Origin of the sequence: Citrobacter portucalensis, from assembly GCF_023374935.1 — a bacterium.
GTDB classification, from domain to species: Bacteria; Pseudomonadota; Gammaproteobacteria; order Enterobacterales; family Enterobacteriaceae; genus Citrobacter; species Citrobacter portucalensis.
In genome coordinates this window covers 4,830,172-4,945,514 of record NZ_CP092466.1, presented here as the reverse complement: position 1 = coordinate 4,945,514, position 115,343 = coordinate 4,830,172, and the positions used below count along the sequence as shown (strand labels likewise).

Annotated in this window: 103 protein-coding genes, 6 tRNA genes, 3 rRNA genes, 3 pseudogenes and 1 riboswitch (2 of these 116 only partly in view); of the genes and pseudogenes, 65 read left to right on the top strand and 50 right to left on the bottom strand. The window is 52.4% G+C overall.

Going from position 1 to position 115,343, the window contains the following annotated elements; translation table 11 throughout:
• The 3 genes in view from yihS to yihU are tightly spaced (at most 12 nt apart) and all read right to left on the bottom strand, a layout consistent with a single transcriptional unit that may run on beyond the window.
• Positions 1-651, bottom strand: partial view of a sulfoquinovose isomerase gene (gene yihS, locus LY264_RS23850; protein WP_048227545.1) — the 5' portion only. 591 nt of this gene lie to the left of the window's left edge; 651 of the gene's 1,242 nt are visible here — the first part of the coding sequence; it begins with the start codon at positions 649-651; its stop codon lies beyond the left edge, outside the window.
• Between the two features lie 12 nt (positions 652-663).
• On the bottom strand, positions 664-1,539 hold the full coding sequence (gene yihT, locus LY264_RS23845; RefSeq protein ID WP_043018880.1) for a sulfofructosephosphate aldolase: 876 nt from the start codon (positions 1,537-1,539) through the stop codon (positions 664-666).
• Between the two features lie 10 nt (positions 1,540-1,549).
• Positions 1,550-2,446 carry a sulfolactaldehyde 3-reductase gene (yihU, locus tag LY264_RS23840; RefSeq protein WP_048227546.1) on the bottom strand — a complete coding sequence of 299 codons (897 nt, stop codon included), beginning with the start codon at positions 2,444-2,446 and terminating at the stop codon, positions 1,550-1,552.
• A 166-nt stretch (positions 2,447-2,612) separates the two neighbouring features.
• Here yihU and LY264_RS23835 point away from each other — a divergent pair, with 166 nt between their 5' ends.
• The 6 genes from LY264_RS23835 to fabY all read left to right on the top strand — a co-directional run bounded on the left by LY264_RS23835 (position 2,613) and on the right by fabY (position 7,337).
• Positions 2,613-3,509 carry a sugar kinase gene (locus LY264_RS23835; RefSeq protein ID WP_048227547.1) on the top strand — a complete coding sequence of 299 codons (897 nt, stop codon included), beginning with the start codon at positions 2,613-2,615 and terminating at the stop codon, positions 3,507-3,509.
• 33 nt (positions 3,510-3,542) lie between these two features.
• Positions 3,543-4,346, top strand: coding sequence for a DeoR/GlpR family DNA-binding transcription regulator (locus tag LY264_RS23830; RefSeq protein WP_003847907.1), 804 nt, complete (start codon positions 3,543-3,545; stop codon positions 4,344-4,346).
• A gap of 105 nt (positions 4,347-4,451) precedes the next feature.
• Positions 4,452-5,051: a glucose-1-phosphatase gene (yihX, locus tag LY264_RS23825; protein ID WP_008786997.1), complete on the top strand. Its 600-nt coding sequence runs from the start codon at positions 4,452-4,454 to the stop codon at positions 5,049-5,051.
• A complete protein-coding gene (locus LY264_RS23820; RefSeq protein ID WP_008786998.1) occupies positions 5,045-5,917 on the top strand; it encodes a virulence factor BrkB family protein in 873 nt (290 codons plus the stop codon). Before yihX ends, LY264_RS23820 begins: the two co-directional genes overlap by 7 nt.
• Complete coding sequence (gene dtd, locus LY264_RS23815) at positions 5,914-6,351, top strand: D-aminoacyl-tRNA deacylase (protein WP_048227548.1); 438 nt, start codon at positions 5,914-5,916, stop codon at positions 6,349-6,351. The genes LY264_RS23820 and dtd overlap by 4 nt, the downstream gene beginning before the upstream one ends.
• A gap of 44 nt (positions 6,352-6,395) precedes the next feature.
• Positions 6,396-7,337: a fatty acid biosynthesis protein FabY gene (gene fabY / locus LY264_RS23810; RefSeq protein ID WP_003825286.1), complete on the top strand. Its 942-nt coding sequence runs from the start codon at positions 6,396-6,398 to the stop codon at positions 7,335-7,337.
• Positions 7,338-7,342: 5 nt separating this feature from the next.
• On the opposite strand, the pseudogene LY264_RS23805 reads toward fabY, so the two are convergent.
• From LY264_RS23805 to LY264_RS23795, 3 genes and pseudogenes are all read right to left on the bottom strand, one after another.
• A pseudogene (locus LY264_RS23805) lies at positions 7,343-7,631 on the bottom strand (type II toxin-antitoxin system RelE/ParE family toxin).
• Positions 7,624-7,866 (bottom strand): type II toxin-antitoxin system ParD family antitoxin, encoded by a 243-nt coding sequence (locus LY264_RS23800; protein WP_048227549.1) that lies wholly within the window; start codon positions 7,864-7,866, stop codon positions 7,624-7,626. Before LY264_RS23800 ends, LY264_RS23805 begins: the two are co-directional and overlap by 8 nt.
• Positions 7,867-7,930: 64 nt before the next feature.
• The gene (locus LY264_RS23795) at positions 7,931-8,839 is read right to left on the bottom strand and encodes an alpha/beta hydrolase (protein ID WP_048227550.1); all 909 of its coding nucleotides are present in this window, start codon (positions 8,837-8,839) and stop codon (positions 7,931-7,933) included.
• A 220-nt stretch (positions 8,840-9,059) separates the two neighbouring features.
• Between LY264_RS23795 and LY264_RS23790 the strand changes: the two genes are divergently transcribed.
• Positions 9,060-9,371: a hypothetical protein gene (locus tag LY264_RS23790; protein ID WP_048227551.1), complete on the top strand. Its 312-nt coding sequence runs from the start codon at positions 9,060-9,062 to the stop codon at positions 9,369-9,371.
• The gene (gene nadS, locus LY264_RS23785) at positions 9,372-9,659 is read left to right on the top strand and encodes a NadS family protein (protein ID WP_038635893.1); all 288 of its coding nucleotides are present in this window, start codon (positions 9,372-9,374) and stop codon (positions 9,657-9,659) included.
• A gap of 43 nt (positions 9,660-9,702) precedes the next feature.
• Here nadS and fdhE read toward each other — a convergent pair whose 3' ends face one another.
• Genes fdhE through fdnG form a run of 4 tightly spaced genes read right to left on the bottom strand, consistent with a single transcriptional unit; the run spans position 9,703 to position 15,226 of the window.
• Positions 9,703-10,632, bottom strand: coding sequence for a formate dehydrogenase accessory protein FdhE (fdhE, locus tag LY264_RS23780; RefSeq protein WP_003028685.1), 930 nt, complete (start codon positions 10,630-10,632; stop codon positions 9,703-9,705).
• The gene (fdoI, locus tag LY264_RS23775; protein WP_003028686.1) at positions 10,629-11,264 is read right to left on the bottom strand and encodes a formate dehydrogenase cytochrome b556 subunit; all 636 of its coding nucleotides are present in this window, start codon (positions 11,262-11,264) and stop codon (positions 10,629-10,631) included. The genes fdhE and fdoI overlap by 4 nt, the downstream gene beginning before the upstream one ends.
• Complete coding sequence (fdoH, locus tag LY264_RS23770) at positions 11,261-12,163, bottom strand: formate dehydrogenase O subunit beta (protein WP_003825273.1); 903 nt, start codon at positions 12,161-12,163, stop codon at positions 11,261-11,263. Before fdoH ends, fdoI begins: the two co-directional genes overlap by 4 nt.
• A 12-nt stretch (positions 12,164-12,175) precedes the next feature.
• A complete protein-coding gene (gene fdnG, locus LY264_RS23765; RefSeq protein WP_100247862.1) occupies positions 12,176-15,226 on the bottom strand; it encodes a formate dehydrogenase-N subunit alpha in 3,051 nt (1,016 codons plus the stop codon).
• Positions 15,227-15,420: 194 nt separating this feature from the next.
• On the opposite strand from fdnG, the gene fdhD reads away from it, so the two are divergent.
• On the top strand, positions 15,421-16,257 hold the full coding sequence (fdhD, locus tag LY264_RS23760) for a formate dehydrogenase accessory sulfurtransferase FdhD (protein ID WP_071692610.1): 837 nt from the start codon (positions 15,421-15,423) through the stop codon (positions 16,255-16,257).
• Here the strand turns inward: fdhD and LY264_RS23755 are convergent.
• A complete protein-coding gene (locus LY264_RS23755; RefSeq protein WP_032945569.1) occupies positions 16,224-16,730 on the bottom strand; it encodes a YgjV family protein in 507 nt (168 codons plus the stop codon). The two genes, fdhD and LY264_RS23755, sit on opposite strands and share 34 nt — an antisense overlap.
• A gap of 58 nt (positions 16,731-16,788) precedes the next feature.
• Entirely contained in the window at positions 16,789-17,310 is a 522-nt protein-coding gene (locus LY264_RS23750) for a Crp/Fnr family transcriptional regulator (protein WP_048227552.1), read from the bottom strand.
• Between the two features lie 129 nt (positions 17,311-17,439).
• Between LY264_RS23750 and LY264_RS23745 the strand changes: the two genes are divergently transcribed.
• A complete protein-coding gene (locus LY264_RS23745) occupies positions 17,440-17,652 on the top strand; it encodes a YdgH/BhsA/McbA family protein (RefSeq protein ID WP_003825262.1) in 213 nt (70 codons plus the stop codon).
• 42 nt (positions 17,653-17,694) lie between these two features.
• Here LY264_RS23745 and LY264_RS23740 read toward each other — a convergent pair whose 3' ends face one another.
• Both LY264_RS23740 and LY264_RS23735 read right to left on the bottom strand, forming a co-directional pair.
• The gene (locus tag LY264_RS23740; protein ID WP_048227553.1) at positions 17,695-18,018 is read right to left on the bottom strand and encodes an AzlD domain-containing protein; all 324 of its coding nucleotides are present in this window, start codon (positions 18,016-18,018) and stop codon (positions 17,695-17,697) included.
• A complete protein-coding gene (locus LY264_RS23735) occupies positions 18,018-18,677 on the bottom strand; it encodes an AzlC family ABC transporter permease (RefSeq protein ID WP_071692611.1) in 660 nt (219 codons plus the stop codon). The genes LY264_RS23740 and LY264_RS23735 overlap by 1 nt, the downstream gene beginning before the upstream one ends.
• A gap of 101 nt (positions 18,678-18,778) precedes the next feature.
• On the opposite strand from LY264_RS23735, the gene LY264_RS23730 reads away from it, so the two are divergent.
• Positions 18,779-19,327, top strand: a complete 549-nt coding sequence (locus tag LY264_RS23730; protein WP_003825255.1) for a helix-turn-helix domain-containing protein — start codon at positions 18,779-18,781, stop codon at positions 19,325-19,327.
• Positions 19,328-19,410: 83 nt separating this feature from the next.
• On the opposite strand, the gene rhaM is transcribed toward LY264_RS23730, so the two are convergent.
• The 5 genes from rhaM to rhaB form a co-directional block, all read right to left on the bottom strand.
• Complete coding sequence (gene rhaM / locus LY264_RS23725; RefSeq protein ID WP_003825253.1) at positions 19,411-19,725, bottom strand: L-rhamnose mutarotase; 315 nt, start codon at positions 19,723-19,725, stop codon at positions 19,411-19,413.
• A complete protein-coding gene (gene fucO / locus LY264_RS23720) occupies positions 19,722-20,870 on the bottom strand; it encodes a lactaldehyde reductase (RefSeq protein ID WP_071692612.1) in 1,149 nt (382 codons plus the stop codon). The genes rhaM and fucO overlap by 4 nt, the downstream gene beginning before the upstream one ends.
• A 74-nt stretch (positions 20,871-20,944) precedes the next feature.
• Entirely contained in the window at positions 20,945-21,772 is an 828-nt protein-coding gene (gene rhaD, locus LY264_RS23715; protein ID WP_048227555.1) for a rhamnulose-1-phosphate aldolase, read from the bottom strand.
• A 143-nt stretch (positions 21,773-21,915) separates the two neighbouring features.
• On the bottom strand, positions 21,916-23,175 hold the full coding sequence (gene rhaA / locus LY264_RS23710) for an L-rhamnose isomerase (protein WP_008787011.1): 1,260 nt from the start codon (positions 23,173-23,175) through the stop codon (positions 21,916-21,918).
• Entirely contained in the window at positions 23,172-24,641 is a 1,470-nt protein-coding gene (rhaB, locus tag LY264_RS23705; protein WP_048227556.1) for a rhamnulokinase, read from the bottom strand. Before rhaB ends, rhaA begins: the two co-directional genes overlap by 4 nt.
• A gap of 303 nt (positions 24,642-24,944) precedes the next feature.
• On the opposite strand from rhaB, the gene rhaS reads away from it, so the two are divergent.
• The gene (rhaS, locus tag LY264_RS23700; RefSeq protein WP_008787013.1) at positions 24,945-25,793 is read left to right on the top strand and encodes an HTH-type transcriptional activator RhaS; all 849 of its coding nucleotides are present in this window, start codon (positions 24,945-24,947) and stop codon (positions 25,791-25,793) included.
• A gap of 147 nt (positions 25,794-25,940) precedes the next feature.
• Positions 25,941-26,789 carry an HTH-type transcriptional activator RhaR gene (rhaR, locus tag LY264_RS23695; RefSeq protein ID WP_048215191.1) on the top strand — a complete coding sequence of 283 codons (849 nt, stop codon included), beginning with the start codon at positions 25,941-25,943 and terminating at the stop codon, positions 26,787-26,789.
• Here rhaR and rhaT read toward each other — a convergent pair.
• Positions 26,786-27,820: an L-rhamnose/proton symporter RhaT gene (gene rhaT, locus LY264_RS23690; RefSeq protein ID WP_003825242.1), complete on the bottom strand. Its 1,035-nt coding sequence runs from the start codon at positions 27,818-27,820 to the stop codon at positions 26,786-26,788. The two genes, rhaR and rhaT, sit on opposite strands and share 4 nt — an antisense overlap.
• A gap of 289 nt (positions 27,821-28,109) precedes the next feature.
• Here rhaT and sodA point away from each other — a divergent pair, with 289 nt between their 5' ends.
• A complete protein-coding gene (sodA, locus tag LY264_RS23685; RefSeq protein ID WP_003825239.1) occupies positions 28,110-28,730 on the top strand; it encodes a superoxide dismutase [Mn] in 621 nt (206 codons plus the stop codon).
• A gap of 233 nt (positions 28,731-28,963) precedes the next feature.
• Entirely contained in the window at positions 28,964-29,947 is a 984-nt protein-coding gene (gene kdgT / locus LY264_RS23680) for a 2-keto-3-deoxygluconate transporter (protein WP_020996114.1), read from the top strand.
• Between the two features lie 41 nt (positions 29,948-29,988).
• On the opposite strand, the gene LY264_RS23675 is transcribed toward kdgT, so the two are convergent.
• Entirely contained in the window at positions 29,989-30,885 is an 897-nt protein-coding gene (locus LY264_RS23675; protein WP_048227704.1) for a dihydrodipicolinate synthase family protein, read from the bottom strand.
• A gap of 152 nt (positions 30,886-31,037) precedes the next feature.
• Here LY264_RS23675 and yiiM point away from each other — a divergent pair, with 152 nt between their 5' ends.
• From yiiM to LY264_RS23655, 4 genes are all read left to right on the top strand, one after another.
• Entirely contained in the window at positions 31,038-31,712 is a 675-nt protein-coding gene (gene yiiM, locus LY264_RS23670; protein WP_048227705.1) for a 6-hydroxyaminopurine reductase, read from the top strand.
• Positions 31,713-31,939: 227 nt separating this feature from the next.
• Entirely contained in the window at positions 31,940-32,644 is a 705-nt protein-coding gene (locus tag LY264_RS23665; protein ID WP_048227706.1) for a GntR family transcriptional regulator, read from the top strand.
• Between the two features lie 8 nt (positions 32,645-32,652).
• Positions 32,653-33,606, top strand: coding sequence for a sugar phosphate isomerase/epimerase family protein (locus LY264_RS23660; RefSeq protein ID WP_020996111.1), 954 nt, complete (start codon positions 32,653-32,655; stop codon positions 33,604-33,606).
• 122 nt (positions 33,607-33,728) lie between these two features.
• On the top strand, positions 33,729-34,979 hold the full coding sequence (locus tag LY264_RS23655) for an MFS transporter (protein WP_122973888.1): 1,251 nt from the start codon (positions 33,729-33,731) through the stop codon (positions 34,977-34,979).
• A 40-nt stretch (positions 34,980-35,019) separates the two neighbouring features.
• Here the strand turns inward: LY264_RS23655 and cpxA are convergent, their stop codons facing one another.
• Together cpxA and cpxR are read right to left on the bottom strand one after the other, a co-directional pair.
• Positions 35,020-36,393, bottom strand: a complete 1,374-nt coding sequence (cpxA, locus tag LY264_RS23650) for an envelope stress sensor histidine kinase CpxA (protein WP_003028758.1) — start codon at positions 36,391-36,393, stop codon at positions 35,020-35,022.
• Positions 36,390-37,088, bottom strand: a complete 699-nt coding sequence (cpxR, locus tag LY264_RS23645; RefSeq protein ID WP_003028763.1) for an envelope stress response regulator transcription factor CpxR — start codon at positions 37,086-37,088, stop codon at positions 36,390-36,392. The genes cpxA and cpxR overlap by 4 nt, the downstream gene beginning before the upstream one ends.
• A 150-nt stretch (positions 37,089-37,238) precedes the next feature.
• Between cpxR and cpxP the strand changes: the two genes are divergently transcribed.
• The 7 genes from cpxP (at position 37,239) to LY264_RS23610 (ending at position 44,945) form a co-directional block, all read left to right on the top strand.
• Positions 37,239-37,739: a cell-envelope stress modulator CpxP gene (gene cpxP / locus LY264_RS23640; protein ID WP_008787022.1), complete on the top strand. Its 501-nt coding sequence runs from the start codon at positions 37,239-37,241 to the stop codon at positions 37,737-37,739.
• Positions 37,740-37,886: 147 nt separating this feature from the next.
• Positions 37,887-38,789, top strand: coding sequence for a CDF family cation-efflux transporter FieF (gene fieF, locus LY264_RS23635; RefSeq protein WP_003825216.1), 903 nt, complete (start codon positions 37,887-37,889; stop codon positions 38,787-38,789).
• Positions 38,790-38,974: 185 nt separating this feature from the next.
• Positions 38,975-39,937, top strand: coding sequence for a 6-phosphofructokinase (gene pfkA / locus LY264_RS23630; RefSeq protein WP_003825214.1), 963 nt, complete (start codon positions 38,975-38,977; stop codon positions 39,935-39,937).
• A 200-nt stretch (positions 39,938-40,137) separates the two neighbouring features.
• Positions 40,138-41,127 carry a sulfate/thiosulfate ABC transporter substrate-binding protein Sbp gene (gene sbp / locus LY264_RS23625; RefSeq protein ID WP_171845908.1) on the top strand — a complete coding sequence of 330 codons (990 nt, stop codon included), beginning with the start codon at positions 40,138-40,140 and terminating at the stop codon, positions 41,125-41,127.
• Positions 41,128-41,231: 104 nt separating this feature from the next.
• Positions 41,232-41,981: a CDP-diacylglycerol diphosphatase gene (locus LY264_RS23620; RefSeq protein WP_020996109.1), complete on the top strand. Its 750-nt coding sequence runs from the start codon at positions 41,232-41,234 to the stop codon at positions 41,979-41,981.
• A 73-nt stretch (positions 41,982-42,054) separates the two neighbouring features.
• Positions 42,055-43,359, top strand: a complete 1,305-nt coding sequence (locus tag LY264_RS23615; RefSeq protein WP_008787026.1) for an SLC13 family permease — start codon at positions 42,055-42,057, stop codon at positions 43,357-43,359.
• A gap of 113 nt (positions 43,360-43,472) precedes the next feature.
• Entirely contained in the window at positions 43,473-44,945 is a 1,473-nt protein-coding gene (locus tag LY264_RS23610) for a DASS family sodium-coupled anion symporter (RefSeq protein WP_048227735.1), read from the top strand.
• Positions 44,946-44,984: 39 nt separating this feature from the next.
• Here the strand turns inward: LY264_RS23610 and tpiA are convergent, their stop codons facing one another.
• Positions 44,985-45,752 (bottom strand): triose-phosphate isomerase, encoded by a 768-nt coding sequence (gene tpiA, locus LY264_RS23605; protein WP_003028783.1) that lies wholly within the window; start codon positions 45,750-45,752, stop codon positions 44,985-44,987.
• Between the two features lie 228 nt (positions 45,753-45,980).
• Complete coding sequence (locus LY264_RS23600) at positions 45,981-46,583, bottom strand: YiiQ family protein (RefSeq protein ID WP_032945595.1); 603 nt, start codon at positions 46,581-46,583, stop codon at positions 45,981-45,983.
• A 100-nt stretch (positions 46,584-46,683) separates the two neighbouring features.
• Between LY264_RS23600 and LY264_RS23595 the strand changes: the two genes are divergently transcribed.
• Positions 46,684-47,112: a DUF805 domain-containing protein gene (locus tag LY264_RS23595; RefSeq protein ID WP_048227736.1), complete on the top strand. Its 429-nt coding sequence runs from the start codon at positions 46,684-46,686 to the stop codon at positions 47,110-47,112.
• A gap of 57 nt (positions 47,113-47,169) precedes the next feature.
• Here LY264_RS23595 and fpr read toward each other — a convergent pair whose 3' ends face one another.
• The 4 genes from fpr to LY264_RS23575 form a co-directional block, all read right to left on the bottom strand.
• Positions 47,170-47,916 carry a ferredoxin--NADP(+) reductase gene (gene fpr / locus LY264_RS23590; protein ID WP_048227737.1) on the bottom strand — a complete coding sequence of 249 codons (747 nt, stop codon included), beginning with the start codon at positions 47,914-47,916 and terminating at the stop codon, positions 47,170-47,172.
• A 95-nt stretch (positions 47,917-48,011) separates the two neighbouring features.
• Positions 48,012-49,022 (bottom strand): class II fructose-bisphosphatase, encoded by a 1,011-nt coding sequence (glpX, locus tag LY264_RS23585; protein WP_008787030.1) that lies wholly within the window; start codon positions 49,020-49,022, stop codon positions 48,012-48,014.
• A 135-nt stretch (positions 49,023-49,157) separates the two neighbouring features.
• On the bottom strand, positions 49,158-50,666 hold the full coding sequence (gene glpK / locus LY264_RS23580) for a glycerol kinase GlpK (protein ID WP_003028792.1): 1,509 nt from the start codon (positions 50,664-50,666) through the stop codon (positions 49,158-49,160).
• Between the two features lie 22 nt (positions 50,667-50,688).
• Complete coding sequence (locus LY264_RS23575; protein WP_008787032.1) at positions 50,689-51,534, bottom strand: MIP/aquaporin family protein; 846 nt, start codon at positions 51,532-51,534, stop codon at positions 50,689-50,691.
• A 428-nt stretch (positions 51,535-51,962) separates the two neighbouring features.
• Between LY264_RS23575 and zapB the strand changes: the two genes are divergently transcribed.
• The 3 genes from zapB (at position 51,963) to LY264_RS23560 (ending at position 53,355) form a co-directional block, all read left to right on the top strand.
• Positions 51,963-52,208, top strand: a complete 246-nt coding sequence (gene zapB / locus LY264_RS23570; protein WP_095533156.1) for a septal ring assembly protein ZapB — start codon at positions 51,963-51,965, stop codon at positions 52,206-52,208.
• Positions 52,209-52,300: 92 nt separating this feature from the next.
• Entirely contained in the window at positions 52,301-52,969 is a 669-nt protein-coding gene (locus LY264_RS23565) for a hypothetical protein (RefSeq protein WP_032934070.1), read from the top strand.
• Complete coding sequence (locus tag LY264_RS23560) at positions 52,966-53,355, top strand: hypothetical protein (protein WP_003825190.1); 390 nt, start codon at positions 52,966-52,968, stop codon at positions 53,353-53,355. The genes LY264_RS23565 and LY264_RS23560 overlap by 4 nt, the downstream gene beginning before the upstream one ends.
• Before the next feature lie 37 nt (positions 53,356-53,392).
• On the opposite strand, the gene rraA is transcribed toward LY264_RS23560, so the two are convergent.
• From rraA to priA, 7 genes are all read right to left on the bottom strand, one after another.
• Positions 53,393-53,878 (bottom strand): ribonuclease E activity regulator RraA, encoded by a 486-nt coding sequence (gene rraA, locus LY264_RS23555; RefSeq protein WP_008787034.1) that lies wholly within the window; start codon positions 53,876-53,878, stop codon positions 53,393-53,395.
• 92 nt (positions 53,879-53,970) lie between these two features.
• The gene (gene menA / locus LY264_RS23550) at positions 53,971-54,900 is read right to left on the bottom strand and encodes a 1,4-dihydroxy-2-naphthoate polyprenyltransferase (protein WP_003825185.1); all 930 of its coding nucleotides are present in this window, start codon (positions 54,898-54,900) and stop codon (positions 53,971-53,973) included.
• 67 nt (positions 54,901-54,967) lie between these two features.
• Positions 54,968-56,299 carry an HslU--HslV peptidase ATPase subunit gene (gene hslU, locus LY264_RS23545; protein ID WP_003028803.1) on the bottom strand — a complete coding sequence of 444 codons (1,332 nt, stop codon included), beginning with the start codon at positions 56,297-56,299 and terminating at the stop codon, positions 54,968-54,970.
• 9 nt (positions 56,300-56,308) lie between these two features.
• Positions 56,309-56,839, bottom strand: a complete 531-nt coding sequence (gene hslV / locus LY264_RS23540) for an ATP-dependent protease subunit HslV (RefSeq protein WP_003028805.1) — start codon at positions 56,837-56,839, stop codon at positions 56,309-56,311.
• 91 nt (positions 56,840-56,930) lie between these two features.
• The gene (gene ftsN / locus LY264_RS23535; RefSeq protein WP_071692614.1) at positions 56,931-57,905 is read right to left on the bottom strand and encodes a cell division protein FtsN; all 975 of its coding nucleotides are present in this window, start codon (positions 57,903-57,905) and stop codon (positions 56,931-56,933) included.
• Positions 57,906-57,998: 93 nt separating this feature from the next.
• Positions 57,999-59,024, bottom strand: a complete 1,026-nt coding sequence (cytR, locus tag LY264_RS23530; protein ID WP_003825179.1) for a DNA-binding transcriptional regulator CytR — start codon at positions 59,022-59,024, stop codon at positions 57,999-58,001.
• 156 nt (positions 59,025-59,180) lie between these two features.
• The gene (priA, locus tag LY264_RS23525; protein WP_048227738.1) at positions 59,181-61,379 is read right to left on the bottom strand and encodes a primosomal protein N'; all 2,199 of its coding nucleotides are present in this window, start codon (positions 61,377-61,379) and stop codon (positions 59,181-59,183) included.
• Positions 61,380-61,636: 257 nt separating this feature from the next.
• Between priA and rpmE the strand changes: the two genes are divergently transcribed.
• The 3 genes and pseudogenes from rpmE to LY264_RS23510 all read left to right on the top strand — a co-directional run bounded on the left by rpmE (position 61,637) and on the right by LY264_RS23510 (position 63,524).
• Positions 61,637-61,849: a 50S ribosomal protein L31 gene (gene rpmE, locus LY264_RS23520; protein ID WP_008787040.1), complete on the top strand. Its 213-nt coding sequence runs from the start codon at positions 61,637-61,639 to the stop codon at positions 61,847-61,849.
• Positions 61,850-62,187: 338 nt separating this feature from the next.
• A complete protein-coding gene (locus LY264_RS23515; protein ID WP_003825173.1) occupies positions 62,188-62,868 on the top strand; it encodes an oligogalacturonate-specific porin KdgM family protein in 681 nt (226 codons plus the stop codon).
• Positions 62,869-62,946: 78 nt separating this feature from the next.
• Positions 62,947-63,524, top strand: a pseudogene (locus LY264_RS23510) (MFS transporter).
• A 58-nt stretch (positions 63,525-63,582) separates the two neighbouring features.
• On the opposite strand, the gene metJ reads toward LY264_RS23510, so the two are convergent.
• Positions 63,583-63,900, bottom strand: coding sequence for a met regulon transcriptional regulator MetJ (gene metJ, locus LY264_RS23505; RefSeq protein WP_003825168.1), 318 nt, complete (start codon positions 63,898-63,900; stop codon positions 63,583-63,585).
• Between the two features lie 265 nt (positions 63,901-64,165).
• On the opposite strand from metJ, the gene metB reads away from it, so the two are divergent.
• Both metB and LY264_RS23495 read left to right on the top strand, forming a co-directional pair.
• Positions 64,166-65,326, top strand: a complete 1,161-nt coding sequence (metB, locus tag LY264_RS23500; protein ID WP_003028818.1) for a cystathionine gamma-synthase — start codon at positions 64,166-64,168, stop codon at positions 65,324-65,326.
• Positions 65,327-65,328: 2 nt separating this feature from the next.
• A complete protein-coding gene (locus LY264_RS23495; RefSeq protein WP_048215182.1) occupies positions 65,329-67,761 on the top strand; it encodes a bifunctional aspartate kinase/homoserine dehydrogenase II in 2,433 nt (810 codons plus the stop codon).
• A gap of 44 nt (positions 67,762-67,805) precedes the next feature.
• Here LY264_RS23495 and LY264_RS23490 read toward each other — a convergent pair whose 3' ends face one another.
• The gene (locus LY264_RS23490; protein ID WP_048227740.1) at positions 67,806-68,972 is read right to left on the bottom strand and encodes a cytoplasmic protein; all 1,167 of its coding nucleotides are present in this window, start codon (positions 68,970-68,972) and stop codon (positions 67,806-67,808) included.
• Between the two features lie 133 nt (positions 68,973-69,105).
• On the opposite strand from LY264_RS23490, the gene LY264_RS23485 reads away from it, so the two are divergent.
• Complete coding sequence (locus tag LY264_RS23485) at positions 69,106-70,662, top strand: bifunctional metallophosphatase/5'-nucleotidase (protein WP_048227741.1); 1,557 nt, start codon at positions 69,106-69,108, stop codon at positions 70,660-70,662.
• Between the two features lie 38 nt (positions 70,663-70,700).
• On the opposite strand, the gene LY264_RS23480 is transcribed toward LY264_RS23485, so the two are convergent.
• Complete coding sequence (locus LY264_RS23480; protein WP_048227742.1) at positions 70,701-71,078, bottom strand: carboxymuconolactone decarboxylase family protein; 378 nt, start codon at positions 71,076-71,078, stop codon at positions 70,701-70,703.
• A gap of 89 nt (positions 71,079-71,167) precedes the next feature.
• Here LY264_RS23480 and LY264_RS23475 point away from each other — a divergent pair, with 89 nt between their 5' ends.
• From LY264_RS23475 to katG, 3 genes are all read left to right on the top strand, one after another.
• Positions 71,168-72,076, top strand: a complete 909-nt coding sequence (locus LY264_RS23475; protein WP_048227743.1) for a LysR family transcriptional regulator — start codon at positions 71,168-71,170, stop codon at positions 72,074-72,076.
• Positions 72,077-72,233: 157 nt separating this feature from the next.
• Positions 72,234-73,121: a methylenetetrahydrofolate reductase gene (metF, locus tag LY264_RS23470; protein WP_008787045.1), complete on the top strand. Its 888-nt coding sequence runs from the start codon at positions 72,234-72,236 to the stop codon at positions 73,119-73,121.
• Positions 73,122-73,288: 167 nt separating this feature from the next.
• Positions 73,289-75,469, top strand: a complete 2,181-nt coding sequence (gene katG / locus LY264_RS23465; protein ID WP_032945632.1) for a catalase/peroxidase HPI — start codon at positions 73,289-73,291, stop codon at positions 75,467-75,469.
• A gap of 86 nt (positions 75,470-75,555) precedes the next feature.
• On the opposite strand, the gene gldA is transcribed toward katG, so the two are convergent.
• The 3 genes from gldA to ptsP are packed head-to-tail and all read right to left on the bottom strand — an operon-like array spanning position 75,556 to position 79,851.
• Positions 75,556-76,659 carry a bifunctional L-1,2-propanediol dehydrogenase/glycerol dehydrogenase gene (gene gldA / locus LY264_RS23460; protein ID WP_006686227.1) on the bottom strand — a complete coding sequence of 368 codons (1,104 nt, stop codon included), beginning with the start codon at positions 76,657-76,659 and terminating at the stop codon, positions 75,556-75,558.
• 12 nt (positions 76,660-76,671) lie between these two features.
• On the bottom strand, positions 76,672-77,334 hold the full coding sequence (gene fsa / locus LY264_RS23455) for a fructose-6-phosphate aldolase (protein ID WP_003825157.1): 663 nt from the start codon (positions 77,332-77,334) through the stop codon (positions 76,672-76,674).
• Positions 77,335-77,349: 15 nt separating this feature from the next.
• Positions 77,350-79,851 (bottom strand): phosphoenolpyruvate--protein phosphotransferase, encoded by a 2,502-nt coding sequence (gene ptsP, locus LY264_RS23450; RefSeq protein ID WP_048227754.1) that lies wholly within the window; start codon positions 79,849-79,851, stop codon positions 77,350-77,352.
• A gap of 308 nt (positions 79,852-80,159) precedes the next feature.
• On the opposite strand from ptsP, the gene LY264_RS23445 reads away from it, so the two are divergent.
• From LY264_RS23445 to LY264_RS23425, 5 genes are all read left to right on the top strand, one after another.
• On the top strand, positions 80,160-81,239 hold the full coding sequence (locus LY264_RS23445; RefSeq protein WP_003825153.1) for a PTS fructose transporter subunit EIIC: 1,080 nt from the start codon (positions 80,160-80,162) through the stop codon (positions 81,237-81,239).
• 14 nt (positions 81,240-81,253) lie between these two features.
• Positions 81,254-81,574, top strand: a complete 321-nt coding sequence (locus LY264_RS23440; protein WP_003825151.1) for a PTS fructose-like transporter subunit IIB — start codon at positions 81,254-81,256, stop codon at positions 81,572-81,574.
• A gap of 101 nt (positions 81,575-81,675) precedes the next feature.
• On the top strand, positions 81,676-83,973 hold the full coding sequence (locus LY264_RS23435; RefSeq protein ID WP_008787050.1) for a formate C-acetyltransferase: 2,298 nt from the start codon (positions 81,676-81,678) through the stop codon (positions 83,971-83,973).
• Complete coding sequence (locus LY264_RS23430; protein WP_048227744.1) at positions 83,939-84,817, top strand: [formate-C-acetyltransferase]-activating enzyme; 879 nt, start codon at positions 83,939-83,941, stop codon at positions 84,815-84,817. The genes LY264_RS23435 and LY264_RS23430 overlap by 35 nt, the downstream gene beginning before the upstream one ends.
• 1 nt (position 84,818) lies before the next feature.
• On the top strand, positions 84,819-85,175 hold the full coding sequence (locus tag LY264_RS23425) for a PTS fructose-like transporter subunit IIB (RefSeq protein WP_048215171.1): 357 nt from the start codon (positions 84,819-84,821) through the stop codon (positions 85,173-85,175).
• Here LY264_RS23425 and LY264_RS23420 read toward each other — a convergent pair.
• From LY264_RS23420 to argE, 4 genes are all read right to left on the bottom strand, one after another.
• The gene (locus tag LY264_RS23420) at positions 85,162-86,022 is read right to left on the bottom strand and encodes a helix-turn-helix transcriptional regulator (RefSeq protein WP_048227745.1); all 861 of its coding nucleotides are present in this window, start codon (positions 86,020-86,022) and stop codon (positions 85,162-85,164) included. The two genes, LY264_RS23425 and LY264_RS23420, sit on opposite strands and share 14 nt — an antisense overlap.
• Before the next feature lie 151 nt (positions 86,023-86,173).
• Positions 86,174-87,907 carry a phosphoethanolamine transferase CptA gene (locus LY264_RS23415; RefSeq protein WP_048227746.1) on the bottom strand — a complete coding sequence of 578 codons (1,734 nt, stop codon included), beginning with the start codon at positions 87,905-87,907 and terminating at the stop codon, positions 86,174-86,176.
• 210 nt (positions 87,908-88,117) lie between these two features.
• Positions 88,118-90,769: a phosphoenolpyruvate carboxylase gene (gene ppc, locus LY264_RS23410; protein ID WP_048227747.1), complete on the bottom strand. Its 2,652-nt coding sequence runs from the start codon at positions 90,767-90,769 to the stop codon at positions 88,118-88,120.
• A gap of 269 nt (positions 90,770-91,038) precedes the next feature.
• Positions 91,039-92,190 carry an acetylornithine deacetylase gene (argE, locus tag LY264_RS23405; RefSeq protein WP_048215168.1) on the bottom strand — a complete coding sequence of 384 codons (1,152 nt, stop codon included), beginning with the start codon at positions 92,188-92,190 and terminating at the stop codon, positions 91,039-91,041.
• Positions 92,191-92,345: 155 nt separating this feature from the next.
• Here argE and argC point away from each other — a divergent pair, with 155 nt between their 5' ends.
• The 4 genes from argC to oxyR all read left to right on the top strand — a co-directional run bounded on the left by argC (position 92,346) and on the right by oxyR (position 96,864).
• Positions 92,346-93,350 carry an N-acetyl-gamma-glutamyl-phosphate reductase gene (argC, locus tag LY264_RS23400; RefSeq protein WP_071692615.1) on the top strand — a complete coding sequence of 335 codons (1,005 nt, stop codon included), beginning with the start codon at positions 92,346-92,348 and terminating at the stop codon, positions 93,348-93,350.
• A gap of 10 nt (positions 93,351-93,360) precedes the next feature.
• Positions 93,361-94,134 (top strand): acetylglutamate kinase, encoded by a 774-nt coding sequence (gene argB / locus LY264_RS23395; RefSeq protein WP_003028854.1) that lies wholly within the window; start codon positions 93,361-93,363, stop codon positions 94,132-94,134.
• A gap of 108 nt (positions 94,135-94,242) precedes the next feature.
• Entirely contained in the window at positions 94,243-95,613 is a 1,371-nt protein-coding gene (gene argH, locus LY264_RS23390; RefSeq protein ID WP_032945646.1) for an argininosuccinate lyase, read from the top strand.
• A 333-nt stretch (positions 95,614-95,946) separates the two neighbouring features.
• Complete coding sequence (oxyR, locus tag LY264_RS23385; RefSeq protein WP_008787060.1) at positions 95,947-96,864, top strand: DNA-binding transcriptional regulator OxyR; 918 nt, start codon at positions 95,947-95,949, stop codon at positions 96,862-96,864.
• Here oxyR and sthA read toward each other — a convergent pair.
• On the bottom strand, positions 96,847-98,247 hold the full coding sequence (gene sthA, locus LY264_RS23380) for a Si-specific NAD(P)(+) transhydrogenase (protein WP_003028860.1): 1,401 nt from the start codon (positions 98,245-98,247) through the stop codon (positions 96,847-96,849). The genes oxyR and sthA overlap by 18 nt on opposite strands.
• A 191-nt stretch (positions 98,248-98,438) precedes the next feature.
• Here sthA and fabR point away from each other — a divergent pair, with 191 nt between their 5' ends.
• Entirely contained in the window at positions 98,439-99,074 is a 636-nt protein-coding gene (gene fabR, locus LY264_RS23375; protein ID WP_003028862.1) for an HTH-type transcriptional repressor FabR, read from the top strand.
• 15 nt (positions 99,075-99,089) lie between these two features.
• Complete coding sequence (locus LY264_RS23370; protein WP_003825114.1) at positions 99,090-99,449, top strand: YijD family membrane protein; 360 nt, start codon at positions 99,090-99,092, stop codon at positions 99,447-99,449.
• A 72-nt stretch (positions 99,450-99,521) separates the two neighbouring features.
• Here LY264_RS23370 and trmA read toward each other — a convergent pair whose 3' ends face one another.
• Positions 99,522-100,622: a tRNA (uridine(54)-C5)-methyltransferase TrmA gene (gene trmA / locus LY264_RS23365; protein ID WP_048215167.1), complete on the bottom strand. Its 1,101-nt coding sequence runs from the start codon at positions 100,620-100,622 to the stop codon at positions 99,522-99,524.
• A 115-nt stretch (positions 100,623-100,737) separates the two neighbouring features.
• Positions 100,738-100,924, top strand: a riboswitch (cobalamin riboswitch).
• A 65-nt stretch (positions 100,925-100,989) separates the two neighbouring features.
• Between trmA and btuB the strand changes: the two genes are divergently transcribed.
• From btuB to birA, 9 genes are all read left to right on the top strand, one after another.
• Positions 100,990-102,846 (top strand): TonB-dependent vitamin B12 receptor BtuB, encoded by a 1,857-nt coding sequence (gene btuB, locus LY264_RS23360; RefSeq protein ID WP_032945649.1) that lies wholly within the window; start codon positions 100,990-100,992, stop codon positions 102,844-102,846.
• The gene (gene murI / locus LY264_RS23355; RefSeq protein WP_003847829.1) at positions 102,791-103,642 is read left to right on the top strand and encodes a glutamate racemase; all 852 of its coding nucleotides are present in this window, start codon (positions 102,791-102,793) and stop codon (positions 103,640-103,642) included. The genes btuB and murI overlap by 56 nt, the downstream gene beginning before the upstream one ends.
• A gap of 381 nt (positions 103,643-104,023) precedes the next feature.
• Positions 104,024-105,563 (top strand): 16S ribosomal RNA (locus LY264_RS23350).
• A 71-nt stretch (positions 105,564-105,634) separates the two neighbouring features.
• Positions 105,635-105,711 (top strand) — tRNA-Ile (locus LY264_RS23345).
• Between the two features lie 107 nt (positions 105,712-105,818).
• Positions 105,819-105,894: transfer RNA gene (locus tag LY264_RS23340), tRNA-Ala, on the top strand.
• Positions 105,895-106,097: 203 nt separating this feature from the next.
• Positions 106,098-109,003, top strand: a 23S ribosomal RNA gene (locus tag LY264_RS23335).
• A gap of 89 nt (positions 109,004-109,092) precedes the next feature.
• Positions 109,093-109,208, top strand: a 5S ribosomal RNA gene (gene rrf, locus LY264_RS23330).
• The 16S, 23S and 5S rRNA genes sit together here with 2 tRNA genes alongside, the layout of an rRNA operon.
• A gap of 432 nt (positions 109,209-109,640) precedes the next feature.
• On the top strand, positions 109,641-110,669 hold the full coding sequence (gene murB / locus LY264_RS23325) for a UDP-N-acetylmuramate dehydrogenase (RefSeq protein ID WP_048215164.1): 1,029 nt from the start codon (positions 109,641-109,643) through the stop codon (positions 110,667-110,669).
• Entirely contained in the window at positions 110,666-111,628 is a 963-nt protein-coding gene (gene birA, locus LY264_RS23320) for a bifunctional biotin--[acetyl-CoA-carboxylase] ligase/biotin operon repressor BirA (RefSeq protein ID WP_048227513.1), read from the top strand. The genes murB and birA overlap by 4 nt, the downstream gene beginning before the upstream one ends.
• Positions 111,629-111,660: 32 nt before the next feature.
• Here birA and coaA read toward each other — a convergent pair whose 3' ends face one another.
• Complete coding sequence (coaA, locus tag LY264_RS23315; protein WP_003031107.1) at positions 111,661-112,611, bottom strand: type I pantothenate kinase; 951 nt, start codon at positions 112,609-112,611, stop codon at positions 111,661-111,663.
• A gap of 289 nt (positions 112,612-112,900) precedes the next feature.
• Positions 112,901-112,981, bottom strand: a pseudogene (locus tag LY264_RS23310) (hypothetical protein); the annotation flags it as partial.
• A gap of 19 nt (positions 112,982-113,000) precedes the next feature.
• Here LY264_RS23310 and LY264_RS23305 point away from each other — a divergent pair.
• The 6 genes from LY264_RS23305 to secE form a co-directional block, all read left to right on the top strand.
• Positions 113,001-113,076 (top strand) — tRNA-Thr (locus LY264_RS23305).
• Between the two features lie 8 nt (positions 113,077-113,084).
• Positions 113,085-113,169: transfer RNA gene (locus tag LY264_RS23300), tRNA-Tyr, on the top strand.
• 114 nt (positions 113,170-113,283) lie between these two features.
• Positions 113,284-113,358 (top strand) — tRNA-Gly (locus LY264_RS23295).
• 5 nt (positions 113,359-113,363) lie between these two features.
• Positions 113,364-113,439: transfer RNA gene (locus LY264_RS23290), tRNA-Thr, on the top strand.
• A gap of 118 nt (positions 113,440-113,557) precedes the next feature.
• On the top strand, positions 113,558-114,742 hold the full coding sequence (gene tuf / locus LY264_RS23285; protein WP_003031109.1) for an elongation factor Tu: 1,185 nt from the start codon (positions 113,558-113,560) through the stop codon (positions 114,740-114,742).
• 230 nt (positions 114,743-114,972) lie between these two features.
• On the top strand, positions 114,973-115,343 hold the 5' portion of the coding sequence (gene secE, locus LY264_RS23280; protein WP_003033128.1) for a preprotein translocase subunit SecE. It continues 13 nt past the right edge of the window; only the first 371 of its 384 coding nucleotides appear in the window; it begins with the start codon at positions 114,973-114,975; its stop codon lies beyond the right edge, outside the window.

The following is a 115,343-nucleotide window of genomic DNA, read 5'->3' as shown; positions in this document are numbered from 1 at the left end:
GTTAACGCGATACTCCCCGCTGCGGGCTACGTCGTGAATAATCACCGAAGCAATTCGCAGTGCGCGATCGAGCCATTTACGGTCATGGGTAACGTCATACACGATCAGGAAAGCCTCGACCGCGTGCATGTTGGCGTTACCGCCGCGGTAATCTTCCGTCTGGCTAAAAGCTTCGTCCCAGGATTCCAGGCACATCTGCTCCTCTTCGCTCCAGAAGTACTTTTCAATCACGTCGATAGCGTCATCCAACAATTGTCTGGCCTGCGGATGACCGGTGGTGACCGCACTTGCCGCACCGAGCAAAACAAAGAAATGCTGATAGCCCTGTTTGGAGGCGTCCATAACGCCTTCATCATTTACGCAGGCGTACCAACCGCCGTAGCGAGTGTCGCGTAGCGCACCGTTCAGTGCTTTAATGCCGTGATCGACTAGCTGATATGCGCCAGGACGGCCCATTGACGCGGCAACGGAGTAGACGTGCAGCATGCGGGCGGTGATCCACAGATGTGTCCCCATATCTGCTCTGACCTGACCAATGTTTCCCAGCCAGCCAAATCCGGTGGGTACCGCCGCATTCTTACCAAAGTTAAAGATGCGGTCGGTTTCTTGCTCCAGCCAACGGTTGTGGCTTAGGGTGTTGAACCATTTCATTCTTAGATCCTCTTAGCGCCGGGCCATCATTTCGTCGACGATATCGCCCAGGCGTTGCAATTTAGGCGCGGAAACATCGCGCAGCATCAGTTCGGTATCTGGCAGGCCAACAACCGATGACCAGACCGCACGTCCGGCCAGGAAGCCAGATGCGCCTGCGGTCATTGCTACGCTGACTGCGCGCGGGAACAGTTTTTCATCCACACCAGAGGAGAGAATGACCCACGGCATGTTGATGTTCTCATTCAGGCGTTGAGAGGCGCTAAGCAGTTCTTGTTGGGTACCTTTGCCGTACAGCGGCATTTCGACCTTGTAGAGATCGGCACCGCTATCACCCAGCTCTTTTGCGGCATCGATAATGGCCTGTTCGCGATCGAACTTATCGCCACGACGCGGTGGGCGAACAACCGGCTCGATGATGCTCAGCAAGCCATTGGAATGGCATAGCTCATTGAATTCTTTCACCATGTCCAGGCGCTGTTGGGCATCTTCATCGCTACGCCATAGCACCAGCAGTTTGAGAGCCTTAGCACCATCTTGCTTCACGGCCTGCGGGTTGATTTTTTTATCAATCACCACGCTATCGACCGGAATACCGTTACCCGGAATGAACTCATCAGCGGCCACAATCATGGCGCAGCTTTTGGCGACAGCGTTTTGCTCTACAACCTGGCGGTAGCAGAACTGCTGATCGACCAGAATGGCGGAGGCATAGGGGGACAGGATCTTCGCCGCATTGACTTTGAAATCGGTCAGCACGCTGTCATTGACCGGGGATTTTGCACCTGCTGCGGCAAACATTAAGCGCATGGCTTCGCGCTGATCGACTGCCAGCATGGCAAATCCGCCAGAAGCTCGGGTGATATCTTTCAGGGTGTACTTCGTCATTGTTCAGTCCTTACTTATCTGTATGTTTATTTAGCCCGGCGGATGCGCGAACCTGTTCAAGAATGGCCGTCCAGTCTTCACGGCCACGGCCAGCGGCACGCGCCTGGTTATAGACTTCGCGGGAGGCAGCACCGAGTGGCATCGGCACATGCAGTTGGTTGGCAACGTCCAGCGCGATGCCAAGATCCTTGTGAGCTAAATCGATCATGAAGGCCGGGGAAAGATCGCCTTTCAGCACTTTGTTCGGCCAGGAGGTAGTGAAGTGGCCTTTCCCGGCGGGGGTGCCGCTCATAACTTGCAAGGCCACATCAAAGGAGAGGCCAAGTGCCTCGCACAATACGGCTGCTTCGGCAGAAAGAGCGTTCAGTGCGATACTCATGTAGTTGTTGATGAGTTTCACGCGGATCCCCATGCCGGGACCCCCTGCATTGATCAATTCATTACCCATCGCCATCAGAACCGGTGCGGCGCGTTCTACCTGCTGTGCCGTTCCGCCTGCCAGCAGCAACAGCGTTCCCGCGATAGCGTGATCGGAGGTGCGTCCAACCGGGCAATCCATCATGTCGAAGCCTTTGGCACGCATATCGGCAATAAGCTTGTCGGTTTGCAGTGGATGAATGGTCGACATATCAATCACTAATGCCTGTGGGGAGAGGCTTTCGCAGATACCTTGCTCTCCGAACAGTACGCTGCGCACCAGATCGCCGTTTGGCAGCATGGTGATGACAAATTCCGCCCCTTTTGCGGCCTGAGCCGGATTGCTGGCAGGCTGTGCTCCTTTTTCTACCAGGCGCTGAACAGCATCCGGGTTAACGTCAAAGACGCTGAGTTGATGACCCTGCTTCAGCAAGTTGCTCGCCATGGGTGAACCCATCTGACCTAATCCGATAAATGCTATAACTGCCATAACGTTCTCCTGAGACGTGGATGTCATTTTTTGTCATTTAAGCTCGTTTGTTTTTGTCTGTTTTTGATCGTATTTGTAATTTATGGTCAAAAAATTGACAGCCGTCACTTTTTAAACATTTTGTGAAATTAAAATGGTCCCATCTTGAAACGCCTAAGGAATGACCATGATTCGTATTGCTTGTGTAGGTATTGCCGTGATGGATCGCATCTATTACGTGGAAGGATTACCGACTGAAGGAGGTAAGTATGTGGCGAAGCGTTATACGGAAGTGGGCGGCGGGCCTGCTGCAACGGCCGCAGTGGCTGCAGCGAGGCTGGGCGCGCAGGTGGACTTTATTGGCCGTGTGGGCGATGACGACACCGGAAATAGCCTGCTGGCGGAGCTGGAATCCCTGGGGGTAAACACCCGCTACACCCGGCGCTACGCGGGGGCAAAGTCTTCGCAATCGGCAATTATGGTTGATGCGCAAGGGGAACGGATTATCGTTAACTATCCCAGCCCGGATTTATTGCCGGATGCTGATTGGTTCAATGAGATTGATTTTTCCCAGTGGGATGTGGTGTTGGCGGATGTTCGCTGGCACGAAGGGGCCAGGCAGGCGTTCGCGCTGGCGCGTCAGGCGGGAGTGATGACGGTACTGGATGGCGACGTAACGCCACAAGATATCAGCGAGCTGGTGGCGCTAAGCGATCATGCTGCATTCTCTGAACCTGGACTGGCGCGTTTAACCGGGATAAACGATTCTGTCGCTGGACTGAAACAAGCACAAACGCTCACAAATGGACATGTTTACGTAACGCGGGGAAGTGAAGGCTGTGACTGGATAAAAAATAATACGTTGCAGCATCAATCTGGATTTAAAGTCGATGTTGTGGATACTACGGGAGCTGGAGATGTTTTCCACGGTGCGCTCGCATTCAGCCTGGCCGGCGGCGATGCTCCAGAAGAGGCCGTCAGGTTTGCCAGTGGGGTTGCTGCGTTAAAATGCACTCGCCCGGGAGGAAGGGTCGGAATCCCTGACTGTGATCAAACCCGATCTTTTCTGTCACTTTTTGTATAAAATGCCAGGGCAATGGTTTTTCGAGGAAATTTCATGAGTCTTACCGAACTGACCGGTAACCCGCGACACGATCAACTGCTTATGCTGATTAGCGAGCGCGGTTATATGAACATCGACGAGCTCGCCAGCCTGCTGGACGTGTCCACGCAAACCGTGCGTCGTGATATTCGTAAACTCAGCGAGCAGGGATTAATTACCCGTCATCATGGTGGCGCGGGTAGAGCTTCCAGCGTGGTGAATACGGCGTTTGAGCAGCGTGAAGTCTCCTGGACGGAAGAGAAAAAAGCCATCGCGGAAGCGGTGGCTGATTACATTCCTGATGGGTCAACGGTGTTTATTACCATTGGCACCACCGTTGAGCAGGTGGCGCGCGCACTGTTAAACCATAATCATTTGCGTATTATCACCAACAGCCTGCGTGTGGCGCACATTCTGTATAACAACCCACGTTTTGAAGTCATGGTGCCGGGGGGAACGTTACGTCCGCATAACAGTGGCATCATTGGCCCTTCTGCCTCGGCATTTGTCGCTGATTTTCGGGCCGACTACCTGGTTACCAGCGTTGGCGCGATTGAAAGTGATGGCGCGCTACTGGAGTTTGATGTCAATGAAGCCAGCGTAGTGAAAACGATGATGTCCCATTCAAGACACATTCTGCTGGCTGCGGATCATACGAAATATACGGCTTCTGCCGCGGTAGAAATTGGTAACGTGTCTCAGGTGACCGCGTTGTTTACCGATGAATACCCAGGTCCCGCATTGCATAATTTACTCCAGTCACAGCAGGTGGAAATTGTGCAAGTGAGTCCTTCACAGGACGATGCTCTGGCCGTGTAATTCTCTCCAGTGATGGCTCGATAAGTTCGTAGTCATCACTCTCACATAGTCAAACTTCTCCTTTCCCGCTACAGTTATTCATCCACGGCGAATAAGGAGAAGGGCATGCTCTATATCTTTGATTTGGGGAATGTGATTGTCGATATCGACTTCAATCGCGTGTTAGGTACTTGGAGCGATCTGAGCCGTGTACCGCTGGCTTCGTTAAAGCAAAGTTTCACCATGGGAGAGGCTTTTCACCAGCACGAGCGAGGTGAAATAACGGATGAAGCCTTTGCCGAGGCGCTATGTCATGACATGGCGCTACCGCTAAGCTATGAGCAGTTCTCCCACGGCTGGCAGGCCGTTTTTGTTGCCTTGCGTCCTGAAGTCATCGACATCATGCAAAAGCTGCGTGAGCAGGGGCATCGGGTGGTCGTCTTGTCGAATACTAACCGTCTGCACACGACGTTTTGGCCGGACGAATACCCCGAAATCCGTCAGGCTGCTGACCATATTTACCTTTCCCAGGATCTGGGCATGCGTAAACCGGAAGCGCGGATTTACCAGCATGTCCTGCAGTCTGAAGGTTTTTCTGCGCATGAGGCGGTATTTTTCGACGACAACGCCGATAATATTGAAGGGGCTAATCGGTTAGGGATTACCAGCATCCAGGTTGTCGATAAAACGACCATTCCGGACTATTTCGCGAAGTTGCTATGCTAAAAAATGTTCAGCAACAAGCCAGGCACCATACACGTCCTGTTCGGGCCTGGCTGAAGCTACTATGGCAGCGGATTGATGAGGACAACATGACGACGCTGGCAGGGAATCTTGCCTATGTCTCATTGCTCTCATTAGTGCCGCTTATTGCCGTAGTTTTTGCGCTTTTCGCCGCATTTCCGATGTTTTCTGACGTCAGCGTCCAGCTACGTCATTTCATTTTCGCAAACTTTATCCCGGCGACGGGAGATGTCATTCAGCGTTATATCGAACAGTTCGTTGCCAACTCGAATAAAATGACCGCCGTTGGGGCGTGTGGGCTGATTGTGACAGCGCTATTACTGATGTATTCCATTGATAACGCGCTGAATACTATCTGGCGCAGCAAGCGTACTCGGCCTAAAGTTTACTCTTTCGCCGTTTACTGGATGATTTTAACGCTGGGGCCACTGCTGGCGGGGGCCAGTCTGGCAATCAGCTCTTATCTGTTGTCATTGCGCTGGGCCAGCGATCTCAACACGGTGATTGATAACGTCCTGCGTATTTTCCCGCTGGTGCTTTCCTGGCTCTCGTTCTGGCTGCTTTACAGCATCGTACCGACTACGCGTGTACCTAACCGTGATGCGGTTATTGGTGCCTTTGTGGCCGCTGTGTTGTTCGAAACCGGAAAGAAAGGATTTGCGCTCTATATCACGATGTTCCCGTCTTATCAGCTCATTTACGGTGTCCTGGCGGTGATCCCCATTTTATTCGTCTGGGTATACTGGACCTGGTGTATCGTCTTGCTAGGCGCGGAAATAACTGTCACTCTCGGGGAATACCGCAAACTTAAACAAGCCGCAGAACAAGAAGAAGCAGAGCAACCATGATTGCATTAATTCAGCGCGTAACCCGTGCCAGCGTCACCGTGGAGGGCGAGGTGACGGGTGAAATTGGCCCAGGACTTTTGGTCCTGTTAGGTGTCGAAAGGGATGATGACGAACAGAAAGCGAACCGCCTGTGCGAGCGCGTACTCGGCTATCGAATCTTTAGCGATGCCGAAGGCAAAATGAACCTTAACGTGCAGCAGTCAGGGGGCAGCGTGCTGGTGGTTTCACAGTTCACGCTGGCGGCAGATACCGAACGCGGCATGCGCCCGGGGTTTTCAAAAGGGGCTGCGCCCGATCGTGCAGAGGCGCTGTATGATTACTTTGTTGAGCGTTGCCGCCAACAGGAAATGAATACGCAAACCGGTCGATTCGCTGCGGATATGCAGGTTTCACTGGTTAATGATGGCCCCGTGACGTTCTGGTTACAAGTATGAACCAGCTACCGGTGTGGCCGCGGACAACAAGAGAGAATACGACGATGTATCACCTTCGAGTACCGCAAACAGAAGAAGAATTGGAGCGTTACTACCAGTTTCGCTGGGAGATGCTGCGTAAACCGTTGCACCAGCCTAAAGGCTCCGAACGGGATGCCTGGGATGCGATGGCGCATCACCAGATGGTGGTGGACGAAGAGGGGAATCTGGTCGCGGTAGGACGTCTGTATATCAATGCGGATAACGAAGCCTCCATACGCTTTATGGCCGTTGACCCCTCCGTGCAGGAGAAAGGGTTGGGCACGCTGATGGCGATGACCCTGGAGTCTGTGGCGCGTCAGGAAGGGGTAAAGCGCGTAACCTGTAGCGCCCGTGAAGATGCGGTCGAATTTTTTGCCAAACTGGGGTTTGTGAGCCAGGGAGAAATCACCACGCCGCAAACCACGCCGGTGCGTCACTTTTTGATGATTAAACCCATCGCGACGCTGGACGACATCCTCCATCGCGGGGACTGGTGCGGACAACTACAGCAAGCCTGGTACGAACATATTCCATTAAGCGAGAAAATGGGTGTGCGCATTCAGCAATATACCGGGCAGAAATTTATCACCACGATGCCCGAGACGGGCAATCAGAACCCGCACCATACGCTGTTTGCCGGGAGTCTGTTTTCACTGGCGACGCTAACGGGCTGGGGACTTATCTGGCTGATGCTGCGTGAGCGTCATCTGGGCGGGACGATAATCCTTGCTGACGCGCATATACGGTACAGCAGGCCGATCACCGGGAAACCTACAGCCATCGCCGATCTGGGTTCGCTGAGCGGAGATCTGGACCGTCTGGCAAGAGGTCGTAAGGCGCGCGTTCAGATGCAGGTCGGGGTATTTGGCGACGACACGCCGGGCGTGGTGTTTGAAGGCACCTACATTGTGCTACCCGCAAAACCGTTTGGCGCATATGAAGAAGGCGGGAACGAGGAAGAGTAAGTCCTCTAGCTGAAATGTAATATTGGGTTCATTTGCTGATGTAAAATGCGGATTATGAAAATGCCATAATCCGCATTTTGATAAAAAATCGCATGCTGTCGATGATTGTATTGACGGGTACCTTCCTTAATCGCAGAACAGTTGTGTCCCATCAAAGCGTTTTTCTCTAACAGTAAAAAAAGCTGTTCCATTTCAGTCGTGTATTTATCCGCCTGCTGATAACCGAATTTTTTTCCAGGTGTATTCATAGATAGATTCAAAATCTTCGACTGCCTGATTAGAGAGTTTATACATTCAGACTGCGCTTTTTCCTGTGCGCGATCTCCTGTAGAGTCAGGTCGCTTGTGCCGCTGTGTATCCCATCCTCCAGCGCGTCGCGTAATGCGTTGTTTCGCAATTCTTGTTCTTCCAGTAAACGTAATGCCGAACGGACAACTTCGCTGGTGGAACCATAGCGCCCACTTTCAATCATTTCGTTAATAAAACGATCGAGATGCTCGCCAATCGTAATGCTGGTAGTTCTGGGCATAGGCTTGTCCTTTGTGTTATCTATCCACACAAGATAGCACCCGTGGACGAAAACATGAACAACCTTACTGACCTAGCCGCCAGGCAACATCCCGCATTGCGCTTCGTGCCGCCCGACTCACCCCTGCTAGCTGGAAAAATCCGTGGATAACGCCGAGATAGCGTTGGCAGGTGCACTCCACGCCCTGTTCCTGGAACTTTTGATACAGGGCCTCACCCTCATCTCGCAGTGGATCGAATTCAGCTGTAATGATGTGCGTGGGCGGTAAACCGTTGAAGTCTTCGCGCCAGAGCGGGCTGACTTCGGGATGCAGTGGATTGGTTTGCGGCATATACATCTCGTAGCCCGACAGCAGCGTGTCGCGGGTGATAATGTAATCCTTTCCATTGTGGTCATAGCTCGCAAAGCTGGCGGTTGCATCCAGCATCGGGTAGATCAGCATAAGCTGCGCAGGTTGCCATTGCCTGGTAGCTTTCAGGCGTAGTGCGGTGACCAGCGCCAGATGCCCGCCAGCGCTGTCGCCAGCCAGCGTAATGTTGCTGCGGTCGACACCCAGTTTCTGGGCATACTTCCAGATAATGTTGGCCCCCGATTCAGCATCGTTATGTGCTGCCGGGAAGATGTGCTCTGGTGCGAGGCGATACTGCACCGCAATGACCCGACAGCCGCTGTACCAGGCGAGTTGCCTTAGCTGGTTATCATGTGTGGTAAATCCGCCGCTGACAAAGCAGCCGCCGTGATAATAGATAACGCAGGGGAGATTTCCCGTGCTGCCCCGCGGCGAAACTACGCGAAACATCATGGCATCGAGTTCAATATCTTCAACCTGTACGCGGGTTTCAGTGTCTCCGGCCAGGACCGTGCTGGCGATGTAGCCTGCTCTCCGGTCATCAATATTCTGCTCGCGCGAAGAAGGGCGTCCCGCCGCGATAAATGCCTCAACCAGCTGTGCAATCCCGCTTTCCAGTGCCATTTTCACATCTCCTTATCTGTATGGATATACAGGTTTATAACCTGGATAACTAAGAATGAAAATGGGAAAAATGGGGGTGGTTATGATTTTGGAAAGCGGCTCGCAGATTAAATACCGTCATTGGTTTCTGCTGTTTGAATTCTGTATTGTGAGGAAAATGTACTATACGCCATTGACGTATAGTTAATTTCTATTAATATAGTCCAATGGCGTACTCAAAATGCTATTCATAGAAACGGAAATCTTCACTGAAGACGTCAAAAAATTACTGGATGATGATGAATACCGTAGATTACAGATATTCCTTGCGATTCAGCCTGATTGTGGCGATCTGATACAAGAAACGGGCGGACTGAGAAAGGTTCGCTGGAGATCGCGAGGGAAAGGCAAACGTAGCGGTGTGAGGATTATTTACTTTCATCAAATCAGAAAATCACAAATTCGATTGTTGCTGATTTATCAGAAAGGGATCAAGGATGATCTGACTCCACAAGAAAAAGTGCTGCTGCGTATGTTGAATGAGAGGTGGTAAATGGATAAGGCACTATTTGAGCGATTAACTCAAAGTATGGTTCAGATGAATGAGATCGCTGAAGGAACGCGACAACCTTCCCGTACCTTTCATATTGACGCCATGAAAATAAAGGAAATTCGCCAGTCTTCAGGATTATCACAGACTCGTTTCGCAGATTTGATATCGGTAAGCGTGGATACGTTGCGAAATTGGGAGCAAGGGCGTCGTTCACCGACCGGTCCAGCAAAAGCGTTGTTACGTGCTATTGCCAATGATCCAAAACATGTCATTCAGGCACTAAGATAATCCCCGGCAGTTTGGTTCAATTGCCGGGGGAAGATCTTAAAACTTACTCCCCTTCACCCGGGAACAGGAACGGGTTGATAGAGCTGCGGGCAAAGCCCTCTTGCTCCATGTGCGCGTCCAGCATCAGTGAAGCGAGATCGTCAGCCACGGCTTCAACTTTAGGGTCTTTTTCCTGATAGAGAATCTTCAGGTAAGTCCCACAGTCGCCGCAGCTTTCAGCTTTAATTGCCGCCTGTTCGTTATCCAGCGACCAGTAGTTCAAATCACGGCTTTGCTCGCAGTTGCTGCACTTCACGCGTACCACGTGCCACTCGGTTTCACACAGGTTGCAGTGCAGATAACGCAGCCCCTGAGTGGTACCGATTTGCACCATGCTGGAGACCGGCATTGAACCACACACCGGGCAGTACTGACGCTGTTCACCGTATTCCGCACGGGCTTTTCCGGGGATCAGGCTTGCCATCTGCGCCCAGTAGAGCGACAGGGCAGCCCAAATAAACGGCGCTTTATCGCTGCTGACGGAGGCGAAATCAGAGGCAAACAGCGCGCTGGCCATCAGCTCCAGTTCCTGCTCTGAGGCTTTTTCCAGATTTTCGATCACGGCAAGCGCAGGGCCGCTCATTTCTGGTTTCAGCTCAGCAATTAACGACTGCAGCAGTTTTTGCCAGTGCTTGTCGCGTGGCAGAACGTGGATATCCAGCGGCGGTTTGCCCTGATCGTTCGCTTCTTTGATTCGAGCGGTCAGATCCATCTGCAGCGGATGGTCGTACAACACCACTTCCTGCGCGTGGGCGATCAGTGCGGCAAAGCGCAGGTAGTCGCCCAGCGGGTTGTTCTCGGCCAGCTCGCGCAGGCGCTCAGCGCGGCGGTTATACAAATTTTTGAGTCTGGGGAATAATAACGGCGGAATCATATCCGCCGTGCGTTTCTCGCTCTTCTCCAGCTCATCTTGCGGGATTATGCGAATACTCATTCAGATGACTTTTCCTGTTTCTGGCGGACTTCACGGTACCAGCGCGGGTGATGTTTCTTCGCCCATGAACTGGTAACCCATCCTTCCACCATCGCGGTAATGGTGCCTTTCACCCAAAGGGCGGCGTAAATGTGCACCATGATAACCACAATTAACGCTACTGCGGCAAATGAATGCAGCATTAACGCGAATCGGATCACCGGGATTGAGAAAGCAGGCGCAAAATACGGACGCCAGATGACCACTCCGCTCACCAGCAACAGGACCAGGAAGATAATCGCCGCCCAGAATACGCATTTCTGGCCGAAGTTATAACGTCCCGTGTCACCTACTTCCTCGTTGACGACAATCTTACGAATATTCTTCGCCCAAAAGATATCATCCCGATTGATTAGATTGTGGTGCCAGTAACGGAAAAACATGATGATAAACGAGGCAAACATGATCACGCCGACAAACGGGTGCACAATTCGCGCCAGTTGTGGAGTGCCCATGATGTGCATCAGCCAGTTAAAAGACGGGAAGAGAAAGCCCATCCCGCTCACCGCCGCCAGAATGAAGCAGAAGGCGGTGATCCAGTGGTTGATGCGTTCCGGCGCCGTGTAGCGCACGATGGTGTCACGTCGTTTCATTTGCGCACCTCGTCGTCTTTTTCATGCAGATTGTCTTCTTCCTCTTCCGCACGGTTCGGGCCAACGCCGACGTAGTGGAAGATGCTGGCCGCAAATGTCGCTGCAAAGCCGACGGCTGCGAGGGGTTTCCAGATGCCTTTCCAGAACTTAACGGTAGCGCTGATCTCCGGGTTCTCCGGCAGGCCGTGATACAGATTTGGCTTGTCCGCATGGTGCAATACATACATCACGTGCGTACCGCCAACACCCGCCGGATCGTACAGACCCGCGTTTTCGTAACCACGCGTTTTTAGCTCCGCCACGCGCTCGCCTGCCAGGGTTTTCATCGACTCTTTGGTGCCGAAATGAATGGCACCGGTTGGGCAGGTTTTCACGCAGGCCGGTTCTTGCCCGACCACAACACGGTCAACGCACAGCGTACATTTGTAGACGCGGTTGTCTTCCGGATTGAGGCGCGGCACGTCGAACGGGCAGCCCGCGATGCAGTAGCCACAGCCTATGCACTGCTCAGACTGGAAGTCGACGATACCGTTGGCATACTGAATGATTGCGCCTTCAGCCGGACACGCCTTCAGGCAGCCCGGATCGGCGCAGTGCATACAGCCATCCTTGCGGATAAGCCATTCCAGTTTGTCGTTTTGTTCCACTTCCGAGAAGCGCATCACCGTCCAGGATTTGGCGGTCAAATCAGCCGGGTTGTCGTACACCCCAACGTTGTTGCCCACTTCATCACGGATGTCGTTCCATTCAGAACACGCCACCTGACACGCTTTACAGCCGATACAGGTGGTGACGTCGATAAGCTTCGCCACTTCTTCCTGATGGTCCCGCGCCTGAGGCGCGGGGGTGAAACCGTTAGTGGCGGAACGACGAATGATGTCTTGCGATTGATAAGCCATAGGTCGTCTCCGTTACACCTTTTCCACGTTCACGAGGAAGGACTTAAATTCCGGCGTCTGCGTGTTCGCATCACCGACGAATGGCGTTAACGTGTTAGCGATAAAGCCTTTTTTCGCCACACCTTCGTAGCCCCAGTGAATCGGAATACCGATAGTGTCGATATCCTTACCGTTAGCCTTCAGCGTGCGAATACGTTTGGTCACCACCGCCTTGGCCTTAATGTAGCCGCGATTAGAGGAGACTTTGACGGTATCGCCGTGGGAGATACCGAGCTTATTCGCCAGTTTCTCGCCAATTTCCACAAACTGTTCCGGCTGAGCGATGGCATTCAGCAGCGCATGCTTGGTCCAGTAGTGGAAGTGCTCGGTCAGACGGTAGGTTGTACCGACGTACGGGAACTTATCTGCTTTACCCAGTGCTTCTTCGTCACCTTTAAAGATGCGCGCGGCAGGGTTAGAGATAACGTTCGGGTGCAGCGGGTTAGTCCCCAGCGGTGTTTCAAACGGCTCGTAGTGTTCCGGGAACGGACCTTCCGCCATCTTATCGATAGCAAACAGGCGTCCCATCCCTTCCGGCTGCATGATGAACGGCCCTACGTTGCTGCCAGGTGCGGCGGCACTGTAGTCCGGAATATCCATCCCGCTCCACTTCGCCCCATCCCATTTCAGGATCTGACGTTTTGGATCCCACGGATTCCCCTGCGGATCAGCGGAGGCGCGGTTATACAGAATGCGTCGGTTAAGCGGCCATGCCCAGGCCCAGCCCAGCGTATTACCAAGGCCTGACGGGTCGGCGTTATCGCGACGTGCCATCTGGTTGCCTTCCGGCGTCCAGCTACCGGCAAAAATCCAGCAGCCGCTGGAGGTCGTGCCATCGTCACGCAGTTGGGCGAACGAGCTAAGCTGTTGGCCTTTCTTGACGATAACCGCACCGGTTGCCGGGTCGGTAATGTCGGCCAGCGCTTTACCGTTACTCTCCATCGCCACTTCTTCCGAAGCCGGTTCGTGCGGGGTGGAGTAGTTCCAGGTCATGCTCAGCACCTGTTCCGGGTTCGCGCCACCTTGCTCGGCATACATCTTGCGCAGACGCAGGAAGATACCGGCGAGGATTTCGCCATCGGTAACGGCAATCCCCGGGGCATCCGCGCCTTTCCAGTGCCACTGCAGCCAGCGACCGGAGTTAACGATAGAACCGTTCTCTTCGGCGAAGCAGGTGGACGGCAGACGGAATACTTCGGTCTGGATTTTCGACGGATCAACATCGTTTGACTCACCGTGGTTCTGCCAGAAAGTGGAGGTCTCGGTGTTGAGCGGGTCGATAGTGACCAGGAACTTCAGTTTGGACAGTGAAGCCACAACTTTGTTTTTGTTCGGGAATGACGCGACCGGGTTAAAGCCCTGGCAGATATAGCCATTCACTTTGCCCTGATTCATCATCTCGAAGTACTGCAGGACGTCGTACCCTTTATCCCACTTCGGCAGCCAGTCGAAGCCCCAGCTGTTTTCCGCTGTCGCTTTATCGCCAAAGAAGGCTTTCATCATCGAAACGAAGAATTTCGGGTAGTTGCCCCAGTAGTTCACCTGACCTTCCAGCAACGGTTTTGGCGTGTTGGCGGCAAGGTAGGTTTGCAGGTCAGTCTGTTTCTCGCTTGGCAGCGTCATATAGCCTGGCAGGCTTTGTGACAGCAGGCCTAAGTCGGTCAGACCCTGAATGTTGGAGTGACCGCGCAGGGCGTTAACGCCACCACCGGCCATCCCCATGTTGCCAAGCAGCAACTGGATCATCGCCATGGTACGGATGTTCTGCGCACCCACGGAGTGTTGTGTCCAGCCCAGGGCGTACAGGAACGACGCGGTTTTATCTTTGGCACTGGTTTCTGCAATGTACTCACAGACCTTCAGGAAGTCGGCCTTTGGCGTACCGCAGATGTTTTCTACAACGTCCGGCGTGTAGCGGGAGACGTGCTGTTTCAGCAGGTTCCACACGCAGCGCGGATGTTGCAGGGTGACATCGCGTTTGGCGAAGCCTTTTTCATCCAGCTCGTAGTTCCAACTGGTTTTGTCATACTTGCGTTTGTCCGCGTCGTAGCCGGTGAACAGGCCATCTTCGAAACCGTAATCCTCACGCACGATCAGGCTGGCGTTGGTATAGGCCTCAGTGTATTCGCGGTTGAATTTTTCGTTGTTCAGCAGGTACAGCAAAACGCCTGACAGGAAAGCAATGTCAGTACCGGAACGAATCGGCGCATAGAAATCAGCCACCGCAGCGGTTCGCGTAAAGCGTGGATCGATAACAATCAGCTTCGCGCCGTTGTGAATTTTGGCTTCCATCGCCCAGCGGAATCCGACCGGGTGAGCTTCAGCGGCGTTACCGCCCATCACCACGACGAGGTTGGCGTTTTTAATGTCGACCCAGTGGTTGGTCATCGCACCGCGACCAAATGTTGGAGCAAGACTTGCTACCGTTGGTCCGTGTCAGACGCGTGCCTGGTTGTCGACCGCGAGCATACCGAGCGCGCGGGAGAATTTTTGCGTTAAATAGCCGGTTTCGTTACTGGAAGCGGAAGCACACAGCATTCCGGTGGAAAGCCAGCGGTTAACGGTTACGCCTTCAGCGTTTTGTGCAACGTAGTTAGCGTCGCGGTCTTCTTTCATCAGCTTAGCGATGCGGTCAAATGCCTCATCCCAGCTAATCTGTTGCCACTTATCTGAGCCTGGTGCGCGATATTCCGGGAATTTCAGGCGGCTTTCGGAGTGGATGAAGTCCACAAGTCCTGCCCCTTTCGGGCACAATGCGCCACGGTTCACCGGGTGATCCGGGTCCCCTTCGATATGGAAGATGGATGCTTTGGCGTTTTTTGCGCCGTCACCGAGGCTGTACATTAACAGTCCACAGCCAACGGAACAGTAAGTGCAGGTGTTACGGGTTTCGCGGGTGCGCAGCAGTTTATACTGCCGTGTTTCCGCGAGCGCTACGCCGGGTGCAAAGCCCAGTGCCGCTGCCGTGGTGCCTGCCATACCGCCAGCGCAGATCTTAAAGAACTGCCTTCTGCTGACCTGCATGGTTCGCTCCTTGTTTCGACATTGTCACGTTCCCTTCGCTTTTCTGTAACGCGAACGCGAGGGAAGTGGTTGTTATTTTTCTTTGCGGACGGGACCGCAAAGGTCCAGAATTGGGTGAATTTCCCTCCGTCCAGGAGGGATTTGTAAAGAATACCACAATGTTGGTATGCGTGTTCCAATATGGTTAAAAGAAAGTGAATAAGATTATTCAAGAAAACATCAAGAATGTGACATCTTCGACAGGATCGCGCCAGTTGACCCTCTGGAAGCGCGAGGATTTGCAACATCCTCAGCCTGATGAGGTAGCTGAAGAAGTGCCTGTTGCGCTGGTATACAACGGGATTTCGCACGTGGTGATGATGGCATCACCGAAAGATCTTGAGCACTTCGCGGTGGGTTTTTCACTTTCTGAAGGCATTATTGAGTCCCCGCAGGATATCTACGGAATGGACGTAGTGCCTTCCTGCAACGGATTGGAAGTGCAGGTTGAACTGTCCAGCCGTCGCTTTATGGGGCTGAAGGAGCGTCGTCGCGCGCTAGCCGGTCGCACAGGTTGCGGCGTTTGTGGCGTGGAGCAGCTCAATGACATTGGCAAGCCGGTCCAGCCGCTGCCGTTTACCCAGACATTCGATCTGGCGAATCTTGATAACGCTTTACGACACCTCAACGATTTTCAACCCGTGGGGCAACTGACAGGCTGCACGCACGCGGCTGCCTGGGTACAGCCGTCAGGTCATCTGGCGGGCGGGCATGAAGATGTTGGACGTCATGTTGCGTTGGATAAACTGCTGGGACGACGTGCAATCGAAGGGGAAACCTGGCAACAGGGCGCGGTATTAGTCTCCAGCCGTGCCAGTTATGAGATGGTGCAGAAATCGGCGATGTGCGGTGTGGAGATCCTGTTTGCTGTTTCTGCGGCGACAACGCTCGCCGTGGAAGTTGCCGAACGTTGTAACCTGACGCTGGTGGGTTTTTGCAAACCGGGCAGGGCGACGATCTATACGCATCCGCAACGTCTGGTCGCGCTGTGACGCCACCAGGCGGCCAGAATACTGCCGGAAAATGCCAGTTCCATGATTACGGCAACTGGCGAGCCAACAATCACATTGTTCAGCAGCCAACACAGGCTGCCGCACAAGGTGTATCCCCGTAATTTTCCGCTGCGTTTTTGAAATGACGCAAAGGTCATCAGCAGGCTTCCCATCAGCGGCAAAATACTCGACAGATTTTGCCAAAGATAAATGCTACATAGCAGCGACCCCAGCATAAATCCCCACATCACCCAGCGGTGAAAGGTGACGATGGCTGTCGCGTAGCGGCATGCGGCAATGATCATTAACCCAGCCGCAGCGTGTTGATCCAAAAGATAGAAATGGATAGCTAACAGAGACGTAGAACTGGTGAGCAGCGTTAAAGTGATAGCCCGGCGTTGAAAATGAAAAGCGGAAATATCCAGTAAGAAGCTGATGCCAGCCAGCATCTGAGAAAGAAGAAATGCGTTCATTGTGGTCGCCATCTATTAAAGAGTGACGGGACAATAATCGACGCATCACCGTAAGGCGTTAACCTTTGTTAAGACGCTGGCGAATACGGGACAGGCTAACGGGGGTAATGCCGATATAGCTGGCAAGATCGCGCTGGGTGAGCTGTGACTCCCAGTCCGGGAAGTGTGTTTGTACGTACTGATAGCGTTGCTCTGGGGTATTGAGCAGCAGCATTTGCTCTTTTTTCTCTTTGTAGATCAATTGCTGGACCAGTAGCTGAGTCTTAATATCCTGATTTTCCGGCGCATCAAGCAAAGCCAAGGGTATTTCAGTGGTTTCTCCCGCGGCGATCATTTGTAGGCTGTAATCGGCAGGTGTGTTAGTTAGCCAGTTCAGGTACAGAAAGCAGTATTCCCCGGCAAAGTAGAACTCTTTAACCCTTTCAACGCCGTTGTCCGCGTGATAAACCGCACGAGCCACACCATGATGTAAAAGATGAATTTTACTTTGTGGTTCACCCTGACGAAGTAACCAATTACCCGCCTGTTGCGTTTTTCTACGGCTGCCAGCAAGCCATTGTGATTCCTGATTACGTAACATCTTATCTCTCAAATAATTTGAATAAGACTGGCAAATCCTTCCGCTTTCAGTTGTTCGGGTATCAGCCTATTATTTATCACATCAAGGCACGGTGCCTTACTCAAACAACTAAGTTAAAGGGTTTATATCATGAAAAGCATCAAAACTTTTGTCGCAGTTATCGCTCTGGCTACTTCTTTCGGTTCCTTCGCTGCTCAGACAGTGACCGCAACCGGTTCTACGCTGGAAAGCGCTGAAGCAAAAATCGCCGCTCAGGCTGAACGTGCAGGCGCCAGCGATTACAAAATCACTCAGGCATACACCGGTAACCGCGTGCACATGACCGCCGAACTGCTGAAATAAGATACCTTAGTACTGTCGAAAGAGCGCCCTTGAGGCGCTTTTTTAGTTTATACCCGCCATTCGCAGCAATGCGGTCACCACTGCGGCAGCGACGATCACCACGATTAGCGGCATCTTGCGCCATGCGAGAAATACCGCAAAAGCCACGCCCAGCACGCGCGCCATGCCAGAGAAGTGTTCTCCTTCGTATAAGGTGGTCGCCAGCGCCACGGAGAACAATAATACCGTTGCGGCGTCGGAAAGCAGCGCCTGCGAGCGTTCCGAGAACGCTAAACGGCTCCCAAGCTTCGCTCCCCCTAAACGCATCAAATAGGTTCCCAGAGATAACATGGCGATACCGACGATAAACAGCGTCATGTTGCCCATTATTTTTTCCTCGTCAGTAAGCCAAACAGTGAAAGCAGAACCGGTAAACCAACCGGCGCAAAGGGGATGGCGGCAAGCGACAACCCGGCGCCGCTACAGGCGCGAATCAGCGTGGTGCGGTTTTTAAAGGCCGGGACCACTAAGGCTAATAAAATTGCAGGGAAGACGGCATCCAGACCGATGGTTTCCGGGGCGGGGAGCAGTTTGCCGACGCCCGCGCCGATCAGTGTGCCAACAGGCCAGAAAAGCGCGACGCCCAGACCGCACAGCCAGAAGGCGGCTTTACGTTGTTCGGGCGTTTTTTGCGACAGGCCAAAGACTACGCTTTCGTCGTTCATGATATGACAGCCGAGGAAACTCGCAGCCCGCGAGCCCACCAGATCGCGCACCGTGACGCCAAACGGCACGTGTCGGGCGTTGACCAGTAAGCCGGCAGCCGCAGCCGCCAGTGGGTTACCGCCACTGGCGACGATGCCGATAAACATAAACTCGGACGCACCCGCCAGTACCGTAATCGAAAGCACAAACGGTACCCACAGTGGGAAGCCGTAGGCCATCGCCAACGAGCCGTATGACATGCCGACTACGCCGACGGCCAGACAGACTAAAAATATTGCTTTTATCGTGTCGCCATTGAGACTGGAAAAATAATGTTTCATACCGTTTTAGCCATATCGAACGAATTTCCATTATAATGAACGCGACCAGTTAATATTACAAGTCGAACGAATCGTTCGATATAGAGAACATGGAGTCGTGAATGACCCAGCCCATCAGTATGATCGCGAAAAGCCTTGTGCGTGAACGTCAGCGCACCGGTTTGTCATTGGCAGAGATTGCCCGTCGCGCAGGGATTGCAAAATCGACACTCTCGCAATTGGAAGCGGGCAATGGCAATCCTAGCCTGGAAACGCTCTGGTCGCTGTGTGTGGCGTTAGATATTCCCTTTGCTCGCCTGCTGGAGCCGCAGGAACAAAAAACGCAGGTGATTCGCCGCGGCGAAGGAACAAAGGTGGTGGCTGAGCAGGCCCACTATCAGGCCATTTTACTGGCCGCCTGCCCGCCGGGGGCGCGGCGGGATATCTATCTGCTGCTGACGCAGCCGGGCGCGGATCGTATTTCACAGCCGCATCCACCGGGATCGGTTGAACACATCATCGTGACGCAGGGTAAGGCGATGGTAGGATTGACGGAAGCCCCGGAGGAGTTAGGCGAGGGGGACTATATTTGTTACCCCGCCGATCGGGCGCATATTTTTAAAGCGCTGGAGCCTGACACCCAGGCGATTCTGGTCTCTGAGCAAAATTGAATTGTCGGATGGCGCTATCGCTTATCCGACCTACAAAAAACGAAACCGTAGGCCCGGTAAGCTTGCGCCACCGGGCATATAACTTACTGCAAATAAAACACTTCTTTTAGCTCTGCGCTAACCGGGCTGTTGTCCGGGTTTGCTGGCATTACGTCACGCATATGCTTCCACCAACGTTGGCAAACGTCGGTGCTGGCAACGGCATTCCAGCGTTCTTCGGACTCAATCTCAACGGTGGCGAACAGCAGATTGCGCGCCTGATCGAGATAAATCGCGTAGTGATGGGCGCCGTGCTCTTTCAGCACAGCTTCCAGCTCTGGCCAGATGGGATTGTGCCGACGTTGATATTCAACGTGCGCGTCGGCATTCACCTGCATCACAAAGGCCTTGCGGATCATAACGCCTCCAGATACAGCTCACGGACCTCGTCGCGGCTGGCGGTGCGCGGGTTGCATGGCGCACACGGATCGGCCAACGCTTTATCCAGCCAGCCTTCAATATCCTCTTTCGTCACGCCAAGGGAACTAAAGCCCGCAGGAATACCGACACGCTTGCTGAGTGCACGAATCGTGTTGATGGCCTCCATACTTGCCGCTTCATCGCTCATGTCACGGGTATCGACGCCCATTGCCTGCGCCACGCGGGCAAAGCGCGTCACGGCGTTAGGACGGTTAAAGTTTTCGATTACCGGCAGCAGGATGGCGTTGCAGACGCCGTGTGGCAGATTATGGGTTGCGCCCGGCTGGTGCGCCAGCGCATGCACCAGACCCAGACCAGCGCTGTTAAATGCCATCCCCGCCAGATACTGACCAAACGCCATTTGCTCACGAGCTTCGAGGTTATGACCGTCGTCGACCGCTTTTGGTAGCCACAGGTTGATCAGGCGAATCGCTTCCAGTGCGTTAGCATCAGTGAGCGGATGTGCACCAACGGAAACATAGGCTTCCACCGCGTGGGTCAGGGCGTCCATACCGGTTGCGGCGGTGACGGAGGCCGGGATTTCCAGCATGACGCTGGCATCATCCACAGCGATATCCGGGATGATATTTGGGTCGATGATCACCTCTTTGACCTTACGGGCAGAGTCGATAATGACCGCGTTGCTGGTCATCTCTGCTGCCGTACCGGCGGTAGTGTTGATGGCGACCAGCGGGACGCCAGCATTTTTCACTTTGCCCACGCCGGAGTAAGCGGTAGAAGGGCCAGGGTTGGCTGTCAGGATTTTCACCGCTTTGGCGGTATCGATCGGGCTGCCGCCACCGAAGGCGATGATGTAGTTACATTCTGCGCCCTGATAGGCCGCAAACCCTTTCTGTACCAGCTCTTCTGTCGGGTTCGGGAATACTTCATCAAACAAGTGGTAAGACATTTGATGTTTATCCAGCGCGGCAAACAGGCTATCCAGCAGGCCCAGTTTTACCAGTTGACCATCGGTGACGATCAGCGCTTTGCCCCATTGTTTATTCGCCACGAGATTCACCATATCGGCAATCGCGCCGGCGCCATGCAGGCTAATTTTTGGCAGTGCCAACATAAAGCTCATCATTATTCTCCTTAATAATAAAATCCTGTAGGCCGGATAAAGCGAAGCCGTATCCGGCGTTGAGTTGGGAGGTATCAGTACAGCTCTATGGCGCTTGCCAGCGGCGTAACACCAAAGCGTTTGCCAAGTGCGACCAGCTCTTCACGTGAGATGGTCTGCTTCATACCGCCCATCGAAAAGATTTTGACCAGAACTTCGGCGGATTTCTCTGCGGTATCTATCAAACCGAACGCTTCGTCTAGGGTAGGTCCGCTTCCGAACACGCCGTGGAACGGCCACAGAACAAGCGAATGTTTCTGCATTTCCTGTGCGGTCGCCTGGCCGATTTCATCCGTACCCGGCACCATCCACGGGAGAATGCCAACGCCATCCGGGAACACCACCAGGCACTCGGTGCTGCCTTCCCACAGCTTGCGGGTAATCAGCGCTGTGTTGTTTTCCAGTACGTAGGTCAGAGCGATCAGGTTGGTGGCATGGCAGTGCATGATCACGCGGTCTTTACCGTTCGTCGCTTTAATGCGTTCGCAGTGAGAGAGGAAGTGAGCCGGCAGTTCAGAGGTCGGCACGGCCTCGTGGGTCAGGCCCCAGAGGATGTGGTAGCCCGCACCGTCGCTGTCTATTTGTACCACGCCCAAGTTTGCCGCGGGATCGAGCTGGACGTTACGGAAAAACTTACCGGAACCGGTGACGATAAACGGTGTGTTTGCCAGCAGCGGCATCGGCTGACTTAGCGCAATATAGCGTGGTTTTTCGTGGAAATCGGCGCTAAACGGCGCGATATCTGCTTCATCAAGACGCAGCGTCAGGTTGCCGCCATTACGCTCGTCCCAGCCTTTCAGCCACGCATCAGAAGTGGCTTTGATCATCCCCTGGACGAACCAGGAAGTCGTAATTTTTTGCATGTTCGGTGTTCCTGTTTATTGCCCGAACGTTATCGGGTCTTACGTAGGCCGGATAAGCGAAGCGCCATCCGGCAATCGTGTTTCATTTTTTGCCGGATGGCGACGCGGGGCGTCTTATCCGGCCTACAAGCCTGGCGTCACGGTTAGCTACGTTTGCTCAAAATCTCTTTTTCATAAGCGCGCACGCTGTCCAGCCACTGGCTGCCCGCAGGCGTGTCATGGCGCTGGCAATACATCTCCCAGACGGCCTGCCACGGCAGCGATTTTTGCTCTTCCAGCAGGGCCAGGCGTGCGGTGTAGTCGCCGCTGGCTTCGAGCTGACGCAGTTGCTCGGTGGGTTCTAACAGCGCGCGCAGCAGGGCTTTTTTCATATTGCGAGTGCCGATCACCCACGCGGCGATGCGGTTAATGGAGGCGTCGAAGAAGTCGAGGCCAATGTGTACGCGGTCGAACAGGTTGTGGCGAACGATCTCGCTGGCAATCGCCTGAGTTTCATCATCCAGCAGCACCACGTGATCGCTGTCCCAACGCACCGGACGACTGACGTGCAGCAGCAGGCGCGGTACATACAGCATGGCGGCGGAAATTTTGTCGGAGATCACTTCAGTCGGATGGAAGTGGCCCGCATCCAGACACAGTGCGGTCTGGCGGCTGGTGGCGTAACCCATGTAAAACTCGTTAGAGCCCACGGTGTAGCTTTCCGCACCGATGCCAAACAGCTTGCTTTCGACGGCATCGATATGGTGCGCCGGGTCGAGTTTCTCGCTGATCACTTCGTCCAGTGCGTCCAGCAGACGCTGGCGCGGCGCTAAACGGTCAACGGTGATGTCTTTCATGCCATCCGGGATCCAGATGTTCATCACCGATGGTGTACCCAACTGCTCGCCAAAATACGCCGAGACGCGACGGCTGGCTTTGCAGTGATCGATCCAGAACTGGCGAATGGTGTCGTCGGCGTGCGCCAGAGTGAAACCGTCGGCGCTCAGCGGGTGTGAGAAGCAGGATGGGTTGAAATCCAGCCCTAACTGGTTCGCTTTCGCCCACTCCACCCAGTTTTTAAAGTGCTCAGGTTTGATTTGGTCGCGTGCAACCGGCGTATCAGATTCCAGATAGATCGCGTGCAAATTCAGACGTTTTGGACCAGGAATCAGGCTCAGCGCCTGCTCCAGATCGGCCCGCAGTTCGGTGGCGTTACGCGCTTTACCCGGATAGTTACCGGTAGCCTGAATACCGCCAGTGAGCGAGCCTTCCGGATTTTCGAAACCGGCGACATCATCGCCCTGCCAGCAGTGCATGGAGACCGGCAGACGATCGAGCTGGCGTAAGGCCGCCTCGACATCAATGCCTACCGCGGCGAAACGCAGTTTTGCCAGTTCCCAGGCTTGTTCAAGTTGAGTGGTCATGCGCAAAGCTCCTTTGTCTGTCGTAGTGATTGAAACTGCGCCTGGTAGCGGGCAATTTCACTTTCAGGATTGGGAATGAAGGTGGTCAGTTCGTAGTTGGCGCGCACCACCTGACGGAAATCATCGACGTTGTTCAGCTCGTCCTGCGTCATCAGCTGGATGCCAATATTGCCGAGCGTGGAGGCCTCAATCGGCCCGGACATCACGCGAATACCGCAGGCGTCCGCACACAGCTGGTTCAGTAAGGTGTTCTGGCAGCCGCCACCGACAATGTGCAGTTGGCTAAATGCTGCACCACGCAGTTGTGCCAGTTCTTGCAGGATGTCGGCGTACAGCAACGCCAGGCTGTCGAAGATACAGCGCGCCAGTTCGGCGTTTTGCAGAGGAACGGGTTGGCCTGATTCACGGCATGCTGCCTGAATTTCTGCACTCATATCGTCGGGGTTGATAAAGCGATCGTCGTTCGGGTTTATCAGGAACTGGCAGGCCGGCAGCGCTTGCGTTTGGCTGATAAGCGTTGGCAGGTCGGTAATCTGGCGCTCTTTTAATACGCGCTGGAGCAGCCACAGCCCCATGATATTTTTCAGGACACGGTAGCGTCCTTCCGCGCCGCCTTCATTGGTGATATTCGCCGCCAGCGCCACATCATTGGTATACGGTGTTCTGCTCTCAAAGCCCATCAGCGACCAGGTCCCGGAAGAGAGATAGGCGCTGTTTTTATCGGCCAGCGGAGAAGCAATGACCGCGCTGGCCGTGTCGTGACTGGCGACGGCGACAACCGGAATTTGGTTTTTCTGTGGGCAAATCCAGTGGCCGATCACGTTCCCAGGATGCGTCGGGCGACCAAACCAGGCTTTGTCTGCCCCGGTCCACGCCAGCAGTGTGTCATCCCAGTCGTCGGTATTGATATTGACTAGCTGGGTGGTGGTGGCGTTGGTGTATTCCCAGTTCATTTTGCCGGTCAGGCGAAAGCTGAAGTAGTCGGGGATCAGCAGGGCATGGGCCACCTGCGGGAGCAGTTCTGGCTGCTGTTCAACCAGTGCACGCAGTTGATACAGGGTGTTAAAGGGCAGAAACTGAATGCCGCTACGGCGGTAAATTTCACCTTTACCCGGCTGTTCCATCGCCTGCGCCATAATGCCAGTCGTGCGGCTGTCACGGTAAGAGACCGGCAGACCGACACGTTGACCGACGTTATCGATCAGAACGTAATCCACGCCCCAGGTATCAATGCCGATGCTGTCTATCCGAATGCCTTCATCGCAGACTTTTTTCAGGCCAAGACGAATATCGTTTTCCAGGCTGTCGATGTCCCAGGTGTCAAAACCGTCTGTTTTTTGCAGGCAGTTCATGAAGCGGTGGATTTCACGTAGCGTCAGGGAGCGGTGTTCACTGTCATAACGCGCCAGCATTACGCGCCCACTGGATGCGCCGAGATCGACTGCGACACAATGGCGAAAAGTCATAGCGAGGTCCTTCTGAGTTTTATTGCACTCAGTCTAAGAACCCCAGATAACGCGTACCTTCTTGACAGTGACAGCCACAATTAGCGGCTGGCAACATGGCAAAGGTGAACGTGACGCTGTTCACAATTTCTATTAATAGCACCTGTTTTAGCAGATGTGACGCCTTCCGCAATTCCCGATCTTTCCCGCCATTTCTTGAAGAATTGACCGTGTTTACGCACTTTGGCGTCAAAAATTTAAGGTGAGGGTGATAACCCTTAATTACTATTCAGCCATGTTCATTTGATCGGGAAGGATGTCATCATGACGGTATTGCATTGCGTGGATTTTTTTCCGACAGGTAAAGCGCCAGTAGCTATTGAACCTCGGCTTCCTCAACCTGCGTTTCCAGAGCATCATCATGATTTTCATGAAATTGTGGTGGTCGAACATGGAACGGGGATCCATGTGTTCAACGGGCAGCCTTACACAATCAGCGGCGGTACGGTGTGTTTCGTTCGCGATCATGACCGGCATTTATATGAACATACTGACAATCTGTGCCTGACCAATGTGTTGTATCGCTCCCCGGATGCGTTTCAATTTCTGGCTGGGCTGAATCAGCTTTTACCTCAGGAACAGAATGGGCAGTATCCCTCCCACTGGCGGGTGAATCAGGGGGTATTGCAGCAGGTTCGACAACTGGTGGGGCAGATGGAAGCGCTCGGTGAGGGGATGGATACACCAACGGCGGCAAATCGCGAGATCCTGTTTATGCAGCTGCTGGTGCTGCTGCGTAAAAGCAGCCTGATGGAAGCCGCGACCGATAACGACGCGCGGCTTAACCTCCTGATGGCGTGGCTGGAAGATAACTTTGCCGACGAGGTGTGTTGGGAGGCGCTGGCCGAGAAGTTTTCCCTCTCTTTGCGCACTCTGCATCGCCAGCTCAAACAGCAAACCGGATTGACGCCGCAGCGCTACCTTAACCGCTTGCGGCTGATCAAGGCCCGGCATCTGCTTCGCCACAGTGATGACAGTGTGACAGATATCGCTTATCTCTGCGGATTCGGCGACAGTAACCACTTTTCGACGCTTTTTCGTCGTGAGTTCAAGTGGTCACCACGCGATATTCGTCAGGGGCGCGATCTCGTTGTGGCAAGCCGCCTCCAGTAACGCGAAAGCTATCAACGTTTTTTACCGCCGAATCTCAGATAATCATGTCCCTTAACGCCGGATGGTGGCTACGCCTTATCCGGCCTACGTGTCACGTAATCTGTAGGTCGGATAAGGCGTAGCCGCCATCCGACAGGGAATATTGTGATGGCGAATCATCTGGTCCTTCTGAAATCAGACTTCTTTGCGCATGAGCAGCAGGCTGTGGCCGTGGCTGACCGTTATCCGCAGGATGTCTTTGCTGAGCATACCCACGAGTTTTGCGAGCTGGTCATGGTCTGGCGCGGTAATGGTCTGCATGTCCTTAACGATCGCCCGTACCGGATAACCCGTGGCGATCTGTTTTACATTCGCGCCGAAGATAAACACTCCTACACCTCCGTGAACGACCTGGTGTTGCAAAATATCATCTACTGCCCGGAGCGGTTGACGCTGAATGTTGACTGGCAAGGGGCGATCCCCGGATTTGACGGTACGCCGAGGCAGCCGCACTGGCGACTCGGTAGCGTTGGCATGAGCCAGGTCCGACAGGTGATAAGCCAGCTTGAGCATGAAAGCAATCAACGTGATGCACAGGCTTTTACCATGGCTGAACTGCTGTTCGGGCAGTTGGTGACACACCTTAAGCGGCATCGTTATGCCACGGATACGCTCCCGGCGACCTCCAGTGAAACGCTGCTGGATAAACTGATCACCGCATTAGCCGGTAGCCATGAGCATGCGTTTGAACTGGATACGTTTTGCGAGCGCGAACAATGCAGCGAGCGCGTTTTGCGCCAGCAGTTTCGCAGCCAGACCGGGATGACCATCAACCAGTATCTCCGCCAGGTGCGGGTTTGCCATGCGCAGTATCTGCTCAAACATAGTCGGTTGATGATTAGCGAGATTTCCATGCGCTGCGGCTTTGAGGACAGTAACTACTTTTCGGTGGTATTTACGCGGGAAACCGGGATGACGCCGAGCCAGTGGCGTCATCTCAGTACTCAGCATGCTTAGCTGGCCATTCCCAGACCGACAATGTTTGCCGCGACAATGATCACTACGCAGCCGAGGCTTAGCACGCTGACCGGACGACGACCCGCGTTTTTCCACTCTTTCAATACCAGACCGACAATCCCGCCGCACAGAACATAGAAGCTCATGTGCAGCATCCAGCTTACATAGTCATACTGCGCCGGAATACGTGCGTGGCCCCAGGCGTAGAAGAAGAATTGCAGATACCACATCAAGCCACCAAGCGCAGAGAGCAGCACGTTGGTGATAATCAGCGGTTTGGCTAACGAGAAGTCGGCTTTTATCGACAAGTTCTTCACTTTTGCCAGACGAATGAAGCAGAAGCCCAGGTTAACAAGCGCGCCACCGCCCATAATGACCACATAGCTAGGCAGGGCGACATACAGCGGATCGACGCCCAACGCGGCGGCGGCATCGTGCATCGGTTTCGCTGCGTTCATCGCAAAGGACATCCCGGCGGAGAAAATACCGCACATGACGGCCAGAACCAGACCTTTTTTCAGGTTGAAATCTTCCGCTTTGATGCCCATTTTTCGTTCTTTTAACTGACCGGCACGGGTAACAATGCCCACGCCAATCAGCGCGACCAGTACGCCAAGCAGCGTCATGCGGCCACCAGAGGTATTGATCAGTACATCAAAATTGCCGTTGATAATCGGGGTCATCAGCGTGCCGACAATCAGCGTAATACCTATCGCAATCCCGATACCCATCGACATACCGAGATAGCGCATGGTCAGGCCATAGTTGATATTGCCAATCCCCCACATTGCACCAAACAGAAATACCGGCGCCAGTGTGGAGAGGCTGAAGGAGCTGAAGTAGGCCCAGAAATCGGGAAGTAACATGGCGCTGATGGTCCACGGCAGGATTATCCAGGAGACGATCCCGCCAACCGACCACATCGTTTCCCATGACCAATGTTTGACTTGCTTGAACGGGGCATAGAAACAGGCGGCACTGGCTGCCCCTATCAAATGCCAAAAGATACCCATCGTAATCGCGTTACTCATGACTTAATCCTCGTTATTTTTTATCGTCGGTAATGACCCCTCCGACCTAACGAGTTTAAAAATTACGCAGGTGGTTAACCTTTTAACGATTGCCGTCCTTTTGCGCATGTTGGCAATCATCACGTTAAGTGGGTGATTCGGCTCACATCTTTAACAATGGTTTTGATTCATTAAGACCCTGTAAAAAGTACGGCATTGATAATCATTTTCAATATCATTTAATTAACTATAATGACCCAACTGCTTACGCGGCGTTAACACTGGCCGCCCGACAATACTGGAGATGATTATGAGTTATACACTGCCATCCCTGCCGTACGCTTATGATGCCCTTGAACCGCACTTCGATAAGCAGACGATGGAAATCCACCACACCAAACACCACCAGGCTTACGTAAATAACGCCAACGCTGCGCTGGAAAGCCTGCCTGAATTCGCCAGCCTGTCCGTTGAAGAGTTGATCACCAAACTGGATCAACTGCCAGCAGACAAGAAAACCGTACTGCGTAACAACGCGGGCGGTCACGCTAACCACAGCCTGTTCTGGAAAGGCCTGAAAACCGGTACTACGCTGCAGGGCGACCTGAAAGCGGCTATCGAACGTGACTTCGGCTCCGTTGACAACTTCAAAGCTGAATTTGAAAAAGCAGCGGCAACCCGCTTTGGCTCCGGCTGGGCGTGGCTGGTTCTGAAAGGTGACAAACTGGCTGTTGTTTCCACCGCCAACCAGGATTCCCCGCTGATGGGTGAAGCTATCTCTGGCGCTTCCGGTTTCCCAATCGTGGGCCTGGACGTTTGGGAACACGCTTACTACCTGAAATTCCAGAACCGTCGCCCGGACTACATCAAAGAGTTCTGGAACGTCGTGAACTGGGACGAAGCTGCCGCGCGTTTCGCAGCAAAAAAATAAGTTCTACGCTTTAACAAAGCCCTGCAAGCGATGCTTGTGGGGTTTTTTTGTGATCAAACTCAATATAAAAACAATGATCCACTTAAATTGAAACAAGGTTTTATTATGCGAGTGGGATCACTTTTATAGTCTCTATGAATGTCTATCTTCTTTTCATCAAGACGGGCGCATCTCAAAGTAAGATGCAATCGCCCATAAAAATTGCCCCATTTTTATGTCTACAGGTGATGGAAATGCAGATCAAACGTACGATAGAGAAAATCCCAGGCGGTATGATGCTGGTGCCGCTTTTCCTGGGCGCGTTGTGTCACACCTTTTCCCCCGGTGCCGGGAAATATTTCGGCTCTTTTACCAACGGTATGATCACCGGTACGGTGCCTATCCTGGCAGTCTGGTTCTTTTGCATGGGGGCGTCGATCAAGCTAAGCGCCACCGGCACCGTGCTGCGTAAATCAGGTACGTTAGTCATCACCAAGATTCTGGTGGCGTGGGTGGTTGCAGCGATTGCTTCACGCATTCTGCCGGAACATGGTGTAGAGGTTGGATTCTTCGCAGGGTTGTCTACGCTGGCGCTGGTGGCCGCGATGGATATGACCAACGGCGGGCTGTATGCCTCGATTATGCAGCAGTACGGCACCAAAGAAGAGGCCGGGGCGTTTGTCCTGATGTCGCTGGAGTCTGGCCCGCTGATGACCATGGTGATTCTGGGAACCGCCGGGATCGCGTCGTTTGAACCACACGTATTTGTTGGTGCAGTATTGCCGTTCCTGATTGGCTTTGCGCTGGGGAATCTGGACCCTGAACTGCGGGAGTTCTTCAGCAAAGCGGTGCAGACGCTGATCCCGTTCTTTGCCTTCGCATTAGGTAACACCATTGATTTGAGCGTGATTGCGCAGACCGGCGTGCTGGGTATTCTGCTGGGCGTGGCGGTGATTATCATCACTGGTATTCCATTGATTATCGCCGATAAACTGATTGGTGGTGGCGATGGTACGGCGGGGATTGCCGCTTCCAGTTCTGCGGGGGCGGCGGTTGCTACGCCTGTGCTGATTGCTGAAATGGTTCCGGCATTTAAACCGATGGCACCGGCAGCAACTTCCCTGGTCGCCACGTCGGTGATTGTGACCTCCATTCTGGTGCCGATTATCACGTCTATCTGGTCGAAAAGGGCCAAAGCAAGGGCGGCAGAAATTGATATTCGTGGCACCGTGAAGTAAGTCTCTTAAGCCGGATGGTCTGCACCATCCGGCTTAATTATTTACCCTTTGACGACAAACACCTCATCGATTGTTCGACACTCACTCTCGTTCAACTCTCCACCGGCATTACGTGACACGCCGGTACAATAGCCAAACTTACGCGATACCACGGTTTTGATGGTGGTGACAAAATCTTCGCCGATAGCATAGATGGACATGTAGGTGCCAATCTGGTCCTGAATATTGCGAAGCGCTGCCAGGTCGCCCTGTTTAAACGCTTCCCGCGCGCTGACAAACAGTTCCGGCATGACGTTGTTCAACCCTGAAATAATCCCCGCGCCACCTGCTAACAGGTTGGGAATGTAGTATTCGTCATAGCCGGACAGCACGGCAAAATCCTCCCGCACGGCGCGGGTGGTCTGAATCATGCTGCGGGTATGGGACTGACAGTCGACGGTGTCTTTAATGCCAGCGAAATTCGGGAACTCGGCGGCGAGGGAGGCAACCAGCTCGGGGGTTAAATCGCAGCCGGTGCGTGCCGGGAAGTTATAAGCAAACCATTTGCCGCTGAGTTTCTGCCCCAACTGACGGAAGTAGCTCAGCAGCTGTTTCGCCGTTTGTCCGTAGTAATAGGGCGGCAGGATCATCACGGCATCGTAATCTGAGCGATACGCTTCCTGTGCCATCAATAAAACATCATTCTGGCAGGTGGATGAGACGTTGGCGACCATCTTTAGCGAGCTCATGGCACGGGCTTCGCGGATCAGCAGCAGCCTTTCTTCGAGCGTAAAGGAGGCAAATTCCCCGATGCTACCCATCAGCAAAATCACGTCGATTTTGGCCTCGGTAAGGCGTTTGAGATGCTGGCTTAGACCGTTGAGATCGATCTTGCCGTCATTGTCCATTGGCGTAATGGAAGGACACCAGACGCCAGCAAATTGCGATTGACCAGTCACGTTGTCGACTCCTTATTTGAAATGATGTTTCAAAACTAGATTACATTGATAGCATGTGTCCCTAAGTTTCATGTGAACCGTGCTCTCATTTTGAGCGACTGGGGTAAAATAAATGTGGTGTAATGGGGGAAATTTATCGGGAGAGGGAACAGATGCGATATCCGGTCGATGTTTTTACGGGCAAAGTTCGGGACTACACGGGAAGCCGTCCTAGCGCGATTGCTAAAGTCCAGATTGACGGTGAGCTGATGCTGACCGAACTGGGGCTGACGGGGGATGAACAGGCGGAAACGAAAATTCACGGCGGGCCGGATCGCGCGCTGTGTCACTATCCGCGTGAGCACTACCAGCACTGGAGACAAGCATTTCCGGAGCAGGCGGAGCTATTTGTCGCGCCTGCGTTTGGTGAGAACCTCTCTACTGAGGGGCTGACTGAAGATAATGTGCATATTGGCGACATTTTCCAGTGGGGAGAGGCGCTGATTCAAGTCACGCAGCCGCGCTCGCCATGCTTTAAGCTGAATTTCCATTTTGGCATCAGCGATATGGCCAGCCAGATGCAGGATGCGGGTAAGACAGGCTGGCTGTGCAGCGTCATCGCGCCTGGTCAGGTGTCAGCAGACGCGCCGTTGATCCTGGCGTCACGCGTGAGCGACGTCAGCGTACAGGAGGCAATTGCTATCGCCTGGCATATGCCGTTTGATGATTCGCAATATCATCGTTTACTGTCGGCTGCCGGGTTATCAAAAAGCTGGACCAGAACGATGCAAAAGCGCCGTTTAAGCGGCAAGATCGAAGACAATTCCCGCCGTTTGTGGGGAAAATAAACCTACCTTCATCTGGCAATTAAATCAGGTGGCGACACCTGATTTACCTCTCCCCCGTGGTTCATCCCCTGCGTACCAAACCGGGCAAAAACCTGACGATCATAGTTTGCTTCAAAGCCATTCTTGATACCTGGCCCACAAAAAGAAACTCTGCGTTGAAAAAAAACTTGAGTATTTCCTGCACTCAAATATCTTAGCTTCAAATTGGTTTAAACCAGATGAGCGAAATGAAAAAGAAAAACAATGTTGATGTGCTCAGGGAGCGCTTTGAAAGCTGGTTAAACGAGAAGAATTTACCAGCGGGGTCCAAATTGCCTTCGGAAAGGGAGTTATGTGAGCTGCTGGATGCAAAGCGTATGACCTTACGTCAGGTTCTGATTGAGCTTGAGATCGATGCGCGTATTTTCCGTAAGAACCGCAGTGGTTGGTTTATTTCGTCGAAGCGATTTATTTATAACCCTAAATCACTTTCCAGCTTCAATGCTGAAGCCTGTGCTCAGGGACGTAAGCCTTTTTGGGATTATTTAACCAAAGAAACCATTGATACAGTCCCACACCATGTTGAGGATGTTTTTCTCTCTTCGGGCGATCGTTATTTAGTTACCGGTTGGTGCGGTCTTGATTCACATAAAGTGTTTTACCATGAATCCTATATTGATGCCGATGTTGCGCCAGGATTCATTAATAAATTGGGCAATCAGTCTTTTGCCAGCGTCTGGGAAGATGCATTTGGCCATGTTTTAAATATCAAAGAAATGATTTTTAAACCGGTCAATATGCCAGAAGTGGCCTGCAAAGAGCTGGGTGTTGCGCCTAATACGTATGGAATTTTAGTAGAAAAACATCGGGCTACCCGAGATAAAAAAGTGGTTCAGGTTGATTTCGAATACTGGCGACTTGAATCAGTGGAACTTGTTATTCGCGATGAATGAGAAAAATAATGGGAAAATGTAACCAAGAACTTCTTGCGGAACGCGCGAGAAATATACCGCTGTACCTACATGCTTATGCTTTTCATCTGAATATGCGCTACGAGAGAGTCCTGCCGGGGGATCTTCTGGATATTGCGCATCAGCAAAAATTGAAGGGTGTAAAAATACATGTTGAGGATGGTGAGTCCCAATCACTGCAGAAACTGAACGATCAGCAGCTACACGATTTTAAAGAGAAGGCCAAAAAATATAATCTGGATGTGCATATCGAAACGAGCGCATCGGATAAGGCGACATTGACGGATGCCATCCGTATTGCTGTTGCTACTGGTGCAACTTCAGTGCGTTTCTACCCGCGTTATGAAGGGCATCTCAACGATGTTATGGCGAAGATTGCCAATGATATTGCGTGGCTGTCTCAGTATGACGATTGCGGACTAAGCTTTACTATCGAACAGCATGAAGATCTGCAAGGCCATGAGCTGGTGACGCTGGTTAATAATAGCGGGATGAAAAATCTCTCTATTCTGTTTGATTTTGGCAACATGATTAATGCCAATGAGCAGCCGCTTTCTGCGTTAGAGGTTATGTCTCCTCTGATCACTCAGGTGCATATCAAAGACGCAAAAATTATTAAAGAAGGTAAAGGCTGGGGGCATGAGGCTTGTCGTTCAGGACACGGCGATTTACCCATGGAAGAAATGCTTAAGGCATTATTACTTTTAGGTGAAGATAAACCGCAAGTACATGCTTTTGGCCTGGAAGAAGAAGTTGAATATTATGCCCCTGCATTTCGCTTCGACGATGAGGGTGATAATCCATGGATCCCATGGCGCGATGCAAGTTATACGCCGCTGCCTGACAGTAACATGATTGATGCGCGACTGGCGCAGGAAAAAGAACATGCTCTTGCCCAAATAAAATACATTCGTGATATATGTGACAAGTTTATAGGCAATTAATTAGTTTTCTTAAAACATTATTAAATGCGGAAAGGATTATGAAAATAATCCCCTGGCTTTATTAATTATATAATCTAATTTAGATATTTCTCTCAACAAGCAATGAGGGTTTAATCATGTTCATGAATAAATGGGCAAGGCTCTGTTTTTTGATTTTAGGCGGCGGCACGATATTCAAGCTTTCAAGTATGAAAGATGTTTTCTATGTGCCAATGCAGAATGACTGGGGTTTAACCAATACGCAAATTGGGTTGAGCTTTACGGTTTATACGATTGTTCAGACCACCGGACTTTTTCTTTCTCTCTATATCGCAGACCGTTACTCCAAGAAAATATTATTACCGTTCGGTCTGATTGGCGTTGGGTTATGTGGTTTATATTTAGCGACCCTACCGTCATTTACCGGTTATCTCATTTGCTTTGCCGCGATGGCGTTCTTTGCCGATGTGGTTTATTGGCCGGTATTGCTGAAAGCTGTTCGTTTGCTGGGCACGAAAGAAGAACAAGGACGCATGTTCGGCTTTTTAGAAGCCGGACGTGGCGTGGTGGATGTTATCGTTGCTTCTGGCGCTCTGTTTGTCTTCGTCCAGTTTGGTGAAGGTAAAGCGGGGATGCAGGCGGGCCTGTTGTTCTATACGGTAATTACGCTTGTGGCAGGTATTGTGACGTACTTTATTGTCGATGATGACAAAGTGAAAGGCGGCGAGAAAACCAGTGCCAACATGGAAGTGTTAAAGGGTATCAAACATGTTTTGTCCTGCCCTAATGTTTGGCTGGCTTCTTTAGGTATTTTCTTCGTTTATGCCGCGTACTGTGGACTGACTTACTTTATCCCGTTCTTAAAAGATATCTATATGCTGCCGGTAGCTCTCGTCGGTGCGTACGGCATCATCAACCAGTATGCGTTAAAAATGGTAGGTGGGCCGATTGGCGGAATGTTGGCAGATAAAGTTGCTAAATCACCGACAGTGTATCTGAAGTGGACGTTCCTGATCTCTGCTGTGGCGATGCTTGTGTTCATGCAGTTACCGCATCAAACAATGAACGTGTATATCGGTATGGCGGCGACATTAGGGTTCGGAGCGATTATCTTCTCACAGCGCGCCATTTTCTTCGCGCCAATGGATGAGATTGGTACCCCACGTGAGTACGCGGGTTCAGCAATGGCATTTGGCTGCATCATCGGATATATGCCAGCGATGTTTGCGTACACGTTATACGGCTATTTACTGGATACCAATAGCGGCATCACGGGCTACAACTATGTCTTTAGCGTGATGATTGCGTTCAGCTTAATGGGCTTTATCTGTTCGACCATTCTGGTGAAGCGGATTAAAAAGCAAAAGCTAGCGGCGGCAGAAGTGACAGCATAATGTGAGAGCTTCCCCGGCACGAGGCTGCCGGGGAAGCCTGTTAAGCGCGTTTGTACAGCGGCAACCAAATCACCAGCCGTAAACCACCCAGCGGGCTGTCTTCGGCCTTCACCCAGCCACGATGCTGCTGGATTGCGGTTTCAACAATCGCCAGACCCAGACCTGTTCCGCCAGACTCGCGATCGCGCGCTTCATCGGTACGATAGAACGGACGGAAAATCTGTTCTCTGTCTTCAGGGCTTACGCCCGGACCATCGTCGTCTACGGTAATGGTAATCCCGTCGATATCCACCGCGAAGCCAACTTCAATCTTGGTGTGTGAATAGCGCAGGGCGTTGCGCACAATATTTTCCAGCGCGCTTTCCAGCGCATTTGGGTTGCCGTACAGCGGCCACGGACCCGGCGGGAAATTCACCGTGAGTGATTTACCCATCTGCTCAGCTTCAAAGGCGGCGTTATCCAACACTTCACCCCAAAGCTGATTAGCTTTCACTGTTTCGCTGACCAGCGCGTTTTTCTGCTGATTACGTGACATCACCAGCAGGTCGTTGATCATGCTGTCCAGTCGGTGAGCTTCTGTTTCAATGCGCTCCAGCTCTTTGCTCTCACCGCTACGACGGCGCAGCAGAGCGGTGCCCAGTTGCAGACGCGTTAGCGGTGTTCTCAGCTCGTGAGAGATGTCCGACAGCAGGCGTTGCTGTGTGGTCATCATCCGTTCCAATGCCGTCACCATCTGGTTAAAGCTTGCGCCTGCCGCCAGGAACTCCTGCGGACCGGCTTCCAGCTCAGGATGTTGACGTAGGTTACCCTGAGCTACTTCATCCGCCGCGTTTTTCAACTTACGCGCCGGTTTCGCCAGACTCCAGGCAAGCCAAAGCAATAGCGGTGAGCTGACTAACATGGTGACGATCAGCAACAACAGCGGTCGGTCGAACAGCAGGTTGATAAAGTCAGATTGTGAGCTGCTGGCAGGTCGTATGAGATACAACTGGTAGTTATCTTCACCGTCTCTGACGGAGAAAGGCCCGACCATCTCAACGCGACCGTATTTTTTCTTTTGCGGATGGTCGGCGTTATCGGCCTGACCAATAAAGTTACGAATGATCTGCATTTCGTTGCGTTCTGCGCCGATCACGCGTCCTTCCGTCGTAACAAGTAATAGCCGCTGTCCTGGCGGCGCCCACTTGTCTATCGCCCGAAACAAGCGACGCCACCACATCAAATCGTTGGGTGGATCGTTCGCCAGTTCAGCTTCAACGTGTTGCTCAATCATTAACCCCTGGCGCTGCTCGCTGTCCAGTAGCTCGGTCATCTGGCGTGAGTCGAGCTTGGGTAACATCAGTACCAACATCAACACCAGTGCCAGCGTCAACCAGAAGATGGCAAAGATGCGTGCGGTTAAGCTCCCTATCATGAAGCGGAGACCATCAGGTAGCCGCGACCACGCAGGGTTTTAAACCACGGGTGTCCGTCTTTACGCTCTGGCAGCTTACGACGCAGGTTCGAGATATGCATATCGATCGCGCGATCGAAAGGCGTCAGGCGTTTGCCCAGCACTTCCTGGCTCAGGTGCTCACGCGAAACCACCTGACCGAGATGCTGAGCCAGCAAATAGAGCAGGGTGAATTCGGTGCCGGTTAACTCCAGAATTTGCCCGTCAAAGCTGGCTTCCTGGCGACCCGGATTAAGGCTTAACGCATCTACTTCCAGCGTCGGCGAGCCGTTATCGCTGTTCTGCTGCTGTTCGCTCCAGTGTGAGCGACGTAGAATAGCGCGGATGCGCGCGACCAGTTCACGGTCGTTAAACGGTTTAGGTAAATAGTCGTCCGCGCCCAGCTCAAGGCCAAGTACGCGATCCAATTCGCTGCCGCGAGCGGTCAGCATGATTACAGGTGTCTGGTGTGTCTGACGAAGTGCTTTCAGCGTATCAATGCCGTTTTTCTTCGGCATCATGACGTCGAGCAAAAGTAAATCGATGCTGTCATCCAGAAGCTCAAGCGCCTGTTCCCCATCATAGGCAACCAGCACATCGAAACCTTCCATTTCGAGCAACTCCTTTAACAGGGAAGTCAGCTCTCGGTCATCATCAACTAACAGGATTTTATTCATTGTTTACGTACCTCCGAGGCAGAAATTACGTCATCAGGCGTCGCTAATCTATGACTTTACGTTGTTTTACACCCCCTGACGCATGTTTGCAGCCCGAATCGTAAACTGTCTCTCGTTGAATCGCGACAGAAAAGATTTTGGGAGCAAGTGATGGGCAAAGTTACCGCTGCCGTCATGGCCTCAACGCTGGCACTCAGTACATTTAGCCATGCAGCTGAAGTCGTCACAGGCGATCACTGGCACCTGGGTGAAGGCTCATCGCAACGCAGCGTTCAGAGCCACATGTTTGACGGTATCAGTTTAACCGAACATCAACGTCAACAGATGCGAGATTTAATGCAGCAGGCAAGACACGAACAGCCTCCTGTTAATGTTAGCGAAATGGAGACAATGCATCGCCTTGTCACCGCAGAGAAATTTGATGAAAGCGCAGTGCGCGCTCAGGCAGAAAGAATGGCGCAAGAACAGGTTGCCCGCCAGGTTGAAATAGCCAGGATCCGCAACCAGATGTATCGCCTGTTAACGCCAGAGCAGCAAGCGGTTTTAAATGAGAAACATGAACAACGAATGGAGCAACTGCGCGATGTAGCGCACTGGAAAAAAAGCTCATCGTTGAATTTATTGAGTAGTAGCAACTCACGTTCCCAGTAGTAACCCTGTTTTCCTTGCCATAGACACCATCCCTGTCTTCCCCCACATGATGTGGGGGTTTTTTTTGCCCAAAATTTGTCCCTCGGTTATTGCCTGACTGTTTTACTTCATCCGTTATACTAGCGGCATATCCTGGCAGGAGTGTTTATGAATCAAACCTATGGGCGGCTGGTGAGCAGGGCGGCAATCGCGGCGACCGTGATGGCATCGCTGTTACTTTTGATCAAAATTTTCGCGTGGTGGTACACCGGATCGGTCAGTATTCTGGCTGCACTGGTGGATTCTCTGGTGGACATCGCGGCGTCGTTAACCAACCTGTTGGTGGTGCGCTATTCGCTGCAACCGGCCGATGATGAGCATACGTTCGGACACGGAAAAGCGGAATCGCTGGCGGCGTTGGCGCAAAGCATGTTTATTTCTGGTTCGGCGCTGTTTTTATTCCTGACCGGGATTCAGCATCTCATCCAACCCACGCCGATGAAAGATCCTGGCGTTGGGGTGGTTGTCACCATCATTGCGTTAGTGTGTACAATCATTCTGGTCTCGTTTCAGCGCTGGGTAGTGAAGCGCACGCAAAGTCAGGCCGTTCGGGCAGATATGCTTCATTATCAGTCTGATGTTATGATGAACGGTGCGATTCTCATTGCGCTCGGGCTGGCATGGTATGGCTGGCATCGTGCAGATGCCTTGTTTGCGCTCGGGATTGGCATCTATATTTTATATAGCGCATTACGCATGGGGTATGAGGCAGTGCAATCTTTGCTGGATCGCGCTTTACCCGATGAGGAACGTCAGGAAATTATTGATATCGTGACGTCATGGCCTGGAGTCAGCGGCGCTCACGATCTTCGCACGCGGCAGTCAGGGCCGACCCGCTTTATTCAGATTCATTTGGAAATGGAAGATAATCTGCCGCTCGTTCAGGCGCATTTAGTGGCTGAACAGGTTGAGCAGGCAATTTTACGGCGTTTCCCGGGATCGGATGTCATCATTCATCAGGATCCCTGTTCAGTCGTACCCAAGGAAGGCAAGATGTTTGAGCTTTCATAATTCGTTGTAAAAAAAGTGAACCGGGCCAGCATTTTGTGTATAAATTACCACCATTTGGCCTGACCTGAATCAATTCAGCAGGAAGTGATTGTTATACTATCTGCATATTCGTTGGATCGTTTCGATATGCGGAATCGACTTCCGGCAGCAGATTTCATTTTGCATTCCAAAGTTCAGAGGTAGTCATGATTAAGAAAATCGGTGTGTTGACAAGCGGCGGTGATGCGCCGGGCATGAACGCAGCAATCCGTGGTGTTGTACGTGCAGCGTTGACGGAAGGGCTGGAAGTCATGGGGATCCATGATGGCTACCTGGGTTTGTATGAAGACCGTATGGTCCAGCTTGACCGCTACAGCGTGTCCGACATGATCAACCGTGGCGGTACTTTCCTCGGTTCTGCTCGCTTCCCGGAATTCCGTGATGAAAACGTACGTGCGGTGGCGATCGAAAACCTGAAGAAGCGTGGCATCGACGCCCTGGTTGTTATCGGGGGTGACGGTTCTTACATGGGTGCAAAACGCCTGACCGAAATGGGCTTCCCATGCATCGGTCTGCCGGGCACTATCGATAACGATATCAAAGGTACCGACTACACCATCGGTTACTTCACCGCTCTGGGTACCGTTGTCGAAGCGATTGACCGCCTGCGTGATACATCTTCTTCTCACCAGCGCATTTCCATCGTCGAAGTGATGGGCCGCTACTGTGGTGACCTGACCCTGGCGGCTGCAATTGCCGGTGGTTGTGAGTTCGTGGTGGTTCCGGAAGTGGAATTCAGCCGTGACGATTTGGTTACTGAAATCAAAGCGGGCATCGCGAAAGGTAAAAAACACGCAATCGTAGCGATCACTGAACACATGTGTGACGTTGACGAACTGGCGCATTACATTGAGAAAGAAACGGGTCGTGAAACGCGTGCAACCGTACTGGGTCACATTCAGCGTGGTGGTTCCCCGGTTCCTTACGACCGTATCCTGGCATCCCGTATGGGCGCCTATGCCATTGAACTTCTGCTGGAAGGTCACGGCGGTCGCTGCGTAGGTATTCAGAACGAGCAGCTGGTTCACCACGACATCATCGACGCTATCGAAAACATGAAGCGTCCGTTCAAAGGTGACTGGCTGGACTGCGCGAAAAAACTGTACTAATTGCAATTGCCGGATGGCGGCTTGCGCCTTATCCGGCCTACATGATGCAAATCGTAGGCCTGATAAGCGTAGCGCCATCAGGCAAAAACTCGACTCCATATATTCCCCCAAGTTATAGCAAATCTTTTTTTATTCTTTAATGTTTGGATTCCTTTCTGGCACGCTTTGCTCATCACAACACTACCTAAGAGAGCTGGGCGATGAAAAAATGGGGCGTAGGGTTAACATTATTGCTGGCATCGACCAGCGTTCTGGCAAAGGATATTCAGTTACTTAACGTGTCGTACGATCCAACGCGTGAACTGTACGAGCAGTACAATAAGGCCTTCAGCGCGTACTGGAAGCAGGAAACGGGCGACAACGTTGTGATCCGCCAGTCGCACGGCGGTTCGGGTAAACAGGCGACTTCCGTCATCAACGGTATTGAAGCCGATGTTGTGACGCTGGCACTTGCTTACGACGTGGATGCCATTGCTGAACGTGGCCGTATCGATAAAAACTGGATTAAACGCCTGCCGGATAATTCTGCGCCTTACACCTCCACCATCGTGTTCCTGGTCCGCAAAGGCAATCCCAAACAAATTCATGACTGGAACGATTTAATCAAACCGGGCGTGTCGGTCATTACGCCAAACCCGAAAAGCTCCGGCGGAGCTCGCTGGAACTATCTGGCGGCATGGGGCTATGCCCTGCACCACAACAACAACGATCAGGCCAAGGCACAAGACTTTGTGAAGGCCCTGTATAAAAACGTTGAGGTACTCGATTCTGGTGCACGTGGCTCAACCAATACCTTCGTTGAACGTGGTATCGGTGATGTGCTGATTGCCTGGGAAAACGAAGCGCTGTTGGCAACGAACGAGCTGGGCAAAGATAAATTCGAGATAGTGACCCCGAGTGAATCTATCCTCGCGGAGCCGACCGTATCCGTGGTTGATAAAGTGGTGGAAAAGAAAGACACCAAGGCGGTAGCGGAAGCCTACCTGAAGTATCTCTACTCGCCGGAAGGTCAGGAGATAGCAGCGAAAAACTTCTACCGTCCACCTGATGCAGAAGTCGCGAAGAAATACGAAAACGCATTTCCGAAGCTGAAGCTGTTCACTATCGACGAAGAGTTTGGCGGCTGGACGAAAGCGCAGAAAGAGCACTTCTCTAACGGCGGTACGTTCGACCAAATCAGTAAACGATAAATAAGTCTGTGATTTACCGACCCGGTGGCCTAACGCGACCGGGTTTTTTATTTGTCATGGTTTTGCGTTACTCTTGCCCTTCAATGGGATACAGGAAACGCGTAATGAAAAAAGCAGGCTATCTTTTACTGGCGGTGATAGTGGTCGCCGCCGCTGCAGGTATCGGGTACTGGAAATTCACCGGCAACCCGGACGCATTACGCCAGATCGTTCTTCAGCAATGCCTGCCGCACCAGTTGCAGCAGCAGGACCCCGCCCCATGCGCTGAAGTAAAGCCGGATGCCGGATATGTGGTGTTCAAAGACCGTAACGGCCCACTGCAATATCTGTTGATGCCTACCTGGCGGATCAACGGTACGGAAAGTCCGCTGCTGTTGAAATCAGGCACGCCGAACTTTTTCTGGCTGGCCTGGCAGGCGCGTAGCTTTATGAGCCAAAAATACGGCCAGGAAATCCCTGACAAAGCAGTCTCTCTGACCATTAATTCACGTAGCGGGCGTACGCAAAATCACCTGCATATTCATATCTCCTGCCTGCGAACCGATGTCAGAAAGCAGCTGGATGACAACCTGGCGAAAATCAGCACCCGCTGGCTACCATTACCGGGTGGGCTGCGCGGTCATGAATATCTGGCGCGTCGCGTCACGGAAAATGAACTGGCACAACGCAGCCCGTTTATGATGCTGGCGGAAGAGGTGCCGGATGCGCGTGAGCATATGGGCAGCTATGCGTTGGCGATGGTGCGCCAGAGCGACGAATCCTTTGTCCTGCTGGCTACTCAGCGCAATCTGCTGGCTCTGAATCTCGCCTCCGCTGAGGAAATTCAGGATCATCAATGTGATATTCTGCGTTAACCCCACCTAATCTGGCGTTTACTCCGCATGCCTGTCCCCGTATTCTTGTTGAAAAAAACAACAGGAGACAGGCATGTCGCTCTGGCTTACACACCCTCTGTTTATCCCCTCTCTGGTGGTTGGTATCACCATTCTGCTCTGGGCTACGTCGCTGCTGCCGGAGTTTATAACGGCGCTGCTGTTCTTTGCCGTGGCGATGGTCGCCAAAATCGCGCCACCGGATGTGATTTTTGGCGGCTTTGCGTCCTCCGCATTCTGGCTGGTGTTTAGCGGTTTTGTACTGGGTATCGCGATTCGTAAAACGGGGCTGGCGGACAGGGCGGCGAGGGCGCTGTCATCGAGGTTGACTGATTCCTGGCCGTTAATGGTGGCGAGCGTAGTGCTGCTGAGTTACGCGCTGGCATTTGTGATGCCATCCAACATGGGCCGCATTGCGCTGCTGATGCCGATTGTCGCGGCGATGGCGAAACGGGCTGGAATTAACGACGGCACGCGCGCCTGGTATGGTCTGGCACTGGCCGTCGGGTTTGGGACGTTCCAGCTTTCTGCGACGATTTTACCCGCTAACGTACCGAATCTGGTGATGAGCGGCGCGGCGGAAGGCTCTTACGGCATCCACCTCAATTATCTTCCCTATTTGCTGCTGCATACGCCGGTTCTGGGTTGGCTTAAAGGCGCGGTGCTCATTGTGCTTATCTGCTGGTTGTTCCCTGGCAAGCCGCATGCGCCGCGCGATCTCACGCCGCCGGAGCCGATGAGCCGGGATGAAAAACGTCTAGCCTGGATGTTAGCGGTGGTGCTGTTCTTGTGGGTAAGCGAAAGCTGGCACGGCATTGGCCCCGCGTGGACCGGGCTGGCGGCGGCAGTTATCACATTGCTACCACGGGTTGGCTTTATCAATGGCGACGAGTTTTCCACTGGGGTCAACATTCGTACCTGTATTTATGTGGCGGGTATTCTGGGGCTGGCGATCACCGTCACGCAGACCGGTATTGGTAGCGCTGTTGGCGAAGCGCTGTTACAGGTGATGCCGCTGGATGCGGAAAAGCCGTTTACCAGTTTCCTCGCGCTGACCGGTATTACCACAGCGCTTAATTTTATTATGACGGCGAACGGTGTTCCGGCGCTGTATACCACGTTGGCGCAAAGTTTTGCCGATGCGACAGGATTCCCGCTGCTGTCGGTGATTATGATCCAGGTGCTGGGTTATTCCACGCCACTGTTGCCGTATCAGGCTTCACCGATCGTGGTGGCGATGGCGCTCGGGAAAGTACCTGCAAGGGCGGGGATGCTGCTGTGTATCGCACTGGCGGCGGCAACGTATTTGATTCTTCTGCCGCTGGATTACGCCTGGTTTACGGTGTTAGGAAAACTGTAGCTGTATCAAAATGTTAATTTTATGTTTTGTGAGATGATGAATTGTTTTATTTGGGCTGATGGCGGTTAATACCGGGGCGCAGATTTGCGCACTGGAAACTCAAGGATTGATTCATGGACAGTTTGACCCCTATCCGCTGTTGGCCTGCCATCATCTCGCTCGTGATTACGCTGACCATCTGGTTTGTTATCCCGTGTCCTCCTGACGTAACCCCGCAAGCGTGGCACCTGCTGGCACTGTTTATTGGTACGATCGCAGCGATTATCGGTAAAGCCATGCCCATTGGCGCCATTGCGGTTGTGGCGATTATGCTGGTGGCGATGACCGGCGTCACTAACCCCGGTAAACCCTCGGCCGCACTGAACGATGCGTTGAGTGGCTTTTCGAACCAGTTAATCTGGCTGATTGGTTTATCCATTATGCTGTCGCAAAGTCTGTTAAAGACTGGCCTGGGAGCGCGTATTGGCTACGGGTTTATTGCGCTATTTGGTAAAAGAACGCTGGGTATTGCGTGGGCATTAACCCTTGCGGAAACGCTAATTGCACCCGTAACGCCAAGCAATACCGCGCGTGGAGGCGGCATTATCCACCCGGTAATGCGGGCGATTGCGGAAAGCCTCGGCTCGCAGCCAGGCCATGCCGAGAATGGCTCAACGGGCCGTTATCTCGCGCTGGTGAACTACAACATTAACCCGATCAGCTCGGCAATGTTCATCACCGCGACCGCACCTAACCCGTTAATCGTCAGCTTTTTGACGAAGGGGACGGATGGCGTGCTGAACATGACCTGGGGAATGTGGGCTATTGCGGCGCTTCTTCCTGCTCTGGTATCACTGGTTGTCATGCCGATTGTAATCTGGTGGCTCTATCCGCCAGCTATCACGCGCACGCCAAATGCGCCGCAGTTCGCGCGGCAAAAACTGGATGCGCTGGGTCCACTATCACTGGCAGAAAAAATTACCCTGGCAGTGTTCATTTTGCTGCTCTGCCTGTGGGCGGGTGTTCCAGCGATGCTGATGGGCAGTGCCTGGAGCGTAAACCCCACTAGCGCCGCGTTAATTGGTTTGTCGATTCTATTGATGGCGGGCGTATTGAGCTGGGATGACATTCTTAAATGCCGCGGGGCATGGGATACGATAGTCTGGTTTGCCGCGCTGGTGATGATGGCGGATTTTCTCAGCAAACTGGGATTGGTGGGATGGCTGGCAACCAGCGTTGGTAGTGCAATCGACCATCTTGGCGTGCACTGGAGTGTTGCAACGCTGCTGTTGATTCTGCTTTACGTCTACTCGCACTACTTTTTCGCCAGCACTACTGCGCATATTACGGCTATGTTCGCTGCGTTCTTCGCCGCAGGATTAGGCCTCGGCGCGCCGCCAGCATTGCTTGGTTTAATGCTCGGTTTCTCCTCCTCCCTGATGATGTCGCTCACGCACTATGGCACGGGTACTGCGCCGATCATCTTTGGTTCGGGCTATGTCACGCTGGCGGAGTGGTGGAAAACGGGCCTGGTGATGAGTGTGGTCAACCTGACCATTTGGGGGGTGACCGGCGCCTTCTGGTGGCACTGGTTGGGATACTGGTAGTTAATACAGCGGGAGGAGTGCTCCTCCCGCCTTAACAACTTAAGCCTGTTTAGCGGCTTCTGCTGCTTTAACGATGACGGCGAAGGCGTCTGCTTTCAGAGAAGCACCACCAACCAGCGCACCGTCGATGTCCGGCTGAGCAAACAGTTCTGCCGCGTTAGCCGCGTTTACAGAACCGCCGTACTGGATGATTACTTGCTCAGCGATTTTCGCGTCAGCTTTAGCAATGTGGTCACGAATAAATTTGTGAACAGCCTGAGCCTGAGCAGGAGTTGCAGATTTACCGGTACCGATAGCCCATACTGGTTCGTAAGCGATAACGACGCCTTCGAATGCTGCCGCGCCCTGAGTTTTCAGAACCGCGTCGATCTGACGTGCACAAACTTCTTCAGTTTTGCCCGCTTCGTTTTCTGCTTCGGTTTCACCGATGCACAGAACTGGAGTCAGACCCTGCTCTTTCAGCACGGCGAATTTTTTAGCGATCAGCTCGTCAGATTCTTTGTGGTAAGTACGACGCTCAGAGTGACCGATAATGATGTACTGTGCGCCGATGTCTTTCAGCATTTCAGCACTTGTTTCACCAGTGAATGCGCCAGACAGGTTCAGGTCAACGTTCTGCGCGCCCAGAATGATGTGGCTACCGGCAGCGGCGTGTTTCGCCAGGTCGATATACATTTCCGGCGGAGCAATCGCTACTGCACAGCCAGCAACGCCAGCCAGTTCTTTACGCAGATTAGCAACCAGTTCGTTTACCATGTGGCGGCTGCCGTTCAGTTTCCAGTTACCCATCACTAAAGGATGTCGCATTTCATTTCTCCACGCTTGTCAGCGAATTAAGGAATATGGCCGCCCCTCAGGGCAGCATGGTCTGTGAAACAGTATAGAGATTCATCCCCCGAAAGGCTTTGCTTTTTGTCATTTCCCCGTCATTCTCCACGTTGCAGGTGCGTTGGCTGTACTCTCTCACCCCAGTCACTTACTGATGTAAGCTCCTGGGGATTCGTTGCGTCGCCGCCTTCCTGAAACGTGAATAATTTAGGGGGAATTCGACCCTTCGAGGTTTTCAGATAGAGCCAGCTTAATCGGTTCAACAGCGAAGGTCAGCCCCTTTTCACCGTTATCTGCCACGACATAGCGAATTGCGCCTTCTGTTTCGGCGTAATAGTGCTTACCTTTGCCTGCGGCGAGCAGTTTTTGTAGCTTTTTCTGGCTCTGTTCCTTCGTCAGTAGCGGTGCGACGGTGCGGATGACGGCGGTCATGTATTCCAGCGCTTTCGCTTTAGCTGCCTTTTGCTCTGGTCCCTGAATTGGTAACCAGGTTATCTGCATGCTTTTGATTTTCAGGGTACCGCGCTCAAGGGCGGAAGACGCATACAGGTTTTCATTGATTTTGCTGGCCGCGCGGGTGAGATTTGCCCGATCGCGACTGCTGTCGATGGCGCGGAACTCATTCAGGATAAGCTTCGGATTCTGTGTATTAAAGTTTTCGCGAAACTGGCTAATCGACAGGTCAAAGGTCGGCGCGCCCGCCAGTAAATAGGGGGCTGTGGTTGCCGTCGATGGCTCTTCCGCCAATGCCGCAGGGCTGGCGGTTAAGGCTGAAAACAATAATAAAAACAGTGTAAATCCGTGCTTCATCAATCGTACCTTTCATTCTCACTGCTCACGATTAAAACGGTAACCGTCGAGCTTGTCAAAAGGGTAAACTGTTCTGGAAGGTAATAATAAAGGAACTTACATGACCATACAGCAGTGGTTATTCTCATTTAAAGGGCGCATCGGGCGCCGTGATTTCTGGATTTGGATTGGCCTATGGATCGTCGGCATGCTGGTTTTGTTTTCGCTGGCGAGCAAACAATTACTCGATATTCAGACCGCGGCTTTTTGTCTGGTGTGTCTGCTATGGCCAACGGCGGCAGTGACGGTAAAACGTCTGCATGACCGTGGGCGTTCTGGAGCGTGGGCGCTGTTGATGATTCTTGCGTGGATGCTGCTGGCCGGAAATTGGGCGATGTTACCCGGCGTCTGGCAATGGGCGGTAGGCCGCTTTGTTCCAACGTTGATTCTGGTCGGCATGCTTATCGATCTGGGTGCGTTCATCGGCACCCAGGACGCAAATAAATATGGTAAGGATACGCAGGACGTAAAGTTCAGGGCTGACTCGTAGGCCGGATAAGCGCCATCCGGCAAAATGCCCGGGTGTTAACCGGGCATTGAAACGTTCTTACCAGTAGTGCTCTGCGGTCATATGGCCTGGTCGGCGGCGCAGGTGTTTGGTCATCTGCCGGGTGTCCTTCAGCAACTGCTGCGTGTCGCGTACCATCTGCGGGTTTCCGCACAGCATCACATGACAGGTTTCTTTATCCATTGGTAGCCCGACCGCTTTTTCCAGTTCACCGCTTTCAATTAGCGCCGGTACACGCCCGGTCAGCGAATCTGCCACGGTTTCACGGCTGACTACCGTCTGGATGCGTAATTTACCTTCGTAGCGCTTTTCCAGCGCCTGCATCAACGGCAGATAGCTCAAATCGGCGGCATAGCGCGCGGCGTGGACCAGCACCAGATTTTTGAAGCGATCCAGGTCGTTGCCTAATTGTAGAATCGACAAGTATGGGCCGATAGCCGTGCCGGTTGCCAGCATCCACAGCGTGTCGCAATCGGGGACTTCATCCAGCACGAAGAAACCAGCAGCTTCACTCACCACCTGGACTTCATCGCCAGGCTTCAGTGCTGCCAGACGAGGGCTGAGTTTGCCGTCGGGAACCGTCACCAGATAAAACTCTAAATCGGGGTTATCAGGGGCATTGACGTAAGAATAGGCGCGCTGGACGCGCTCGCCCTCGATCTCAAGGCCAAGCTTGGTGAATTGACCTGCAGTGAAAGGAAGAACCGGAGCTCGCACGGTCAAACTAAACAGGGCATCGGTCCAGTTCTGTACCTTCGTGACTTTGCCTGTTACCCAATCTGCCATGGTTCTCTCCTGTCTGCTTTGATTGCCTTATCTTCGTTCGTTGGACGAAAGATTTCCAGCCCATATGGGCTGGAAGGCTCTATTGATCAAATCAATTACAGGATGTGCGCCTGCACATCGGGATCTTTGCGATCGAGGTAGTGAATCGACTGAATGCGGCGGATCGTACGTGATTTACCGCGGATCAGCAGCGTTTCGGTGGTCGCGATATTACCTTTGCGGCTAATCCCTTCCAGCAAATCGCCTTTGGTGATGCCGGTGGCAGAGAAAATGACGTTGTCGCTACGCGCCATTTCATCGAGGCGCAGCGCTTTGCCCGCTTCAATGCCCATGGCGGCGCAACGAGCCAGTTCCTGTTCGCCAATGCGACGGTTTTCTTCGCTGTCGCCTTTGACGTCATGACGTGCCAGCAAACGGCCCTGCATGTCACCGTCCAGCGCGCGGATAACGGCGGCCGAAACGACGCCTTCCGGTGCGCCGCCAATGCCGTACAGCACGTCAACTTCACTGTCTGGCATGCAGGTCAGAATGGAGGCAGCAACGTCACCGTCTGGAATAGCAAAGACGCGCACGCCCAATTTTTGCATTTCGGCGATTGTTTCATCATGGCGTGGCTTGGCCAGAATGGTGACGGTCAGTTCACTCAGCGGCTTATTGAGTGCAGCGGCAACGTTCTGCAGGTTGGCTTCCAGCGACAGGTTCAGGTCGATAGACCCTTTTGCGCCTGGGCCGACAATCAGCTTTTCCATGTACATGTCTGGCGCGTTCAGGAAGCAGCCTTTATCGCCAACAGCCAGTACGGCCAGCGCGTTTGCCTGACCCATTGCCGTCATGCGTGTGCCTTCGATAGGATCGACGGCGATGTCGACCGCATCACCAAGACCGGTCCCGACTTTCTCACCGATAAACAGCATCGGTGCTTCATCGATCTCACCCTCGCCAATCACGATGGTGCCGTCAATGTTGACCTGGTTGAGCATAATACGCATGGCGTTTACCGCCGCGCCGTCAGCGGTATTTTTGTCGCCGCGGCCCAGCCATTTATAGCCAGCCAGCGCGGCCGCTTCGGTCACGCGTGAAAATTCAATGGCAAGTTCTCGTCTCATTGCAAACTCGTAGCTGAAAGGAATGGCGCGAAGTATAGCACAGGGGAGGGGGCGAGATTATTGATGTGTGTGCGGGGTTGCCCCCGCACGAAGATATTGCCGGATAAGGCACAGTTGCCATCCGGCTATGACGTATTACTCGTCGTGATCTTCCCATGCCATGGCGCGTTTGACCGCTTTTTTCCAGCCGCTGTAACGGAAGTTACGTTCGGTGGTTTCGATGCCTGGGCGGAATTCACGCTCGATGACCGCTTTTTCCTGCAGCTCATCCAGATTCTGCCAGAAGCCTACTGCCAGACCGGCCAGGTATGCCGCACCCAATGCGGTGACTTCGCGGACTTCCGGGCGCTCAACGCGCGTGCCGAGAATGTCGGACTGGAACTGCATCAGGAAGTTATTGGCGACCGCACCGCCATCAACGCGCAGGGCGTGCAGGCGAATACCGGAGTCAGCCTGCATTGCTTCCAGAACATCACGAGTCTGATATGCAATAGACTCAAGCGTGGCACGGATGATGTGGTTGGAGTTTACCCCACGGGTCAGACCAAAGATGGCGCCGCGAGCATACGGGTCCCAGTATGGTGCGCCCAGGCCAGTAAATGCGGGAACGACGTAAACGCCGTTGGTGTCTTTCACTTTGGTGGCGAAATATTCGGAGTCGAACGCATCGCTGATGAGTTTCATTTCATCACGCAGCCACTGGATAGATGCGCCAGCCATAAATACCGCACCTTCCAGCGCGTAGTTCACTTCCCCGGTCGGTCCGCAGGCGATGGTGGTCAGCAGTCCGTTTTCGGACTTAACGGCTTTCTCGCCGGTGTTCATCAGCATGAAGCAGCCGGTACCGTAAGTATTTTTCGCCATCCCTTCCTTCACGCACAGCTGGCCAAACAGCGCCGCCTGCTGGTCACCAGCGATACCGGAGATAGGAATACGAATGCCGCCTTTACCACCGATGTTGGTTTGGCCGTACACTTCAGAAGAACGACGTACTTCCGGCAGCATTGCACGCGGAATATCCAGCGCATCCAGCATCGTGTCATCCCAGTCCAGGGAGTGGATGTTGAACAGCATGGTACGTGAGGCGTTGGTGTAATCCGTGACGTGTACACGTCCCTGCGTCATTTTCCAGATAAGCCAGGTATCTACGGTACCGAACAGCAGTTCGCCGCGACGAGCGCGCTCACGTGAGCCTTCTACGTGGTCGAGGATCCACTTCACTTTGGTGCCGGAGAAGTACGGGTCAATGACCAGACCTGTATTATTACGGATGTACTCTTCCATACCGTCGCGCTTGAGCTTTTCGCAGATATCCGCGGTACGACGACACTGCCACACAATCGCGTTATAGATAGGTTTACCGGTTTCGCGTTCCCAGACAATGGTGGTTTCACGCTGGTTGGTAATACCGATCGCTGCAATTTCATCGGAACTGATATCGGCTTTCGCCAGAACTTCTACCAGCGTGGAGCTTTGGGTCGCCCAAATTTCCATCGGGTCATGTTCTACCCAACCTGCTTTCGGGTAAATTTGTTCGAATTCGCGCTGTGAAACGGCAACGATATTCGCATCGTGGTCCATTACGACCGCGCGGGAGCTGGTGGTGCCCTGGTCGAGCGCAACGATATATTTTTTTTCAGTCATAATTTTTTGTCCCGTAGTCACATTACTGTGAAGCTTTTTGTTGAGTGTTGGCCGCAACGTCTTTTTCTTCAATCGCGCAGACATCGCACGGTAAATGACGACCAATCAGTTTGCGATATGCCCATGCGCCCAAAATCGCGCCGGTAATCGGGCCAAACACCGGAACCAGGAAGTAAGGGATATCGCGACCACCCGTGAAGGCAATCTCACCCCATCCGGCCATCCAGGCGAAGAGTTTCGGTCCGAAGTCACGTGCCGGGTTCATCGCAAAACCTGTCAGCGGACCCATGGAAGCACCAATAACGGCAATCAACAAGCCGATCAGCAGTGGTGCCAGCGGACCACGAGGTACACCGTTACCATCGTCGGTCAGAGCCAGAATCAGCCCCATTAGAATAGCGGTAATGACCATTTCAACCGCGAAGGCCTGCACAAAATTGATATGCGGGTTCGGATAGGTGGAGAAAGTACCTGCCAGACCCAGGCTTTCGGTACTGCCGCGTACGATATGGTTAGTTTGTTCGAAATCGAGGAAAAGATTGTAATAAAGCCCGTAAACCAGTGCCGCTGCGCAAAAGGCGCCGGCAATTTGCGAAATAATAAAAGGAACAACTTTGCGTTTATCAAAACAGGCGAACAGCCAGAGTGCGATGGTTACCGCGGGATTCAGGTGTGCACCAGAAACGCCTGCGGTCAGATAGATAGCCATCGCTACCCCCAGACCCCAGATGACACTGATTTCCCACTGACCGAAAGTAGCCCCAGCCACTTTAAGTGCAGCGACACAGCCCACACCGAAGAAAATCAACAACCCGGTACCGAGGAATTCAGCAATGCACTGGCCTTTTAAGGTTGATGTTTGACTCATAATCGGATCCTGAAGAGAGTTTAATGTTTATTGTGTGCGAGAAGGTCACTGACATCCCCGGAGCCGGTAGGCACACTGTTAATTTATCGTTAACGCGCAAAAACGAGAAATATCGAAATTAAAATGTGTGTACTGCATCAACAAAATGAGCGTTTTCGCGCCATTGTGAGGTATTTGTTATACAAAAATAGTGTGAGCTGAATCATTTCACTGATCAACCTGTTAACACTTAAGAGTTATGACAGTAATGTCACCAGGAGAAAGACTAAAAGTGTTGCAAACCGCAATCTGCGCGGGATGCCGCTGGACAGGGATGACGCGGCTTCATACAATCGGTGTTAAGTAGAGTGCGCTCGTTTTTATTAAGGCGTCGCCGGTTATCGGGACGAGGATTTTTATCCATCAACGCCTTGCAATTCAGGAGAGGTATGACGATGTCATTAGAAGTGTTTGAGAAACTGGAAGCAAAAGTACAGCAGGCGATTGATACCATCACGCTGTTGCAGATGGAAATCGAAGAGCTGAAAGAAAAGAACAACTCACTGTCGCAGGAAGTTCAGACTGCACAGCAGCAGCGTGAAGAACTGGAGCGTGAGAACAATAGCCTGAAAGAACAGCAGAGCGGCTGGCAGGATCGTCTGCATGCCCTGCTGGGTCGTATGGAAGAAGTCTAATTCTGATTTCTTGAAAAAGGCATCCATAATGGATGCCTTTTTGCTATGTAGAGATTAGGATATCGTATTTTTTAAATATCAAAGAATACGATATGACAAAAAGAAACGATATTATTGATGATTCGGATCGACTTATCACCAGAGATATTAGATATGGTCTTATCTATACAGATAATTTAGGATGGATTGATTTAGGCCATGCTAATCCGGCAGGGGCTGAAAAATTATGGTTTGAAATGACAAGGCCTCGTGGTGGTGATAGTGAGTTTTATGAAGTGAATTATCATCAAAGTATGTCCAAAAACATTCATGGCATAAATATCAATACTGGTATATATCGTAGATTTATGGTGCGCCGAGGATTGCAGGAGCGAACCTTACAAGGTATTGCTTTATCGATATTCTTAGGTACGTCACATCGCTTTGAGTCCTTACAGGACTTTTGGCCTTATGTTTATTTAACGGATAGTGGTTATAGTGCTGAAGATTTGGTCTCAAATCTATTTGGTTTTTACCAAGCGGTAAATTATGCAGATTACACCTCTTACCTTCAGATATGCTCGAAAGAAAAGGCTTATCGAATCTGGGACTTCTATGGCCCAGTTGGTGAGTTTAAGAATAAAAGTGTTATTCCGTTACTGTTTCCTGACCCTATCAATAAAGATAAGAGACATGAACCCTATTCGGGTGAATTACCTTTATTTATGGATGTAATAAGACCTATTGCTAATCCTGATTATGTTCGGGAACTTCACATATGAAATCCAGGAGATCAGGTTTTATTATTGTGTTTATGCTTTTTATTGCGCTATTTTATTGTCATTTTATGGTGAGCATCTATACAGAAAAAATCTACACTCAGCAGAATTTATTATTTTATCATCTGCTAACACCGAAACCTCTTAAACAGGCTCCAAGGATATCTAACGACTGGTTTTTTGTAAGCTATGCAGATGATGGTAGTCATCTTCAACGCAGTGAGATAATTTTTACCGGGATACAAAAGAGTGGCATTCAGATAGCTGAGGATAAATTAAATGCTTATATCGAAACTTATCCTGTCAGTCGTGAGACGATGAGTATCGTTGTCGAAGAAAAATATAAAAAGTATGATATTAAAGTCATTCATTACGAATCAAATGAATGAAAAAAAGGCCATCAAAATTGCTGATGGCCTTTTTCGCTTACTCGATATCGAGCGGGTCTTCGGAGAGGATTATCCCGGTGTTATCGGCGTACAGGTGGTCGCCGGAGAAGAACGTCACGCCACCGAAGTTGACGCGTACATCGCTTTCCCCAATGCCTTCACCTGAGGCACCTACCGGAATAGCGGCAATCGCCTGAATGCCGATATCCAGTTCTTCCAGATCGTCTACCTGGCGTACTGAGCCGTAGATGACCAGACCTTCCCATTCATTCTGTACGGCCAGCCGTGCCAGTTCGGCATCGACCAGCGCACGACGGACAGAACCGCCGCCATCGACCAGCAGAATGCGACCACGGCCGTTTTGTTCGAGCAGATCGTACAGCAACCCGTTGTCCTCGAAACATTTTACCGTGATGATTTGTCCGCCAAACGACGACCGTCCTCCAAAGTTAGAGAACAGCGGTTCCACGACGTTGACATCTTCCTGATAGATGTCACAAAGCTCGGATGTATCGTATTTCATAGGCTTAACGTTCAGTTGCTGCGAGAATTTTTAGTATATCGCGCTATGTGTACTGTTGGCAAAATCATCAATTGTTAATTGATATTTGTCAGTTAAAGAGACCACTGACTTAAGAAAATTCCAACGACAAACAGCAGGTTAGTTAACAATGCCGCTTTTACGGTGCGTTCCAGCATCGGACGCATTGCAGCCGGGTCCATCTCGCGCATTACATAGCGAGCCTGTTTGATCAGCAGCGGAGCGGCGAGGATAAACAGCCATCCCCACAGGCTTTGCAGTGAGAACAGGTTGAACAGTGCCAGACAGACCAGCGTGCCCATCAGCAGACAGGCGTGGTAGCGGCGGGCATTGACAGCACCTAAACGTACGACCAGCGTGTTCTTGCCGTTCTCTCTGTCGCTGTTGATATCGCGCAGGTTGTTGACGTTGAGCACGGCGGTTGCCAGCAGGCCGCAGGCGGTGGCAGGCAGAATCAGCGCTGGAATCAACGTATGCGCCTGCAGATACCAACTTCCCATTACGCTGAGCCAGCCGAAGAATACCAGCACAGAAATATCGCCCAGGCCGATATATCCGTAAGGGCGATTACCCACGGTGTAGGTGATCGCGGCGATAATCGACAGACCGCCGAGCACCAGGAAACCGACAAAATCCGCCAGCGTGTGACAGGCTACAGCAACCAGGGCCAGCCCGGACAGACAGATCAGCACCACGGTGACGATCAGCGCGCGCTTCATCTGCTGTTGGGTGATGACCCCTTTTTGCATACCGCGCAGCGGTCCAATACGGTCGGGTTTGTCGCTGCCTTTAACGGCATCGCCATAGTCGTTAGCGAGATTGGACAGAATTTGCAGCAGTCCTGCCGTAATCAATGCCAGCAGAGCAACCAGCGGATCGAAGTATCCTTGCCACCATGCTAATGCCGTACCGACGATGATCGCCGCGAAGGCGAGCGGTAAGGTCTTAGGTCGTAAACTTTCCAGCCAGGCTTGTGAGCGGCTAATTTGTTGTTGTTCAGTCATATTTAGCGCCAATAAAAATGGGGCTTTATCAGCCCCATCAACAGTGATGAAAATGCATTGAACGCGATTATAGGATAAAACGGCTCAGATCTTCATCTGCGACCAGCGCATCCAGATGTTTGCTCACATATTCGGCATCAATTGTGATGCTTTGGCCGTTCAAATCGCTCGCATCATAGGAAATATCTTCCATCAGACGTTCCAGAACGGTATGCAGACGACGTGCACCGATGTTTTCGGTGGTTTCGTTAACCTGCCAGGCCGCTTCGGCAATGCGTTTAATACCGGATTCAGTGAAGTTGATGTCCACACCTTCAGTCGCCATCAGCGCTTTGTACTGGACGGTGATGGAGGCATTCGGTTCGGTAAGGATACGCTCAAAATCGCTGGTGGTCAGCGCCTGCAGCTCGACACGAATCGGCAGACGACCCTGCAGTTCTGGGATCAGGTCGGACGGTTTGGCTACCTGGAATGCACCAGAAGCGATAAACAGAATGTGATCTGTTTTCACCATGCCGTGCTTGGTGGAGACCGTGCAGCCTTCAACCAGCGGCAGCAGGTCGCGCTGTACGCCTTCACGGGACACGTCCGGGCCGGAGGATTCGCCGCGCTTACAGATTTTGTCGATTTCGTCGATAAACACGATCCCGTGCTGCTCAACGGCGTCGATAGCTTCTTGTTTCAGCTCTTCCGGGTTCACCAGTTTGGCCGCTTCTTCTTCAATCAGCAGCTTCATCGCGTCTTTGATTTTCAGCTTACGCGGTTTTTGCTTCTGACCGCCCAGGTTCTGGAACATGGACTGCAGCTGGCTGGTCATCTCTTCCATTCCTGGAGGCGCCATAATTTCAACGCCCATCGGTGCGGCGGCGAGATCGATTTCGATCTCTTTATCATCCAGCTGGCCTTCACGCAGTTTTTTACGGAATGCCTGACGCGCTGCAGAAGGTTCCTGCGGCTGCTCTGACTGCCCCCAGTTATTTTTAGCTGGTGGGATCAGCACGTCGAGAATGCGCTCTTCCGCCATCTCTTCGGCACGGAAGCGGTTTTTCTCGATTGCCTGCACGCGGACCATCTTAATGGCAGCGTCGGTCAGATCGCGGATGATGGAATCTACTTCTTTACCAACATAGCCGACTTCGGTGAATTTTGTTGCTTCAACTTTGATGAACGGCGCGTTGGCCAGTTTTGCCAGACGACGGGCGATTTCGGTTTTACCGACACCGGTCGGGCCAATCATCAGAATGTTTTTCGGCGTGACTTCATGACGCAACTCTTCGTTGAGCTGCATACGACGCCAGCGGTTACGCAGGGCGATCGCCACGGAACGCTTAGCGTTATCCTGGCCGATGATGTGTTTGTTCAGTTCGCTGACAATTTCGCGTGGGGTCATTTCAGACATGGGGGATCCTTACGCTTTGGAGTTCAATTCTTCGATGGTATGGAAGTGGTTGGTATAAATGCAGATATCCCCTGCAATATCCAACGCTTTCTCAGCAATCTCGCGTGCGCCAAGCTCGGTATTTTCAAGCAGAGCGCGTGCAGCAGCCTGGGCGTAGGGACCGCCGGAGCCGATAGCAATCAGATCGTTTTCTGGCTGGATGACGTCGCCGTTACCGGTGATGATGAGCGATGCAGTTTCATCTGCGACGGCCAGCAGCGCTTCGAGTTTGCGCAGCATACGGTCGGTACGCCAGTCTTTTGCCAGTTCAACGGCCGCTTTCACCAGGTGACCCTGGTGCATTTCCAGCTTGCGTTCGAACAGTTCGAACAGCGTGAATGCATCCGCAGTACCGCCCGCAAAGCCCGCAATGACTTTGTCGTTATACAGACGGCGGACTTTCTTCACGTTGCCTTTCATTACGGTGTTACCCAGTGTGGCCTGACCATCACCGGCGATTACCACATGGCCGTTACGGCGTACGCTTACTATTGTTGTCACGAGCAGACCCCTTGGTTACAAATGCAGAATACAGGCCCCGCACAGGATGCGGGGCGTAATGCAAGTATAGATGGGGGGGATTTTGGGGGTTTCAACCCCCAGTGGCGAGTCGAATGCAGTTTGTGTGACCAGCAACCTTCAGGCGGCTGATGGTGTTGTCGGCATTCTCTTTGCCTTTGACCGGACCAATGACCACACGATTCCAGCCGTTATTGGTGGTAATACGCGAGTTGAACCCTTCAAAGGCCAGCTGCGCGCGCACGGTTTCTGCCTGCTCAGCGCCTTTAAATGACCCGCACTGAACCATCCAGCGGCGTTCATCTTTTTTCTCCGCCGTCTGTTTTGGCGGTTGCGTTTCATTCGTTATTGGCGCGGCCGGTTGCGTTTTCGGCTGAGCGGCGGTGGTATGCGCAGGCGTTTGCAGCAGATCCTGATACGGCTGTTGCGCCGCCGGTTTTGGCTGCGCTTTCGGCTGCTGTACCGGCGCGGCTTGTGCTGTACGCGTTTGCTGCTGCTGATACGGCTGTTCTGTTGCCCGTGGACGCGGCTGCTGAGCCTGCTGCTGTGCGTTATTCCACTGCTGCTGTTGCACCTGACGCTGACGCTGCAGCGTTTGTTGGCGCTGTTCAGGCGTTTGCTCGTTCCACGGTACTTCGTTGAGCTGTGTCGGCTGTTGACGCATATCAGCCTGCATTTGCGCCAATAGCTGGCGCTGCTCATTGGTTAGCTGATCGGCATTCAGCACCTCGCCGCCCGCAGACGGTTCGGTAGGCGCACGTACGCCAGGCTGACGGCTTTCCAGCTCTTTGATGTATCGCCAGCGCTCTTCCGGTTTTGGCGGAATGCCATTACCGGTGACTTTCTGGTTTTGCAGCGTTTCGGACTCTTCTTTCTTGTGATGCGTAATGAAGTACAGACCACCGATAAAGGTCACGAGTACGGCTGCAGCAATAGCAACCATTGCGGGCGATACCGCAGGCGTATTGCGTTGTTTTTTCCGTGATGTGCTCTTCTTGCGCCGCGAAGGTGCCGGTTGGCCGCGACGTACATAATCTCGTTGTGCCACTATCGTTTCGCTGTATTTATTCGTTCGTCAGCCCGCCATGTTACTTAAGCGACGGGCCTTTGACCAGACAGGGGAGTCCGAAAGCACTTTACTTTACGTCAGTGCCCGGGTAGTACCCCGAATAATAAGCTCGCAGTCCAGTAAACGTGAGCCACTGCTGACGCTCTGCCCTTGTAATTGATCGAGCAGTAACAGCATAGCTTCACGTCCGATATCGAAACGCGGCTGTGCGACGGTTGTCAGGGGTGGATCACAAAATTCCGTGAGCGAAATGTTATCAAAGCCAATAATGGATAAATCATCAGGGACTTTCAGACCCTGACGTTTGGCGTAAGAGAGTGCGCCCAGCGCCATGACGTCGCTGTGACAAAAGACAGCGGTAGGAGGCTGCGGTAGTTCAAGGAGCTGCTTCAACGCATTGGCTCCCGCTTCATAGGTAAAGTCACCGCGCGCGATGAAATGCGGATCGACCGTAATTCCGCTGCGACGTAATGCCTGAACGTAGCCTTGCAGACGGTAATGGCACAGCGGCATATCTTCGGGTCCGGCGATACAGCCAATGCGTTTATGCCCCAGTTCCAGCAGATAATTCATCGCATTAAAGGCGGCGGTGAGGTTATCAATGTGCACGGTAGGGAGTTCCAGCTCTGGCGCGAACTCGTTCGACATGACCATCGGCGGTAAATTGCGCTGTTCTTCCACGCTGGCATCAAACGGCAGGCGCGAGCTGAGCAGTACCATGCCATCGATCTGCTTGGTGATAATGAGGTTAAGAAACGTCTTTTCCTGCTGGTTCTGGTGCGCGCAGTCGCCAATAAGCACCAGGTATCCCTGTTCTGCGGCAGTCACTTCGATGCCACGAATCACTTCGCTAAAAAACGGATCGCAGATATCCGGCACAATCACCAGAATGGTACGTGACTCATTACGCTTAACGTTACGTCCCATTGATTGGGGTAGATATCCCACTTCCAGCGCTGCCTGCTCAACCTTGTTACGGGTTGACTGCGAGACTTTGTCCGGGTTCATTAATGCGCGGGATACGGTTGCCGTTGAGACTTTCGCCTTCAGAGCAACATCTTTCATCGTAGCGGCGGCAACCTGCTTATTCGGTTTCACTCTTTCTCCTCGCCAGAGAGCTGCTGGCACAGACTCGTCCCTGGATAACCTTCATCTGAAACATTTTTATCAGATAGTGAATGGAAGCGGTTACAGAATTTTCATAAAAAGTGTGATGGATCTTTAATTTTACGATCCGCCTCGCATCGTGAGGGGTTATCCCTCGATGGGATCGACATCCAGCACCCATTTAACCTTGCGTGCATCGGGTAGCGTATTGATCAGTGCCAGCGTGCCGCTGACGATATGTTGCAGACGAATTCGTGATGGATGTTGCAACAATATTTGCCAACGATAACGACCACCGCGTTTGGGCGCCAGTGCGGGAACCGGGCCGAGCACCCAGAGTTTGTCATCGGCCAACGGGCTGGCTTGAATGAGATTCCGTAGTTGCTGCAAGAACATTGGTGCATGCTGGTTGTTATGATCTTCTGCCCGCACGATCACATGGCTGGTCCACGGTGGAAGCTGGAGCGTTTGTCGCTCGGCCAGCGCCTGTTCGGCAAACGCGTCATAGCCTTTATACAGCAAGGTTTGCAGCAGCGGATGTTCAGGATGGTGCGTTTGCAGCACCACTTCGCCTTGCTTCCCGGCGCGTCCGGCACGGCCAGAGACCTGCGTATAGAGCTGGGCGAAGCGTTCTGCTGACCGGAAATCTGCGGAGAATAGCGCGCCGTCAACGTCCAGCAGCGCCACCAGAGTGACGTCCGGGAAGTGGTGGCCTTTGGCCAGCATTTGCGTGCCTATAAGAATTCGTGCGCCGCCGCGATGCACTTCCGCCAGATGCTGCTCCAGCGACCCTTTACGGCTGGTGGTGTCGCGATCGATACGTGAAATTGGCACACCGGGGAAAAAAGGTGCCAGAGCCTGCTCAAGCTGTTCGGTGCCGAGTCCTACTGGAACCATATGCGTCGAACCGCAGGAGGGGCACTGACGCGGTATTGGGCGCTGGCTGTCACAGTGGTGGCAACGCAGGTGGTGCTGCGCCTGATGTAGCGTGTAGTAGTGATCGCAACGCGGACATTCTGCAATCCAACCACAGTCGTGGCACAGCAGCGCAGGCGCAAAACCGCGACGGTTCAAAAACAGGATCACCTGGTTATCCGCCTGCAGGTGCTGACGCATACGGGCGATTAGAGCAGGGGCGAGTCCGGCCTGCACCTGCTGACCTTTGAGATCCAGCACGTGCTGAGTGGCTGGGCGCGCATTTCCGGCGCGGCGCGTCAGGCGCAGCATGCGGTATTTGTTCTGCCGCACGTTACACAGCGTTTCCAGTGCCGGAGTGGCTGAGCCGAGAATAATCGGGATTTGCTCGCTATGGGCGCGGTAAACCGCGAGGTCGCGCGCATGATAGCGCCAGCCTTCCTGCTGTTTATAAGAGCTGTCGTGCTCTTCGTCGATGACAATCACGCCGAGATTTTTAAACGGCGTAAACAGCGAAGAACGCGTGCCGATAACAATCGCCGCCTCGCCATTTTTTGCTTTCAGCCAGGCTGAAAGACGTTCACTGTCGTTTAAACCGGAGTGCAGGACTTCGACCGGCGCATTAAAACGTTCGCGAAAACGGGCAATAGTTTGCGGCGTCAGGCCAATCTCCGGCACCATCACCAGCGCCTGCTTGCCTTGGGCAAGGACGTTTTCCAGAACGCTGAGATAGACCTCTGTTTTGCCTGATCCCGTTACGCCCGCTAATAGCCAGGCGCTAAAACTGTCTGAGGCGCTGTGAATCGCCCCGACGGCGGTGGCCTGCTCGGTGTTCAGCCGCAGACGCTCACCGGAAACCGCGTAGTGCGTACGCCAGTCGCTAAAGCCTGGTGTTTCGCTCGCCAGATCGCACAGCCCTTTTTTCCGCAGTGCCTGTAATGCGGCATCATTAAATTCCAGTTCAGCCACCTGGTCGCGCCAGATTTTCCCCTGGCGTAGCGCAGCCAGTGCCTGTTGCTGCTTGGGAGAACGCTTCAGGCTGTTGAGGTCAATAACCTGGCCTTCTTCAGTAGCAAACCAGTACCACATGGGCGCGTTTGTCGCCGGGCGTCCCTGGCGCAGTAAAATTGGCAGAGCGTGAAACAGTACGTCACCGATGGGATGATGATAATAATCAGCCGCCCACAACAGCAGACGCCAGACGGAGGTCGAGTAGACCGGTTCGTTGTCCAGCACTTCGAGAACGGCTTTCAATTCGCTCCGCGGCAGTTCACTGTGCTCGCTGACGGAAAGGACAATACCCACGCGCTCCTGCTGCTTGCCAAAGGGCACGCGTACACGACACCCGGCTTTGGCACTCAAGCCTTCCGGCAGGAGGTAGTCAAAGGTGCGAGGTAGCGGAACAGGTAAGGCAACGTGCGCAACGGGCATTGAATCATCCTGACTTGAAATCTGGCGGGTTAGTATACACATTAGTGGAGGGTAGAATGCGGATCAGTTTGCATGGGCAGGTTAATTTCTGTATGATTCGCCGCCTTTGATGCAAATTGATTGCGTCAAACAATGACCATTACCCGAGAGTTTCAGGCTGTTGATGCAGCGTGAAAGGTGACGGGGAATAATTAACATCGCGTGGTGTCTGGCGTTAGGGCTGGAAGAGCGACGCGGCCTTAAACCGAGGTTTTCCCATGAAAAAAGATATTCACCCGAAATACGAAGAAATTACTGCAAACTGCTCTTGCGGTAACGTCATGAAAATCCGCTCTACCGTCGGTCACGATCTGAACCTGGACGTGTGCGGTCAGTGCCACCCGTTCTATACTGGCAAGCAGCGTGATGTTGCTACCGGTGGCCGTGTTGATCGCTTCAACAAGCGTTTCAGCATCCCAGGCAGCAAGTAAGTTTCAGCTGTCAGAAAAAAGCGCCTTACGGCGCTTTTTTTGTTTCTGTGTTTCAGAACTGAAATATATATTGATGCATTGAATAATCTATTTTATTTAATAAATAAAACGGTGTTTTATTTTTTCGGTAAAATATTACAACTGGTGATCTGCATCCTTTTTATCTTCTGTCTTTTGCCACTTTTACCAGTTCCTGGCAAAATACCAAAGGTTTCTGCTTTCTTTCTAAAATACACTTTCGTGGAAATATAAAATTAATCTAAAAGCCTTTTTGTTTTCCCATTTTATGGACAAACGAGATGGATTATTTCCGTTATTGAGTGTGAAGAGGGATTGTCATGAAATTTAAATCTGCGTTATTACTGATTCCATTATTCTCTGCGGCCGCACAAGCGGGTTATGTTGATTACCGGCATGAATATTATGACGATGGACGTAATTACGATCGTGTGTATATGTCTCACCGTTTTGCCACGGGTTTTGGTGTGGCAGTAGAAGCCATTTCTCGTTCCGAAAACACGCAGTCAAATGATGCGTGGAATAATATGGAAAGTAATGGTAACGAGTATACCGCAAGCTACCAGTTCACCTGGCAGGGTCTTGTCTGGCAGCCCGGCATTGCGATCGAAACGGGCGATAATATCGCGATTTATAAGCCTTATATCCGCGTGCAGTACAACATCAACGACAACTGGTGGACCGCGTTCCGCTATCGTCAAGAGTACATGCGCAGAAACACTGACGGCAAAGATGACCGCATGGTCTATCGTCCGGAAGCCTGGCTTGGTTATAACGTCAATGACTGGATGTTTGAGTTAAATGGTATTTATAAAATTGCCGATAGCGAAGATTTATATAACAACCGGAAAGATGATTATGAATATAACTTCCGCGTGGCCTACAAATTAGGCTCCTGGGTTCCATTTGTTGAGGTTGGCAACGTTTCCTCGGGTTATAACACAACAACGACAGACGATCGTCAGACCCGTTATCGTGTCGGTCTTGGTTATAACTTTTAATCGGTAATAGTTTTCGTATCGGCTGATTACGTCGATAAGCATAGTTTGTGTGAATAATATGTCTAAGGAGTTGACATCATGTCTAATGATGGAACTATTATCGGAAATAATGAAACCACTGCCGTCAGGCCTTTCGGAATTAGAGATAAAGTTGGTTATTTATGTGGTGACCTCGGAACCTGCTTTATTCTTGGCTTAGTTAATAGTTTTTTAATGATTTATTACACTAACGTCCTCGGTATTTCCGGCGTTATTGTTGGCTCACTCTATTTTGTGACCAAACTCTTTGATGCGTTCGTTGATGTTGGTGTAGGGCGCTTATGACTGATGTTTGTGACTACCATCAGTATGTCACTGGCGATCGCGAGGATGGCACGGTTTATGGTGTGAACTTCTTTGCGCGCAAGGTTGGTCAGGCATGCGCAGGAGCGATTGGTGGCTTTATGTTGGCTATCATTGGCTATCAATCATCGTCAACAGGTGGTGCAGTGCAAACCAGCATTGTGCAGGAAAATATTTATACGATGGCGAATCTCTTGCCGGCGCTATGCCTGTTTTTGGCGGCGGTCATTCTGATTTATTTCTATCCATTGAACCGTACGGAAACGCTCAAAATGGAAGAAACATTGAATAAACTCAATGGTATTAGTAAGTAACACTGTGAGAAAAGGCGGGAGCATTCCCGCCTCTACACGCCCATTGCTGTTCTAACTATCAGTATTCCCACGTTTCCGGGTTGATACCCAGTTCACGCATGATTACCTTTGCTTCTTCCGGGATTTCATCACTGCGTTCTTTACGCAGGTCGTCATCGTTGGGTAAGGGTTGCCCAGTAAAAGCATGCAGAAACGCTTCACACAGCAGTTCGCTGTTGGTGGCGTGGCGCAGGTTGTTCACCTGACGACGCGTGCGTTCATCGGTAAGGATTTTTAACACCTTCAGAGGAATGGAAACCGTAATTTTTTTGACTTGCTCACTCTTCTTACCGTGCTCAGCGTATGGGCTGATATATTCGCCGCTCCATTCAGCCATGAGATACCTAATCCTCTTCGTCATTAATATTGAGGCCAGAACCTGAGCCCGGACCATAATTGCGCGTAGTTTATCGTAGTGGCGTGGCCCTGACACGAAGTAAGCCGACGCAGATGTACGCTAATGCATATAATTTTAACGGCTATTTCCAGTTTGCTCAATCTATACGCAAAGAAGTTTAGATGTCCAGATGTATTGACGGCTATCGTAACTATGATTACTCTGGTGTCTGACTTTTCACCGACTCAGCCAGGATCTCCTCAATATGACGCGTAAACAGGCCACCATCGCAGTGCGTAGCGGGTTAAATGACGACGAACAGTACGGTTGCGTTGTCCCGCCGATTCACCTCTCCAGCACCTATAACTTTACCGGATTTAATGAACCTCGCGCCCATGACTATTCGCGTCGCGGCAACCCAACGCGCGATGTTGTTCAGCGTGCGCTGGCGGAACTGGAAGGCGGTGCAGGTGCTGTGCTGACCAATACTGGCATGTCGGCGATTCATTTGGTGACCACGGTCTTCCTCAAGCCAGGCGATCTGCTGGTCGCACCGCATGACTGCTACGGCGGGAGCTACCGACTGTTTGACAGTCTGGCAAAGCGTGGCTGTTACCGGGTCCTGTTTGTCGATCAAGGAGATGAGCAGGCATTACAGGCCGCATTGGCGGAAAAACCGAAGCTGGTGCTGGTAGAAAGCCCAAGCAACCCGCTGCTGCGCGTGGTGGATATTGCGAAAATCTGCCAGCTGGCGCGTGAAGCTGGCGCGGTCAGCGTGGTCGACAACACTTTTTTAAGCCCGGCACTGCAAAATCCACTGGCATTGGGCGCCGATCTGGTGTTGCATTCATGCACGAAATATTTAAACGGTCACTCAGACGTGGTGGCTGGTGTTGTGATAGCGAAAGATCCGGAAACGGTCACTGAACTGGCATGGTGGGCGAATAATATTGGTGTGACCGGCGGCGCGTTTGATAGTTATCTGCTTTTGCGCGGCCTGCGTACTCTGTCTCCTCGAATGGAGGTGGCGCAACGTAATGCTCAGGCGATAGTCGATTATCTGCAAACTCAGCCGCTTGTGAAAAAATTGTATCACCCGTCATTGCCGGATAATCAGGGCCATGAGATTGCCGCGCGTCAGCAAAAAGGCTTTGGCGCGATGTTAAGTTTTGAACTGGATGGTGATGAGCAAACGCTGCGCCGCTTCCTCGGAGGGTTGTCATTGTTTACGCTGGCGGAATCGTTAGGGGGCGTTGAAAGTCTGATCTCCCACGCCGCAACCATGACACACGCGGGCATGGCGCCAGAAGCGCGTGCTGCTGCCGGAATTTCCGAAACGCTGCTGCGTATCTCCACCGGTATTGAAGATGGCGAAGATTTAATTGCCGACCTGGAAAATGGCTTCCGGGCTGCAAACAAGGGGTAAACATGAGTGTGATTGCGCAGGCAGGGGCGAAGGGTCGTCAACTGCACAAATTTGGTGGTAGTAGTCTGGCTGATGTGAAATGTTATCTGCGTGTCGCAGGCATTATGGCGGAGTACTCGCAGCCTGATGACATGATGGTTGTTTCAGCCGCAGGCAGTACCACTAACCAGTTGATTAGCTGGCTGAAATTAAGCCAGACCGATCGCCTTTCTGCGCATCAGGTTCAACAGGCGTTACGTCGCTATCAGAGCGAGCTTATCAGCGGTTTGTTACCGCCTGATATAGCGGATGGACTAATTGGTGCGTTTATTCACGATCTGGAGCGTCTGGCTGGATTACTCGACAGTGGCGTGAACGATGCCGTCTATGCTGAGGTTGTTGGGCATGGTGAGGTATGGTCCGCGCGTTTGATGTCTGCGGTCCTTAACCAACAGGGGCTGGAGTCAGCCTGGCTGGATGCGCGCGATTTTTTACGTGCTGAACGCGGTGCCCAGCCGCAGGTAGATGAAGGTCTTTCTTACCCGTTGCTACAGCAACTGCTGGCGCAGCATCCGGGTAAACGGCTGGTGGTTACCGGCTTTATTAGCCGCAGCAATGCCGGTGAAACGGTCCTGCTGGGGCGTAACGGCTCCGACTACTCGGCGACGCAGGTTGGCGCGCTGGCGGGCGTTTCCCGCGTAACTATCTGGAGCGATGTCGCCGGGGTTTACAGCGCGGACCCGCGTAAAGTAAAAGACGCCTGTTTGCTGCCGCTGCTGCGTCTGGATGAAGCCAGCGAGCTGGCGCGTCTGGCGGCACCGGTTCTCCATGCCCGTACCTTACAGCCGGTTTCCGGTAGCGATATCGATCTCCAACTGCGTTGTAGCTATACGCCGGAGCAGGGTTCAACGCGCATTGAACGCGTACTGGCCTCCGGTACCGGGGCGCGTATTGTGACCAGTCATGATGACGTCTGCCTGATTGAGTTTTTGGTTCCGACTGGTCAGGACTTTAAGCTGGCTTATAAAGAGATTGATCAGGTTTTAAAACGTACCCAGGTGCGTCCGCTGGCAGTGGGTGTGCATCCTGACCGCCAACTGCTGCAATTTTGCTATACCTCCGAAGTTGCTGACGGCGCACTGAAAATTCTTGATGAAGCTGGTCTGCCAGGCGAGCTGCGTCTGCGCCAGGGGCTGGCGCTGGTGGCGATGGTCGGGGCGGGCGTCACCCGTAATCCGCTGCATTGCCACCGTTTTTGGCAACAGTTGAAAGGTCAGCCGGTTGAATTCACCTGGCAATCGGAAGAGGGTATCAGCCTGGTCGCGGTACTGCGTACTGGGCCAACAGAGAGCCTGATTCAGGGTCTGCATCAGTCTATTTTCCGCGCGGAAAAACGCATTGGTCTGGTGCTTTTCGGCAAAGGCAACATCGGCTCACGCTGGCTGGAGCTGTTCGCTCGCGAGCAGAGCACGCTCTCGGCGCGCACCGGATTAGAGTTTGTGCTGGCGGGTGTGGTTGATAGCCGTCGTAGCCTGCTGAATTACGAAGGGCTGGATGCCAGCCGCGCGTTAGCTTTCTTTGATGACGAGGCGGTAGAGCAGGATGAAGAGTCTCTATTCCTGTGGATGCGTGCTCACCCGTATGATGATTTAGTGGTGCTGGACGTTACTGCCAGCGAGCAACTTGCGGATCAGTATCTGGATTTTGCCAGCCATGGTTTCCACGTTATCAGCGCCAACAAACTGGCGGGGGCGAGCAGCAGTCATAATTATCGCCAAATTCATGACGCTTTTGAAAAAACCGGCCGCCACTGGCTGTATAACGCCACCGTGGGAGCAGGTTTGCCGATCAATCATACCGTGCGCGATCTGATTGATAGCGGAGATACCATTCTGTCGATCAGCGGGATCTTCTCCGGTACGTTGTCGTGGTTGTTCCTGCAATTTGATGGCACGGTCCCATTCACCGATCTGGTGGATCAGGCGTGGCAACAGGGGCTGACTGAACCCGATCCGCGCGTAGATCTTTCCGGCAAAGATGTGATGCGTAAGCTGGTGATTCTGGCGCGTGAAGCAGGTTACGACATCGAACCGGACCAGGTTCGCGTGGAATCGCTGGTGCCTGCGCACTGTGAAGAAGGCTCTATTGACCATTTCTTTGAGAATGGTGATGAGCTTAACGAGCAGATGGTGCAGCGTCTGGAAGCGGCGCGTGAAATGGGGCTGGTGCTACGCTATGTGGCGCGTTTTGATGCTAACGGTAAAGCGCGCGTTGGTGTTGAAGCGGTTCGTCCTGAACACCCGCTGGCGGCGCTGCTGCCGTGTGATAACGTATTCGCCATTGAAAGCCGCTGGTATCGCGATAACCCGCTGGTGATCCGTGGACCGGGCGCAGGTCGTGACGTTACCGCCGGCGCTATTCAGTCAGACATCAACCGTTTGGCGCAGCTGCTGTAGTTTGCGTTGCCTGATGACGCTTACGCTTATCCGGCCTACATATTTCATGAATCGTAGGCCCGGTAAGCGGCAGCGCCACCGGGCAAATCGTGCTGGGTGATCAGGGCGTTGTATTGATCTACCAGCGTCCTTATCGTCTGAAATACCGAATGGGCGGAGTAGCGGGGGCTTTGCTGAAATTCCGTCTGTTGCCGCAACCAGGCGAGAAAATGATGGCTTGCCGCCAGAGTTTTTGACGCGCCTTCTTCAACACGCCCCTGCGTTAACAAACACACCATTTTACGCGTATCGCCTCGTTGCCAGATTTGCCACTCATTTTGCCACCATCCCTGATAGGTTTTACCCAGCAATTGCCAGGGCAGCGTGCGCTTATCGTTATTCATTTCTTCATCAATAAACCACAGCGAGGCGCGATGATGGCGAAACTGTTTCGACCATGCGGTAATCGCTGCGCCGCGCAGGAAGCATTCGTGGGCAATAATATGGTTTTTTACCTCTGGCCACAGATGGCTCAGCAGGCGGAAATGCCCATGGGCAGTAATGACCGGGCGTAAAATCGCGCCGCTGGCGTTCCGTTTGAGTATGGCGCTGCCGTACTGAATTTCGTCAAACTGGCTGCGGCGTAAAAACTGTGTTTCCCGCTGGCTGACTCGCTCAACGATATCGTCATGAATGACTGTTGGCTCAGCGCTGCTGCGCCAGCGGTAAAGCAATGATGCGCCGGCAGTGTGCGGCGTGTAGTTGCTGGAAATATGCAGGACATTGCCGCGAATAGCGTCAAAAGAGAGTAATACATAGAGTTGCTGGCCTGCACTCACGCCCTGAAAAGGGACGGTCAGGGGGACTGTCGCTATTTGTTCTGGCGGAAGGGGGGAAGTGGGCTGCGGGTGCTTTGGTGTCCAGACCTTTTTGCAGCTCCGGCACTGAACGCGTTGGCTGCCCTGGGGATTATGTCCATAGCGGATGGTTTCCTGCTGATAACAACGTGGGCAAAAATGACCGCTTTGGGCTGCAAAATCCGTTAAATATGCCGACAACCAGCTACGGAACTGTTCCTCATTAAACAGCGGGGGATAGCTGCCGCATGCCCGACAATGCAGTGCGGCATAACCCAGCCGATATTCTGGCCAGCTGTAATCTGCTGAGCTCGCCAGCCCCAGATTTTGGCAGCCATAGGACTTGCAGCAATTGATGGTGAACAGTGAGGTCATCGTATTACCAACGATTTTTAATAGTCGTTGATTTTGGCCCGCAACTATCACCGATGGATGTGAGTCTTCTCACATAAAAAAACCTTTCAGAACGTAACGTAGCGATTCCTTATATAACTGAAAGGGATTGATTATGAAGTTAAAAATGCTTGCTGTCGGTGTTCTGGTATCTTTGCCGCTCTGGGCGAGTGCCAAAGACGTTACGATTATCTATACCAACGATCTCCATGCCCATGTCGAACCTTATAAAGTCCCATGGATTGCTAATGGCTCACGTGACATTGGCGGTTGGGCTAATATCACGACGATGGTGAAGCAGGAGAAAGCGAAAAATAGCGCCACCTGGTTTTTTGATGCCGGTGATTATTTTACCGGGCCGTATATCAGCAGCCTGACCAAGGGTAAGGCGATTATCGATATCATGAACACCATGAATTTTGATGCTGTCACCATGGGTAATCATGAGTTCGACCACGGCTGGGATAACACGCTGCTCCAGTTAAGCCAGGCGAATTTCCCCATTGTGCAGGGCAACATCTTTTATCAGAACAGCAGCAAAATGTTCTGGGATAAGCCTTACACCATTATTGAAAAAGACGGTGTGAAGATTGGCGTGATTGGTCTGCACGGTGTGTTTGCTTTTGATGATACGGTTTCCGCTGCGACGCGCATTGGCATTGAGGCGCGGGATGAGGTGAAGTGGCTGCAACGTTATATCGATGAATTAAAAGGTAAGGTCGATCTGACGGTGGCTTTAATCCACGAAGGTACGCCGGCGCGTCAGTCCAGCCAGGGAAGTACAGATGTGCGTCGTGCGCTGGATAAAGATATCCAGACTGCAGGTCAGGTGCATGGCCTGGATATCCTGATCACCGGCCATGCGCATGTGGGCACGCCAGAGCCGATTAAAGTCGGTAATACCCTGATTCTGTCTACCGACAGCGGCGGTATTGATGTGGGTAAACTGGTGCTGGATTACCAGCAAAAACCGCATCAATTTACCGTTAAGAACTTCGAACTGAAGACCATTTTTGCTGATGAGTGGCAGCCAGACCCGCAAACGAAACAGGTCATTGATGGCTGGAATAAAAAGCTCGATAAAGTGGTACAACAAACGGTAGCCAACTCTCCGGTTGAGCTGACGCGTGCTTACGGTGAATCTTCTTCCCTGGGAAATCTGGCGGCAGATGCATTGCTGGCTGCGGCGGGTAAAGATACCCAGTTAGCACTCACTAACTCGGGCGGCATCCGGAATGAAATCCCGGCAGGTGCTATCACGATGGGTGCCGTCATTAGCACCTTCCCGTTCCCGAACGAGCTGGCAACCATGGATCTCACCGGGAAGCAGTTACGTAGCCTGATGGAGCACGGCGCGGGTTTAAGCAACGGCGTATTGCAGGTGTCCAAAGGACTGGAGATGAAGTATGACAGCAGCAAACCGGTTGGCCAGCGGGTCACCGTATTGACGCTTAACGGTAAGCCAATTGAGGACGCTGTGGTTTATCACATTGCCACCAATAGCTTCCTGGCAGACGGCGGTGATGGTTTTACGGCATTCACCGAAGGTAAAGCGCGTAACACATCCGGTGGTTACTATGTCTCTAATGCTGTCGTTGATTATTTCAAAGCGGGAAATACGCTGACGGATGAGCAACTCAAAGGCATGCGTGTGGAAGATGTGAAACCGTAGTGAGGTCAGGCCAGCAGATATTCCGCTGGCCTGTTGTTTTAGCCTTTGTGGGAGGCAAACACCTCTTTTGCGGCGAACAAGCCGTTGAGTGCCGCGGGGAAGCCAGCATATACGGCCATCTGCATAATCACTTCAATGATCTCATCCTGCGTTAAACCCACGTGTAATGCCGCGCCAATATGCACTTTCAACTGCGGTGCGGCGTTACCCAGCGCAGTTAATGCCGCGACGGTAGCGATTTCTCTACTGCGTAAATCCAGCCCCGGCCTTGAATAGATGTCGCCAAAAGGAAATTCAATCAGGTATTGGGCGAAGTCTGGCGCAATATCCTGCAGACTTTCGACGACCGCATCGCCCCCTTTACCATCCACTTTTTGCAACATCTCCTGACCGGTAATAAAGCGTTCTGAAGGCATCATTCCTTCCTCTTTCGTGTGGTTTGTAGTGTGAGGATAGGGCGTGCGGAATGATTGGGATAATACCGTTTCCGTGATACCTTTTCGGTATGACAACATCGTCTTTGCACTCTCTGGACATTCGCCTGCTGCGTTACTTTTCCGTAGTAGCGGAAGAGAACAATATGAGCCGGGCGGCGCAGCGCTTGTTTATGTCGCAGCCGCCGCTGAGTCGCCACATTCGCCAGCTTGAAGAACGCCTGGGAGTGACGCTTTTTGTCCGTCATACCCGTGGGCTTACGCTGACGGAGGATGGTCTGCGCGTACTGGAAATAGTGCGTCCGCTATTGGCGCTACAGGATAAAACCTGGGCGGCGCTGGGTCAGTTAGCGAAAACGGGGGAGCAATCTCTGCGCTTAGGGCTAAGTACGGCGTTTGAGCAGGGTGTCTTTACGGCGCTTGAGTCCCGGCTTAATATGCGCGTACAGAAGCTACATATTGTTCGTCATGGTTCGCCTGAGCTGGTGCGGCAGGTTCGTCGGGGAAAACTGGATGCAGCGCTGGTGGCGTTACCGCTTGAGACTCCTGGGCTTACTGTTATGCAACTTGGCTGGCAAGAGCCGATGATTGCCGCATTACCCGCGATCTGGCCAGAGGCGAGCCTGCCGTCACTCTCATTAACGACGCTGAACCACCGGCCACTGTTCTGGTTTAAACGCGAACGGAACCCTGCCTTCTTTGATTACACTCGACACATTTTTCGTCGTGCGGGTTACTCGCCTGCCTGTATTGAAGAGCCGCTGGAACATGACGTGCTGCTGGCGCGGATCGCGCAGGGTGACGGCCTGAGCCTGATTCCGGCCTCCTTTTCCGCGATCCAACGTCAGGGCGTGATATTCCTTCCTCTTACCGATACCGAATTGCGTATTAGCATGGGGTTGCTGATGCTGCCTGAGAACGTAACAAAATTAGCATGGCTGCAGACGGTCGTGACGCAATCCCTCATCATTTCAGGCTGATGTGAATTTTTTTCACGTTGGCTGAGTATTCCTCACCTTTAACGATGATTTTTGTGTTGACGCCAGCATGCTTTTCCGTCATTTTTACATCTAGACGTCTAAACGTATAGCAGTTCACAACACAACATATAACGACAAAAGATTGATGAGGTAAGGTATGAGCTTTTTTCACGCCAACCAGCGGGAAGCGCTGAATCAGAGTCTGGCCGAAGTACAGGGGCAGATTAACGTTTCTTTCGAATTTTTCCCGCCGCGCACCAGTGAAATGGAGCAAACCCTGTGGAACTCTATCGATCGCCTGAGCAGCCTGAAGCCGAAGTTTGTTTCAGTCACCTACGGTGCAAACTCTGGTGAGCGCGACCGTACGCACAGCATTATTAAAGGCATTAAGGATCGCACTGGTCTTGAAGCAGCTCCGCACCTGACCTGTATTGATGCAACCCGCGATGAGCTGCGCACCATTGCTCAGGACTACTGGAATAACGGTATTCGTCATATTGTTGCTCTGCGCGGTGACTTGCCGCCGGGAAGCGGTAAACCGGATATGTATGCCTCTGACCTGGTGACTCTGCTGAAAGACGTTGCGGACTTTGATATCTCCGTTGCGGCTTACCCGGAAGTACACCCAGAAGCGAAGAGCGCTCAGGCCGATTTGCTGAACCTGAAGCGTAAGGTTGATGCCGGAGCAAACCGCGCCATTACTCAGTTCTTCTTCGATGTAGAAAGCTATCTGCGCTTTCGCGATCGCTGTGTGTCTGCGGGAATCGATGTGGAAATTATTCCGGGTATCCTGCCAGTCTCTAACTTTAAGCAGGCGAAAAAATTTGCCGATATGACCAATGTTCGTATCCCTTCCTGGATGTCGACCATGTTTGATGGTCTGGATGATGATGCGGAAACCCGCAAGCTGGTAGGTGCAAACATCGCTATGGACATGGTGAAAATCCTCAGTCGCGAAGGGGTGAAAGATTTTCACTTCTATACCCTTAACCGTGCCGAGATGAGCTACGCAATTTGTCACACGCTGGGAGTAAGACCAGCATAATTAGTGCCTCAGCCCTCTTCGGAGGGTTTTTTATTGATCATTTTGATCTACATCTCTGTAACTTTAAATATAAAAGGAATGAGCTATCGAATCTGTGGGTTTTTTCGACTATATCTTATCTCTGGTGGTGTATATCGTAGTCAGAACACTGTAAAGGGAGCATATAGATGAGCATGTCCGACGATAGCCAGAACGCATCAACTGCCGGTAAGTGTCCTTTTCATCAGGGCGGGCCGGATCACAGCGCGGGAGCAGGAACGAACAACCGCGACTGGTGGCCCAATCAACTCCGTGTAGATCTTTTAAACCAACATTCCAACCGTTCTAACCCGCTGGGTGAGGACTTCGACTACCGCAAAGAATTTAGCAAACTCGACTACTCTGCCCTGAAAGGGGATCTCAGAGCCCTTCTGTCCGAATCTCAACCGTGGTGGCCCGCTGACTGGGGAACCTATGCCGGATTATTTATCCGCATGGCATGGCACGGTGCAGGGACCTATCGCTCCATCGATGGACGCGGTGGCGCGGGTCGCGGACAGCAGCGTTTTGCACCACTGAACTCCTGGCCGGACAACGTCAGCCTGGATAAAGCGCGTCGTCTGCTGTGGCCAATCAAGCAGAAATATGGCCAGAAAATTTCCTGGGCCGACCTGTTTATCCTTGCGGGTAACGTGGCGCTGGAAAACTCAGGCTTCCGTACCTTCGGCTTTGGTGCCGGTCGTGAAGACGTCTGGGAACCGGATCTCGACGTAAACTGGGGTGATGAAAAAGCCTGGCTGACCCACCGTCATCCGGAAGAACTGGCAAAAGCGCCGCTGGGCGCAACCGAAATGGGCCTTATCTATGTGAACCCGGAAGGGCCGGACCATAGCGGCGAACCGCTCTCTGCGGCCGCGGCTATTCGCGCTACCTTCGGTAACATGGGTATGAACGACGAAGAAACCGTAGCGCTGATTGGCGGCGGTCATACGTTGGGTAAAACCCATGGTGCAGCACCGGCTTCGCATGTAGGCGCCGATCCAGAATCCGCACCAATTGAAGCGCAGGGCCTGGGCTGGGCCAGCAGCTACGGCAGCGGCGCGGGTGCAGACGCAATTACTTCCGGTCTGGAAGTGGTCTGGACGCAGACGCCGACCCAATGGAGCAACTATTTCTTCGAGAACCTGTTCAAATATGAATGGGTACAAACCCGCAGTCCGGCAGGTGCGATTCAATTTGAAGCGGTTGATGCGCCAGAAATTATCCCCGATCCGTTCGATCCGTCGAAAAAACGTAAGCCAACAATGTTGGTTACCGACCTGACGCTGCGTTTCGATCCTGAATTCGAGAAGATCTCCCGCCGTTTCCTGAACGATCCGCAGGCCTTCAACGAAGCGTTTGCCCGCGCATGGTTTAAGCTGACGCACCGTGATATGGGGCCAAAAGCGCGTTACATCGGACCGGAAGTGCCAAAAGAAGATCTGATTTGGCAAGACCCGCTGCCGCATGCGTTCTTTAACCCAAGCGAAGAAGATATCCTGAAACTGAAGGCGACCATTGCTGCTTCCGGGTTGTCCGTGGGCGAGCTGGTGTCAGTGGCGTGGGCTTCTGCATCAACGTTCCGCGGTGGGGATAAACGTGGCGGCGCTAACGGTGCGCGTCTGGCGCTGGACCCACAGCGTGGCTGGGATGTGAATGCTACCGCGGCACGCGTACTGCCTGTGCTGGAAGGCATTTATAAGTCAGCCCATACCGCTTCGTTAGCCGATATTATCGTGCTGGCCGGTGTTGTTGGTATAGAGCAGGCGGCTAGCGCTGCGGGTGTCAGCATTAAAGTACCTTTTGCGCCGGGCCGCGTGGATGCGCGTCAGGACCAAACGGATATTGAGATGTTTGAACTGCTTGAGCCGATCGCCGATGGCTTCCGTAACTACCGCTCCCGTCCTGACGTATCGACCACCGAGTCGTTGCTGATTGATAAAGCGCAGCAGCTGACGCTGACCGCACCGGAAATGACCGTGCTGGTGGGCGGTATGCGCGTACTGGGCACCAACTTCGACGGCAGCCAGCATGGCGTCTTTACCGATCGTCCTGGCGTGCTCAGCACTGACTTCTTCGTCAATCTGCTGGATATGCGCCATGAGTGGAAGGCGGTTGATGAGTCAAAAGAGCTGTTCGAAGGTCGTGACCGTCTGAGCGGTGAAGTAAAATACACGGCAACCCGCGCCGATCTGGTGTTCGGTTCTAACTCCGTACTGCGCGCAGTGGCTGAAGTTTATGCCTGCAGCGATGCTCACGAGAAGTTCGTGAGAGATTTCGTTGCCGCATGGGTGAAAGTGATGAACCTGGATCGTTTCGATCTGCTGTAACAGATAATGCCGGATGTCGCTTGTGCGTATCCGGCATAGTATGAATAAAAAAATCCCCGCGATTGCGGGGATTTTCTATTGGCAGGTTATTCCCACTCTTGCAGGTAACGTTGACCGTACTGGTCAGCCACCAGCAGGGCGGCATACACCTGGTCCGGAGTTGCGCCGCCAGGCATGTTGTGGATGGTTTCGCCTTCTGCACAGGCTGCCTCAGCCACAATGCGCATTTTCGCCGGGATATCCTGTTTGATGTCCAGTTGCGCCAGGGTAATCGGCAGGCCAACGGAATGACACAGCGCGGCAACGGTTTCAATTTCATCAACTGGCGCGTTTTCCAGCACCAACTGCGTCAGCGTACCGAAAGCCACTTTCTCGCCGTGGTAGTAGTGATGCGCATCCGGGATTGCGGTCAGACCGTTATGAATGGCGTGAGCAGCTGCCAGACCACCGCTTTCAAAACCGACACCGCTCAGATAGGTGTTGGCTTCAATAACGCGCTCCAGTGCTGGTGTAACCACGTGCTGCTCGGCTGCCAGCATCGCTTTTTCACCTTCTTCGATTAGCGTATTAAAGCACAGCTCTGCCAGCGCCAGCGCCGCCTGAGTACACTGACCGCCCGCCATGGTGGTTGCGCCGCTGCGTGAACAAGCACGTGCTTCGAACCAGGTTGCCAGCGCATCGCCAATACCCGCAGCTAACAGACGCGCCGGTGCGCCCGCGACAATTTTGGTATCCACAATGACCCTGTCCGGATTGTTGGGCAGCAGCAGATAGCGATCGAATTCACCGGCATCGGTGTAAATGACGGACAGCGCGCTGCACGGCGCATCGGTAGAGGCGATGGTTGGGGCAATGGCGACAGGCACGCCCATAAAGTGCGCCAGCGCTTTGGCGGTATCCAGCGTTTTACCGCCGCCAATACCAAGTACTGCGCCACACTGCGCTTTTTCCGCTACGCCGCGCAGACGGTCGATTTCGTTTTGTGAACATTCGCCGCCAAACGGTGCAATTTCCAGCGCCAGTCCGGCATCCTGAAAGCTTTTTTCCAGTGCGCTCTGAGCAAAGCCTAAGACAAACTTGTCCCCAACGACCAGCCAGCGTTCTGCCAGTGGTTTGAGGTAGCTGCCAAGACGGGTAATAACATCGGCACCCTGGATGTACTTACCAGGTGATTGAATAATGCGATCCATACTTTATTTCCCTCACAGGTTGATGTGACCAAATGCGTTGTTCCAGTCCTGCTCAAACTTCTCTATTGCTGACTCTACCGCAGGGGTATTGAGCATTTGTTGCGCTACGTCTAATGGCAGGGTGATAGCTTCACATCCTGCCAGTAAGCAATCCAGCGCCTGACGCGGGGTTTTAAAGCTGGCTGCCAGTACCATGCTGTTTGGCGCATGCAGCTCCAGTAACGTTTGCAGTTCCTGTACTGTGCGAATCCCGTCGCCGCCCTGTGCGTCGATACGGTTAACGTAAGGCGCGATATATTTAGCTCCTGCCAGCGCAGCCAGTAGCCCCTGAGAAGCACTGTAAACGGCGGTTCCCAGCGTGGTGATACCCTCTTTTTTCAGCATCTTAATCGCGGCCAGACCTTCGGATGTCACCGGGATTTTCACTACCAGACCAGGCACCGCGTTGCTCAGGCGTTTGGCTTCTTCCACCATGCCCTGTGCGTCTCGGCTCATGGTTTGGGCAAACAAAATCCCCTCTTCGCCGATGGCGTTTTGCAGGCGTGGCAGTACATCCCAGATGGATTCTTTGCTTGCCGCCACAATGCTTGGGTTGGTGGTAACACCCGCGATAGGGAAGATGCGTGCCAGACGTTCAACTTCCGCGACGTTGGCGGTATCAAGGTAAAGTTCCATACAAAAACATCCTCTTTAAAGTTCAAGTTCATGTTGCAACAGGCTGGCGATAGCATCGGCTGAGGCGGCACTAACCAGCGCGTTACGGAATTCTTCATGCATAATGCGGCGCGCCAGACGCGAGAAAATACGCATATGCTGATCGCCTGCGGCATGTTTGTTGAGCGTCAGCATAATAATGAACTGTGCATCATCATCACCCCAACGTACCGGCGCTTGCAGGCGCGCTACGCTGATGGTGGACTGCTCAATATGTTCGGATTTGCTGTGTGGAATGGCGAAGCTAAAACCTAATCCGGTAGAGAAGACGGCTTCGCGTGCCCACAGGTCTGCTTCCAGTTTACGTGGATAGCGGCAACGGCCTGCCAGCAGGAGGTTGTCGGTCATCCCTTTGATGACCTCTTCTTTACTGCGCCAGTCGCTATCCAGCGTGATGCACTCGGCGGTAACCAGCGGAGTATCCTGTTGGGTCATGCGGAACTGGGCCAGCAGATGTTCGACCTCCAGCGAAGTTCGACAAGCCATCGCTTGATTCAGCAACTGACGGCAGGCACGGCTGTCGAGTTGCGCCATCCGCGCTTTGGCGGCGGGAATGGAGGGAGCGCTCATACTGATCTCGTCCAGACCCAGTCCCACCAGCAATGGCAGCACCGAACCTTTGGCACCCAGTTCGCCGCACAGGCCAATCCATTTCCCCTGCCGATGTACTGCCTGCACGGCGTAATCCAGCGCGCGCAGGAAAGCCGGATTCAGGCTGTTGTAGTGGCGGGTAACTTTGGCGTTGTCGCGGTCGACCGCCAGCAGGTATTGCGTCAGGTCATTGCTACCAATACTAAAGAAATCAATCTCTTCACAGCATTGGTCAATGATGAACATCACAGACGGAACCTCCAGCATAATACCGAGCTGGATCTTCTCATCAAACGGAATGTGTTCACTTCGCAGTTGCTGCTTGGCTTCTGCCAGTTTCTCTTTGACCCACAGGATCTCTTCCATTGAGGAGATCATTGGGATCATGATTTTCAGGCTACCGTGCGCTGAGGCGCGCAGGATCGATCGCAGTTGCGTAGTAAACAACGTGGCATATTCTTCATAAATACGCACCGCGCGATAACCGAGAAATGGGTTGGTCTCAGCAGGAATATTCAGATAATCAACGGGTTTATCACCGCCGATATCCATGGTGCGTACAATAATGCTGCGTCCCTTTGCGGGTTCCAGCGCCTGGCAGAAAATGTTGTATAGCTCGTTCTCATCCGGGGCGCAGGTACGATCCATATACAGCATTTCCGTACGGAACAGGCCAACCGCTTCCGCACCGTTACTAAAAGCTGCTTGTGCTTCCACGGAGTGGGCGATGTTGGCGGCGACTTCCATACGGATGCCATCAGCCGTGCGTGCCTCCTGGGTCAGCCAGATACGTTGCTGTTCCCGAATGGCATCCTGGATACGGGCTTCTTGCTGATAATAACGTACGATGGATTCATCAGGGGCAACGACGACTGCTCCTGCGTTACCATCGATATAAACCGTTTGCTGTAGCCATGGCATCAAAGATTCAATATCTACGCCAACCAGCGTAGGGATGTTGAATGACCGGGCGAGAATCACCGTGTGTGACGTAGTACCACCGCTTTTTAACAGCAAGCCTTTCAGCAATGTTTTGTCCAGTTCGAGGAACTGGCTCGGTGTTAGCTCATCCGCCATGCAAACCGTAGGCTGGGTCAGTTTTCCCGGTGCAGGGAAGCGCTGTTCCCCATAAATTTGCTGCAGAAGCTGGAAGCAAACATCGCGTACATCCAGTGCACGCTCCTGTAAATAACTGCTACTTGAACGGGCGAATTCATCACAAAAATGTCCGGCACTTTCGACAACCGCCTGGGCGCAGCTTAACCCGCGTGATACGCCAGCGAGCAGGTGCTGGCGCAGTGAGAGGTCGCTTGCCAGCGAGCGGTGTGCTTCCAGAATCGCACTGGTAGCGCCGTCGCTGTCGAGTAATCGAAACTCAATATTTTTCATCAACAGCGTTAAACCGTTATCCAGTGCCGCTTGCTCGGTTTCAATATCTTGAGCGGATGGAAGGTTACTGAGCGCGTTAAGATCCAGCGAAGAAAGCAGACTCAGAACGCCTCCTGCGCTGCCGCTGCAGACGGTGCGAGCGCGGAAAAGCTGTGGATTTAAATGGGTGAGCGATGCCGGAAGTGGCTCCAGCTCGTTGTTTTTGGCTTCCGCTAGCGGTGCATCGCAGTGCGGAAATTCATTTCGTAACCATTGGCTCAGATGCTGGTGGGCTGCCTGTTCATCTGTACCGGAAATCAGCAACTGGCAGCTATCACCCGCCAGAGTATCGGTGCCAATCAGCGATAGTGCGCTCTTAGCGTTGCCCTTACGTTCGGTACGCAGGTTGTGCCACTCAATGTGTGAGGTAAAGGTGTTGCACTGCGTTTCTATGTGGCTTGCCGGGCGTGCATGTACGCCATTGGGTAGCTCACAGGTAAATTCCACAATCAGGGCCATAGCCTCATCTCCCATAACGATTTCTCGCTACAGGATAAAAGGGCAACGCCTGAGCCTGCCATGTGACAAATCTGCCAAAAACTGGATAAATGTAATGTAACTATCAAAGTGAGACATCCCTCACAAGTCAGCGTATCCACTATAAATTCCGAGAAACTGCAAGTTATGAGGCGGATCGCATTTTTGTACTGATATTACAAAAGTCCAGCAAATGGCCTTTTTATCCACTGTTTGCGTCGCGTCAGATTGCCTATTGTTTTCCGCAACAAGTTTATGGATATGGGCTTTAGGCAGCCCGGGAGCGACTTATGAAAGAGTTGGTACAAATCCTGAAAAATACTCGTCAGCACCTGATGACCGGTGTTTCGCATATGATCCCCTTCGTCGTAGCGGGTGGTATTTTGCTGGCTGTCTCCGTCATGCTGTATGGCAAAGGCGCGGTACCGGATGCTGCGACCGATCCTAATCTTAAAAAGCTGTTTGATATTGGCGTCGCCGGGTTGACTTTGATGGTGCCATTTCTTGCTGCTTATATCGGCTATTCCATCGCTGAACGTTCTGCTCTGGCCCCTTGTGCGATTGGCGCATGGGTGGGAAACAGCTTCGGTGCAGGTTTCTTTGGCGCATTAATTGCTGGGATTATTGGCGGTATCGTTGTCCATTATCTGAAGAAGATCCCCGTACATAAGGTGTTGCGTTCGGTAATGCCTATCTTCGTTATTCCCATCGTCGGCACTTTTATCACCGCAGGTATCATGATGTGGGGGCTGGGGGAGCCTGTTGGCGCGTTAACTACTAGCCTGACCGAGTGGCTGCAGGGTATGCAGCAGGGCAGCATTGTGCTGCTGGCGGTAATTATGGGACTGATGTTGGCCTTCGATATGGGAGGGCCAATTAACAAAGTTGCCTACGCCTTCATGCTGATTTGCGTGGCGCAGGGGGTTTATACCGTCGTGGCAATCGCCGCAGTAGGGATCTGCGTACCGCCGCTGGGTTTAGGTTTAGCGACGCTGATTGGTCGTAAGAATTTCTCTTCTGAAGAACGCGAAGCCGGTAAAGCTGCGCTGGTAATGGGCTGCGTTGGCGTAACGGAAGGCGCGATTCCGTTTGCTGCAGCCGATCCGCTGCGTGTCATTCCATCGATTATGGTGGGTTCCGCCTGTGGCACGGTAACCGCCGCCCTGTTTGGTGCGCAGTGTTATGCCGGCTGGGGCGGGCTGATTGTTCTGCCTGTAGTGGAAGGAAAACTGGGTTATATCGCGGCGGTTGCCGTTGGTGCTGTAGTGACCGCCGTGTGCGTTAACGTACTGAAAAGTCTGGCGCGGAAAAAAGTGTCTCAGGTCGATCAGAAAGAAGATGACCTGGATTTAGATTTTGAAATGAATTAAGTGAGGAATGAGTCATGACCAAGATTATCGCAGTAACCGCATGTCCTTCTGGCGTTGCCCACACCTATATGGCAGCCGAAGCGCTGGAAAGCGCCGCTAAAGCTAAAGGTTGGCAAGTAAAGGTTGAGACTCAGGGTTCGATCGGTCTGGAAAACGAACTGACCGCGGCGGATGTGGCGGAAGCCGACATGGTCATTCTGACCAAGGATATTGGTATCAAGTTTGAAGAGCGCTTTGCGGGCAAAACTATCGTTCGCGTCAACATCAGCGATGCAGTGAAACGTGCCGACGCCATCATGAACAAGATTGGCGCGCATCTGGCGCAAACCGCTTAACCGTTTGTTTGCCGGATGGCGGCTTCGCCTTATCCGGCCTACAGATGCGTAGGCCTGATAAGCGTAGCGCCATCAGGCAACTATTCCCGCAGGAGTTCCTCATGACGAACCGTATCCAACGTTTAAAAACCGCTCTGTTTCAGAACAACCGTGAAATTTCGCTTGAACGTGCGCTGTTATATACCGCCAGCCACCAGCAGACGGAGGGAGAGCCGGTTATTCTGCGTCGGGCGAAAGCCACCGCATATATTCTTGAGCACGTTGAGATTTCGATTCGTGATGAGGAACTGATTGCCGGAAACCGTACTGTTAAACCGCGTGCGGGCATTATGTCACCGGAAATGGATCCTTACTGGCTGCTTAAAGAGCTGGAGCAGTTTCCAACCCGTCCGCAGGACCGTTTTGACATCAGCGAAGAGGATAAACATCTCTATCGCGATGTGCTGTATCCGTACTGGGAAAAGCGGTCGATGAAAGATTTCATCAACGGTCAGATGACCGATGAGGTTAAAGCTGCCGTCAGTACCCAGATTTTTAGCATTAACCAGACTGACAAAGGTCAGGGACATATCATTATTGATTATCCACGCCTGTTGAATCATGGGCTTGGCGAACTGGTAGCGCAGATGCGAGCGCATTGTCTGCAGCAGCCGGAGAATCACTTTTATCAGGCTGCGCTGCTGCTGCTTGAGGCTTCGCAAAACCATATTCTGCGTTACGCTATGCTGGCAGAGAAGATGGCGGAAAGCTGCCCGGATGCGCAGCGACGCCAGGAATTACTGACGATTGCTGAAAACTCTCGGCATAACGCCCAAAGCAAGCCGCAAACCTTCTGGCAGGCATGTCAGCTGTTCTGGTACATGAACATTATTTTGCAATATGAATCCAACGCCAGTTCTCTTTCACTCGGACGCTTCGACCAGTATATGCTGCCGTTTTATCAGGCTTCGCTGACGCAGGGGGAAGACCCGGCATTCTTACAAGAGATCCTCGAATCCCTGTGGGTGAAATGTAATGACATCGTACTGCTGCGATCCACCAGCAGCGCGCGCTATTTCGCTGGCTTCCCAACAGGCTACACCGCGCTACTGGGGGGATTGACGGAGAATGGTCGTAGTGCGGTAAATGTATTGTCTTTCCTCTGTCTTGATGCGTATCAGAACGTACAGCTACCACAACCAAACCTCGGTGTGCGCACGAATGCGTTGATCGATACACCGTTCCTGATGAAAACAGCACAGACTATCCGTCTTGGTACCGGCATCCCGCAAATCTTTAACGATGAAGTGGTGGTGCCCGCGTTTCTTAATCGCGGTGTTTCGCTGGAAGATGCGCGGGATTACGCGGTAGTAGGCTGTGTCGAGCTGTCTATTCCAGGCAGAACATACGGTTTGCACGATATCGCTATGTTTAATCTGCTGAAAGTGATGGAAATTTGTCTGCATGAGAACGAAGGCAACCGCACTCTGACGTACGACGATCTCCTGGCGCATATTCGTGCCAAAATCAGCCACTACATCACGTTGATGGTGGAGGGCAGTAATATCTGCGATATCGGTCACCGCGACTGGGCGCCGGTGCCGCTGCTCTCCTCGTTTATTAGCGACTGTCTGGATAAAGGGTGCGATATTACCGACGGCGGTGCGCGTTATAACTTCTCCGGCGTACAGGGGATCGGTATTGCAAACCTGAGCGATTCGCTGCATGCGCTCAATGGGCTGGTATTCGAACAACAGCGCTTATCTTTTGATGAACTTTTGTCGGTGCTAAAAGATAACTTTGCTACCCCGGAAGGCGAGAAAGTTCGCGCCAGGCTGATCAATCGCTTCGAAAAATACGGCAACGATATCGATGATGTAGATAACATCAGCGCCGAACTGCTACGTCATTACTGCAAAGAGGTAGAGAAATACCAGAATCCGCGCGGCGGGCAATTTACGCCGGGTTCGTATACCGTCTCTGCGCACGTGCCGCTGGGTTCGGTCGTTGGGGCAACACCGGATGGCCGCTTCGCCGGGGAGCAACTGGCAGATGGGGGGCTGTCGCCGATGCTGGGACAGGATATGCAAGGACCGACGGCGGTATTGAAGTCGGTCAGCAAGCTGGATAACACACTGCTTTCCAATGGGACGTTGCTGAACGTGAAGTTTACGCCAGCCACACTGGAAGGTGAGGCCGGTTTACGCAAGCTGGCGGATTTTCTGCGGGCATTTACCCAGCTCAAACTCCAGCATATCCAGTTTAACGTGGTGAATGCCGACACATTGCGCGAAGCGCAGCAGCGCCCGCAGGATTTCACCGGGCTGGTGGTGCGCGTGGCGGGTTACAGCGCCTTCTTTGTCGAGTTGTCGAAGGAGATCCAGGATGACATTATTCGCCGCACCGCGCATCAACTGTGAGGTAATTGACCCACGAGGCGAGGAAGTCGCGCGTATATTCAACATTCAGCGTTACTCACTGAATGATGGGCAGGGTATTCGTACGGTCGTCTTTTTTAAAGGCTGTCCGCATACCTGCCCTTGGTGTGCTAACCCGGAATCACTCTCGCCACGTATTGAAACGGTACGGCGGGAGAGTAAATGTCTGCACTGTACACCCTGTCTGCGTGATGCCGACGAGTGTCCCTCTGGGGCATTTGAACGTATTGGTCGTGATATCACGTTGGACGATCTGGAACGTGAAGTGATGAAAGATGATATTTTCTTTCGCTCTTCTGGTGGGGGGGTAACGCTTTCCGGCGGTGAAGTGCTGATGCAAGCGCCCTTTGCCACACGGTTCCTGCAACGTCTGCGGCGCTGGGATGTGCGCTGTGCAATTGAAACGGCTGGCGATGCGCCGGCCGGTCGCTTGTTATCGCTGGCAAAAGAGTGTGATGAGGTGTTGTTCGACCTCAAAATAATGGATGGAGATCTGGCTCGTGAGGTCATCAACATGAACCTACCGCGTGTACTGGCGAATTTACGGCTATTGGTGGAGGAAGGGGTTAATGTCATACCTCGCCTGCCGCTGATTCCGGGCTTTACGATGAATTCAGATAACACGCGTCATGTGTTGACGATGTTGTCATCACTAGGCATAAAACAGGTACACCTGCTACCGTTTCATCAATATGGCGAGCCCAAATACAGCCTGCTCGGTTTGCCCTGGTTGATGAAAGAAGTGCCCGTACCGACGGCGCAAGAGGTGGATATTATACATAAGATGGCAGAATGCGCCGGATTTCAGGTAACAGTAGGAGGATAGTATGACCATCGCACCTGTACGATATCTGGTTGCTGTCACCGCGTGCGTAAGTGGCGTGGCCCATACCTATATGGCAGCTGAGCGGCTGGAGAAACTCTGCCAGCAGGAAAAATGGAGCATCAAGATCGAAACTCAAGGGGCATTGGGAACCGAAAATCGCCTGATGGAAGAGGATATTAACCGCGCTGATGTGGTGTTGCTCATTACTGATATTGAACTGGCAGGAGCAGAGCGTTTTACGCAGAGCCGATACGTTCAGTCGGGCATTAGCGCATTTCTGCGTGAGCCGCAGCGGGTGATGAGCGCCGTACGAAAGCTGCTTTCAGCGCCACAGCACACACATCTTACTCTGGATTAGCTTCTTTCTCCGTCAATTGGCTGTGGTACTGCCGACGGTATTCTGATGGTGAACGTTCGGTATTTTTGCGAAACAGGCGGCAGAAGTAGTTGCTGTCAACAAACCCACAAATGTGCGCCACCTCTTTAATCTTCAATTCGTAACCCTTCAACAGCGTTTTTGCGTGCTCCAGTCGCGTGTGGTTCAGGTATTCGTTAAAACCGATAGCACCCGTTTTTTGAAAAAGGTGGGAAAGATAATTGGGTGAGATGTAGAACGCCTGCGCGACGGATTCTCGGGTGAGCGGTGAAGCGTAGCGTTCGTCAATATAGTTGCGAATGGCTTCGAAAAGCGCCTGGCTGCGTGATGCGGTTTGGATCTGGCTGCCGAGCAGATCGCGGCAGTGGCTCAGTAAGCTTGCAACGATTAGCCTGGCGGTTTGCTGCTCCTGCGGCTGCATCTGCATTTCATTGAGCGTTTGCAGCAGGAATGAGCCAACACGCGGTCCACGCCGCGCAACGTGCTGGCGGGTAAGGTTTTGATATTGCTTACCGTCCCACTGAACGATGCTAAAACCCAGTTGCTGTTTGCCAAATAAGATACTGAGCGTGGTCACCGGTGTGAGCCACTGTGGAAAGTTCCAGCCACCAGCCGGAACGAACAAGGCATCGCAAGGCTGTAACGTCGCGGATGTGCCAGCAACACCGTTATCGGTGAATTCACCTTCCAGCACAATCTCCAGTCGGGGAAAATCGACCTGATACGCCAGTTCCGGCGTTGAGCTACTGGTGCTGGCAAAGTAAATCTGCCGCAGCGGTGTGGGGCCGTTGATCAGGCGAGAGAGCAGGTGGCTGATGTCGTGATACATGTTAATCCCTTGCAGGCAGCAGACAGGGAAACAGTAACGTTGAAAACAATCGCCCTCAAGTGATTATTGCCGGATGGCGGCTAATGCCTTATCCGGCCTACAAGTCTTTGCGAGCTGTAGGCCGGATAAGCGTAGCGCATCCGGTAGACTGTTACTGATTACCGATTTGATCGCCGTAAGGCAGGGTATCGTAATCAATCAGGGCATTCTTTTTGTACGGGTTGCCAATCCAGCGGGTCGTCTCTTTGAACTGCGGGCTGGTAATGGCACGAGTTGGATCGAAACCATCATAGGTGAAGCCCGCTAAATCAGACCAGGTGTGGATAAGCTCTGAGCTGCTGTATTTACGATTCACATCCTGTGAGAAGTCACGCGGGTGTGCGGCCTGCCATTTTTCCGAGGTCCACAGCAGGAACGGCACCGTATACATATGGCGCGTTGGGTTGTCTTCATTACGACCCTGCGTTTTATGCGGCGGCGTATCGTATACCTCTTCCCCATGATCGGAGAAGTACAGCAGGAAGCCGTTCGGATCGGTCGCTTTATAGTCTTTGATCAGACTGGCAATGATATGGTCATTGTAGACATTCGCGCTGTCGTAATCGTTGTAAGCTTCCAGCTCATCGTTACTCAGGCCAGCGGGCACATTGTCGATATTATTGTCGAACTTACCCTGACCATCCGGGTAACGGAATTTGTACTTAATATGCGTACCCAGCAGGTGAACGATGATGAACTTTTTCGGTGCCGGGTCAGCCAGTACTTCTTTAAATGGCGCCAGCACGTTGCTGTCATATTCGCGCGCACTTTGGGTACGCTGCTGGTTCATATAGAACTGTTTATCCGTCTGCTTAGAGAACACCGTCAGCATGGTGTTGCGGGCGGTCATCGTCTGCTGATTGGTGATCCAGAAGGTTTTATAACCTGCCTGTTTCATCATGTTCATCAGGGACGGCTGAGTCAGATACAGGTCCGGGCTCTTCTCGTTGGCGAAAGTCAGCGCCTGCTGCAGGATTTCAATGGTGTACGGACGTGAGGTCACGACATTATTGAACACGGTGAAGTTAGGATCGGATTTATGCAACGCATCCAGTTCTGGCGTCGTTTCGCGCGGGTAACCATACAGGCTCATGCGGCCACGCTGCGTTGACTCGCCAATCACCAGCACCAGCGTACGTGGAGCATCGCCGGAGCTATCTTTGAAGTTGGCCAGCGGCGGCAGGGCATTGTTCTCATTCAGCAGGCTATTCAGCGAGGTCAACTGCTGACGATACTGATAATACCCGGAGATGAACTGCCACGGCGCCGCAGGCTCCATACGAGAGGCGAGACCATCCAACGTTTTTTCAAACGGTTTATGTTTGATGAACGTATTAACCGCCATTGGGTGCAGAATCAAACCGTATAACAGCGCAAATGAAACCAGATAACGCCAGGGCGATGGAATATGCACTGGGCGCAAACGCGTCCATAACAGAATAGCCACAGCCGTATAGGCCAGGGCGATAAGAACAATTTTCAGGCTGAAATATTGGCTCAGATATTCGCTGGCTTCGTTCGCATTGGTTTCAAACATTACGTACAGAACGCTTTGCGAAAACTCTTGCCCGTAGATGACGTAATAGCTCAGCGCAGCCAGCGAGGCCGCCCATAACACCACGCCAATGACGGCAGCAATAATGCGGATACGGTTTGGAAATAAGAATACCGGAATCAACCACAGCGAACTGAACAGCAAGGAGTCGCGTAAACCGGTAGATCCGCTGTAGCCACTAAAATAGATAACGGCCTGCAGTAATGAGGAAAAAAACCAAAAATAGAGGAGCGCCCAACCCAGGGCTTTCCAGCTAAATACGGGTTTAGACTGGAGTTGTAAGGATTGCATAATGTGAGCCTGTCTTTAATCGTAGCGCCAAGAGTAGCGACCAAATATTAAGAGGAACTTAAGCGTCGTGATGTAAAAAAACGCGTTTTGTTGATGATTCATTCATTAAGAGAATGAATTAAGGCGGGAATATATTGAAAATGAAACCGTTATGACAGCGATTTTTGATGTCGCCTTCGTACAATAGCACGAAGGCGACGGGAGGCGACGTTAGCCTGTATTACGCATGCCGGCTGCGACACCAGCGATGGTCACCATCAATGCTTGTTCCACGCGTGGGTCCGGTGCATTGCCCTGTTCTTCTGCCTGTCGTGAGCGGTGTAACAGCTCTGCCTGTAAGACATTCAGTGGGTCAGTATAAACATTCCTTAACTGAATGGACTCGGCAATCCACGGCAGGTCGGCCATCAAATGTGAGTCGTTGGCAATCGCCAGTACGACATCGATATCTGCTGCCAGGCGTTGGCGTAGCTCTTCACCCAGCGGCCACAGTTCTTTTTTGACCAGGCGCTGATCGTAATACTCTGCCAGCCACAGGTCTGCTTTCGCGAAAACCATTTCCAGCATACCAAGGCGTGTGGAGAAGAATGGCCAGTCGCGGCACATGGCTTCAAGTTCGCTTTGCTTGCCGTCTTCGACCACTTTTTGCAGCGCGGTACCTGCACCCAGCCAGGCCGGGAGCATCAGGCGGTTCTGCGTCCAGGCGAAGATCCACGGAATGGCGCGCAGAGACTCTACCCCGCCGGTCGGACGGCGTTTTGCCGGACGTGAACCGAGCGGGAGTTTACCCAGTTCCTGCTCAGGTGTTGCCGAGCGGAAATAAGGGACGAAGTCTTTGTTTTCACGCACATATCCACGATAGAGCTCGCAGGAAATATCGGAAAGCTCATCCATGATATGACGCCAGCTATCTTTCGGTTCTGGCGGTGGTAACAGGTTGGCCTCCAGAATTGCTCCGGTGTACAGCGACAGGCTGCTGATGGTCACTTCCGGCAGGCCGTATTTAAAGCGGATCATCTCCCCTTGTTCTGTCACGCGCAGCCCGCCTTTCAGGCTGCCCGGCGGTTGAGAGAGTAGCGCCGCATGTGCAGGCGCGCCGCCGCGACCAATGGAACCACCGCGACCGTGGAAAAGCGTCAGTTCGATACCGGCTTTTTCGCAGGTTTTGATTAGCGCGTCCTGAGCCTGGTATTGCGCCCAGGAGGCCGCCATCACGCCCGCGTCTTTTGCAGAATCAGAGTAGCCAATCATGACCATCTGTTTGCCCTGAATAAAGCCGCGGTACCAGTCGATATTTAAAAGTTGAGACATGACGTCATCGGCATTGTTGAGGTCGTCCAGCGTTTCAAATAGCGGAGCGACCGGCATAGCAAAACCAATTCCGGCTTCTTTCAGCAGCAGATGCACGGCCAGCACATCCGACGGAGTTTTCGCCATCGAGATAACATAGGCGGCAATGGAGCCATATGGGGCTTCGGCAATGACCCGACAGGTGTCGAGCACTTCGCGGGTGTCGTTGCTCGGTTCCCAGTTACGCGGCAGGAGCGGACGCTTGGAATTCAGTTCGCGGATCAGGAAAGCCTGTTTATCCGCTTCCGACCAGTTTTCGTAGTCGCCAATGCCCAGATAACGGGTCAGTTCGCCCAGGGCTTCAGTATGACGGGTGCTTTCCTGGCGAATATCAATACGCACCAGCGGCACACCGAAACACTTCACGCGCCTAAGGGTGTCGAGCAATTCGCCATTGGCGATAATGCCCATGCCACAGGCCTGCAGAGACTGGTAGCACGCGTATAGCGGGTCCCAGAGCTGTTCGTTTTGGGTGAGAAGTCCCGCAGGTTTCGGCAATTTCTCGCCTTTCAGACGGGCTTCAAGCCAGGCCTGGGTTGCCATCAGACGAGAACGCAGGGTTTTCATCAGATAGCGATAAGGTTCAGCTGCACCTTCTTCGCCTACCAGCGCCATCAGCTCCGGCGTGGCATCCACCATCGACAGCTCAGAAATCAGAAACTGGATGTCTTTCAGGAACAGGTCTGTCGCTTTCCAGCGGCTGAGCAGCAGCACGTGACGGGTGATATCTGCCGTTACGTTCGGGTTACCATCACGGTCACCGCCCATCCAGGAAGTAAATCGAACCGGGACAAAATCAACCGGCAGCTTATAACCCAGATGCTCTTCCAGTTGTTCATTCAGCTCACGCAGGTAGTTCGGTACACCTTCCCACAGGCTGTTTTCAACTACCGCGAAACCCCATTTAGCTTCATCAACCGGGCTTGGGCGCAGCTTGCGGATCTCATCCGTATGCCAGGACTGGGCAATGAGCTGACGCAGACGGCGCATCAGTTGGTTGCGTTCATAATCGACGAGGTCTTTGTTATCAAGCTGCTTGAGGCAGGCGTTCACTTCACCCATTTTATGGATCAGCGTACGACGAGTGATCTCGGTCGGGTGGGCGGTGAGTACCAGCTCCAGAGAGAGTGATTCTACGGCTTTCTTGATGGTGGCGTCATTGAGGTTGGGCTGCTCTTTCAGTTTACGCAGAGTGCGAGCAATCACTTCTGGGTTGCTGGCTGCTTCGCCTTTTGGCGAAATGCTGTGGTATTGCTCGGCGGTGTTGGCCAGGTTCAGGAACTGGCTAAATGCGCGGGCAACCGGCAGCAGCTCGTCGTTAGACAGATTTTGCAGTGTGGTGAGCAATTCCTGGCGATTAACTTCATTGCCAGCGCGAGATGATTTGGACAGCTTACGAATTGTTTCTACGCGATCAAGAATGTTCTCTCCCAGCGCATCCTTGATGGTCTCTCCCAGCACTTTGCCGAGCATACTGACATTACTACGCAACGCGGAATATTGTTCGTTCATATTAACCCAGACACCCCATCTATTTTGAATATGTCCTGTATCTTTCACGCCTGACTATCACGCGAAATCTTGCGGACTTAACTTTTTAGCCGTCTTTTATAAAGCCACGTAAAACACGTGACGTCAATTGCTGCGAAATCGGTTCAGCAAACGAATAAATGCCGTGAATTTACGTTATTTAATTCACATCCAATCAAATAAGCGTTGCTTATGGGAATGTTAAAAAATCACCCCGCTTACCACTAAAGGATTAGCGGGGTGACAAGCAGTTAATGCCAGCAGAAATGATGCACAACCTGGGTGATTAATTCGCGAGTTGGCTTAATAAAGCGCGTTTCCAGATATTCATCCGGCTGATGCGCCTGATTAATAGAACCTGGACCCAATACCAGCGTCGGGCAAAGCGTCTGGATAAATGGCGCTTCGGTGCAGTAGTTCACCACTTCAGTCTGTGCGCCCAGCAGTTTCTCAACCACCTCTACCAGTTGATGGTCAGGTGGACACTCATAGCCTGGAATCGGTGGATGCAGTTCCGATATGGTCAGACGACCCGGCCAGCGTTCGCTGACAGGGGCCAGCGCTTCGTTAAGTAACCCATTGAGATCGTTTAGCGTCATACCCGGTAGCGGGCGAATATCCATATGCAGTTCGCAGCAGGCGCAGATTCGGTTGGCGGCGTCGCCGCCGTGGATGTGGCCCAAATTTAACGTTGGATACGGAACGGTAAAGGCATCATGGTGATAGCGCGCTTTCAGGTCATCGCGCAGATGCATGATGTGGCCGATGGCATCATGCATCAGTTCAATCGCATTAACGCCACGCGCCGGATCGCTTGAATGACCCGATTGTCCCAGAATGCGTATCGCATTAGAGATATGGCCTTTGTGTGCGCGAACCGGTTGCAGTGAAGTGGGTTCGCCAATAATCGCGCAGTCTGGGCGCAGAGCAGTGGTTTCAGAGAAGTAGCGAGCTCCCGCCATGCTGGTCTCTTCGTCAGCAGTGGCCAGAATGTAGAGGGGCTTTTTCAGCTTCGTGACGTCGACATCACGCAACGCGTCGAGGATAAAGGCGAAGAAGCCTTTCATGTCCGCCGTACCCAAACCATAGAGCTTATTGTCATGCTCGGTCAGGGTGAACGGATCGCGCGTCCAGCGTCCGTCGTCAAAGGGTACGGTATCGGTATGGCCCGCCAACAACAGACCACCAGAGCCCTGTCCAATGCTCGCCAGCATATTGAATTTATTCCGCGTATCGGGAACCGGCTGGACCTCCACATTGAAGCCTAAATCTTTAAACCAGCCCGCCAACAGAGTGATTAAACCTGCATTGCTTTGATCGAGCGCTTCTTCGGTAGCGCTAATCGATGGCGTGGCAATCAGAGCGCGGTAAATCTCGATAAATGGCGGTAAATTGTTTTTCATTGTTGACACACCTCGGGTCATGATAGTATCAATATTCATGCAGTATTTATGAATAAAAATACATTAACGTTGAGCGTAATAAAACCCACCAAGTGTAAGGTGAGGTGATAAAGGCTTATACCTGGCAACAGAATCTAAGAAGGTGAGCAGCCCCGATGTTGAATACGCTGATTGTGGGCGCCAGTGGCTATGCCGGCGCAGAGCTTGTGACCTATGTAAATCGCCATCCTGATATGACCATAACCGCTTTGACCGTCTCAGCGCAAAGCAATGATGCAGGAAAATTAATCTCCGATTTGCATCCGCAGTTGAAAGGCATTGTCGATTTACCGTTGCAGCCAATGTCAGATATCAGCGAGTTTAGCGCAGGGGTGGATGTTGTGTTCCTCGCAACGGCTCATGAGGTAAGTCATGACCTGGCTCCGCAGTTTTTGCAGGCCGGTTGCGTGGTGTTTGACCTCTCTGGTGCGTTTCGCGTAAATGACAGCGCGTTCTATGAAAAATATTATGGTTTTACCCATCAGCATCCCGACCTGCTGGAGCAGGCAGTTTACGGGCTGGCGGAATGGAAAGAAGACCAACTGAAAGAAGCGAATCTGATTGCTGTGCCGGGTTGTTACCCGATGGCGGCGCAGCTTTCGCTGAAACCACTGATTGACGCCGGGTTGTTGGATCTCGGCCAGTGGCCGGTAATTAATGCGACCAGCGGTGTGAGCGGTGCGGGCCGTAAAGCGGCTATCTCTAATAGTTTTTGCGAAGTAAGCCTGCAACCGTATGGCGTGTTTACCCATCGTCATCAGCCGGAAATCGCTACTCATCTGGGGGCTGAAGTGATTTTCACCCCGCATCTGGGCAACTTCCCGCGCGGAATTCTGGAAACTATCACTTGCCGCCTTAAAGCGGGTGTAACTCATGCTCAGGTAGCGCAGACGCTGCAACAGGCGTATGGCGATAAGCCGCTGGTGCGTCTGTATGACAAAGGGGTTCCAGCGTTGAAGAATGTGGTTGGATTACCATTCTGCGATATCGGGTTTGCTGTGCAGGGTGAGCATCTGATCGTTGTGGCGACGGAAGACAACTTATTGAAAGGCGCGGCGGCACAGGCGATGCAGTGCGCAAATATTCGTTTTGGCTTTGCCCAAACGCAGTCTCTTATTTAAGGGTGCAACAATGAATCCATTAATTATCAAGCTGGGCGGCGTTTTACTGGATAGTGAAGAGGCGCTGGAGCGCTTGTTTACCGCCCTGGTGAATTATCGTGAGTCGCACCAGCGTCCGCTGGTCATTGTGCACGGTGGCGGCTGCGTGGTCGACGAGCTGATGAAGCAGCTGAATCTGCCGGTGAAAAAGAAAAATGGTCTGCGCGTCACGCCTGCCGATCAAATTGACATTATTACCGGTGCCCTGGCGGGAACGGCGAATAAAACCTTGCTGGCCTGGGCGAAAAAGCATCACATCGCGTCTGTGGGTCTGTATCTTGGCGATGGCGACAGCGTAAAAGTGACGCCGCTCGATAAAGAACTGGGTCATGTTGGACTGGCGCAGCCGGGTTCGCCTAAGCTGATTAACACGCTGCTGGAAAGCGGTTTTCTGCCGGTAGTGAGCTCTATTGGTGTCACTGATGATGGTCTGCTGATGAACGTGAATGCCGATCAGGCTGCAACGGCGCTGGCGGCAACGCTGGGTGCGGATCTGATCCTGCTCTCTGATGTGAGCGGTATTCTGGATGGCAAAGGCCAGCGCATTGCCGAAATGACCGCAGCGAAAGCGGAACAGCTGATTGAACAGGGCATTATTACCGATGGCATGATCGTGAAGGTGAATGCGGCGCTGGATGCCGCGCGTACGCTGGGCCGTCCGGTGGATATCGCCTCCTGGCGTCATGCAGAGCAGCTTCCGGCGCTGTTTAACGGCACGCCAATTGGTACGCGTATTCTGGCTTAACTATTAATGTGCCGGATGGTGGCTTCGCCTTATCCGGCCTACGTGGGTTTTGTAGGCCCGGTAAGCGCAGCGCCACCGGGCAAAAATATCATATTAAGGAAATTCGTTATGGCACTTTGGGGTGGGCGTTTTACACAGGCAGCAGATCAGCGGTTCAAACAGTTCAACGACTCGTTGCGTTTTGACTACCGCCTGGCAGAACAGGATATTGTTGGCTCTGTGGCCTGGTCCAAAGCGTTGGTAACGGTCGGTGTACTGACTGCCGATGAACAGCTGCAGTTGGAAGAGGCGCTGAATAACCTGCTGGAAGAGGTTCGCGCGAATCCTCAGCAGATTTTGCAAAGCGATGCCGAAGATATTCACAGTTGGGTGGAAGGTAAGCTGATTGATAAAGTCGGCCAGCTTGGTAAAAAACTGCATACCGGGCGTAGCCGTAATGATCAGGTCGCGACCGATCTCAAGCTGTGGTGCAAAGACACGGTTATCGAATTACTGTCGGCCAATCGTCAGTTGCAAACTGCGCTGGTGGTGACGGCGGAGAATAACCAGGACGCCGTCATGCCGGGTTACACCCACCTGCAACGTGCGCAGCCGGTGACGTTTGCTCACTGGTGTCTGGCCTATGTTGAAATGTTGGCGCGTGACGAGAGCCGTTTGCAGGATGCGCTCAAACGCCTGGACGTCAGTCCGTTAGGCTGCGGCGCGTTGGCGGGTACGGCGTATGAAATCGATCGAGAGCAGTTGGCGGGTTGGTTGGGCTTTGCCTCGGCAACGCGCAACAGCCTGGACAGCGTTTCTGACCGTGACCACGTGCTGGAGTTACTCTCCGATGCCTCTATCGGCATGGTACACCTGTCGCGTTTTGCTGAAGATCTGATTTTCTTTAACACCGGCGAAGCGGGCTTTGTTGAACTCTCCGACCGTGTGACTTCCGGTTCATCTCTGATGCCGCAGAAGAAAAACCCGGATGCGCTGGAGCTGATCCGTGGCAAATGCGGTCGCGTGCAGGGTGCGCTGACCGGCATGATGATGACGTTAAAAGGCCTTCCACTGGCATACAACAAAGATATGCAGGAAGACAAAGAAGGGCTGTTCGACGCGCTCGACACCTGGCTGGACTGCCTGCATATGGCCGCGCTGGTGCTGGATGGCATTCAGGTGAAACGTCCGCGTTGTCAGGAAGCGGCGCAGCAGGGTTATGCTAACGCCACTGAGCTGGCGGATTATCTGGTGGCGAAGGGCGTCCCGTTCCGCGAAGCGCACCATATTGTGGGGGAAACGGTGGTCGAGGCGATTCGTCAGGGCAAACCTCTGGAAGCGCTGTCGCTTGCCGACTTACAAAAGTTTAGCCAGGTGATTGGTGATGACGTTTACCCGATCCTCTCGTTGCAATCGTGTCTGGATAAACGTGCAGCGAAAGGTGGCGTGTCGCCGCAGCAGGTTGCGCAGGCGATCGACTACGCGAAGGCACGCTTGTAGGTCCGATAAGGCAAAGCCGCCATCCGGCACTGTGCGCCGTTCTGCCTGATGGCGCTACGCTTATCAGGCCTACCAAACCATAACCCGGCCGAGCTTTGCGACGCCGGGCTTTTTTATGCAAAAAAAATGCGGACGCAAGGTCCGCAAAAGTTCACGTTGGCTTTAGTTATTTCGAGTATGAGAAAAACTCTCAAAACGGACAGTAGCTTCAAGGGTTAAAGGGGTACCGTTCCGTTTCTGTGGTGCATTATTAAACAGAAAGCTTGATAGGGATAATCGTTCGTTGCTATGCTACCTATCGCTACGAACTATCGTGGCGATGGAGGATGAATAATGAATATTCGTGATCTTGAATACCTGGTGGCGCTAGCCGAACATCGTCACTTCCGACGAGCGGCAGACTCCTGTCACGTTAGCCAACCCACGCTGAGCGGGCAGATCCGCAAGCTGGAAGATGAGCTTGGCGTCATGTTGCTGGAGCGTACGAGTCGCAAAGTGCTGTTCACCCAGGCCGGTTTGCTGCTGGTGGATCAGGCGCGCACCGTGCTGCGCGAGGTCAAAGTGCTCAAGGAGATGGCAAGCCAACAAGGCGAGACAATGTCTGGCCCGCTGCATATTGGTTTGATCCCAACGGTGGGGCCATACCTGCTGCCGCATATTATTCCGATGTTGCACCAGACCTTCCCAAAACTGGAGATGTATCTCCATGAAGCGCAGACACATCAGCTGTTGGCGCAACTGGATAGCGGCAAGCTCGACTGCGTCATTCTGGCGCTGGTCAAAGAGAGTGAGGCGTTCATCGAAGTACCGTTATTTGATGAGCCTATGATGCTGGCGATCTATGAAGATCACCCATGGGCAAACCGTGACTGTGTACCGATGTCCGATCTGGCGGGTGAAAAACTGCTGATGCTGGAAGATGGCCACTGTCTGCGCGATCAGGCGATGGGTTTCTGCTTTGAAGCGGGTGCTGATGAAGATACCCATTTTCGGGCAACCAGTCTGGAAACGCTGCGTAACATGGTGGCGGCAGGTAGCGGTATTACGTTACTGCCTGCGCTGGCCGTTCCGCCGGAGCGTAAGCGTGATGGTGTCGTTTATCTGCCATGCATTAAACCCGAACCGCGTCGTACGATTGGTCTGGTGTACCGTCCTGGTTCGCCGCTGCGTAGCCGTTATGAACAGCTGGCAGAGGCCATCCGTGGATCAATGGATGGCCATTTCGACAGTGCGTTAAAACAGGCGGTTTAAGCCATTTAGCGCCGCTACCCGATAGGCTTCTGCCATGGTTGGGTAGTTAAAGGTGGTGTTAACGAAGTACTCGATAGTGTTACCACCACCTTTTTGCTCCATTATCGCTTGTCCGATGTGAATAATTTCGGCCGCGCGCTCCCCAAAGCAGTGGATCCCCAAAATCTCCTTGGTTTCGCGATGGAACAGGATCTTCAGCGTTCCGACACTCATACCCACGATTTGTGCACGTGCCAGATGCTTAAACTGGGCGCGGCCAACCTCGTATGGAACTTTCATTGCCGTGAGCTGCTGTTCTGTTTTACCAACGGAGCTGATTTCCGGAATGGTGTAAATCCCGGTTGGGATATCTTCGATCAGATGCGCGGTGGCTTCGCCTTTTACCAGTGCCTGGGCGGCAATGCGTCCCTGGTCGTAGGCCGCCGATGCCAGGCTCGGATAACCAATCACATCCCCTACGGCGTACACATGCGGCAGCGCCGTCTGGTACATGCTATTCACTTTGAGCTGCCCGCGGCTGTCGGTTTTCAGACCAATGTTTTCCAGCGCCAGCGAATCGGTATTACCGGTACGGCCATTGGCGTACAGCAGGCAGTCGGCCTTCAGTTTCTTACCGGACTTCAGGTGCATGATGACGCCGTCATCGCAACCTTCAATCTTCTCATACTCTTCGTTGTGGCGAATGACCACACCGCTGTTCCAGAAGTGGTAAGAGAGCGAGTCGGACATCTCCTGATCGAGGAATGCCAGCAGACGATCGCGGGTGTTGATTAAATCAACTTTGACGTCCATTCCACGGAAGATCGACGCATATTCACAGCCAATGACCCCTGCGCCATAAATCAGCACATGACGGGGTTCGTGGTGCAGGCTCAGGATAGAGTCACTGTCGTAAACCCGGGGATGCGAAAAGTCGACATCAACAGGGCGATAAGGACGCGAACCGCAGGCAATAACAAACTTATCCGCAGTCAGCGTTTCCACCGTACCGTCGTGACATTCCAGGGCGATCGTGTGTTCATCAACAAAACGGGCATTTCCCTGCAAAATTTCGCAGTGGTTGCGCTCGTAAAATCCTTGCCGCATACGCGTTTGCTGATTAATAACGTTATCAGCGTGGTTGAGAATATCGGCGAAAGAAGAACGAAGGAGTCGGGAGTGGTCGCTGTACAGTGGGTTCTGATTGAATTCAATAATGCGGCTGACGGCGTGGCGGAGAGCTTTCGACGGGATGGTGCCCCAGTGGGTACAACCTCCGCCGACATTATGATAGCGCTCAATCACCGCGACGCGCGCTCCTTGCTTAACCAGACCCATTGCCGCGCCTTCGCCGCCGGGACCGGAACCTATTACTATTGCATCGTAATCGTAAGAATGTGACATGGTCAGGCTTACCTGTTCTTATACATAAAAGCAACAGAATAGTAACATCGTTGTTGAGATAACCCAATTATCGTTGTGCTTTTTTGCGAAGTCGAAGCACAAACTGCGCGTAAACAATCATTCACAAAGCCATGCCAACCGCCTAATCTCTGGTATAGTGCCAGCAAGGTATGTGGAAGGATTCAGACATCGTGATGGGCGTTAGAGCGCAACAAAAAGAGAAAACCCGGCGTTCGCTGGTAGAAGCCGCATTTAGTCAACTCAGCGCTGAGCGTAGTTTTGCCAGCCTCAGTTTACGCGAAGTCGCTCGTGAAGCGGGCATTGCGCCAACCTCGTTTTATCGCCATTTCCGCGATGTGGATGAACTCGGCCTGACGATGGTGGACGAGAGCGGTCTGATGCTGCGTCAGTTGATGCGCCAGGCGCGCCAGCGTATCGCGAAGGGCGGGAGTGTGATCCGCACCTCGGTCTCAACATTTATGGAGTTCATCGGCAACAATCCCAACGCCTTCCGTTTATTATTGCGCGAGCGTTCGGGGACATCCGCAGCGTTTCGTGCAGCGGTCGCTCGTGAAATTCAGCACTTCATTGCGGAACTTGCGGACTATCTGGAACTCGAAAACCATATGCCTCGTGCGTTTACTGAAGCGCAAGCCGAAGCCATGGTAACCATTGTGTTCAGCGCCGGGGCAGAAGCACTGGATGTTGGCGCTGAGCAGCGCCGACAGCTGGAAGAGCGGCTGGTATTGCAACTACGCATGATCGCGAAAGGCGCATTTTATTGGTACCGCCGTGAACAAGAGAAGATGACGCACCACTCCGAGTAACGAGAAGGACAAGCAATGAAACAGTCAGGTCAAGATAAAGGTACGCTGCTGCTGGCGCTGGTTGCTGGCTTATCGATCAATGGTACATTTGCGGCGCTGTTTAGCTCCATTGTGCCATTCTCAGTATTCCCGATCATTTCGCTGGTGCTGACGGTTTATTGTCTGCATCAACGCTATCAGAACCGCACCATGCCTGTGGGATTGCCGGGCCTGGCTGCCGCCTGCTTTATCCTCGGCGTTCTGTTGTACAGCACCGTAGTACGCGCTGAATATCCGGATATTGGTTCTAATTTCTTCCCGGCGGTACTGTCGGTGATTCTGGTGTTCTGGATCGGCTTTAAAGTGCGTAACCGTAAGCAGGAAATAGCAGAGTAACAGTTGTAACTGTAGGCCGGATAAGGCAAAGCCGCCATCCGGCAATCTGAAGCGGCCGGCCTACGTTCAGTTTTACTTCTTGGTTAACAGTACGCCGCACTCCATATGGTGCGTATACGGGAACTGATCGAATAGCGCCAGACGTGAAACATTGTGCGTCTGGCTTAACGTTTCCAGATTCTTACACAGCGTCTCCGGATTGCAGGAGATGTACAGAATACGCGGATACGCCTGCACCATTTTCTCCGTTTCGCTGTCCAGACCGCTGCGCGGTGGGTCAACGAAGATAGTTTCACACTGGTAACTCTTCAGATCGATTCCCTGCAAACGGTTGAACTCGCGAACGCCGTTCATCGCCTGAGTAAACTCTTCGGCCGCCATGCGGATTATTTGTACGTTTTCAATCTGGTTAGCCGCAATGTTGTACTGTGCAGCAGCAACGGACGGCTTGGCGATTTCCGTTGCCAGTACGCGGTTGAAGTTTTGTGCCAGGGCTAACGAGAAATTGCCATTGCCGCAATACAGCTCCAGCAGGTCGCCTTTTGAGCCCCTGGTGACATCAATCGCCCACTCCAACATCTGAATATTCATGGCGGCGTTCGGCTGGGTGAAGCTGTTCTCAACCTGGCGATAGATAATCTCTTTACCCGCAACCGGCAGGCGTTCGTCAATGTAGTCCTGATCCAGCTCGATTTTGGTTTTGGTTGCCCGGCCAATCAGATGCACATTCAGGTTTTTCGCCCGTAGCGCATCCCGCAGCGCTTCAGCTTCCTGACGCCATTCGTCATCCAGCTTTTTATGGTACAGCATCGAGACCACCGCCTGATCGCTCAGGGTTGTGAGGTAATCAATCTGAAACAGTTTGTGACGCAGGACGTGGTTGTTGCGAACGCCTTCGATCATTGCCGTCATCAGCGTGTTGATAAGCTCACTGGCTGCCGGGAAGCTGTCGACACGGATACGGTTTTTGGTCTGGCTGTCGAACATGATGTGGTACAGATCATCACCGTCATGCCACAGACGGAATTCCGCGCGCATACGGTAGTGGCTGACCGGTGAGCGAAACACTTCCGGAGCCTGTGCATAAAATGGCGTCATTAAGCTCTGCAGACGCACCACTTTTTCAGCTAACTGTGCGTCGTACTGTTCTGTCGGAAGGTGTTCGGGGGTCATGATGCGTCCTGAAAAATAAAAGTACGCGGGGATTGTAGGGATTGCTCATCAGATGTCCAGTCATTGATGATTTCCGATATTGTGATACGCAGTCTGGACAGTGGGTTGTAACAAACTGTAGCATCCGTTTTCCGGTCCTGTGAGTTAAAAGGGAATCCAGTGTGAATCTGGAGCTGACGCGCAGCGGTAAGGAAGGTAGGGGATGAGCGCACCTGGTGCAGACACTGCGGCATGCCGTGGGAAGTTATCGTCTCTTTAAGTTGCCTCCAAGCCCGAAGACCTGCCGGCTAACGTCGCATCTGGCTTTCATCATCGCGTACTATCGGTGGGACCTGCGGCATCCTTCTTATATTGTGGATGCTTTACAATGATTAAAAAATCGTTGCTGTGCACGGCACTTTCCGTCACGGCATTTTCTGGTTGGGCACAGGATACTAGCCCAGATACTCTCGTCGTTACTGCCAACCGTTTTCAGCAGCCTGTTAATACTGTCCTTGCCCCCACTGATGTGGTGACGCGTGAAGATATTCAGCGCTGGCAGTCAAAAGATCTCAATGATGTCATGCGCCGATTGCCGGGCGTAGATATTTCGCAAAGCGGCGGTATGGGGAAAAGCTCCTCGCTGTATGTTCGCGGTACTGAGTCCCGGCATGTGCTGGTATTGATTGATGGAGTGCCGATGGCGCGTGCGGGCATCGGTAATGCGATTGATATTGGTCAGATTCCGGTATCGTTGGTGCAACGTGTTGAATATATTCGCGGGCCGCGTTCAGCTGTGTACGGATCTGGTGCGATCGGTGGTGTGATGAACATCATTACGATGAGTAATGAAGAGAAATCACAGATCAACGCAGGTATGGGGACTGATGGTTATCAGACCTACGACGGCACGATAAATAAACGATTTGGTGACACGATGGTGACGGCGGCTGGCGCTTACCAGACGACCAAAGGTTTTAACATTCAACCTGACTCCCCTTACAGCGGCGACAGCGATCGCGATGGTTATCGCAACAAACTGTTCTGGGGCGGCTTGCAGCACAAGTTTAACGATAACTTCTCCGGTTTCTTCCGTGGTTACGGCTACACGGCGAATAGCGATTACGATCAGGGCTCTTATGGCTATGCTGGCGGTAATGACGAAGCTCAGAATTACACTCAGTCCTGGGATTCCGGCCTTCGTTACAGCTCAGGTATCTATTCCGCCCAACTGATTGCTAACTACCAGCATCTCAAAGATTACAACTATAGCAATCAACTCGGTCGTTATGCGGGGGATGCTACGCTGGATAATATGGAACAGCGCTATATTCAGTGGGGAAATAACGTTGAGGTTGGGCATGGAGCGATTAGCGGTGGTGTCGACTGGAAACAAGAAAAGCTGACTTCCAGTAGTACCACGAAATCGGACGCTTATAAACGTGATACGACCGGACTTTATCTAACTGGGCAACAACAAATTGATAGCGTCACGCTGGAAGCCTCAGGCCGTGAAGATCATGATGAACAATTCGGCTGGCATGGCACCTGGCAGACTGCTGCAGGCTGGGAGTTTGTTGATGGCTATCGTGCAACGCTCTCTTACGGCACAGGTTTCCTGGCTCCTTCACTTGGTCAGCAATACGGGGCTACGCGTTTTGCCTCTTCCTATGGGCCGGGTATTGCAGCCAACCCGAATTTGAAACCGGAAGAATCTAAACAGTGGGAAGCAGGGATTGATGGATTGACAGGGCCGCTTGATTGGCGTCTTTCGGCATATCATTATGAAATTCAAAACCTGATCGATTACAAGAATAACCAGTACGTCAACGTTAAGTCAGCCACGATTAAAGGGCTGGAATGGACTGGGAATGTTACGACTGGCCCGGTAGATCATCACCTGACGCTACAGTATGTTGACCCGCGGGATGATGATACGAATAAGGTACTCTATCGCCGAGCAAAACAGCAGGTTAAGTATGAGTTAACTGGGCAGGTTCAGGACTTGGGGTGGAACGTTGCTTATCAATATATAGGTGAACGTTACGATAATGATTACGACAATAATCGTGATGTTAAATTAGGCGGCGTCAGCTTGTGGGATATCGGAGTGTCATATCCAATCACCTCACAGCTGACAGTTCGTGGTAAAATCGCCAACCTGTTCGATAAAGATTACGAGACAGTTTATGGCTACGCAACTGCAGGACGGGAATACACCTTGTCTGGCAGCTACACCTTCTGATCCCCGTCCCACCGTGCTGGTGTTTGATTCCGGCGTCGGTGGGTTGTCGGTCTATGACGAGATCCGGCGTCTTCTGCCGGATCTCCACTATATCTACGCTTTCGACAACGTCGCCTTTCCTTATGGAGAGAAGAGCGAGGAGTTTATCGTCGAGCGTGTTGTTGAGATTGTGACTGCGGTCCAGCAGCGCTATCCCCTCTCTCTTGCGGTCATCGCGTGTAATACAGCAAGCACGGTGTCGCTCCCTGCGTTACGTGAGAAATTTGCTTTCCCGGTTGTGGGCGTGGTGCCTGCGATTAAACCGGCAGCGCGACTCACGGCGAACGGTGTTGTGGGGCTACTGGCTACACGTGCAACGGTGAAGCGCTCGTATACCCATGAGCTGATTGCGCGATTCGCTAACGAATGCCAAATTGCAATGTTGGGTTCTGCTGAGCTGGTGGAACTGGCGGAAGCGAAGCTGCACGGTGAAACAGTTTCTCTGGAAGAACTGCGGCGTATTCTGCGTCCATGGCTGCGGATGTCTGAACCACCTGACACAGTAGTGCTCGGTTGCACTCATTTCCCTCTATTACAGGAAGAGCTTTTACAGGTCCTGCCCGAGGGGACGAGACTGGTGGATTCTGGTGCCGCGATAGCGCGCCGCACGGCCTGGTTGTTAGAGCATGAAGCGCCAGATGCGAAATCAACCGATGAGAACGTTGCATTTTGTATGGCAATGACGACAGAAGCTGAACAACTATTGCCTGTGCTACAGCGCTATGGCTTTAAAACGCTCGAAAAACTGTCAGTTTAAGTGGTTTTGATGAAAAAATACGCACTCGGAAGATTATTTTAAATTTCCCCTTGTCAGCCTGAAATAACTCCCTATAATGCGCCTCCACTGACACGGAACAACGGATTACAAGCCGCCGGGTCAGCGGGGTTCCACTGAGAATCTCGTAGAGAAAAGCAAAAATAAATGCTTGACTCTGAATGAGGAAAACGTAATATACGGGACCTCGCGACAGTGAGCTGAAAGCCGCGTCGCAACTGCTCTTTAACAATTTATCAGACAATCTGTGTGGGCACTCGAAGATACGGATTCTTAACGTCGCAAGACGAAAAATGAATACCAAGTCTCAAGAGTGAACACGTAATTCATTACGAAGTTTAATTCATTGAGCATCAAACTTTTAAATTGAAGAGTTTGATCATGGCTCAGATTGAACGCTGGCGGCAGGCCTAACACATGCAAGTCGAACGGTAGCGCAGAGGAGCTTGCTCCTCGGGTGACGAGTGGCGGACGGGTGAGTAATGTCTGGGAAACTGCCCGATGGAGGGGGATAACTACTGGAAACGGTAGCTAATACCGCATAACGTCGCAAGACCAAAGAGGGGGACCTTCGGGCCTCTTGCCATCGGATGTGCCCAGATGGGATTAGCTAGTAGGTGGGGTAACGGCTCACCTAGGCGACGATCCCTAGCTGGTCTGAGAGGATGACCAGCCACACTGGAACTGAGACACGGTCCAGACTCCTACGGGAGGCAGCAGTGGGGAATATTGCACAATGGGCGCAAGCCTGATGCAGCCATGCCGCGTGTATGAAGAAGGCCTTCGGGTTGTAAAGTACTTTCAGCGGGGAGGAAGGTGTTGTGGTTAATAACCGCAGCAATTGACGTTACCCGCAGAAGAAGCACCGGCTAACTCCGTGCCAGCAGCCGCGGTAATACGGAGGGTGCAAGCGTTAATCGGAATTACTGGGCGTAAAGCGCACGCAGGCGGTCTGTCAAGTCGGATGTGAAATCCCCGGGCTCAACCTGGGAACTGCATCCGAAACTGGCAAGCTAGAGTCTTGTAGAGGGGGTAGAATTCCAGGTGTAGCGGTGAAATGCGTAGAGATCTGGAGGAATACCGGTGGCGAAGGCGGCCCCCTGGACAAAGACTGACGCTCAGGTGCGAAAGCGTGGGGAGCAAACAGGATTAGATACCCTGGTAGTCCACGCCGTAAACGATGTCGACTTGGAGGTTGTGCCCTTGAGGCGTGGCTTCCGGAGCTAACGCGTTAAGTCGACCGCCTGGGGAGTACGGCCGCAAGGTTAAAACTCAAATGAATTGACGGGGGCCCGCACAAGCGGTGGAGCATGTGGTTTAATTCGATGCAACGCGAAGAACCTTACCTACTCTTGACATCCAGAGACTTAGCAGAGATGCTTTGGTGCCTTCGGGAACTCTGAGACAGGTGCTGCATGGCTGTCGTCAGCTCGTGTTGTGAAATGTTGGGTTAAGTCCCGCAACGAGCGCAACCCTTATCCTTTGTTGCCAGCGATTCGGTCGGGAACTCAAAGGAGACTGCCAGTGATAAACTGGAGGAAGGTGGGGATGACGTCAAGTCATCATGGCCCTTACGAGTAGGGCTACACACGTGCTACAATGGCATATACAAAGAGAAGCGACCTCGCGAGAGCAAGCGGACCTCATAAAGTATGTCGTAGTCCGGATTGGAGTCTGCAACTCGACTCCATGAAGTCGGAATCGCTAGTAATCGTGGATCAGAATGCCACGGTGAATACGTTCCCGGGCCTTGTACACACCGCCCGTCACACCATGGGAGTGGGTTGCAAAAGAAGTAGGTAGCTTAACCTTCGGGAGGGCGCTTACCACTTTGTGATTCATGACTGGGGTGAAGTCGTAACAAGGTAACCGTAGGGGAACCTGCGGTTGGATCACCTCCTTACCTTAAAGAACCGACCTTTGCAGTGCTCACACAGATTGTCTGATGAAAATTAGCAGTAAGAAAATCTCTGCAGGCTTGTAGCTCAGGTGGTTAGAGCGCACCCCTGATAAGGGTGAGGTCGGTGGTTCAAGTCCACTCAGGCCTACCAAATTCGCCTCCGTGCTGTTACGGCGATGCTCGCATACTTCAGTATGCTTCGCACCACCGCGCCTTGCCCGGAAACGAATTAGGGTACAGAGATTAGCATTCTACGATGGGGTTATAGCTCAGCTGGGAGAGCGCCTGCCTTGCACGCAGGAGGTCTGCGGTTCGATCCCGCATAGCTCCACCATCCTTTACTTACTGCAACAACACAAGAAAACTTCAGAGTGTACCTGAAAAGGTTCACTGCGAAGTTTTGCTCTTTAAAAATCTGGATCAAGCTGAAAATTGAAACGACACACTGTTTCATTTCTCCGTAATAAGAAATGAAAAATGGTGTGTTCGAGTCTCTCAAATTTTCGCAATCAGAAGTGAAACATCTTCGGGTTGTGAGGTTAAGCGACTAAGCGTACACGGTGGATGCCCTGGCAGTCAGAGGCGATGAAGGACGTGCTAATCTGCGATAAGCGTCGGTAAGGTGATATGAACCGTTATAACCGGCGATTTCCGAATGGGGAAACCCATGTGATTCGTCACACTATCATTACGTGAATACAGGCGTAATGAAGCGAACCGGGGGAACTGAAACATCTAAGTACCCCGAGGAAAAGAAATCAACCGAGATTCCCCCAGTAGCGGCGAGCGAACGGGGAGCAGCCCAGAGTCTGAATCAGCATGTGTGTTAGTGGAAGCGTCTGGAAAGTCGCGATACAGGGTGAAAGTCCCGTACACAAAAGTGCATGTGTGTGAACTCGAAGAGTAGGGCGGGACACGTGGTATCCTGTCTGAATATGGGGGGACCATCCTCCAAGGCTAAATACTCCTGACTGACCGATAGTGAACCAGTACCGTGAGGGAAAGGCGAAAAGAACCCCGGCGAGGGGAGTGAAAAAGAACCTGAAACCGTGTACGTACAAGCAGTGGGAGCACCCTTAGGCGTGTGACTGCGTACCTTTTGTATAATGGGTCAGCGACTTATATTCTGTAGCAAGGTTAACCGAATAGGGGAGCCGAAAGGGAAACCGAGTCTTAACTGGGCGTTAAGTTGCAGGGTATAGACCCGAAACCCGGTGATCTAGCCATGGGCAGGTTGAAGGTTGGGTAACACTAACTGGAGGACCGAACCGACTAATGTTGAAAAATTAGCGGATGACTTGTGGCTGGGGGTGAAAGGCCAATCAAACCGGGAGATAGCTGGTTCTCCCCGAAAGCTATTTAGGTAGCGCCTCGTGAATTCATCTTCGGGGGTAGAGCACTGTTTCGGCTAGGGGGTCATCCCGACTTACCAACCCGATGCAAACTGCGAATACCGAAGAATGTTATCACGGGAGACACACGGCGGGTGCTAACGTCCGTCGTGAAGAGGGAAACAACCCAGACCGCCAGCTAAGGTCCCAAAGTCATGGTTAAGTGGGAAACGATGTGGGAAGGCCCAGACAGCCAGGATGTTGGCTTAGAAGCAGCCATCATTTAAAGAAAGCGTAATAGCTCACTGGTCGAGTCGGCCTGCGCGGAAGATGTAACGGGGCTAAACCATGCACCGAAGCTGCGGCAGCGACGCTTATGCGTTGTTGGGTAGGGGAGCGTTCTGTAAGCCGTTGAAGGTGTGCTGTGAGGCATGCTGGAGGTATCAGAAGTGCGAATGCTGACATAAGTAACGATAATGCGGGTGAAAAGCCCGCTCGCCGGAAGACCAAGGGTTCCTGTCCAACGTTAATCGGGGCAGGGTGAGTCGACCCCTAAGGCGAGGCCGAAAGGCGTAGTCGATGGGAAACAGGTTAATATTCCTGTACTTGGTGTTACTGCGAAGGGGGGACGGAGAAGGCTATGTTGGCCGGGCGACGGTTGTCCCGGTTTAAGCGTGTAGTAGCGGAGGTTCCAGGTAAATCCGGTACCTTATTAACGCTGAGGCGTGATGACGAGGCACTACGGTGCTGAAGTAACAAATGCCCTGCTTCCAGGAAAAGCCTCTAAGCATCAGGTAACATCAAATCGTACCCCAAACCGACACAGGTGGTCAGGTAGAGAATACCAAGGCGCTTGAGAGAACTCGGGTGAAGGAACTAGGCAAAATGGTGCCGTAACTTCGGGAGAAGGCACGCTGATATGTAGGTGAAGCGACTTGCTCGTGGAGCTGAAATCAGTCGAAGATACCAGCTGGCTGCAACTGTTTATTAAAAACACAGCACTGTGCAAACACGAAAGTGGACGTATACGGTGTGACGCCTGCCCGGTGCCGGAAGGTTAATTGATGGGGTTAGCGCGTAAGGAGAAGCTCTTGATCGAAGCCCCGGTAAACGGCGGCCGTAACTATAACGGTCCTAAGGTAGCGAAATTCCTTGTCGGGTAAGTTCCGACCTGCACGAATGGCGTAATGATGGCCAGGCTGTCTCCACCCGAGACTCAGTGAAATTGAACTCGCTGTGAAGATGCAGTGTACCCGCGGCAAGACGGAAAGACCCCGTGAACCTTTACTATAGCTTGACACTGAACACTGGTCCTTGATGTGTAGGATAGGTGGGAGGCTTTGAAGTGTGGACGCCAGTCTGCATGGAGCCATCCTTGAAATACCACCCTTTAATGGCTGGTGTTCTAACGTTGACCCGTAATCCGGGTTGCGGACAGTGTCTGGTGGGTAGTTTGACTGGGGCGGTCTCCTCCTAAAGAGTAACGGAGGAGCACGAAGGTTAGCTAATCCTGGTCGGACATCAGGAGGTTAGTGCAAAGGCATAAGCTTTGACTGCGAGAGTGACGGCTCGAGCAGGTGCGAAAGCAGGTCTTAGTGATCCGGTGGTTCTGAATGGAAGGGCCATCGCTCAACGGATAAAAGGTACTCCGGGGATAACAGGCTGATACCGCCCAAGAGTTCATATCGACGGCGGTGTTTGGCACCTCGATGTCGGCTCATCACATCCTGGGGCTGAAGTAGGTCCCAAGGGTATGGCTGTTCGCCATTTAAAGTGGTACGCGAGCTGGGTTTAGAACGTCGTGAGACAGTTCGGTCCCTATCTGCCGTGGGCGCTGGAGAAGGGGGGGCTGCTCCTAGTACGAGAGGACCGGAGTGGACGCATCACTGGTGTTCGGGTTGTCATGCCAATGGCATGCCCGGTAGCTAAATGCGGAAGAGATAAGTGCTGAAAGCATCTAAGCACGAAACTTGCCCCGAGATGAGTTCTCCCTGACTCCTTGAGAGTCCTGAAGGAACGTTGAAGACGACGACGTTGATAGGCCGGGTCGGGTGTGTAAGTGTAGCGATACATTGAGCTAACCGGTACTAATGAACCGTGAGGCTTAACCTTACAACGCCGAAGCTGTTTTGGCGAAAGAGATATTTTCAGCCTGATACAGATAACATCGCATGCCAGGGTGTGTGATAAAACAGAATTTGCCTGGCGGCTGTAGCGCGGTGGTCCCACCTGACCCCATGCCGAACTCAGAAGTGAAACGCCGTAGCGCCGATGGTAGTGTGGGGTCTCCCCATGCGAGAGTAGGGAACTGCCAGGCATCAAATAAAAGCGAAAGGCTCAGTCGAAAGACTGGGCCTTTTGTTTTATCTGTTGTCTGTCGGTGAGCGCTCTCCTGCCAGGACAAATCCGCCGGGAGCGGATTTGAACGTTGCGCAGCAACGGCCCGGAGGGTGGCGGGCAGGACGCCCGCCATAAACTGCCAGGCATTAATTAAAGTGAAGAAGCCCATCCTGACGGATGGGCTTTTTTGCGTCTGTGCGGGGTGAAAACCGCCGGATGCGGCGTACCGCCTTATCCGGCCTACAGGGTCCGGGCTGAATGTATTTTGTAGGCCTGATAAGCGCAGCGCATCAGGCACATCACAACACCGCACCATCGGGTGCAAAGCTATATCCTGAGCCTCCATAACACAAGCCATCCTGCGGTATATGCGGTAAACTAGGCGCGATTTTGCATCAGGAAAGCGTCTATGAATCACTCCCTTAAAGCCTGGAACACCTTCGGTATCGATCAGCAAACAAATGAACTTGTCTGCGCCGAAAATGAACAACAATTACTGAATGCCTGGCAATCAGCCAATGCATCGCATCATCCAGTACTGATCCTGGGCGAAGGGAGCAACGTCCTGTTTCTTGATGCCTTCCAGGGGACGGTGATCGTCAATCGTATTAAGGGTATTGAGATTACAGAACAACCTGATGCGTGGCATTTGCACGTAGGTGCGGGTGAAAACTGGCATCATCTGGTCCAGCATACGTTGCAGCTTGGTATGCCTGGGCTGGAAAATCTGGCGCTTATCCCAGGCTGCGTGGGTTCATCGCCAATCCAGAATATTGGTGCCTATGGCGTAGAGCTACAGCGCGTCTGCGAATACGTAGACTGCGTTGAGCTGTCGACTGGCAAACATCTGCGCGTTGGTGCAGCAGAATGTCGCTTTGGTTATCGTGACAGCATCTTCAAACATGAATACCAGGATCGCTTCGCAATTATTGCTGTTGGTTTACGCTTGTCTAAACAGTGGCATCCGGTACTGACCTATGGCGATCTGACGCGCCTGGATCCTACAACGGTGACGCCTCAGCAGGTTTTTGATTCTGTCTGCCATATGCGCACGACAAAACTGCCCGATCCGAAAGTAAACGGTAATGCAGGAAGCTTCTTTAAAAACCCGGTTGTCACCGCAGAGATTGCGCAGGAGCTCCTGGCAAAATTCCCAACAGCACCTCATTACCCGCAGGCTGATGGTTCTGTGAAACTGGCAGCCGGCTGGCTTATCGATCAGTGTCAGCTAAAAGGCATGCGCATTGGTGGCGCAGCGGTACATCAACAGCAGGCTCTGGTGCTGATCAATGCAGATAATGCGACGAGTCAGGATGTGGTGCAACTTGCACATCATGTACGTCAAAAAGTCGGTGAGAAATTTAATGTCTGGCTCGAACCAGAGGTCCGATTTATTGGCCCGCAGGGTGAAATGAATGCTGTGGAGATCATTGCATGAAGGATAATACCGTCCCTCTGACGCTTATTTCATTACTCGCTGATGGCGAATTTCATTCTGGTGAGCAGCTCGGTGAAAAGTTGGGAATGAGCCGTGCCGCAATCAATAAGCATGTCCAGACGTTACGCGACTGGGGGGTTGATGTCTTTACTGTTCCAGGTAAAGGATACAGCTTACCGGAACCTATCCAACTATTAGATGCCTCACTTATTCATTCTCAACTGGATGGTGGAAATATCACAGTCCTGCCGGTTATCGACTCAACCAATCAGTACCTGATGGACCGAATAGGTCAACTGGAGTCAGGGGATGCCTGTGTCGCTGAATATCAGCAAGCCGGGCGCGGCCGCCGTGGTCGCAAATGGTTTTCACCGTTTGGTGCCAACCTGTACCTTTCAATGTTCTGGCGGCTGGAACAAGGACCGGCTGCCGCGATTGGCCTGAGTCTGGTTATTGGTATCGTCATGGCTGAGGTTTTACGCGATCTGGGCGCAGAGAAGGTACGTGTAAAATGGCCCAACGACCTCTATTTGCTCGACCGTAAGCTGGCAGGGATCCTGGTTGAACTGACCGGTAAGACAGGGGATGCCGCGCAGATTGTTATCGGTGCGGGTATTAATATGTCCATGCGCCGGGTTGAAGAAAATGTGGTTAATCAAGGCTGGATTAACTTGCAGGAAGCGGGCATTAACATTGATCGCAATACCCTTGCTGCCCGACTGATACGTGAGTTGCGTGCTGCGTTAGTGCTCTTTGAGCACGAAGGTTTAGCGCCGTATCTGTCTCGCTGGAAGAGACTGGATAACTTTATCGACCGCCCGGTCAAACTTATTATTGGCGATAAAGAAATATTTGGCATCTCTCGTGGAATAGACGCGCAAGGTGCATTATTGCTTGAACAAAATGGCGAGATCAACCCCTGGATGGGTGGAGAAATATCGCTAAGAAGCGCTGAGTAATAAGAAGGGGAGCTGTTGCTCCCCTTTTTTATTTATTTTCTCAACCTGACTTGCTCAACGGCATGATTGGCACTTTTCGTCATGATTAAGCTTGCTCGCTCACGCGTTGGTAATATATTTTGTTTTAAATTCAGCCAGTTAATCTCTTTCCATAACGATGTGGCGGTGTTGATAGCCTCATCTTCTGATAATTTTGCATAGTTATGGAAATAAGAGTCCGGGTTGGTAAACGCCCCTTCACGGAATTTCAGGAAACGGTTGATATACCACGTCTGGAGTAATTCTTCTGGCGCATCAACATAAATAGAAAAGTCGACAAAGTCAGAAACAAATACATGATGCGGATCGTGAGGATAGTCCATCCCGCTTTGTAATACATTTAGCCCTTCGAGTATTAATATGTCGGGCTGGGCAACGGTTTTGTCGCCATCAGGGATCACATCATAGATGAGATGGGAATAGACCGGCGCCGTGACGTTAGGTACGCCTGATTTCAGATCGGAAACGAATTTAACCAAGCGATGCATATCATAGGACTGGGGGAAGCCTTTCTTCTTCATCAGTCCACGATCTTTCAATACCTGGTTAGGGTGGAGAAAGCCATCGGTAGTAATCAACTCAACCTTGCGATGCTCGGGCCAGCGACTGAGCAAAGCCTGCAAAACACGCGCAGTCGTACTTTTACCGACGGCGACGCTGCCAGCAATGCTAATAATATAAGGAATACGCTCGCCATTCGTGCCTAAAAATTGCTCCAGCACGGCCTGACGTCGCAGGTTCGAACTGATGTAAAAGTTTAGCAAACGCGAGAGAGGCAAATAAATCTCGGCAACTTCTTCCAGCGATAAGTCTTCGTTAATGCCTTTAAGACGAGCAATCTCTTCCTCGGTCAGGGTCATCGGCACGGAATCACGAAGCGCAGCCCACTGGTTGCGATCAAACTGTAGGTAAGGCGACGTTAACGCTTGCTCTTTTATACTCATACGCATGGTCTGGCTGTCATTGCTATATCAGGTCTGCGGTAAAAAACGAAATCATCCCGGTACGCAATGGCACGCACATTTCAGTTAATTTGGACAATGGGCAGGAGGGTAACACCAGATGGGGGGGAATAATAAGAAAAAATCATCCTCTGAAATGCAATGTGACGGGTATTCCAGATGTATAAAGATGTGCTTTCTCTCTATCAAAGCGTACCTGCCGGAGCAAAATTCCTCCCAGAGGAGGCACGTGACGTTGGAAATTTGTCCAATCCAAAGAGGAAATAGATTATTTATCGGTCGTATAGTGCAAAATGTGAGCGATAGAACATTTTATGCAATTTTTTAGTTGCATGAGTGCGCGTGTCTCCATAAAATGCGCGCTACTTGATGCCGACTTAGCTCAGTAGGTAGAGCAACTGACTTGTAATCAGTAGGTCACCAGTTCGATTCCGGTAGTCGGCACCATCAAGTCCGGTGGGGTTCCCGAGCGGCCAAAGGGAGCAGACTGTAAATCTGCCGTCACAGACTTCGAAGGTTCGAATCCTTCCCCCACCACCACTTTCTGGCAGCGTTATCGCCGCCTGAGTTGATTAAAAAATTAATCAGCTCGAACAGAAAAGAGAGAAATCTCTTTTTTGTTGCAGAAAGAACTGGGTAGCCGAGTTTCAGGATGCGGGCATCGTATAATGGCTATTACCTCAGCCTTCCAAGCTGATGATGCGGGTTCGATTCCCGCTGCCCGCTCCAGACGTGCTGATATGGCTCAGTTGGTAGAGCGCACCCTTGGTAAGGGTGAGGTCCCCAGTTCGACTCTGGGTATCAGCACCACTTCACTTCTCCTTCCCGTTTCTCTCTGTTTACTTTTAAAAGCATTCAACAGCTCAGGTATATTGCCTGGTTGATGTGGTGATATCACCGATTTATCCGTGTCTTAGAGGGACAATCGATGTCTAAAGAAAAATTTGAACGTACTAAACCGCACGTTAACGTCGGTACTATCGGCCACGTTGACCATGGTAAAACAACGCTGACCGCTGCAATCACTACCGTTCTGGCTAAAACCTACGGCGGTGCTGCTCGCGCATTCGACCAGATCGATAACGCGCCGGAAGAAAAAGCTCGTGGTATCACCATCAACACTTCTCACGTTGAATATGACACCCCGACTCGCCACTACGCACACGTAGACTGCCCGGGCCACGCCGACTATGTTAAAAACATGATCACCGGTGCTGCGCAGATGGACGGCGCGATCCTGGTTGTTGCTGCGACTGACGGCCCGATGCCGCAGACTCGTGAGCACATCCTGCTGGGTCGTCAGGTAGGCGTTCCGTACATCATCGTGTTCCTGAACAAATGCGACATGGTTGATGACGAAGAGCTGCTGGAACTGGTAGAAATGGAAGTTCGTGAACTTCTGTCTCAGTACGATTTCCCGGGCGACGACACTCCGATCGTTCGTGGTTCTGCTCTGAAAGCGCTGGAAGGCGAAGCAGAGTGGGAAGCGAAAATCATCGAACTGGCTGGCTTCCTGGATTCTTACATCCCAGAACCAGAGCGTGCGATTGACAAGCCGTTCCTGCTGCCTATCGAAGACGTATTCTCCATCTCCGGTCGTGGTACCGTTGTTACCGGTCGTGTAGAGCGCGGTATCATCAAAGTTGGTGAAGAAGTTGAAATCGTTGGTATCAAAGAGACTGCTAAGTCTACCTGTACTGGCGTTGAAATGTTCCGCAAACTGCTGGACGAAGGCCGTGCTGGTGAGAACGTTGGTGTTCTGCTGCGTGGTATCAAACGTGAAGAAATCGAACGTGGTCAGGTACTGGCTAAGCCGGGCTCTATCAAGCCGCACACCAAGTTCGAATCTGAAGTGTACATTCTGTCCAAAGACGAAGGCGGCCGTCATACTCCGTTCTTCAAAGGCTACCGTCCGCAGTTCTACTTCCGTACTACTGACGTGACTGGTACCATCGAACTGCCAGAAGGCGTAGAGATGGTAATGCCGGGCGACAACATCAAAATGGTTGTTACCCTGATCCACCCAATCGCGATGGACGACGGTCTGCGTTTCGCAATCCGTGAAGGCGGCCGTACTGTTGGTGCGGGCGTTGTTGCCAAAGTAATGAGCTAATTGCCGAATAACATTTGACGCAATGCGCAATAAAAGGGCATCATTTGATGCCCTTTTTGCACGCTTTCACACCAGAACCTGGCTCATCAGTGATTTTTTTTGTCATAATCATTGCTGAGACAGGCTCTGAAGAGGGCGTTTAGTCCGAAACGCACCAGAGCATTTCGGTTTGGATCGCCTCGCTTACGCGGGGTGAAAATGTTTGTAGAATACTTCTGACAGGTTGGTTTATGAGTGCGAATACCGAAGCTCAAGGAAGCGGGCGCGGCCTGGAAGCGATGAAGTGGGTTGTTGTCGCTGTATTGCTGCTTGTAGCTATCGTTGGCAACTACCTCTATCGTGACATGATGCTGCCGCTGCGTGCGCTGGCCGTAGTGATTCTGATTGCCGCAGCGGGTGGTGTCGCGCTGTTGACAACAAAAGGTAAAGCGACCGTTGCTTTTGCCCGTGAAGCGAGAACCGAAGTCCGTAAGGTCATTTGGCCAACTCGCCAGGAAACATTGCACACCACATTAATTGTGGCTGCGGTTACCGCAGTAATGTCACTGATCCTGTGGGGACTGGATGGTATTCTGGTTCGCCTGGTATCCTTTATCACTGG

What these genes read in the sequence shown, in the direction of transcription:
- yihT (WP_043018880.1), bottom strand. Translation starts at nt 1,539, where the DNA reads ATGACGAAGTACACCCTGAAAGATATCACCCGAGCTTCTGGCGGATTT.
- yihU (WP_048227546.1), bottom strand. Translation starts at nt 2,446, where the DNA reads ATGGCAGTTATAGCATTTATCGGATTAGGTCAGATGGGTTCACCCATG.
- LY264_RS23835 (WP_048227547.1), top strand. Translation starts at nt 2,613, where the DNA reads ATGATTCGTATTGCTTGTGTAGGTATTGCCGTGATGGATCGCATCTAT.
- LY264_RS23830 (WP_003847907.1), top strand. Translation starts at nt 3,543, where the DNA reads ATGAGTCTTACCGAACTGACCGGTAACCCGCGACACGATCAACTGCTT.
- yihX (WP_008786997.1), top strand. Translation starts at nt 4,452, where the DNA reads ATGCTCTATATCTTTGATTTGGGGAATGTGATTGTCGATATCGACTTC.
- LY264_RS23820 (WP_008786998.1), top strand. Translation starts at nt 5,045, where the DNA reads ATGCTAAAAAATGTTCAGCAACAAGCCAGGCACCATACACGTCCTGTT.
- dtd (WP_048227548.1), top strand. Translation starts at nt 5,914, where the DNA reads ATGATTGCATTAATTCAGCGCGTAACCCGTGCCAGCGTCACCGTGGAG.
- fabY (WP_003825286.1), top strand. Translation starts at nt 6,396, where the DNA reads ATGTATCACCTTCGAGTACCGCAAACAGAAGAAGAATTGGAGCGTTAC.
- LY264_RS23800 (WP_048227549.1), bottom strand. Translation starts at nt 7,866, where the DNA reads ATGCCCAGAACTACCAGCATTACGATTGGCGAGCATCTCGATCGTTTT.
- LY264_RS23795 (WP_048227550.1), bottom strand. Translation starts at nt 8,839, where the DNA reads ATGGCACTGGAAAGCGGGATTGCACAGCTGGTTGAGGCATTTATCGCG.
- LY264_RS23790 (WP_048227551.1), top strand. Translation starts at nt 9,060, where the DNA reads ATGCTATTCATAGAAACGGAAATCTTCACTGAAGACGTCAAAAAATTA.
- nadS (WP_038635893.1), top strand. Translation starts at nt 9,372, where the DNA reads ATGGATAAGGCACTATTTGAGCGATTAACTCAAAGTATGGTTCAGATG.
- fdhE (WP_003028685.1), bottom strand. Translation starts at nt 10,632, where the DNA reads ATGAGTATTCGCATAATCCCGCAAGATGAGCTGGAGAAGAGCGAGAAA.
- fdoI (WP_003028686.1), bottom strand. Translation starts at nt 11,264, where the DNA reads ATGAAACGACGTGACACCATCGTGCGCTACACGGCGCCGGAACGCATC.
- fdoH (WP_003825273.1), bottom strand. Translation starts at nt 12,163, where the DNA reads ATGGCTTATCAATCGCAAGACATCATTCGTCGTTCCGCCACTAACGGT.
- LY264_RS23755 (WP_032945569.1), bottom strand. Translation starts at nt 16,730, where the DNA reads ATGAACGCATTTCTTCTTTCTCAGATGCTGGCTGGCATCAGCTTCTTA.
- LY264_RS23750 (WP_048227552.1), bottom strand. Translation starts at nt 17,310, where the DNA reads ATGTTACGTAATCAGGAATCACAATGGCTTGCTGGCAGCCGTAGAAAA.
- LY264_RS23745 (WP_003825262.1), top strand. Translation starts at nt 17,440, where the DNA reads ATGAAAAGCATCAAAACTTTTGTCGCAGTTATCGCTCTGGCTACTTCT.
- LY264_RS23740 (WP_048227553.1), bottom strand. Translation starts at nt 18,018, where the DNA reads ATGGGCAACATGACGCTGTTTATCGTCGGTATCGCCATGTTATCTCTG.
- LY264_RS23735 (WP_071692611.1), bottom strand. Translation starts at nt 18,677, where the DNA reads ATGAAACATTATTTTTCCAGTCTCAATGGCGACACGATAAAAGCAATA.
- LY264_RS23730 (WP_003825255.1), top strand. Translation starts at nt 18,779, where the DNA reads ATGACCCAGCCCATCAGTATGATCGCGAAAAGCCTTGTGCGTGAACGT.
- rhaM (WP_003825253.1), bottom strand. Translation starts at nt 19,725, where the DNA reads ATGATCCGCAAGGCCTTTGTGATGCAGGTGAATGCCGACGCGCACGTT.
- fucO (WP_071692612.1), bottom strand. Translation starts at nt 20,870, where the DNA reads ATGAGCTTTATGTTGGCACTGCCAAAAATTAGCCTGCATGGCGCCGGC.
- rhaD (WP_048227555.1), bottom strand. Translation starts at nt 21,772, where the DNA reads ATGCAAAAAATTACGACTTCCTGGTTCGTCCAGGGGATGATCAAAGCC.
- rhaA (WP_008787011.1), bottom strand. Translation starts at nt 23,175, where the DNA reads ATGACCACTCAACTTGAACAAGCCTGGGAACTGGCAAAACTGCGTTTC.
- rhaB (WP_048227556.1), bottom strand. Translation starts at nt 24,641, where the DNA reads ATGACTTTTCGCCATTGTGTCGCAGTCGATCTCGGCGCATCCAGTGGG.
- rhaS (WP_008787013.1), top strand. Translation starts at nt 24,945, where the DNA reads ATGACGGTATTGCATTGCGTGGATTTTTTTCCGACAGGTAAAGCGCCA.
- rhaR (WP_048215191.1), top strand. Translation starts at nt 25,941, where the DNA reads ATGGCGAATCATCTGGTCCTTCTGAAATCAGACTTCTTTGCGCATGAG.
- rhaT (WP_003825242.1), bottom strand. Translation starts at nt 27,820, where the DNA reads ATGAGTAACGCGATTACGATGGGTATCTTTTGGCATTTGATAGGGGCA.
- sodA (WP_003825239.1), top strand. Translation starts at nt 28,110, where the DNA reads ATGAGTTATACACTGCCATCCCTGCCGTACGCTTATGATGCCCTTGAA.
- kdgT (WP_020996114.1), top strand. Translation starts at nt 28,964, where the DNA reads ATGCAGATCAAACGTACGATAGAGAAAATCCCAGGCGGTATGATGCTG.
- yiiM (WP_048227705.1), top strand. Translation starts at nt 31,038, where the DNA reads ATGCGATATCCGGTCGATGTTTTTACGGGCAAAGTTCGGGACTACACG.
- LY264_RS23665 (WP_048227706.1), top strand. Translation starts at nt 31,940, where the DNA reads ATGAAAAAGAAAAACAATGTTGATGTGCTCAGGGAGCGCTTTGAAAGC.
- LY264_RS23660 (WP_020996111.1), top strand. Translation starts at nt 32,653, where the DNA reads ATGGGAAAATGTAACCAAGAACTTCTTGCGGAACGCGCGAGAAATATA.
- LY264_RS23655 (WP_122973888.1), top strand. Translation starts at nt 33,729, where the DNA reads ATGAATAAATGGGCAAGGCTCTGTTTTTTGATTTTAGGCGGCGGCACG.
- cpxA (WP_003028758.1), bottom strand. Translation starts at nt 36,393, where the DNA reads ATGATAGGGAGCTTAACCGCACGCATCTTTGCCATCTTCTGGTTGACG.
- cpxR (WP_003028763.1), bottom strand. Translation starts at nt 37,088, where the DNA reads ATGAATAAAATCCTGTTAGTTGATGATGACCGAGAGCTGACTTCCCTG.
- cpxP (WP_008787022.1), top strand. Translation starts at nt 37,239, where the DNA reads ATGGGCAAAGTTACCGCTGCCGTCATGGCCTCAACGCTGGCACTCAGT.
- fieF (WP_003825216.1), top strand. Translation starts at nt 37,887, where the DNA reads ATGAATCAAACCTATGGGCGGCTGGTGAGCAGGGCGGCAATCGCGGCG.
- pfkA (WP_003825214.1), top strand. Translation starts at nt 38,975, where the DNA reads ATGATTAAGAAAATCGGTGTGTTGACAAGCGGCGGTGATGCGCCGGGC.
- sbp (WP_171845908.1), top strand. Translation starts at nt 40,138, where the DNA reads ATGAAAAAATGGGGCGTAGGGTTAACATTATTGCTGGCATCGACCAGC.
- LY264_RS23620 (WP_020996109.1), top strand. Translation starts at nt 41,232, where the DNA reads ATGAAAAAAGCAGGCTATCTTTTACTGGCGGTGATAGTGGTCGCCGCC.
- LY264_RS23615 (WP_008787026.1), top strand. Translation starts at nt 42,055, where the DNA reads ATGTCGCTCTGGCTTACACACCCTCTGTTTATCCCCTCTCTGGTGGTT.
- LY264_RS23610 (WP_048227735.1), top strand. Translation starts at nt 43,473, where the DNA reads ATGGACAGTTTGACCCCTATCCGCTGTTGGCCTGCCATCATCTCGCTC.
- tpiA (WP_003028783.1), bottom strand. Translation starts at nt 45,752, where the DNA reads ATGCGACATCCTTTAGTGATGGGTAACTGGAAACTGAACGGCAGCCGC.
- LY264_RS23600 (WP_032945595.1), bottom strand. Translation starts at nt 46,583, where the DNA reads ATGAAGCACGGATTTACACTGTTTTTATTATTGTTTTCAGCCTTAACC.
- LY264_RS23595 (WP_048227736.1), top strand. Translation starts at nt 46,684, where the DNA reads ATGACCATACAGCAGTGGTTATTCTCATTTAAAGGGCGCATCGGGCGC.
- fpr (WP_048227737.1), bottom strand. Translation starts at nt 47,916, where the DNA reads ATGGCAGATTGGGTAACAGGCAAAGTCACGAAGGTACAGAACTGGACC.
- glpX (WP_008787030.1), bottom strand. Translation starts at nt 49,022, where the DNA reads ATGAGACGAGAACTTGCCATTGAATTTTCACGCGTGACCGAAGCGGCC.
- glpK (WP_003028792.1), bottom strand. Translation starts at nt 50,666, where the DNA reads ATGACTGAAAAAAAATATATCGTTGCGCTCGACCAGGGCACCACCAGC.
- LY264_RS23575 (WP_008787032.1), bottom strand. Translation starts at nt 51,534, where the DNA reads ATGAGTCAAACATCAACCTTAAAAGGCCAGTGCATTGCTGAATTCCTC.
- zapB (WP_095533156.1), top strand. Translation starts at nt 51,963, where the DNA reads ATGACGATGTCATTAGAAGTGTTTGAGAAACTGGAAGCAAAAGTACAG.
- LY264_RS23565 (WP_032934070.1), top strand. Translation starts at nt 52,301, where the DNA reads ATGACAAAAAGAAACGATATTATTGATGATTCGGATCGACTTATCACC.
- LY264_RS23560 (WP_003825190.1), top strand. Translation starts at nt 52,966, where the DNA reads ATGAAATCCAGGAGATCAGGTTTTATTATTGTGTTTATGCTTTTTATT.
- rraA (WP_008787034.1), bottom strand. Translation starts at nt 53,878, where the DNA reads ATGAAATACGATACATCCGAGCTTTGTGACATCTATCAGGAAGATGTC.
- menA (WP_003825185.1), bottom strand. Translation starts at nt 54,900, where the DNA reads ATGACTGAACAACAACAAATTAGCCGCTCACAAGCCTGGCTGGAAAGT.
- hslU (WP_003028803.1), bottom strand. Translation starts at nt 56,299, where the DNA reads ATGTCTGAAATGACCCCACGCGAAATTGTCAGCGAACTGAACAAACAC.
- priA (WP_048227738.1), bottom strand. Translation starts at nt 61,379, where the DNA reads ATGCCCGTTGCGCACGTTGCCTTACCTGTTCCGCTACCTCGCACCTTT.
- rpmE (WP_008787040.1), top strand. Translation starts at nt 61,637, where the DNA reads ATGAAAAAAGATATTCACCCGAAATACGAAGAAATTACTGCAAACTGC.
- LY264_RS23515 (WP_003825173.1), top strand. Translation starts at nt 62,188, where the DNA reads ATGAAATTTAAATCTGCGTTATTACTGATTCCATTATTCTCTGCGGCC.
- metJ (WP_003825168.1), bottom strand. Translation starts at nt 63,900, where the DNA reads ATGGCTGAATGGAGCGGCGAATATATCAGCCCATACGCTGAGCACGGT.
- metB (WP_003028818.1), top strand. Translation starts at nt 64,166, where the DNA reads ATGACGCGTAAACAGGCCACCATCGCAGTGCGTAGCGGGTTAAATGAC.
- LY264_RS23495 (WP_048215182.1), top strand. Translation starts at nt 65,329, where the DNA reads ATGAGTGTGATTGCGCAGGCAGGGGCGAAGGGTCGTCAACTGCACAAA.
- LY264_RS23490 (WP_048227740.1), bottom strand. Translation starts at nt 68,972, where the DNA reads ATGACCTCACTGTTCACCATCAATTGCTGCAAGTCCTATGGCTGCCAA.
- LY264_RS23485 (WP_048227741.1), top strand. Translation starts at nt 69,106, where the DNA reads ATGAAGTTAAAAATGCTTGCTGTCGGTGTTCTGGTATCTTTGCCGCTC.
- LY264_RS23480 (WP_048227742.1), bottom strand. Translation starts at nt 71,078, where the DNA reads ATGCCTTCAGAACGCTTTATTACCGGTCAGGAGATGTTGCAAAAAGTG.
- LY264_RS23475 (WP_048227743.1), top strand. Translation starts at nt 71,168, where the DNA reads ATGACAACATCGTCTTTGCACTCTCTGGACATTCGCCTGCTGCGTTAC.
- metF (WP_008787045.1), top strand. Translation starts at nt 72,234, where the DNA reads ATGAGCTTTTTTCACGCCAACCAGCGGGAAGCGCTGAATCAGAGTCTG.
- katG (WP_032945632.1), top strand. Translation starts at nt 73,289, where the DNA reads ATGAGCATGTCCGACGATAGCCAGAACGCATCAACTGCCGGTAAGTGT.
- gldA (WP_006686227.1), bottom strand. Translation starts at nt 76,659, where the DNA reads ATGGATCGCATTATTCAATCACCTGGTAAGTACATCCAGGGTGCCGAT.
- fsa (WP_003825157.1), bottom strand. Translation starts at nt 77,334, where the DNA reads ATGGAACTTTACCTTGATACCGCCAACGTCGCGGAAGTTGAACGTCTG.
- ptsP (WP_048227754.1), bottom strand. Translation starts at nt 79,851, where the DNA reads ATGGCCCTGATTGTGGAATTTACCTGTGAGCTACCCAATGGCGTACAT.
- LY264_RS23445 (WP_003825153.1), top strand. Translation starts at nt 80,160, where the DNA reads ATGAAAGAGTTGGTACAAATCCTGAAAAATACTCGTCAGCACCTGATG.
- LY264_RS23440 (WP_003825151.1), top strand. Translation starts at nt 81,254, where the DNA reads ATGACCAAGATTATCGCAGTAACCGCATGTCCTTCTGGCGTTGCCCAC.
- LY264_RS23435 (WP_008787050.1), top strand. Translation starts at nt 81,676, where the DNA reads ATGACGAACCGTATCCAACGTTTAAAAACCGCTCTGTTTCAGAACAAC.
- LY264_RS23430 (WP_048227744.1), top strand. Translation starts at nt 83,939, where the DNA reads ATGACATTATTCGCCGCACCGCGCATCAACTGTGAGGTAATTGACCCA.
- LY264_RS23425 (WP_048215171.1), top strand. Translation starts at nt 84,819, where the DNA reads ATGACCATCGCACCTGTACGATATCTGGTTGCTGTCACCGCGTGCGTA.
- LY264_RS23420 (WP_048227745.1), bottom strand. Translation starts at nt 86,022, where the DNA reads ATGTATCACGACATCAGCCACCTGCTCTCTCGCCTGATCAACGGCCCC.
- LY264_RS23415 (WP_048227746.1), bottom strand. Translation starts at nt 87,907, where the DNA reads ATGCAATCCTTACAACTCCAGTCTAAACCCGTATTTAGCTGGAAAGCC.
- ppc (WP_048227747.1), bottom strand. Translation starts at nt 90,769, where the DNA reads ATGAACGAACAATATTCCGCGTTGCGTAGTAATGTCAGTATGCTCGGC.
- argE (WP_048215168.1), bottom strand. Translation starts at nt 92,190, where the DNA reads ATGAAAAACAATTTACCGCCATTTATCGAGATTTACCGCGCTCTGATT.
- argC (WP_071692615.1), top strand. Translation starts at nt 92,346, where the DNA reads ATGTTGAATACGCTGATTGTGGGCGCCAGTGGCTATGCCGGCGCAGAG.
- argB (WP_003028854.1), top strand. Translation starts at nt 93,361, where the DNA reads ATGAATCCATTAATTATCAAGCTGGGCGGCGTTTTACTGGATAGTGAA.
- argH (WP_032945646.1), top strand. Translation starts at nt 94,243, where the DNA reads ATGGCACTTTGGGGTGGGCGTTTTACACAGGCAGCAGATCAGCGGTTC.
- oxyR (WP_008787060.1), top strand. Translation starts at nt 95,947, where the DNA reads ATGAATATTCGTGATCTTGAATACCTGGTGGCGCTAGCCGAACATCGT.
- sthA (WP_003028860.1), bottom strand. Translation starts at nt 98,247, where the DNA reads ATGTCACATTCTTACGATTACGATGCAATAGTAATAGGTTCCGGTCCC.
- LY264_RS23370 (WP_003825114.1), top strand. Translation starts at nt 99,090, where the DNA reads ATGAAACAGTCAGGTCAAGATAAAGGTACGCTGCTGCTGGCGCTGGTT.
- trmA (WP_048215167.1), bottom strand. Translation starts at nt 100,622, where the DNA reads ATGACCCCCGAACACCTTCCGACAGAACAGTACGACGCACAGTTAGCT.
- btuB (WP_032945649.1), top strand. Translation starts at nt 100,990, where the DNA reads ATGATTAAAAAATCGTTGCTGTGCACGGCACTTTCCGTCACGGCATTT.
- murI (WP_003847829.1), top strand. Translation starts at nt 102,791, where the DNA reads ATGGCTACGCAACTGCAGGACGGGAATACACCTTGTCTGGCAGCTACA.
- murB (WP_048215164.1), top strand. Translation starts at nt 109,641, where the DNA reads ATGAATCACTCCCTTAAAGCCTGGAACACCTTCGGTATCGATCAGCAA.
- birA (WP_048227513.1), top strand. Translation starts at nt 110,666, where the DNA reads ATGAAGGATAATACCGTCCCTCTGACGCTTATTTCATTACTCGCTGAT.
- coaA (WP_003031107.1), bottom strand. Translation starts at nt 112,611, where the DNA reads ATGAGTATAAAAGAGCAAGCGTTAACGTCGCCTTACCTACAGTTTGAT.
- tuf (WP_003031109.1), top strand. Translation starts at nt 113,558, where the DNA reads ATGTCTAAAGAAAAATTTGAACGTACTAAACCGCACGTTAACGTCGGT.